Below are 113,810 nucleotides of genomic sequence, written 5' to 3'. Positions count from 1 at the left end.
GCACCGGTCTTCGAGGCGTTATAGGCGGGATTGCCCATGGTGGAATGATAGGCCGCGGTCGAGGACACCATGATCAGCGACCCCTTCGAATCCCGCAACATGGAATGAAATCGCGTCGCACAGGCCATCAGGCTCATCAAATTGACCTCGACCACCTTGCGGAAACCGCTCATCTCGAACTCGCCGCGGCGATAGAGCACCGCGCCTTGCGCCAGCACGAGCACGTCGAGCCGATCGAAGGACGGCTTGAACGCTTCGATCGCAGTGGGGTTGCTGACGTCGAGCTGCGCGTAAGACAGGCCCGTGAGATCAGAACCTTCCTCGATCGAATAATCCTTTGGCTGCGCACGCGTGCCGCAGACCGCGACATGCGCGCCCCTCGTGCGAAACGCTTGCGCGATGCCGTTGCCGATACCGCTGGAACCGCCGACCACCAGCACCTGCCTGCCTGAGAAATCGAGCTCGTTCGCCATCGCGGCCTCCCCTTTTGTCTTGCTTGTTTGACCTGTCTGCGGATCGATGCCAGCCTTGTCAATCATAACAAGAAACAAGCAGAGCGCGAGGAAACAGCATGTCCGAGTTCAAACGGCTCAGCCGGTCCGTGAAGGGCCTGACCGTTCTCGTCACCGGCGCGGCTAGCGGCATGGGACGCGCCACCGCGCAATTGTTCGCCGCGGAGGGCGCGAACGTTGCCGTCACCGACTATGACGAGCAAGGCGCGCTCGCCGTCGCGGCGGAGATCGCGGCAAGCGGCGGCTCGGCAAAAGCCCGGAAGCTCGACGTTGCCGATGGCACCGAAATCAGGCGCGTTGTGAATGATGTCGCGGCACATTTCGGCGGGCTCGATATCGTCGTCAACAATGCCGGCATCTCCGTACGCGTCGCGATCGACGACGAGGCCTATGAGGACGCCTGGGCCAGGGGCATCGCCGTGATGCTGACGGCGCATCCGCGCATCATCCGCGCCGCACTGCCTTACCTGCGCAAATCGAAGAGCCCGCGCATCGTCAACATCGCCTCGACCGAGGCGCTCGGCGCCACCGCATTGCACAGCCCCTATTCGGCGGCGAAGGGCGGCGTGGCGAGCCTCACGCGCTCGCTCGCCGTCGAGCTCGGCCGCGAGGGCATCACCGTCAATTGCATCTGCCCGGGTCCGATCCGCACTGGGATCACCGACCGGATCTCGGAAGAGCACAAGACGATCTACGCCAAGCGTCGCACCGCGCTTGGCCGCTACGGCGATCCGGAAGAGGTCGCGCATATGACGCTGAGCCTGTGCCTGCCGGCGGCATCCTTCCTCACCGGCGCGGTGATCCCGGTCGACGGCGGGTTGATGGCACGGAATGCGTGAGAGCCATGCGCGCCGAGCGTTGACAACGGCGAGTGCGGGAGTAGCTTTTTCGCCGACAGAGCGGCACCAACCGCTCGCACATGCGGGAGAGAACGCCATGACGATCGCCATCCGGCAGCTTCAGAAGCACTTTGCCGGCGAGGTTTCCGGCCTCGATTTGCGAAAGCCCCTCACCGAGGTCGAGGCGCGCGAGGTCGAGGCCGCCATGGACAAATACGCCGTGCTGGTTTTCCACGACCAGAACATCACCGACGAGCAGCAGATGGCTTTTGCGCTGAACTTTGGTCAGCGTGAGGATGCGCGTGGCGGCAACATTACCAAGGCCAGCGAACACCGCCTCAACTCGGGCTTGAACGATGTTTCGAATCTCGGCAAGGACGGCAAGCCGCTGCCGAAGGACAGCCGCGCCAATCTGTTCAACCTCGGCAATTGCCTGTGGCACTCCGACAGCTCGTTCCGGCCTATCCCTGCAAAATTCTCGCTGTTGTCGGCGCGGGTGGTGAACCCCAAGGGCGGCAACACCGAATTCGCCGACATGCGCGCCGCCTATGATGCGCTCGACGACGACACCAAGGCGGAGATCGACGATCTCGTCTGCGAGCACTCGCTGATGTATTCGCGGGGATCGCTCGGCTTCACCGAATACACCGAGGATGAGAAGGAGATGTTCAAGCCGGTGCTGCAAAGGCTGGTGCGGACGCATCCCGTGCATCGCCGCAAGTCGCTGTATCTGTCATCCCATGCCGGCAAGATCGTCGGCATGAGCGTGCCGGAGGGACGCCTCCTGCTGCGCGATCTCAACGAGCACGCCACGCAGCCTGAATTCGTCTACGTCCACAAATGGAAGCTGCATGACCTCGTGATGTGGGACAACCGCCAGACCATGCACCGCGTGCGCCGCTACGACCAGTCGCAGCCTCGCGACATGCGCCGCGCGACGGTGGCGGGGACGGAGCCGACGGTGCAGCAGCAGGCGGCGGAGTAGCGCGGCAATCTCCGCTGTCGTCTCCGACGAGCGAAGCGAAGATCCGGGACCCATAACCACAAAACGTGGTTCGAAGACTCGGAGTGACCGGCCTGCCTTAAACATCACCCTGGGAGTATGGGTCCCGGATCTACGCGCGCTTGAGGCGCGCTTGTCCGGGACGACAGCGGAGGATGACGCACCACCGCGGAGTATGTCGCGGTAGCGACTAAAGCACCTACGCGTGTCCCGCTTCGTTCGAGAGCATGCCGGGATCGATGCCGATCTTGCGCAAAGCGCGTCCGTACTTGTCGTCGACGTCGTCACCGAAGATCAGATCCGCATCCGCATCGCAATGCAGCCAGCCGTTGCTCTGGATCTCGGTCTCGAGCTGGCCGGGTGCCCAGCCGGCATAGCCGAGCGCGAGAATGGCGTGCTTGGGGCCGGAACCGTTGGCGATCGCGCGCAGGATGTCGACGGTCGCGGTGAGGCAGACGCCCTCGTCGATCCGCAGCGTCGCGTTCTCGATGTAGAAGTCGCTGGAATGCAGCACGAAGCCTCGCCCGGTATCGACCGGACCGCCGCGCAGCACCTTCATGCTTTCGGCATTCTCGGGCAGCTTGATGTGCTCGCCCTTCTTGATGATGCCGAGCTGCTCCAAGAGCTCGGGGAAATCGATGCTGCCGGCCGGGTGGTTTACGATGATGCCCATCGCTCCCTCCGCCGAATGGGCGCAGAGATAGATCACCGAGCGTTCGAAGCGGGAATCGCCCATCACGGGCATCGCGATCAAGAGCCGGCCGTCGAGATAACCGGCCGAATTAGGGAGTACGGGTCCCGCGCTGCGGGTGCTTTCGCCCGTCCTCTTGCCTGTGGGAGCCATCGGTAAAGCACTCCGGTTTCAATTCCTATCCTGATGTCGGGCCGGGCTGCTGTCAAATCAAGGCTTGCAGAGACGCGATTCAGGTGCATCCATCACAAGCAATTCAATGGTTTGCCTCAGGGCGACCCTGTAAAGACGTGCTATGCTCACAAGAGTTCCCCTGCGCGCGGCGATTGGCGTCGCGACAACCCTTTTTGCGTCGTCGCTGGCCATCGTAGCCCGTGCCGACGACGCTTCGCCGTGGCAGCGCGACGGACATTCCGCGGTGCGGCTACTGGCGGGATCGCGCAGCGGCGCCGTCCTGCTCGGCGGTATCGCCATCCAGCTCCAGCAGGGGTGGAAGACCTATTGGCGTTCCCCGGGCGATTCCGGCGTCCCGCCGCGGTTCGACTTTTCCAAGTCGGACAATGTCGAGGCGGTGACGGTGATGTGGCCCGCGCCGCTGAAATTCGACGACGGCGCCGGCGGCCATTCGATCGGCTATCACAACCAGATCGTGCTCCCCCTGCGCATCGTCGCCAAGGCGGCCGACAAGCCCGTGACCCTGCGCGCAGAGATCAATTACGCGGTGTGCGAAAAACTCTGCATTCCGGTCGAGGCCAGTGCCGAGCTCGGCTTCAACAGCGTGGCCTCGACCGAGGATGCCAATCTGCGTGCGGCACTCGATACCGTGCCCAAGCCCGCCAATGTCGGCGATCCCAATCCCCTCACCATCCGCGACGTCAAGCGCGACGGACCCAAGAATGTGGTGGTCGACGTGGTGACGCCGGACCCGCGCAACGTCAATCTGTTCGTGGAAGGTCCGACGCCCGACTGGGCGCTGCCGATTCCAGCTCCGGTCAAAGACAGCCCGGCTGGCGTGAAGCGTTTTTCGTTCGAGCTCGACGGCTTGCCGCCGGGCGCCAAGCCCGATGGCGCAGCGCTGAAGTTCACGCTGGTCGGGCCCGAGAAGTCGTACGAGTTCAATACGAATTTGGAGTGAGTGCCGGTTAGCTCGTCCGGGACGACACCGAGTATGGAACGCCACCCAACCGAATCTTAACGAATGGTTGCTAAGCCCCATGGCTACCGCAGCAGGCCTGCGGCATGCGGAAGACCGGGGACTTTTCGTGGCCGTGATGGATGCAGAACCCGCAACGACCGGACCGGCCGGGCTGATCGCGCGGCTGCGGGCCAGGCTGACGGGCGGCTCGAGCGAGGCATCGCTGACGCGGCGGCTGGCCGGCACCATCTTCATCATCCGCGTCATCAGTGCAGGCCTTGCCTATGTCTCACAGGTGCTGCTCGCACGTTGGATGGGAACGTCCGACTACGGCATCTACGTCTATGTCTGGACCTGGGTGCTGCTGCTCGGCAGCATGATGGATTTCGGCATCTCGGCCTCGGCGCAGAAGATCATTCCAGAGTATCGCGCCAGCGGCGAGCAGGCGTTGCTGCGCGGCTTTCTCTCCGGCAGCCGCTGGCTGACCTTTGCGGTGTCCACGCTGGTCTCGCTCGCCCTCGCCGGCGTCGTCAGGCTGCTGTCGCCCTGGATCGACCCGGCCGAGGAGCTGCCGCTCTATATCGGCTGCATGACGCTGCCCGCCTTCGTCGTCGCCAACACCCAGGACGGCATCGCGCGCTCGCATGACTGGATGCAGCTCGGCCTGATGCCGCAATTCATCATCCGCCAGGGGCTGATCATCGGAATTACGGCTATCGCCTTTCTGCTCGGCTATCATCTCGGCGCCGTCGCCGCGATGGTTGCGAGCGCCGGTGCAGTGTGGATCGCGATGACCGGGCAGATGGTGGTGCTGAACCGCAAGCTCGCCGGCCATGTCGCGCCCGGCCCCAAGACCTATGACATCGGCGGCTGGCTCGCCGTCTCGCTGCCGATCCTGCTGGTCGAAAGCTTCTACCTGCTCTTGTCCTATACCGACGTGCTGGTGCTGCAGCAATTTCGCCCCTCCGACGAGGTCGGCGTCTACTTCGCGGTGGTGAAGACGCTGGCGCTGGTCTCGTTCATCCACTACGCGATGTCGGCGACGACGGCGCACCGCTTCGCCGAATACAACGCAAGCGGCGACAAGGCACGCCTATCAGCCTATGTGACACATGCGATCAACTGGACGTTCTGGCCATCGCTGGCGGCGACCATCGTGCTGCTCGCGCTCGGCAAGCCGCTACTCTGGCTGTTCGGGCCGCAATTCGTGGTCGGCTACGACATCATGTTCGTCGCGGCGATCGGGCTCGTGGTGCGCTCTGCGATCGGACCGGTCGAGCGGCTGCTCAACATGCTCGGCCAGCAGAAGATCTGTGCGCTCGCTTATGCATCGGCCTTCGTGATGAACCTCATGCTCTGCGTCGCACTGGTGCCGCGCTACGGCGGCCACGGCGCTGCGGCCGCGACCTCGATCTCGCTTACCTTCGAGACGGTGCTGCTGTTCTGGATCGTGCGGCAGCGGCTGGGGCTGCACGTGCTGGCGTTTGGTAAATAGGTACTACAGAGCGCCGCCATTGCTCGCTCCCCTTGGGGAACGAGTGTTTCGCGGCGCGCCTGGGAACAACCGGAAATACCTCTCCATTTCCGACGCGCAGTACAATTTTTCTTATTCTGCCCAAACGGTTGCGCCCCAGGGAAAGTTTATTCTACGTCGTATTGCCCAACCGACGAGATCAACCTAAGATTCTCCAGACATGATCGATCCACTCTACGTCGCCTCCGGTTTCGGCGTCGGCCTGCTCGTCGGGATGACCGGCGTGGGCGGCGGTTCCTTGATGACGCCGCTGCTGATCCTGCTGTTCGGTGTTCATCCCTCCACCGCGGTCGGCACCGATCTGCTCTATGCCGCCGCCACCAAGGCCGGCGGCAGCGTGGTGCATGGCTGGTCGCGCAGCGTGCACTGGCCCGCGGTGCTGCGGCTCGCCTGCGGCAGCATTCCGGCGAGCGCAGTGACGCTGCTGGTGCTGTGGAAGCTCGACCTCAGAAGCGATTCCGAGCGCAGCCTGGTCAATCTGGTGCTGTGCTTCGCCCTGCTGCTGACGGCGACCTCGCTGATCTTCCGCAAATCCATCATGGAGCGCTATCGCGGCCGGCTCGAGCAGGTCGACGAGCGCACCACCGCGATTGCCACCGTCGTCACCGGCATCGTGCTCGGCGTGCTGGTGTCGATTTCGTCGGTGGGCGCCGGTGCGGTCGGCGTGACCGTGCTGCTGCTGCTCTACCCTCGCCTGCCCATGGCAACCATCGTCGGCTCCGACATCGCCCATGCGGTGCCGCTGACGCTGGTCGCCGGCATCGGGCACTGGGCGCTCGGCGACGTGGATTGGGCGCTGATGGGCGTGCTGCTGATGGGCTCGCTGCCCGGCATCATCGTCGGCAGTTACAGCGCGACGCGGGTGCCCGAGACGGTGCTGCGGCTGACGCTTGCCAGCGTGCTGTTCGTGGTCGCCGGCAAGATCATGTTCGCGGAATTGAACCTGTCGTCGGCGTTCGTGACGGCGCTGGCCTGGACGCATTGAGCGGGACGCGGCCGCCTGGTTCTCAGTCTTGTAGGGTGGGCAAAGGCGCAGTTGCGCCGTGCCCACCATTCAGAGGTGGTGGGCACGCTTTCGCTTTGCCCACCCTACGGCTTCTACGGCTCCTCGTTCCGAAGACCCCTACTCCGCCGTCCAGCCGCCGTCGATCGAGAGATTGGTGCCGGTGATCTGGGCGGCATCATCGCCGCACAGGAACAGCGCCAGTGCCGCGACCTGCTCGGACGTCACGAACTCCTTGGTCGGCTGCGCATCGAGCAGGACGTCGTTGATGACCTGCTCGCGCGTGAGATTGCGTGCCTTCATCGTGTCGGGGATCTGCCGCTCCACCAGCGGGGTCCAGACGTAGCCGGGGCTGATGCAGTTGCAGGTGATCTTGTGGGTCGCGACCTCCAGCGCCACGGTCTTGGTGAGACCGGCGATGCCGTGCTTGGCCGAGACGTAGGCCGACTTGAAAGGCGAGGCGACCAGGGAATGCGCGGAGGCCGTGTTGATGATGCGACCCCAGCCCTTCTTCTTCATGCCTGGCACCGCTGCGCGGATGGCATGAAAGGCCGAGGACAGGTTGATGGCGATGATCTGGTCCCACTTCTCGAGCGGGAACTCCTCGATCGGCGAGACGAACTGAATGCCGGCATTGTTGACGAGGATGTCGACAGAACCAAAAGTCTTCTCGCCGAGTGCGATCATGCCGGCGATCTCGGCCGGCTTGGTCATGTCGGCGGGCGAATAGATTGCCTTCACCTTGAAGTCCTGTTCGATCTTGGCGCGCTCCTTCTCGATATCCTCCGGCGAGCCGAAGCCGTTGATGACGACATTGGCGCCGGCGGCGGCGAAGGCACGTGCGTAGGCGAGCCCGATGCCGCTGGTGGATCCGGTCACGACGGCATTCTTGCCTGACAGACTACCCATAATCATTCGCTCCTTTTTGCCGGGGGCGCGGACACGTCCCCCGTGAGATCGTAGGTCACCATGGTCTCGCCGGACTGCGGCCGCTCGAGCCAGTCCTTGTGGCGCATCGACAGATGCACGTCGCGCACGCCGGCCTCCCAATGCTCGACCATGGCGACGTGCGAGAAGTCGTAATCCTTGGATGAGGATTCGTAGTTCTTGCTGCGGTAGATCAGATGCACGACGGTGACGGTACTTTCGCGCGACACCTTCGCCAGAAATTCGACGGAAGGATCGTTCTTGAGATAATCTGGCAATTTGCCGATCAGGTCGCGCACGGCCCTGCGGGCGTTGTGGATCTGCTTGTTCTTGTCGGTGTTCATCCGCGTGCGGCTGGAATAGCGGATGTCCTTCTCGCGCTCGGCGGCCTCCAGCAGCGAGGTCGGCAGATCGCCGCGCGCGGAAAACAGGTCGACCTGGAAGATCAGCATGTCGCGATCGACCTCGGCATCGAGCACGTAGTCGAGCGGCGTGTTGGAGGCGATGCCGCCGTCCCAATAATGCTCGCCCTCGATCATCACGGAGGGAAAGCCGGGCGGCAGCGCACCGGAGGCCATGATGTGCTCGGGGCCGATGGTCTTGCCGAGCTTCCTGAACTGGTAATTGTCGAAATATTTGAAGTTGCCCGAGGTGACGCCGACCGCGCCGACCGACAGGCGCGTCTTCAAATCGTTGATGCGGTCGAAATCGACCAGACGCTCCAGCGTCTTCTTCAGCGGCGCGGTGTCGTAATAGCTCTCGGCCTGCGGGCTGCCGGGCGGCCAGAGCGGCGCCGGTGGAATCCGCGGCGTGAAGAAACCCGGCACGCCAAAGGTCGCGATCAGCGCGGCACTGGTCGAATTGAACAACTCGCGGCTGTGGTCGCTCTTGCCGATCGGTTTCCACGGCACCGGCGCGGAGACCATCTCCCAGAATTCCTTGAGCCGCTTGACGCGCGTCGGGCCCTCGTTGCCGGCGATGATGGCGGCGTTGACCGCACCGATCGAGATGCCGGCGACCCATTCCGGCTCGAAACCGTGGCCGCACAGCGCCTGATAGGCGCCGGCCTGATAGGAGCCAAGCGCGCCGCCGCCCTGAAGGACAAGGACGCGCTGCGCATTCGCGGGGATGCTGGCGGATTCCGGTCTATGATCGGTCATGGATGAACAATAGCAAAAGGCCAGCCACCGTGGCGACCCTCTGCCGCGGCGTCAATGCATCCCGGGATCAAGTCTGGCTTATCGGGGCTCGGTCGAGGCCAGGATCATGGTCCAGAACACCTTGTATTTGGTGCCGGGAGCATAGCTTGCCGCGATGCCCAGTTTTGTGACACCGCCCTTGAGCATGTTGGCGCGGTGGGGTGGCGAGTCGCGCCAGCCGGAAAACGCTTCCGCCAGCGTATGATAGCCGGCCGAGACGTTCTCGACGGCAACGGTGGCGGGATAGCCGCCGGTGGCAAGGCGCTTGGCCAGCGGCGCGCGGACGTCGTGATCCATCTTGTTGGCGGCGGCCATGGCCTGGGACTGGGATTCGGCGAGCCGCATCAGATCGGGATCGATGACAACGGTGCCGAGCGCGTTGTTCTGGCGATATTGCGAGATCATGATCGCGGCCGCCTGCGCATCGAGCTTGGAGCCCGGGACCGCCATGTCGGCGTACATGGACGGCTGCTGGACCGGTGCCTCGTTGCCGGCACAGCCGGCAAGCAGCAAAGTGATGAGAATTGCGGCCGCAGCGCGCATGTAGGAGCCCCCGAATGAGGGGCCGTTGTTGCATACCAACCGTGGCTGAAAGGTGAATTTTGATGAAAATCTGCTCGGTGTCATTCCGGGGCAGTGCGCGGCACTAAACTATGGTGCGCAATTGCGCACCTGAGGTCTGGTCCTTCGGACCATCCCGGAATGACGGGAATTTCTACCCCGCAAATATCCGGTAACGGCGCGGCTCGAGGCCGATGGTGTCCCCGGCGCGCAGTTCCTTGTCGCGGGGGGCGTCGATCTCGATGGTTTCGCCGCCGGACAATGCGACCTCGGCGCGCTGCACCGGACCGAAATTGCGGACGTGCTGGACCGCGCCCTCGAAGGCGCCGCTGCCGGGGGGCCCGACCAGCATGTCGTGTCGCCGCACGAACAGTTTTGACGCGCCAGGCGCAAGCCCGTCCGCCGCGAGCCGAAGCGGCCGGTCGCCGAGCCGGATCACCCCAGCTTCGACCTGGACCGGCAGCTCGATGGATTCACCGATGAAGCCGTGGACGAACGCGCTTGCCGGGCTTTCATAGACGTCATCGGGCGAACCGATCTGCTCGATCCTGCCCTTGTCCATGACGACGACGCGGTTGGCGACTTCGAGCGCTTCCTCCTGGTCGTGGGTGACGAAGATCGAGGTGACGTTGATCTCATGATGCAGCGAGCGCAACCATCGGCGCAGCTCTTTCCGCACCTTGGCATCGAGCGCGCCGAAGGGCTCGTCGAGCAGCAGGATTCGCGGCTCGATCGCGAGCGCGCGGGCGAGCGCAATGCGCTGGCGCTGGCCGCCGGAAAGCTGGCTCGGATAACGATCGGCGAGCCAGTCGAGCTGCACGAGATCGAGCAGCTCTTTCACCCGGGCACGGATCGCGGCCTCGTCCTTGCGGACCGCACGCGGCTGCACGCGCAGGCCGAAGGCGACGTTCTCGAACACGGTCATGTGGCGGAACAGCGCGTAGTGCTGGAATACGAAACCGACATGCCGCTCGCGCGCGCCCTGCGCCAGCGCGTCCTCGCCATTGAAGGTGACCTCGCCGGAATCAGGCCAGTCGAGGCCTGCGATGATCCGGAGCAAGGTGGTCTTGCCGGAGCCTGACGGACCGAGCAGCGCCAGCAATTCTCCATTGTCGACCTTGAGGTCGACGCCGTCGAGGGCGGCAAAACTGCCGAACTTCTTGACGAGATTTTTGACTTCAATGGTCACTGGCGTCGTGTCCTTCGTCGAGGTGACGTTCGAGAACCGTCTTTGCGATCAGCGTGATCAGCGCCAGCATCGCCAGCAGCGAGGCGATCGCGAAGGCGGCGACGAACTGGTATTCGTTGTAGAGGATCTCGACCAGCAGCGGCATCGTGTTGGTCTCGCCGCGGATGTGGCCGGAGACGACGGAGACCGCGCCGAACTCACCCATCGCGCGCGCATTGCAGAGCAGGACGCCGTAGAGCACGCCCCATTTGATGTTGGGCAACGTGACGCGGAAGAAGGTCTGCAAGCCGGAGGCGCCGAGCGAAACCGCAGCCTCCTCCTCCTGCGTGCCCTGCTCCTGCATCAGGGGGATCAGCGCGCGCGCGACGAACGGGAAGGTCACGAAGGTGGTGGCGAGCGCGATGCCGGGCACGGCGAACAGGATCTGGATGTCGTGGTCCCTAAGCCAGCTGCCGAAATAGCCCTGTGCGCCGAACAGCAGCACGAAGACAAGGCCGGAGATCACCGGGCTCACCGAAAACGGCAGGTCGATCAGCGTGACCAGGAAGGTCTTGCCCGGGAAATCGAATTTTGCAATCGCCCAGGCGGCGACGAGACCGAAGACAAGGTTGAGGCCGACCGAGATCGCTGCGACGATCAACGTCAGCTTGATCGCAGCCAGCGCCTCCGGCTCGGCGAGCGCGGAGAGATAGGCGAGGATTCCCTTCGAGAACGCCTGCGCGAACACCACCACCAGCGGCAGCACGACGAAGACGGAAAGAAAGATGATCGCCAGCGCGATGATGATGATGCGCACCGCGCGCGGCTCGGTGCGGAGATTGTCTTGCGCCGCCGCCGCATGTGCCCGGGCCCTCGCACGTGCCTTGGCGTCGGGAGCCGAGAGCGACACGGAGTCTGCGATCTGCATCGTCATCGGATCCTCCTCAGCGCGCCGGAATCCGGCTCCGCGCCCAGCGCTGGAGCCGGTTGACGGCGAAAATGATGACGAAGGAGACGACGAGCATGACCACCGCGATGGCGGTCGCGTCGGCGTAGCGGAACTCGGACAGCCGGATCACGATCAAGAGCGGCGCGATCTCGGAGACATTCGGCAGATTGCCGGCGATGAAGATCACCGAGCCGTATTCACCGACCGCGCGGGCAAAGGCGAGCGCGAGTCCGGTGAGCAGCGCCGGCGCCAGCGAAGGCAGGATCACGCGGATGATGGTCTGCCAGCGGCTGGCGCCCAGGCTTCCCGCGGCTTCCTCGATCTCGGGGTCGAGATCCTGCAGCACCGGCTGCACCGTGCGCACCACGAAGGGAATGCCGATGAAGATCATGGCGACGAAGATGCCGACCGGCGTGAAGGCCACCTTGATGCCGAGCGCCGCGAGCGGTGCCCCGAGCCAGCCCTTCTCGGCGAACAGCGCGGTCAGCGCGACGCCGGCGACCGCCGTCGGCAGCGCGAAGGGCACGTCGACGATGGCGTCGAACAGCCGCCGGCCGGGGAAGCGGTAGCGCACCAGCGCCCAGACGATGATGCTGCCCATGACGAGGTTGACGCAGGCCGCCGCGAACGCAAGGCCGAAGGAAACCCTGAGGGCATTCAGGGTGCGGCGGCTGGAGAGGATGTTCCAGAATTGCTCGGGGCTGAGCTCGAGCGATTTCAGGAACAGCCCGGCGAGCGGAATCAGGATGATGATCGACAGCCAGGAAAGCGTCAGTCCCATGGTGAGACCGAAGCCCGGCAATGTCCGGCGTCGTGCTGCGAGTGCGCTCACCAGGCCCCCTGCTAAAGCCCATTAAGACAGCGCCAGATCAGTTCTTATAGATCTGGTCAAAGATGCCGCCGTCGGCAAAATGTTCCTTCTGCGCCTTGGTCCAACCACCGAAAACGTCGTCGATCGTGAATAGTTCGACCTTTGCGAAGGCATTTTCGTATTTTTTGGCAATGTCGGCATCGCGCGGGCGGTAGAAGTTGCGCGCGGCGATCTCCTGCCCCTCCTTGGTGTACCAGTACTGGAGGTAGGCATCGGCGGCATTGCGGGTGCCTTTTTTATCGGCAACCTTGTCGACGATCGCGACCGGCGGCTCGGCGAGGATGGATTGCGGCGGCGCCACGATCTCGAATTTCTCGCGGCCGAATTCCTTCAGGGCGAGAAACGCCTCATTCTCCCAGGCCAGCAGCACGTCGCCGACGCCGCGCTCGACGAAGGTCACGGTGGCGCCGCGCGCGCCGGTATCGAGCACCGGCACCTGCTGGTAGAGCTTTCCGATGAAGTCCTTGGCCTTGTCGGCGGAGCCGTATTTCTTCTGCGCAAAGCCCCAGGCCGCCAGATAATTCCAGCGCGCGCCGCCCGACGTCTTCGGGTTCGGCGTGATCACGGCAACGCCCGGCTTGATCAGATCGTCCCAATCCTTGATCGCCTTGGGATTACCCTTGCGCACCAGGAACACGATGGTGGAGGTGTAGGGTGACGCATTCTGCGGCAACCGCTTCTGCCAGTCCGTCGCCGTGAGGCCCTTGCCGGCGATCGCGTCGATGTCGTAGGCGAGCGCGAGCGTCACCACATCGGCCTGCAATCCGTCGATCACCGCGCGCGCCTGCGAACCGCTACCACCATGCGACTGCTTGACCTCGACGCTCTTGCCGGTTTCCTTCTGATAGGCGTTCACGAACGCCTTGTTGAATTCGGCATAAAGCTCGCGCGTCGGATCATACGACACGTTGAGCAGATTGATGTCGGCAGCGAGAGCCGCGCTTGCCACAAAAACCGTCGCGAGAAGTCCTGCAGCGAGCGGAACGATACGGCGCATCATGTCCATCTCCATTCACTTCGACGACATCGGTGTCAGCGAAGGCAGGCGAAACTCGCGGCGAAACGCGCTTAAGTCAACGAAACCGGATTTTCTTGTTCGCAGCGTGGCAGCGTGGCTGTGCTACGAAGTCTTCATCGTGTGGATGCCGCATTCTGTCTTGGCCCGGCCGCGCCAGCGACCGGCACGTTCATCCTCACCCTCGGCCGTTCTGCTCGTGCAAGGCATACACCCAACCGACAGGAAACCGGAGGCGGCGAGTGGATGACGCGGCAATTTGGCGCGGACGAAGATGGCCTCCAGTTCCTCGCGCGAGACGTTGGCGAAGGGGTTGAACTTCAACCGCACGCCATCGTCTTCAACCACCGGAATATCGGCGCGCGCATTGCCCTGGAAGCGCTTGCGGCCGTTGAGCCAGGCCGAGAACGGCTTCAATGCCCGCGCCAGCGGCTCGACTTTACGAATGCGGCAGCAGGCGTCGGGATCGGAGAACCAGAGATCGCGATCGGGATCGTCACGCGACAATGTTTCTTCGGCCGGCTTGATCGAGCGGACGTCCTTCAGGCCAAGCGTCGCGATCAACGTGTCGCGATAGGCCAGCGTCTCCTCGAACAGCCAGCCGGTATCGAGGAAGACCACGGGGATCGCGGGGTCGACGTCCGCCATGACCTTCAGCAGCGTCGCCGATTCCGTGCCGAACGACGACACCAGCGCAAGCTTTTCGCGCCCGACCGTCTTCAGCGCCGCGGCGACGATCTCCGCGGGCGAGGCATCGCGCAACGCGCGATCGAGTTCGTCCGCAGACGGCAGCGCAGAGGCGGACGTCGGCGAAACCTGAGGCGCGATCGCGTTCACGTGCCGACGCCCTCGGAATGGCGCAGCTGCATGCGCCGGTGCAAGGCCGTGATGCGGCCATCGCCGGTCGGCTGGTAGAACACCGAATAGCGCTTGGCGGTCTGCATGAAGGCTTCCGCGTCGGCCTGCTTCTTGACGTCGAAGGAATCGAAGCCGGCACGCAGCATGAACACGAACTGGTCGCGCAGCACCTGGCCGGTGGCGCGCAATTCGCCGCGGTAATTGTAACGCTCGCGCAGCAGGCGGGCCTGGCTGTAGGCGCGGCCGTCGCGGAAGGTCGGGAACACCAGCGCGACGACGGCGATCTTGCCGAGATAGGGGACCAGTTCGGCGATGTCGCGGTTGTTCGGCCAGATCACGCCGACCTTGCCGGCGCGCTTGAGCAGCGCGTCGGCCTCGCCGATGAAGCGCTCGGCCGGCACCAGGATGTCGCCGCCCTCGGGCAGCGGCGTGTCGACGGCCAGCTTGACGAAACTGTCGCCCGTGATCTTTCCGCCGTTAACGAGTGGCATAAACGCGCTCCTTGAAGGGTTCGACGCCGAGGCGTTTCACGGTGTCCATGAACAGCTCTTCGGGCCGCTCGCGCAGCGCCAGATAGGCTTCCACGATGTCCTCGACGACGTCGGCGACCTCGTCGAACTTGACGCCCGGTCCGATCAGGTTCCCGAGCGCAGCATTTTCGTCGGCACGGCCGCCAATGGTGATCTGGTAGACCTCCTCGCCGTTCTTCTCGACGCCGAGAATGCCGATATGGCCGACATGGTGATGGCCGCAGGCGTTGATGCAGCCGGAGATGTTGATGTGGAGCCGGCCGATCAGGTTGGCGAGCTCGTGGTTGGCGAAGCGCCGCGTCAGCTCCTGCGCGATCGGGATCGAGCGCGCATTCGCCAGCGAGCAATAGTCGAGACCCGGGCAGGCGATGATGTCGGTGATCAGGTTGACGTTCGGCGTCGCGAGGCCAAGCTTGTCGAGCGCCTTCCACAGCGCCGGCAGGTCACGCTTGGCGACGTGCGGCAGCGCCAGGTTCTGCTCGTGGCCGACGCGGATTTCGCCGAAGGAATATCTGTCGGCGAGATCGGCCAGCGCATCCATCTGCTCCGCCGTGGCATCGCCCGGAGGCGCGCCGATCGGCTTCAGCGAAATCGTGACGATGGCATAGCCCTGGTTCTTGTGAGGAGAGACCGAGTTCTTGCGCCACGCTTCGAAGTCGGGATCGGCCGCCGCCTGCCGCAGCTCGTCCGGCATGTGCGGCAGCTTTTCGTAAGGAGGATAGGAGAAGCGCGAACGGATGTCCTCGATCACCTCGTCGTCGATCTGGAGCGAGGAGTTGCGGATGTGCTGCCACTCCTCCTCGACCTCGCGGGAGAACTTCTCGATGCCGAGCTCATGGACCAGGATCTTGATGCGCGCCTTGTAGATGTTGTCGCGGCGGCCATACTGATTGTAGACGCGCAGGATCGCCTCGATATAGCTCAGGATATCGCGGCCGTGCACGAAGTGCTTGATGGTCTTGGCGATGAACGGCGTGCGGCCGAGACCGCCGCCGACCAGCACCTCGAAGCCGGTCTCGCCCTTCTCGTTCTTGATCAGGCGGAGGCCGATGTCGTGGATCTTGATCGCGGCGCGGTCGTGGTCCGACGCGGTGATCGCGATCTTGAACTTGCGCGGCAGGAACGAGAATTCGGGATGCAGCGTGGTGTGCTGGCGGATCAGCTCCGACCAGATGCGGGGATCCTCGATCTCACCCGGCGCGACGCCGGCCCACTGGTCCGAGGTGACGTTGCGCATGTTGTTGCCGGAGGTCTGCATCGCATGGATGCCGACCTTGGCGAGATCTTCCAGCGCGTCCGGCAATTCGGCGAGCTTGATCCAGTTGAACTGGATGTTCTGCCGCGTGGTGAAATGGCCATAGCCGCGGTCATATTTGCGCGCGACATGGGCGAGCGCCCGCAGCTGGTTCGTCGCCAGCGTGCCATAGGGGATCGCGACGCGGAACATATAGGCGTGCAGTTGCAGATAGACGCCGTTCTGCAGGCGCAGAATCTTGAACTCGTCCTCGGTAAGCTCGCCGGAGAGGCGCCGTCTCACCTGGTCGCGGAACTCCGAGACGCGCTCGTTGACGAGCGTGCGATCGATTTCGTCGTAAGCATACATAAGAAAGCGCCTTAAACCTGGGCCGACTGTCCGATGGTCACACCGGTGCGGCGGATCTGTTCGCGCAGATTGCCGGGTTCGATCTTGCCATCCGCGCCGACCTGCACCGGGGCGATATAGGGACCGATCGCGCCGACGTCATCGGCGACGGACTCCGCAAGCAACGCCTTGGCCTCGTCGGAGTTGCGCACGATCGCAGCTTCCGACAGGTCCGCAGACCAGCTCTTGGCGGCGGTGCGATAAACCACGATGCCGTCCCAGGTCCGGTTGGCGGTCACGATCGAGGGGCCGGCGATCTTGATCTTCTTCTGTTCAAGCGGCGAGGTCATTCGGCTGCATCCAATAGGTCAGAGATGATTTGCTTTGGGGTTTCGCGACGAAGGGAACCGGCATGCCGGACCACCTCGCCGATGATGAGAATGGCGGGACCGCCGCTGACCCGCCGCACCAGTTCGGGGAGATCGCGCAGCGTGCCGATCGCGCCCTGCGCATCGGGACGGCTCACGCGCGCGAACACGCCGACCGGCGTCTCCGGCGAACGGCCGGCGGCGAACAGGCCGGCGCGCACTGCGGGCGCGGCGGTCATGCCCATGTAGACCACGACGGTCATTTTGGTGTCGGTCAGCGTCGACCAGTCCACGACTTCCGCATCGCGCGCCTTGTGCGCGGTGAGGAAGGTGATGCGGGTCGCTTCATGACGATAAGTGAGCGGCACCTCGAAATCGGCGGCGCCGCCGAGCCCCGCGGTGATGCCCGGGATGATCGAATAGGCGACACCTGCCGCGCGCAGCGCTTCAACCTCTTCGCCGCCGCGGCCGAACACGAAGGGATCGCCGCCCTTCAGCCGCACCACCCGCTGGCCGGCTTGCGCCGCTTCGATCATGCGCTTGTTGATGGCGTCCTGGCCGATGCCGGGCTTGCCGACGCGGCGGCCGACCGGAACGCGCGTGGTGTCGCGGCGGATGCGGTCGAGAATTTCGCCCGAGACCAGCTCGTCATGGAAGACGATGTCCGCGTCCTGCAATGCGCGCAGCGCCTTGATGGTGAGAAGATCGGGATCGCCGGGACCGGCGCCGACCAGCGCGACCGAGCCTTCCGGCTTGTCGGCGCGCGCGAATTCGGAGGGATCGGCAATTGCCTTGAGCGCGGCATCCGCCTCGCTCCTACGGCCGCCGAGCACGGCGGCGCCGATCGGGCCGTCGATGACGCGCTCCCAGAACCGGCGGCGCAGCGAAAACTCGGTGATGCGCTCGTTGATGGACTTGCGGAAGCCGCCGATGAACTCGGCGAGCTCGCCGATGCGCGCCGGTAGCAGCGCCTCGATCTTCTCCCGCACGCGCCGTGCCACGACGGGCGAAGTGCCGCCGGTACCGACCGCGACCACGACATCGCCGCGATCGACGATCGCCGGAAAGATGAAGCTGGAATGTTCGAGATCGTCCATGACGTTGACGGGCAGGCCGAGCGCCTTGGCGCGAACCGACATCGCCACGCCGACATCACCCGCACCAGCGCAGACGACGGCGATGACTCCCGAGAGATCGGCAGTGAGCGGATCGCCCGACGCGATCTCGATACGCGCCGCATCCCCGGAGTTCAGGCCCAGCTCATGATTGCCGTCGATCGCATGCACGCGGATGCGCGCACCGGCGGCAGAGAGCACGCGCAGCTTGGCACGCAAAAGCTCACCCGCGCCGATGAGGATCATCGGACCGGCCTTGAGATCGAGAAACACCGGCAAGAACCGCATGCGATACTCGCTTCCCCCACATCCGGGGTTGACTGGAATTATTTTCTATATATGTGTCGTTTCGAGCGCGCAAAGAGAAAATTTTTTCTTCTCTTCCGCACCGCAACTATAGAATTTTCGCCTCCAAACGCAAAGTGGCAGAGATGCATCTTCTCAAGGACGATTCCGCAGCGAGCGGACTGAGCAGCGCGGCCCCGGCCGAGCGCGCACGCACGCAAGAATTTTCTGCTGACCTTGCCCCCAGCATGGACCATCTCGACCAGCTCGAGGCACAGAGCATCTACATCTTCCGCGAGGCGTTCGCCCGGCTGAAGAAGATCGCGCTGCTGTGGTCGCTCGGGAAGGACTCCAACGTCATGATCTGGCTGGCGCGGAAGGCGTTCTTCGGCCGCGTGCCGTTCCCGGCGCTGCATGTCGACACCGGCAAGAAGTTTCCGGAGATGTACCGCTTTCGAGATCACTACGGCAAAGAGTGGGATCTCGATCTGCGCGTCGAGCCCTGCCCGCCCATCGATGCCGTCGATCCAACGCTGCCGCCGGCCGCCCGCTCCGCGGCACGCAAGACCGAAGGCCTCAAGATGGCGCTCGGCAAATTCGGCTTTGACGGCCTGATCGCCGGCATCCGCCGCGACGAGGAGGCAACGCGCGCCAAGGAGCGTGTGTTCTCGCCGCGCGGGCTCGAAGGCAATTGGGACGTGCGCGACCAGCCGCCGGAGTTCTGGGACCATTTCAACGCATCGCCGCCGCAAGGCGCGCATCTGCGCATCCATCCGATCCTGCATTGGACCGAGGCCGATATCTGGGCCTACACCAAGCGCGAGAACATCCCGATCATCCCGCTGTATCTCGCCAAGGACGGCAAGCGCTATCGCTCGCTGGGGGATCAGGACATCACCAATCCGGTCGCATCGACCGCGTCCAACATCGACGAGATCCTGATCGAGCTCGAGCAGACCAAAGTGCCGGAGCGCGCCGGCCGCGCACTCGACCACGAGACCGAGGACGCCTTCGAGCGCCTGCGCGTCGCCGGCTATCTCTGATCTCAGGACGCGAGCGCGATATGAACATGATCGTCACCCCGGCTTCGCCCGCCACCCCGAACGGCACCACCCGTCCGCAGGTCCGCATCGTCATTGTCGGCCACGTCGACCACGGCAAATCGACGCTGGTTGGCCGCCTCCTGCACGAGACCGGCAGCCTGCCCGACGGCAAGCTCGAAATGCTCAAAGCCGTCAGCGCGCGGCGCGGCATGCCGTTCGAATGGTCGTTCCTGCTCGATGCGCTGCAGACCGAGCGCGACCAGGGCATCACCATCGACACCACGCAGATCCGCTTCCGCACCAATTCGCGTGACATCGTTCTGATCGACGCGCCCGGCCACGCCGAATTCCTGCGCAACATGATCACCGGCGCCTCCCAGGCCGACGGCGCGGTGCTGATCATCGACGCGCTCGAAGGCGTGCGCGACCAGACACGGCGGCACGGCTATCTCCTGCATCTGCTCGGCGTGAAGCAGGTCGCGATCGTCGTCAACAAGATGGACCGCGTCGACTTCTCCGCAGAGCGTTTCAAGGAGATCAGCGACGAGATCTCCGCACATCTGAACGGCCTCGGCGTGAAGCCCACGGCCGTGATCCCGATCTCGGCACGCGACGGCGACGGTGTTGCGATGCGCACCGACCGTATCTCCTGGTACAAGGGACCGACGGTTGTCGAGGCGCTCGACGCCCTCGAACCGGCGCGGCCGCTGGAAGCGCTGGCACTGCGGCTGCCGGTGCAGGCGATCTACAAGTTCGACGACCGCCGCATCGTGGCGGGCCGTATCGAGTCCGGCAGCCTCATTGCCGGCGACGAGATCGTGATCATGCCGGCCGGCAAGATCGCGAAGATCAAGACGGTCGAGAGCTGGCCGGCGACGCCGGTTGCGGGACGGCAGGGCGCGGGCCGCTCGGTCGGCATCACGCTCGACCGCGAATTGTTCATCGAGCGCGGCGACATCGTCGCGCATGCCGGCAGCGCCCCGCGCGAGACGCGCCGGCTGCGTGCGCGTATCTTCTGGCTGCACGACAAGCCGCTCGCCAAGGGCGACCAGCTGCTGGTTCGCTGCGGGCCGAAGGAAAGCCGCGCCACCGTCGTGGCGATCGAGAAAGCGGTCGATCCCGGCGAGCTCTCGAGCAGCGAGAACAAGGCGATCGGACGCAACCATGTCGGGGAGATCGACATCTCGCTGTCGAATCCGATCGCCACCGATCCCTACACCGAGAATCCGCGCACCGGCCGTCTCGTGATCGAAGTCTCCGGACGCATCGCCGGTGGTGGTCTGGTGCTGTCGGTCGATGCCGGCCAGCGTGCCTTGCCCGTCGACATCGTGCCGGTGGAATCCGCACTTCGTCCCGACGAGCGCTCCGCACGCTATCAGCACAATGGCGCCGTGGTCTGGCTCACCGGCCTGCCGGCCTCGGGCAAGTCGACGCTCGCCAAGGCGCTGGAACGGCGGCTGTTCACCAATGGCGGCTCGCCGATCCTGCTCGACGGCGACACGCTGCGCGCCGGGCTCAACAGCGATCTCGGCTTCTCCACTGCTGATCGCAGCGAGAACATCCGCCGCCTTGCCGAAGTCGCAACGCATCTCGCCCGTAACGGCCATATCGCCATCGTCGCCGCGGTCTCGCCCGCGCGCGAGGACCGCGCCGCGGCGCGCCGCATCGCCGACACCGCGTTCCGCGAGATCCATGTCGCGACGCCGGCGGAGGTCTGCGAGGATCGCGATCCCAAGGGGCACTACAAGAAGGCCCGCGCCGGCGCGCTGGCGTCGTTCACCGGCATCGGCAACGACTACGAAACGCCGCAAGCGGCCGAGCTCGTCATCGACACCTCGACCCGAACAGTCGCCGAGGCGGCAGACGAGATCGAGCAGATGCTGAAGACAACGGGCGTGCTGTTCGACGAGGCCGTGGACCTCGCCGCGAATATTTGAGGCTATCCTAGCCCCCGCTGTCGTCGCCCGGCTTGGCCGGGCGACCCAGTATTCCAGAGACAGCGATGGATGCGGAGAAGCCGCGGCGTACTGGATTCCCCGCTTTCGCGGGGAATGACAGTGATGAGCGCCTCCCCACCTCCTCTTGACATTTTGACAAACCCTTGGGGGTCTTCTCACCGCCCTGGTTTTGGGGCTAATAGGGCCCCGAAAGCCGCCCCCCTATGGGCGCATTTTGCTGCTGTCGGGTCAAAAGCAGCCAAAAACAGCCATTTCCAACAAGAAAGCCCATCATGAAACGCGTCGACGCCCACGGATTGAAGATCGCTCCCGTCCTGTTTGATTTCATCGCCAAGGAAGCGGCCCCGAAAACGGGGATCGCGCCGGATGCGTTCTGGGCCGGGCTTGCCGCCATCATCAGGGATCTGGGGCCGAAGAACCGTGCGCTGCTGGCGGTGCGTGACACGTTGCAGGCCAAGATCGACGACTGGCACCGTGCCAACAAGGGCAAGGCGTTCGACCTCAACGCCTATACCGCCTTCCTGAAGGAGATCGGCTACCTCGTTCCGGAGCCGGCGACGCAGAAGGTCGAGACCGCCAATGTCGACGAGGAAATCGGCAAGATCTGCGGCCCGCAGCTCGTCGTGCCCCTCACCAATGCGCGCTATGCACTCAACGCGGCGAACGCACGCTGGGGCTCGCTTTATGACGCCTTCTACGGCACCGACGCGATCCCGCATGACGCTGCCGAGAGCGGCAAAGGCTACAACAAGGCGCGCGGCGACAAGGTGATCGCCAAGGCCAAGGCGTTCCTCGATGCCGCCGTGCCGCTCGCAACCGGCAGCCACACCGACGTCACCGCCTACAGCGTCGTCGCGGGCCAGCTCGCAGTGAAGCTGAAGAGCGGCAACGCCACCGCACTGAAGAACGCGGCGCAGTTCGCGGGCTTCCAGGGCGATGCGGCTGCGCCCTCGGCCGTGCTGCTCGCCAACAACGGCCTGCATGTCGAGGTCAAGATCGACCGCAACAGCGCGATCGGCAAGGACGATCCGGCCGGCGTCGCCGACATGATCATGGAATCCGCGGTTTCCACCATCCTCGACATGGAGGACTCGGTCGCAGCCGTCGATGCCGAGGACAAGGTGCTGGTCTACCGCAACACGCTCGGCCTGATGAACGGCACGCTGTCGGCCGATTTCGAGAAGGGCGGCAAGACGTTGACGCGTTCGCTCAACGCAGACCGCGTCTACAAGACGCCGGACGGCAAGGGCGAAGTGAAGCTGCACGGCCGCAGCCTGCTGTTGATGCGCAATTGCGGTCACCACATGTTCACCGACGCGGTGCTGGACGAGAAGGGCGAGGAGATTCCGGAAGGCCTTCTGGACGCCGCCGTCTCCGGCCTGCTCGCCATCCACGACCTCAAGGGCAATTCGAAGGTCAAGAACAGCCGCACCGGATCTGCCTATATCGTCAAGCCGAAGATGCACGGCCCGGACGAGGTGTCGCTGACCTGCGAGATCTTCGATCGCGTCGAGAAGATGCTGTCGCTGCCCGAGAACACGCTCAAGGTCGGCATCATGGACGAGGAGCGCCGCACCACCATCAATCTCAAGGCCTGCATCCAGCGCGCCTCCAAGCGCATCATGTTCATCAACACCGGCTTCCTCGACCGCACCGGCGACGAGATCCACACCTCGATGGAAGCGGGCCCGATGATCCGCAAGAACGAGATGAAGGCGCAGGCCTGGATCAAGGCCTATGAGGACTGGAACGTCGACATGGGCCTGACCTGTGGCCTGCCCGGCCATGCCCAGATCGGCAAGGGCATGTGGGCCGCCCCCGACAAGATGGCGGACATGCTTCAACAGAAGCTTGGCCATCCGCAGGCCGGCGCCACCACCGCCTGGGTGCCCTCGCCGACCGCGGCGACGCTGCACGCGCTGCACTACCACCAGGTCAACGTGATCGCTCGCCAGGAAGAGCTCACCAAAGGCGGACCGCGCGCAAAGCTTTCGGACATCCTCACCATTCCGGTGTCGAAGTCGAACTGGGCGCCCGACGACGTCAAGCAGGAGATCGACAACAACTGCCAGGGCATCCTCGGCTATGTCGTGCGCTGGATCGACCAGGGCGTCGGCTGTTCCAAGGTGCCCGACATCCACGACGTCGGCCTGATGGAAGACCGCGCCACCTTGCGCATCTCCAGCCAGCATCTCGCCAACTGGCTGCACCAAGGCGTGATCACCGAGGCGCAGGTGATGGAATCGCTCAAGCGCATGGCGGTCGTGGTCGACAAGCAGAACGCCGGCGACGCCATCTACAAGCCGATGGCGCCCGCCTTCGACGGCGTCGCCTTCAAGGCCGCCTGCGACCTCATCTTCAAAGGCCGCGAGCAGCCGAACGGCTACACCGAATACATCCTCACCGCGCGCCGCCGCGAGGCCAAGGCGAACGGCTGAGCGAAAGTCACAGAAACGTCAAAAGCCCGGGCCGAACCGGGGCTTTTTTGTTGGGCGAAACGTCGCGGCGCGGCGCGGAACAGGCTGCGCGGCGCTCGCGTTGTCGTGCCATCAACCATTGGGAGATGGTCATGGACTGGAATCGGATCGAAGGAAACTGGAAGCAGTTCAAGGGATCGGCCAAGGAGAAATGGGGCAAGCTCACCGACGACGACCTCCAATTGATCGAGGGACGCCGCGAGCAACTCGAAGGCCGGCTTCAGGAACGTTACGGCAAGGCCAAGGACCAGGTTCGTCAGGATGTCGACGACTGGCTGAAGTCGCTGCACTAAAGCGGCACGAACGAAGCCCCGGCGAAAGCCGGGGCTTTTTGTCTAGGAGCGGCAGCCCGGATGTCGCTTCGCTCATCCGGGCTATGATCCCTTGCTAGAACACCGCGAGATATTTCAGCAGCGAGACGATGCCGATGATGATGACGACCACGCGCGCGATCTGCTTGGCGCGGCCGTCCATCGGCAGCATGTTGATGAGATAAAGGACGAGAATAACGACGAGAAAAGTGACGAGCACGCCCACCAGCATCGCGAGACCCCCTTCAGGCAAATTGCGACCACCATCCTAACGCCTGTCTCCCGCACCGGTTCCATCGCGGCAACCCACTGCAACTTCTAGTAAATACGTACTTCTACGATCGGACGGCCTGCCTAAAATTTTACCCTTTTGCATTCAGATCGGAGGACCGTTTGCGCTCTGAGCCGCAAACGGCATGCGATTGCCGATCTGCCGCGCCCCCGTTTGTCGATGTTGCCGGGCGTCTTTTTGAGTTTTGCAATGGGAATTGGGGGACTTCGATGCTGAATCGTCTGACCGTATCCGCGCTGCTGAAGGCGGTGATCGCGATCACGTCGGCCTGCGTGGTGCTCGCGCTCTCGCTCACTGCCTATGAATCCTGGGATCGCCTCAAGACCGCCAACCGCATCTCGAAGACCGCCGACGCATCCGCCGATCTGTTCAAGGCGATGCACAGCCTGCGCACCGACCGCTCGACCACGACACGGCTCCTCAGCTCGGCCGAACCGATGGATGCCGAGATCGAGAAATATCTGCGCGCGATCCGGGACACCGAGATGCCCGCAATGGCACGCGCGCTGGAGCTGCTGCCGGTCATGGACTTCCCGCAATCGGCCACGCTGGTGCCGGAGCTCGCGCGCCTCCACAAGCTGCTGACCGAAGAGCAGAAACAGTTCTGGGCGGATATGGCCAAGCCCAGGGATCAGCGTCGTGCCGGTCTGCCGAAGGAATATATGGAGACGACCGGCGGCCTGCTCGAAACGCTCGACAAGCTGTCGAACGTCCTGGCCTCCACCGTCAATCACCAGGACCCCGTGATCGACCAATTGCTGTCGATCAAGCAGAACGCCTGGCTGCTCCGCAACACCGCGGGCGAAGCTTCGCTGGTCGTCTCGACGGGTCTTGCCGCCGGCAAGATCACACCGGAAGCCCGCAACAACTACACCCAGCATGTCGGCGGCACGTCGGCGACGTGGAAGGCGCTGGAATTGTCAGCCTCGGGCATGCAGTTGCCGCCCGCGCTCGTCTCCGCCATGGCCGCGGCCAAGACTGCCTATTTCGAGCCGCAATACCTGACCTTGCGGGACCGCCTCGCTGACACGCTGGTCAAGGGCGAGAAGGCCGAGATGACCGCCAACCAATGGAGCCCGCTCACGGTCGGCCGCCTTTCCAGCGCTGTCACCGTGGCGGAAGCCGCCCTCGACGCCGCCAGGGTCCATACGCTGGAGCAGCGCGGCGCTGCGCAGCGCGCGCTGATCGTGCAGCTCGGATTGCTGGCGCTCGCCATCGGCCTCGCCGTCGGCGCTGTCATGCTCGTGAGCCGCCGCGTGATCCATCCCCTGAACACCATCCGCGACGCCATGTTGAAGGTCGCCGGCGGCGACCTTGCCGTCGACAGCGGCTATCTCGATCGCCAGGACGAGATCGGCTCACTGGCTGGCGCGCTGGAGACCTTCAAGCAGCAGGCCACCGACAAGCTCAAGATCGAAGAGCAGGAACGCGAGCGCAATACGGGCGCTGCCGCACGCCAGCGCGCCGTCGAGGCCTATGTCGGCGAGTTCGAGGGCGCGGTGCGCAAGACGCTGGGCGAATTGAGCGAAGCCTCCGGCGAGATGCGCAAGACCTCGGGCGACCTCTCTGCCGTGTCGCGCCAGACCAACGACCGCGTGCAGGTCGCCGGCAAGGCCTCCAACGACGCCTCCATGAGCGTCGACAGCGTCGCCGCCGCCGCCGAGGAGCTCTCGGCCTCAATCAACGACATCAGCCAGCAGGCCGCCCATGCCGCAGGCATCGCCAGCCGCGCCGTCACGCAGGCGCGCGAGACCGACAGCACCGTTCAGGGGCTGGCGCAATCGGCGGGGCGCATCGGCGAGGTGGTCGGCCTCATCAACACCATCGCGGCGCAGACCAATTTGCTCGCGCTCAACGCCACCATCGAAGCGGCGCGCGCCGGCGAAGCCGGCCGCGGATTTGCCGTGGTCGCCTCCGAAGTGAAGTCGCTGGCAAGCCAGACCGCCAAGGCGACCGAGGAGATCTCCGAGCAGATCGCCGACATCCAGAAGGTCGCCGGCGACGCCATCAACGCGATCCAGACCATCGGCGGCATCATCGGCGAAGTGAACGAAGTGGCGACCGCCATTGCCGCCGCCGTGCAGGAGCAGGGCGCGGCGACGCAGGAGATCACACGCAGCACGCAATTCGCGGCGCAGGGCACCAAGAACGTCTCGGACAACATCACCGGCGTCAAAGCCGATGCGGACGCTGCCGCCGCAGCCGCCGACAATGTAAAGCAGGCCTCCGAGATGCTGGAGAGCCAGAGCCGCCAGCTCGGCCATCAGGTCAGCGACTTCCTCGGCAAGATCCGCGCGGCGTAACATTGGTTAGATAGAAGCTGCCCCTACACCTCCGGTGTCATCCCCGCGAACGCGGGGATCCATAATCACAGGGAGTAGTTTGGCGAAGGCTCGTGGTTGCCGGCTCGTGCCGTAACTCCTCCCTGTGGTTATGGATCCCGGATCTGCGCTTCGCTTGTCCGGGATGACAGCGGAGATTGAGGCGGGAGCGCTGGGCCCCACGTGAAGCCGCCGCCCTACTCCTTCGCCACCACCGGCACCTGGCGGAATTTGGCGCGCACCGATTCCGGCAGCGGCGAAAAATTCATCGCGACGCCGCGGCGGTCGTTGGCATTGCGGCTGGCGACCACCAGGCCATCGGCGCCGGCGACGATATCGCCCTTGCGCAGGGTAGGATCGTCCTCGACCTTGACCTGCGCAAGCCCGACCGGATCCTTGCCGTTGCAGGTGCAGCCCGCGACAATCTCATTGCGATAGCGGTACGCATTGGGCAATTCGGAATAAGATTTTCCCTTGTCGGTCGCGGCGTCGTCGATGTTGCCGCCATAGACGAGCGAGGTCTCCGACGCCGGGCAGAAGCTCTTGCAGGATTGCGCCTTGCTCTCGGCATCATTGCCCTGCGCCGGGAAGTAGCGGCCGTCGCAGCCGCGCACGCAATAGGCCGTGCCGCCGCCATAGGCGGCGCGTTGCCGGGGGACATCGTAGCGCGGCATGTCATCACCAGGGAACGGCGTCCGGATCTGTGGAGGCCGCCCTCCGAACGCACCGAACAGCGCCGAGAAGAAATCCTCCGCGTGCGCCGACGGTGCGAATGCAAGACCGGCGGAGACGACGACCATGATCGCCGTACCGCCAGCCACTTTGCCAATCAGGCGTCTGCTCATTTGGCTCACTCTTACTCCTAGTTCACGGCCGACGTCGCGATGTTCAGCGCCTGCCGGCCCGACGGCATCGCCGTCACGGCTGGACGCTTACGCGCGGGGTCGCTGCCTTTGGCCATCAGCGGCGCGTTCTTCGGCAGCACCACGACCTTGGCGCCGACATTGACGCGGCTGAACAGGTCGGTGACGTCCTCGTTGGTCATGCGGATGCAACCGGAGGAGACGAACTTGCCGATCGTAGAGGGATCGTTGGTGCCGTGGATGCGGTATTCGCTGGAGCCGAGATACATCGCACGCGCGCCGAGCGGGTTGCCGGGACCGCCGGCGACGAAGCGCGGCAGATAGGGCTGGCGCGCAATCATCTCGGCCGGCGGATGCCAGTCCGGCCATTCCGCCTTGCGGCTGACACTCTGCACGCCGGACCAGGTGAAGCCTTCGCGGCCGACGCCGACGCCGTAACGGATCGCACGACCATTGCCGAGCACGTAGTAGAGATAGGTGTTGTTGGTATCGATGACGATGGTGCCGGCCGGCTCGCTGCGGTCGAAGCCGACGATCTGCTTGCGCAGACGATCGGGCAGCTGGGCATCCTCGTCCGCCGCCTGCGGCTGCGGCGCTTCATTCACGTAGCCCTGCGCATAACCCTGCTCCTGCGGATATGCCTGCGGCTGCATCGGAGCATAGCCGAATGTCTGCGCGCTCGCGCCATCGAAAGGCACCGTCAGCAGAGCGGTTGCGAAGGCGAAGGCGGTGACGGCGCGCGGCGAGAAGCTGCGACGGACTGCAGAGAACTTTGTCATGTGCTGCCCCGTTGGATGCGTGCATCAGGGTGATGCGCTTGCGAACAAACGCCGCGGGAGCGATACAGGTTCCGGCCCTTCGCGCGGCATCCTTGTCACAGTCAAGCGAGCGCGCGTTCACGAAGCCGCGATGGAACCGCCGCTCGGCTCGCGCATTATCGGCAAATCAATGGGCGCGCGGTGCGAGGCTTCCGTGCGGGAGAAAGATTGTGCGCGTCCTTCCCAGTGAAAGTCTGATTTCCGGCAACAGCGAAGGCAGCCCGCTTCCCGACAGCCATATCGAGCTGCCGCCAGTCATCCGCCGCACAGAATTCGTCGCCTTCGCGCTTGCCGGCTTGTTACTGATTGCGGTCGTTACCGTGCTCTACGTTGGAAGAGCTTTCTTCCTGCCGGTCGTGATGGCCTTCGTCACCGGCACCATGCTGTCGCCGGCGGCGGGCTTTCTGGAGCGGTACAAGGTGCCGCGCAGCGTAGGTGCCGTTCTGATTGTGGTCGCGGGGACCGCCGTGGTCGCCTTCGTGGTGGCGCTGATCGCCTCTCCGGTGATGGAGTGGAGCACGCGCCTGCCGGAGCTCGGCGCGCAACTGAAGGACAAGTTGCACGTGTTCGACCGGCCGCTGGCGCTGTGGCGCGAGCTGCAGACCATGGTCGGCGGATCGGAAGGGCTGCCGAACTTCCAGATGCCGAAAGTCGAGTGGGTGCAGCCGACCCTCGAATTCCTGTCACCGACCTTTACCGAATTCCTGCTATTCTTCGTCACCCTCATCCTGTTCATCGCCAGCTGGCGCGACCTGCGGCGGGCCATGATCATGACCTTCAGCGATCGTGACGCGCGGCTCCGCACGCTCCGGATTCTCAACGAGATCGAGGTACATCTCGGCAACTATCTCCTGACGGTGACCCTCATCAATGTCGGCGTCGGTGTCGGCACCGGTCTCATCTGCGCGCTCACTAAAATGCCCAATCCGGCCGGGCTCGGCGCGCTCGCGGCAACGCTCAACTTCATCCCCATCATCGGGCCGGTCGCGATGTTCGCGGTGCTGGTTGTGGTCGGGTTGGTCGCCTTTCCGACCATCAGCGGCGGTCTGATGGCGGCACTCGCTTTCGGCGGTCTTACCTTTCTGGAAGGACACTTCATCACCCCCACGATCATTGGCAGGCGGCTGGCGCTGAATGCACTAGCAGTCCTGCTCGCGTTGGCCTTCTGGACCTGGATGTGGGGCCCAATGGGCGCATTCCTGTCGTCGCCGCTCCTGATCGTCGCGCTGATCCTGAAGGAGCATCTGTTACCGGCGGATGGGCCGCAGCTTCCGCAGGACTGACCGGTTTCCGCGAACGGAACTTCCCCGACGACGAAACGTTTTCCGGCTATCTCAGCCGTCAACAGTTTGGAGCTCCCGATGTCCACGACCGATGCCGAAGCCGGGATGAAAGACTGGACCGACAAAGCCACCAGAGAACGCCTCGAGAAGGATGTAGCAGCCGTGAAAAGCGATATCGCCGCCCTCACCGACCAGATCACCGACGCGCTCAACACATTTGCCAATTCCACCAGCAAGCAGGCCCGCCGCGGCTATCGTCAGGCGCGCGAGAACATGGATACCGCGCTCGACGACGTGTCAGAGCGCGGCAGTGCAATGATGGGCGCGGCCCAGGAAGCCTACGGCTCGATCGAGGAGACGCTCGAAGACGCGATCACACAGCGGCCGCTTGCGACCGTCGGACTCGCGCTCGGCATCGGCTTTCTGATCGGTGCCGCCTGGCGCCGGTAAGATTTGCGGGACGCGTGTTGAGGCGTCGGCACCGGCGCATTGCCGGTGTCGGCCCGTGACGGTTTGGCTTGCGGGGAACTGAGGAGCGAGGGCCATGTTTCAGCGCATCATCGACGGGATCAGTGCATCCACCGGCACGACGGTGCGGCTGACCTCGCTTGCCGCGGGCGCGGCCTTCGCGCTGTTCGTGACGACGTGCTTCCTTTGCGCCGCCGCCTTCATCTCGGTGCTCGAGAAATATGGCCCGGTGCAGGCCTGTCTGGCCGGCGCCGGCATCTTCTTCCTGCTGACGCTGGCAGCGGCAGGTTCTTATTGGGGCTACAAGCGCGAGGTGCAGAAGCGTGCCCGGATCGCGGCCGAGCGCGCCGCCAAGTCGGCAGCGCAGAGCATGCTCGCGGACCCCATGCTGCTCGCCACCGGGCTGCAGATCGTTCGTGCCATCGGGGTCAAGCGACTGCTGCCGATCCTGGCGATCGGAGGCGTCGCCCTCGGCATCATGGCGAGTCGCGCCGGCGTTCCTGACGAGGCGTCGGCCGAGCCCGCCGAATAGCGGTAAGAACAGGTTAGAAAATTTCGTTGTAAGTCCTCCGAGCGCATCAATCAGAACGTCCATAAGACACCGCGCAATTTCGCGCCATAACGGCGGATGCCCCCAGCCATCACGCAAACGCTACTCGGATGGGCAGGCAGTTGCCGTTAAAAGTATCACCCTGATTCCCAAAGCTATTTTAATCAATGAAACCGTCCGTTAAGGCGAACCTCGCCGCATTCCATCACGACGCCAGGCTGTATCTGACGCTCGGTATCGCCAACTGGTCGGTTTTCGTCGACCATATCCCGAACAACGTCGTCAACCTGCTGACGCTGCGCAATTTCGGCTTCAGCGGCGCCGCTGACCTGTTCGTGTTCGTCGTGGGCTATGGCGTCGCCATCATCCACGGCCGGATGGAGCTTGAACGGGGTTACCTCGTGGCGGCGACGCGCATCTTCCGCCGCGTCTGGCGACTCTACGCCGCCTATGTCGTGCTGTTCGTGATCTATATCGACACCATCGCCTACGTCGCCTCGCAATCGATGGCGCCGGAGATCATCCACGAATACAACATCTCGGGCATCCTCGAGCACCCGCTGAGGATCCTGGTCCGCGGCCTCGTGCTCCAGGAGGAGCCGCTGAACCTCGACCTCCTGCAGCTGATGATCCCGCTGATGGCCTTCTTTCCGTTCGCGCTGTGGGGCCTGTTGCGGTGGCCGAACCTGACCCTGGCGGCATCGGTCGCGCTGTACCTTGCCGCACGCTGGTTCGACTGGAATTTCCGGGTCTATCCGGACCAGGAATGGACCTTCAATCCGCTCTGCTGGCAGATGCTGATGGTGCTCGGGGGCTGGTTCGCCGTGACAGGCGCGCCCGGACGCGCGCTACGCGACATGCCCTGGCTGCGGATTCTCGCCGGCACCTATCTCGTATTCGCGATGGCCATCACCTTGCTGCGCCATTCGCCGGCAATGTCGGCTTACCTGCCGGACATCCTCCTCGACAGCATCGCGCCGACCGACAAGGAAAACCTTGCGCCCTATCGCGTGCTTCACTTCCTCGCACTCGCCTTTCTGGCGACCCATCTCATTCCGGCCGATCATCCCGGCCTGCAATTGAAGCCGCTGCAGGCGGTCATCAGATGCGGCGAGGAATGGCTCGCCGTGTTCTGCGTCGGGGTATTCCTTTCGTTTGCCGGCCATCTCATCCTGATCACCAGCGCCAATCTGGTGGTGATGCAGATCGTGGTGAGCCTCGCCGGCTTCGCCGCGATGACCGCGGTGGCCTACTACGTCGCCTGGTCGAAGTGGCAGGATCTGCCGAAGGTCTTGCGGCAACAGACCTAATGCGCGATGCGATGAGGAGGAATCGTCATCGCGCTTTAGGTTCCACGCGAGCCGGGATCCACTTCGCTCGAAAACACTCTGGCCAGAGAATCGTGCGATTCTGCTAGGCCGAAAGCAGCGGCTGCGCTATGCGGAGAAGCTCTGCGTGAGGAGACCGGGCGTGGCGATGGTGAAAAGCGGGGGTGGGGAGACCGAGAGCACGCCCCGGCGCGGCCGGCCTCGGTCGATCGAGACCAGCAACGCGATTCTCGAAAGCGCCTATGCGCTGATGGCTTCGACCGGCCTTGCCGCTACCACCATCGACGCGGTCGCCCGCCACTCCAGCGTCTCCAAGATGACGATCTACAAATGGTGGCCGTCCCGCGAGGCGCTCCTGATCGACGCCTTTCTTCAACATGCCGCGCAGATGCTGCCGCTGCCCCCGGAGGGCTCCGGCAACCCCGCGGCACGCGCCCGCCGCCATGCCGCAGCCTACGCCGAGGCGCTCCAGGGTGAGTTCGGCAAGGTCCAGCTCGCGGTGATCTCCGAATGCATTTCCAAAACCGGCTCGGCCGAGCTGTTCTATGCCCGCTATCTGCAATTCCGTCGTGACGCGCTGGTCGAGATGATCGCGGCAGGCCAGAACGACGGCAGCATCCTGGCCGAAGGGCAGGCTGAGGATCTTTACGACGCGATCTATGGCAGCCTGTTCTATCGCTACGTCTTCGGCATCGCGCCCATCACGCCCGCCTACGCCCGCAATCTGGTCGACCTGGTGTTGCGGCCCAAGGGTTAAGCCCCAAGGGTTAGGCCGAGGCTTAAGCCGGCGGCTTCTATCGCGCGGGCCTCACCGGCGCGGAGATCTTGTCCGTGCGGTCGCGCTCGGTCATGTCGATCACCGTCTCCATCGGCGCGGTCAGCTCGTAGACATAGGAGGCATCGGTAAAATAGCGCTTGGCGGTGCCGCCGAGCGCCTCGGGGGCGACACGGTCGAGCAGGATCAGGCCGAAATCGGAATCGGGGCGGCGGGTCGCCTCGCTGGTGTTGAGCTCCTCCCAGCGGAAATGGAAGACCTCATCGGCCCCCTCGCCCGTCACCGTCCAACTGGCGGTGATGTGCGGATGTTTTCCAACCAGCGACAGGCCCTCGTCGGAATGTGAGGCGAGTTCGAAGAACAGCAGCGAGAGGCTCTGCGCCGCGCGCGCGCTGACCGCGATATCAGGCCCCGTGACGGCGATGCGGTCAGCATGGGGGATGGCGCGCGCCTCAAACAGGCCCTTCAGCTTGACGCCCTGCCACTGGCTCTCGCTGAGCAGCGAGACCACGTTGGACATGGCATGGATGCGCCCGATCAGAAGCTCGCGGGCGACGTCGATGTCCGAGCCGTGACGCAAGGTGCGCGTCACGATCGACTGGATCACTGCAAGGATATTCTTGACCCGGTGGTTGAGCTCGTCGATCACCGCGGTCAGCCGGCGCTCGAAGCCGATTCTGACCTGGATTTCCCGGCTGAGCCGCAGATTGTTGTAGGCGACATAGCCGAACAGGCCGCACACCATCGCAGTGATCGCAAAGCCGATCGCCGCCACGATGATCGCGGTCTGCTCGGCGCGACGCGCCGAGTTGGTCTTGGCGTAATAACCCAGCTGCCAGTCACGGCCGCCGAAGCTCACCGTGCGCGTCGCCGATGGCGTCGGCCCGTCCGTCGTCGTCATGCGCGTGGAGACGATGCCCTGGTCGTTGGCAACGAGCTCGCCACCTTCCTTGCGCGGGTCCCTGAGCGCGACCGAGAACAACGACATATCGTCATTGGTCAGCATCAGCGAGGCGAGTTCGTAGGAAAACGTGACGAACCCGGCTGGCTCGGTCGCACCCTCGGGAATGACGGGAGCTGCCACAATGATCCCGACCGGCCCGTTGCCGCGCAACAGCGGAATTGGGTCCGAAGCCACCGACCGCTTCTCGAGCCGGGCCCGTGTCAACATAGCGCTGCGAACCTGATCCTGGTCGTAACTACGGCCAGGCAGAGCCTTGGTCTCGTCGCTGCGCGGCTCGAGATCCAACAGCACATCGATCGGCTGGGTGATCTCGGCCGGATTGATCGGCTTGTCGTCAAAGGTGCGGATCTTCGGATTGGGGAAGCCGGCGCCTCCAATGGCGGCCTGCGCCGCCGTAAGCTCGTTCGGCTTCAGCCGGGCGATCCAGCCGGCCACCACGAAATCGGTCTTGAAGGCGTAGATGGCCGAGCGCAGCGGCTCCAGCATGTTCGGCTTGATCACGGATGGTGTGCGGAACAGGCCCGAGGCGACGCGTGCGAGCAGCTCGCGCTCGGTAAGCCGGTCCTGGACCAGACTGGCATGAACGTCGATCGCGCGCGCAAGCGCGATCCGGTCCAGCGCCAGCTCCTGGTCGTGGACGCGATAAGCCGCAAGCCCGGAGAGCAAGGCTCCGAGCAGAGCGATGAAACCGATGATGAAACCCAGCCGGACCACGCGACTACTCAGGCGAAAGCAGGAGGTCGGCAATAAACAAGGAGCATATGAGCGCCGCTCGAACGGCCATGTGCCGAAACAGGGTGAACCCCGGTGGCAGAGATAATGAAGGAGGAGGCATCGGTACGCAACTTGGGTCGCCTGGAAAGCTTAATCCGCCCGGCCGATGGTCTGGCCGGGATGAATTGACCGGGCACCGGAGGTAATTAATCGCCGTGTCCGAAATTTGTTCCGTGGCTGCGGCCCGGCCCCAAGGTTAACGGCGAAAAAAGCATGCGCCAAGTCGTCGCGCTGTCAGCCCGTCCGTTTCAGGCCGCCTTTGGCCTCGATGAAGCCGACAATGCGGTCAAGGCCCTCGCTCTTCTTCAGATTGGTCATGACGAAGGGACGCTCGCCGCGCATGCGCCTGGCGTCGGTGTCCATCTTCTCCAGGGAGGCGCCGACATGGGGGGCGAGGTCGATCTTGTTGATGACCAGCAGGTCGGACCGGGTGATGCCGGGGCCGCCCTTGGACGGGATCTTGTCGCCGGCGGCCACGTCGATGACGTAGATGGTCAGGTCGGCCAGCTCCGGGGAAAAAGTGGCAGCGAGATTGTCGCCGCCGGACTCGATCAGCACGAGATCGAGCCCCGGAAACTTGGCGCGCATGTCCGCCACCGCGGCGAGATTCATCGAGGCATCCTCGCGGATCGCGGTGTGCGGGCAGCCGCCGGTCTCGACGCCGGCAATGCGGTCCGGCGTCAGCGAGCCCGAACGCACCAGGAACTCGGCATCCCATTTGGTGTAGATGTCGTTGGTGATCGCGGCGATGTCATAGCGCTCGCGCATGGTCTTGCAGAGCAGGTCCATCAGCGCGGTCTTGCCCGATCCGACCGGACCGCCGACGCCGACACGCAAGGGGCCGTGAGATTTAGACATGTGATTCGCTCGCTCTCGATGGTGAGGGCTGCGCCGCTCTCACGAGCGGAACAGCCGTGTATATTGTGTCTCGTGCCGCAGGCTGGCGAGGTCGGCGCGGAAGGTCGCGCTGCCGAGATCGTCCAATGTCGCACTCAGCGCACGATTCGCAGTCGAGGCCACCGCGGCTTCCAGCCTCACCAGCACGCGCTGGCTGTCGGTCTGGCCGAGCGGAATGAGGCGGCTGGCCGCGGAAATCCAGTTCGAGACGACAGCATGCAGGAAGGCGTGCAGCGTCGGCGCCAGCGGCACGCCGTGCATTGCGGCAACCACACCGACCGCGACCGGATAAACCGGTGGCGCGCGGCATGCCGCAACCATGGCATCCAGCCCATCGGCATCCCACGCGGCGCGGGCAATGTCGATGAAGGCGCGGCCCTGCGAGCTCGTCTCCAATTGCCGCTCGCGCGACGGCACCATTGCTGCGGCGAGCTCGGCGATATCGCTCAAGGTCGCATCTTCGCCCTTCTCAGCAGCACGATAGGCATGCACCAGAAACGTCGCGTCGCAAAAGCCGGAGCCGTCGCCGAGCATTGCGTCGAGCCAGTCGGCCAGCGTGGCCGTGTCGACGATGTCGCCCGCCTCGACCGCCCATTCGATGCCGCTGGAATAGGAGAAGCCGCCGACCGGGAATGCCGGCGACAGCCAGGTCATCAGCCGGTACAGCGCCGCCGCCTCGCCCTCGGCAAGGCCGCCGGCGCTGACCGGCTCATTTGTGGTCATGAGCATGCTTGTGGCCGTGGTGATGGTCGGGATGGTCGCAATGCTCGTCGTGGTGATGGTGATGATCGTGCCCATGATCATGCGCGGCATGATCATGGTGTTGGTGGTCATGAGCGTGATGATCATGGCCGTGGTGATCGTGACCATGGTCATGATGATGCCCGTGATCATGATGCGCATGATCGTCGTGGCCATGCGCGTGGCCGGCATCCGCATAGGCGCCGCCTTCGGGATCAAACGGCGCCTCGATCTCGATCACGCGCGCGCCGAGGCCCTTCACCATCGCCTCGATGACGTGATCGCGGCGAATGCGCAGGGCCTTGGCCATGATCTGCGTCGGCAGATGACGGTTGCCGAGGTGCCAGCCGACGCGGATGAGGTGATGCGGATCGCGGCCGCGGATTTCCAGCAGCGGCTCGGGCGCCGCGACCACTTCGACCAGCCGGCCGTCCTCCAGCACCAGCGCATCGCCGCCGCGCAGTGCGACCGCCTGTTCCAGGTCGAGCAGGAATTCGAGCCCCCGCGTTCCTGTCATCGCCATGCGGCGGCGGTGACGGTCGTCGAAATCGAGCACCACCGTATCCGCCGGCGCTTCCGTGAAGCGGTGCTGTCCCCTGACCTGCGTCGCCCGGATCATGCGCTTTTACCCCGTTACCTTGTCTCGACCTTCTCGGGCGTGATCACCTCGATCTTCGGCGGTGCCGTGAAGCACTTGACCGCCACGCGACCGAACGTCTTCATGTGCTCCATGCCACGATGCGGCACCAGCGCTTCGGCGTTCTCCCACTGCTCGACGAACACCATCTTGGCAGGATCGGTGACGCTTTCATGCAGATCATAGGCGATATTGCCGGGCTCCTTCCGCGTCTCCTTGATGCAGGCGGTGGCGGCTGCAATGAATTCGGCGCGCGTCTCGGGCTTGATGGTCAGGGTGGCAACGACATAGATCACGAGAAATCCTCCCGGCTTTTCTTCTGGGTTACGATACCGGGCGGGACATTAGACCAGGCGGGATCGAACGCAAAACCGTAAAAGCCGCCCCCGGACGCTTGCCGGGGACATGCGTTGAGGCGCTATTTCAGTACATGAAATATCGCTGCGCCATCGGCAGCACCTCTGCGGGTGCGCAAGTGAGCAATTCGCCGTCGGCGCGGACCTCATAGGTCTCCGGATCGACCTCGATATTGGGCGTGGCGTCGTTGTGGATCATGCTCTTCTTCGAGATTTTGCCGCGGGTATTCTGGACCGCATAGAGCTTCTTCTCGATGCCGAGCTTTCGCGCGAGACCGCCGGTGATCGCGGCCTTCGAGGTGAACACCACGGACGATGCCGTGCGCGCCTTGCCGAAGGCGCCGAACATCGGCTGGTAATGCACCGGCTGCGGCGTCGGGATCGAGGCGTTGGGATCGCCCATCGGAGCTGCGACGATGGTGCCGCCCTTGACGATGCAATCCGGCTTGACGCCGAAGAAGGCCGGCGACCACAGCACGAGATCGGCAAGCTTGCCCTTCTCGACCGACCCGATCAGCTTCGACACGCCGTGCGCGATCGCGGGGTTGATGGTGTATTTGGCGATGTAGCGTTTGACGCGGAAATTGTCGTTGTCCTTGCCCTTGTCCTGCGGCAGTGACCCGCGCTGCTTCTTCATCTTGTCCGCGGTCTGCCAGGTCCGGATGATGACCTCGCCGAGCCGGCCCATCGCCTGCGAGTCCGACGACATCATCGAGAGCGCGCCGAGATCGTGCAAAATGTCTTCCGCAGCGATGGTCTCCTTGCGGATACGACTCTCGGCGAATGCCAGATCCTCCGCGATCGAGGGATCGAGGTGGTGGCACACCATCAGCATGTCCAGATGCTCGTCGATGGTGTTGCGCGTGAAGGGCCGGGTCGGGTTGGTCGAGGACGGCAGCACGTTCTTGAGCCCTGCGACCTTGATGATATCTGGGGCGTGACCACCGCCGGCGCCCTCGGTGTGGAAGGCATGGATGGTGCGGCCCTTGAAGGCCTTGATCGTATCCTCGACGAAGCCGGATTCGTTCAGCGTGTCGGTGTGGATCATCACCTGGATGTCGTGAGCATCGGCGACCGAGAGGCAGTTGTCGATCGCGGCCGGCGTCGTGCCCCAGTCCTCGTGCAGCTTCAGCGCGCAGGCGCCGGCCTTGATCATCTCGACCAGGGCGGCGGGCCGCGAGGCGTTGCCCTTGCCGGAGATGCCGAGATTGACCGGGAAGGCATCGAACGACTGGATCATCCGCCCCATGTGCCACGGTCCCGGCGTACAGGTGGTCGCGAAGGTGCCATGCGACGGGCCGGTGCCACCGCCCAGCATCGAGGTGACGCCAGACATCAGCGCGTGCTCGATCTGCTGCGGGCAGATGAAATGGATGTGGCTGTCGAAGCCGCCGGCGGTGAGGATCTTGCCCTCACCCGCGATCACGTCGGTGCCGGGACCGATGATGATGGTGACGCCCGGCTGGATGTCGGGATTGCCGGCCTTGCCGATCGCCGAAATCATGCCGTCCTTGATCGCGACGTCGGCCTTGACGATGCCCCAGTGATCGACGATCAGCGCATTGGTGATGACGGTGTCGGCCGCGCCCTGCTTGTTGGTGACCTGCGACTGCCCCATGCCGTCGCGGATCACCTTGCCGCCGCCAAACTTCACCTCCTCGCCATAAATGGTGAAATCCTTCTCGACCTCGATGATGAGGTCGGTGTCGGCCAGCCGCACCCTGTCGCCGGTGGTCGGGCCGAACATGTCGGCATAGACGGAACGTTTCATCTTGACGGACATCACAAGCCCCGTTTGCGTTTGATTGTTTGGTGACTCACAGCAAGGCCTTCGCTGCTTTCACGGCATCATCGAATTTCGTATCGAGCCACGCATTGCCGCCGCGGCAGCCGGCCACCACCTGCTCGGCCCAATCGCTGTAGTCGGCGAGGTCGTCACGCTCTTCGGTGGTCGGATCCGTATGAATGCGCGCGCCGATGTTGCTGATCTTGTCGGCGATCTTGATCAGCTTGGCGCCCGGCGATTTGTGCGGCGCGTCCTCGATCTGCTTCTGCCGCCGCTCGGCCTTCGGCCGGCTCATGTCGTATGTGCACTCCGCGACCAGCGAGGCAACGCCCTCGGAAAGTCGCTGCGCCAGCTCCTCGCGCGTGGTGTCGGTATCCTCGATCGAATCATGCAGCCAGCCGGCCGCGACCAGCTCGGCATCGGCGCCGTCAGTCGCGGTCGCGAGCAGGTTCGCGACCTCGGCGAGATGATTGATGTAGGGCTCATTGTCGCGTCCCTTGCGCACCATGCCGTTATGGCGGCGCGCGGCGAGTTCGGCGGCTTCAGAGATGAGGCGGATGGGTGAGAGCATGGGAAATACCTCCGTTTCCGCCTCAACCGTGCCGCGCCGCGCTCGTTCCTGTGGAGATCACAGCTTCCCCATGACGTCGCCGCGGAAGCCGTAGATCGTCTTCTTCCCCGCCATCGCGACGAGCTGCACGTCGCGGGTCTGGCCGGGTTCGAAGCGGACGGCAGTGCCGGCGGCGATGTCGAGGCGCATGCCGCGAGCCTTCTTGCGGTCGAATTTCAGCGCGGGGTTGGTCTCGAAGAAATGGTAGTGCGAGCCGACCTGGATCGGACGGTCGCCGGTGTTGGCGACCGTCAGCGTCACGGTCTTGCGGCCGGCATTGAGCTCGATCTCGCCGTCCTGGATGAAGAGTTCGCCGGGGATCATTCTATCCTCCTCGTCGTTCCGGGGCTCGCGCAGCGAGAAGGCCGGGATCTCGATCAACAATCTCTGGATTCCGGGTTCGCCCTGCGGGGGCCCCGGAATGACGAATTCGAATTACCTGATCGGCTCGTGCACGGTGACGAGCTTGGTGCCGTCCGGAAACGTCGCCTCGACCTGGATGTCGTGGATCATCTCGGGAATGCCCGGCATCACCTGGTCGCGGGTGAGGACCTGCGCGCCGGATTGCATCAGCTCGGCGACGGTGCGGCCGTCGCGTGCGCCTTCGAGGATGAAATCGGAGATGACGGCGATCGCCTCGGGATGGTTGAGCTTGACGCCGCGGTCCAGCCGACGGCGGGCCACGATCGCCGCCATCGAGATCAGAAGCTTGTCCTTTTCGCGGGGAGACAGGTTCATGAAGAATCTCTTCCGTTCAACACGTCAATTCAGCCGGTCAGTTCAGCCAGAGTCGCGGCAGGGCCGTTCCAGTGCGCGCCAGCACGGCCATCATGTCGGCTCGCAAGCGCGCCGCATCTTGGGCACAGAACCGGGCCATTGCAAAGCCATTCCACGCGGAGATTCCGACCTCGCCGGAGAATGAGTCCGAGGCCTCGCGAATGCGCTCGACCAGAGCCTCGTCACCGGGCACGATCAGCGCCGTGCCGATCGCGGCACCGCCTTTGGCGACGGCTGATCGCCCAAGTTTTGCGCCGATATTGCCGTCGAGCCTGATGGTCTCGGCGAACACCAGCCTGCCACCACGACGCAGCCGCCAGCGGTCGACAAACTCGCCCTGCTCCATCCGCTCGCCCATGGCAATGCGGCCGAACACGACGATCTCGCAGAGCAGCAGCGAGGCCGCCTCATCAAGCTCCATGTCGAAGCGGCGATGGACGCGGGCGCGATCGAACAGAATGGTCTCCTGGGGCAGCCAGGACAGATGCGCACCCGCGTCGGCCTTCAAGGAAATATTGAGCCGCGCTGCCGCTCCCGGGGCGCGATAGACCTTTTCGGCGGCCGCGGTCGTTAGCGTCAGCCGCGAGCCCTGGCCCGCCGCGATGTCGATCTCAAAACTGTCCCCGCCGGCGACGCCGCCGGCCGTGTTGACGAACACGCCGGAGAGCCCCTCGCCTTCCGGCGAGGGAAAACGCACGCGCAGCGAGCCGGATTCATGCAAGACGCCGCGCCGCGTCATGCCGTCACGCGCATGGACGTCGAAGCGCACCGCGCCGCGGGCACGGTTTGCCTCGAAAACTCCTGACGTGACCGTAACGTCGCTGCGCATCCGCCTCCCCAGCCGGTCGCGGCAGAACGGCTTACAGCGCCATCTGGCGGCTGATCTCGCTCGCGTCCAAATTGGCGCGATCGCAGGTGAATTTCACCGCGCCGCGATCCATCACGGCAAAACTGTCGCCGAGTTCGCAGGCAAAGTCGAGGTATTGTTCGACCAGCACGATGGCGATGTTGCCGAGGTTGCGCAAATAGGAGATGGCGCGGCCGATGTCCTTGATGATCGAGGGCTGGATGCCCTCGGTCGGCTCGTCGAGCAGCAGCAATTTCGGCCGCATCACCAGCGCGCGACCGATCGCGAGCTGTTGCTGCTGGCCACCGGAGAGATCGCCGCCGCGCCGGCCGAGCATGGATTGCAGCACGGGGAAGAGCGAGAACACGTCGTCGGGAATGTGCTTGTCCTCGCGCTTGAGCGGACCGAAGCCGGTCTTGAGGTTTTCCTCGACCGTCAGCAGCGGGAAGATCTCGCGGCCCTGCGGCACGAAGCCGATGCCCTTGCGCGCCCGCTCATAGGGCTTGAGGCCGGTGATGTCGCTGCCGTCGAGCACGATCGCGCCCGACGAGATCGGGTACTGCCCGACCATCGCGCGCAAGAGCGAGGTCTTGCCGACGCCGTTGCGCCCGAGCACGCAGGTCACCTTGCCCGGCTCGGCCGAGATCGAGACGCCGCGCAGCGCCTGCGCCGCGCCGTAGAACAGATTGATATCCTTGACCTCAAGCATCGCTCAGCGTCCCAGATAAACTTCGATGACCCGCTCGTTGGATGAAACCTGGTCGATGGTTCCTTCGGCGAGCACGGTGCCTTCGTGCAGACAGGTGACCTTGACGCCGAGCTCGCGCACAAAGGTCATGTCGTGCTCGACCACCATCACGGTGTGGGTCTTGTTGATCTCCTTCAGCAGCTCGGCCGTGAGATGCGTCTCGACGTCGGTCATCCCTGCAACGGGCTCGTCGACGAGGAGCAGTTTCGGGTCCTGCGCCAGCAGCATGCCGATCTCCAGCCACTGCTTCTGACCGTGGCTGAGGCTGCCGGCCAGGCGGTTACGGGCCTCGGTGAGACGGATCGTCTCCAGCACCTTGTCGATGCGCTCGGACTCGGCCTTGCTGCCGCGCCAGAACAGCGTGCCCTTGACGCTGTGGTCGACATTGAGCGCGAGCAGGAGGTTGTCCTGCACCGTCTGGCTCTCGAACACGGTCGGTTTCTGGAATTTGCGACCGATGCCGAGCTCGGCGATGCGGGTCTCGTCGAGCCGCGTCAGATCCGTGACGCCGTCGAACAGAACCGTACCCTCGTCGGGCTTGGTCTTGCCGGTGATGATGTCCATCATCGTGGTCTTGCCGGCGCCGTTCGGACCGATGATGGCGCGCATCTCGCCGGGCTCGAGCGTCAGCGACAGATTGTTGATGGCGTGGAAGCCGTCGAACGAGACGTGCACGCCGTCGAGATAGAGCATTGCGGAGGTTGCGCGGTTGTCCATGACGTTCATTTGCGCCTACTCCGCCATCTTGGGTTCGGTGACGCCGTCCTCGGCCGCAGCGCTCGCGGCGTTGCGTTTATCTTTCGACGAGTCCCACCAGGCGTTGAAGGTGCCGACAATGCCCTTGGGCAGCAGCAACGTCACCAGGATGAACAGCGCGCCGAGCATGAACAGCCAGTACGGCGCGAGCATGCCCGAGGTGAAAAACGTCTTGGCGTAGTTGACGACGACGGCGCCAAGCGCGGCACCGACCAGCGTGCCGCGGCCGCCGACCGCGACCCAGATCACCGCCTCGATCGAATTGCCGGGCGCGAATTCGCTTGGGTTGATGATGCCGACCTGCGGCACGTAGAGCGCGCCGGCGACCCCGGCCATGCAGGCCGAGACCGTAAACACGAACAGCTTGTAGGATTCGACGCGGTAGCCGAGGAAGCGCGTGCGCGATTCCGCATCACGCACCGCGATCAACACCTTGCCGAGCTTGGAGGAGACGATGGCGCGGCAGATCAGGAAGCCTGCGATCAGCGCCAGACAGCTCAGCGCGAACAACGCCGCGCGGGTGCCTTCCGCCTGGACGTTGAAGCCCAGGATGTCCTTGAAGTCGGTCAGGCCGTTATTGCCGCCGAAGCCGAAGTCGTTGCGGAAGAAGGCGAGCAGCAGCGCATAGGTCATCGCCTGCGTGATGATCGACAGATACACGCCGGTGACGCGGGAGCGGAAGGCAAGCCAGCCGAAGCAGAAGGCGAGCAGGCCGGGCACGACCAGCACCATCAGCGCTGCGAACCAGAACATGTCGAAGCCGTACCAGTACCAGGGCAGCTTCTGCCAGTTCAGGAACACCATGAAGTCGGGCAGGATCGGATTGCCGTAGACGCCGCGGGCGCCGATCTGCCGCATCAGGTACATCCCCATCGCGTAGCCACCGAGCGCAAAGAACGCGCCGTGGCCGAGCGAGAGGATACCGCAATAGCCCCAGATCAGATCAATCGCGAGCGCCAGGATCGCGTAGCAAACATATTTGCCCCAGAGCGCGACGAGATAGGTCGGCACCTGCAGGAATGAGCCCGCGGGCAGCAGCAGGTTGGAGAGCGGGATCAGGATGCCGCAGGCTGCGACGACGGCAAGGAAGATCGTCGCGCCGCGGTCCAGCGAGCGCGTCAGCATGTGAGGGGTCATGCTTCCACCGCACGGCCCTTGAGCGCGAACAGTCCGCGCGGGCGCTTTTGAATGAACAGGATGATGAGAACCAGGATGGCGATCTTGCCGAGCACGGCGCCGGCGACCGGCTCCAGGAACTTGTTGGCGATGCCGAGCGTGAAGGCGCCGACCAGCGTGCCCCAGAGATTGCCGACGCCGCCGAACACCACGACCATGAAGCTGTCGATGATGTAGCTCTGGCCGAGATTGGGACTGACATTGTCGATCTGCGACAGCGCCACGCCGGCGATGCCGGCAATGCCCGAGCCGAGCCCGAAGGTCAGCGCGTCGACGCGCGAGGTGGCGATGCCCATCGAGGCCGCCATGCGGCGGTTCTGCGTCACCGCGCGCATCTCGAGGCCGAGCGCGGTGTAGCGCAGCATCGCGAGCAGGATCGCGAACACGGCCAGCGTGAACACGAGAATCCAGAGCCGGTTATAGGTGATGGTGATCTGGCCGAGTTCGAAAGCGCCGCTCATCCAGGAGGGATTGCCGACCTCGCGGTTGGTCGGACCGAACATGGTGCGCACCGCCTGCTGCAGCACCAGCGACAGGCCCCAGGTCGCGAGCAGCGTCTCCAGCGGTCGCCCGTAGAGGAAACGGATGATGCTGCGCTCGATCAGCACGCCGATCGCGCCGGCGACGACAAAGGCCAGCGGCACCGCGATCAGCAGCGAATAATCGAACAGGCCGGGATAGCGGGTGCGGATCACCTCCTGCACCACGAAGGTGGTGTAGGCCCCGATCATCACCATCTCGCCATGCGCCATGTTGATCACGCCCATCACGCCGAAGGTGATGGCGAGCCCGATCGCGGCGAGCAGCAGCACCGAGCCGAGCGAGAGGCCATACCAGGCATTCTGCACCATGGACCAGATCGCGAGCGAATTCTGGATCGAGCCGATCGCGCTCGTAGCGGCCTTGGTCACAGACGCCGGCTGGTCGCCCATGCCTGTGAGCAGGGCCAGCGCCTCCTGGTCGCCGCGCCCCTTGAGGGTGGCCACCGCCTCCAGCTTCTCGACCTCGCTGGCGTCCGACTTGAACAGCAGGATGGCCGCGCGGGCGTCGCCGAGCGCAGCCTTGACGGACCTGTTGGTTTCCTTGGCGAGCGCGGCATCGACCGGCTCGAGCGCGGTCTCCTCATGCGACTTGAAGACGGATTGCGCGGCCTGCAGCCGTGTTCCGACGTCCGGCGACTGGAGCGTCAGGCTGCCGAGAGCTGCGTCGACGCTGCGGCGCAGGCGGTTGTTGAGGCGGACTGCGCTCGCGCTGTCGGGAACGCTCGCCACCGCCTGGCCGGTCGCGGCGTCGATCGACTTACCGTCGGTACCGGTGACGTAAACCTTCTTGCTGTCAGGGTCGGCCATCAGGCGGCCGTCCTGAAGCGCACTGATGATGGGGAAAGCCAGCGGATTGCCGCTACTTGCGACCACGCCGATCGCCTCGTCCGTATCGGAATAATCATCGTTGGCGAACTTGGCGACCGCATCCTCGAACGGACCGGCGAAGGCCGGCAACGCGAACGCGATCAGGAACAACGAGAGCGCAAGCGAGCAGAGGCGCGCGGACAAATGGGCTGGCACTGTGAATGACCCCGGCAGAAATGAGTGGAGAAGGCGGCGGGATCGCCGCCTTCTCCGGGCGTGTATGGCGTGTCAGATCCGGATCAGGAGCCCGAACCGAGACACTTGTTGGTCTTGGTGTTGAAGTTGCCGCACTTCTTGCCGACCCAGTCGCCGACCAGGTCCTTGGAGCCGTCGAGCTCCTTCGACCAGGCATCGCCCGCGACGAGACCCGGGGTCTTCCAGACCACGTCGAACTGGCCGTTGCCCTTGATCTCGCCGATGAACACCGGCTTGGTGATGTGGTGGTTCGGCAGCATCTTCGACACGCCGCCGGTCAGGTTCTTGGCTTCGATGCCCGGGAGAGCGTCGATCACCTTGTCCGGATCGGTCGACTTCACCTTCTCGACCGCCTTGACCCACATGTCGAAGCCGATCACGTGCGCTTCCATCGGATCGTTGGTCACGCGCTTCGGATTCTTGGTGTAGGCCTGCCACGCCTTGATGAACTTCTCGTTCTCCGGCGACTTGATCGACTGGAAGTAGTTCCAGGCGGCGAGATGGCCGACCAGCGGCTTGGTGTCGATGCCGGCGAGCTCTTCTTCGCCCACCGAGAACGCGACGACCGGGATGTCCTTTGCCTTGATGCCCTGGTTGCCGAGCTCCTTGTAGAAGGGAACGTTGGCGTCGCCGTTGATGGTCGAGACCACGGCGGTTTTCTTGCCGGCCGAGCCGAACTTCTTGATGTCGGCCACGATCGTCTGCCAGTCGGAGTGACCGAACGGCGTGTAGTTGATCATGATGTCTTCCTGAGCGACACCCTTCGACTTCAGATAGGCTTCCAGGATCTTGTTGGTGGTACGCGGATAAACGTAGTCGGTGCCCGCGAGCACCCAGCGCTTCACCTTCTCGTCCTTCATCAGGTAGTCGACGGCGGGGATTGCCTGCTGGTTCGGCGCCGCACCCGTGTAGAACACGTTGCGCTCGCTCTCCTCACCCTCGTACTGCACGGGGTAGAACAGGATGTTGTTCAGCTCCTTGAAGACGGGCAGCACCGACTTGCGCGACACCGAGGTCCAGCAGCCGAACACGACCGAGACCTTGTCCTTGGTGATCAGCTCGCGCGCCTTTTCGGCGAACAGCGGCCAGTTCGACGCGGGGTCGACGACGACGGCCTCGAGCTTCTTGCCGAGAACGCCGCCCTTCTTGTTCTGCTCGTCGATCAGGAAAAGGATGGTGTCCTTCAGCGTGGTTTCGCTGATGGCCATGGTGCCGGAAAGGGAGTGCAGCACGCCGACCTTGATGGTGTCATCCGCGGCCTTGGCGCCAGTCAATGAAGCCAGACCGAGCACCAGTCCGGCGGTCGCGGCGAGCAGGCCGCGGCGGCTAAATGACGCCGCTATATCGTGAGTGGATTTGCTAAACATGAGTATCTCATCTCCCTGACGCAGACGTGAAAACGCTGCGAAACGGCCCCACGGCCGCCTGCGATTAACGGATTCGCAAGAACCATGCCATGGACTGAGCACCCACCAACCAATTGGTTTTGCTAACAAAATTTGCCGAAATCAAAGTGTCCCGACCTCGAACCAGCCCAAAACTTGAGCAATCCAAATGTATGCCAAAGCGGCAGGCTGGTCATTTTCTGAGCAAAATGCCCTTTCTGGCTAAATTTCCGGCATAACTATTTCTGCACCGCAACCGGCCTTTTTGGACGAGCTGCCTTGAAAGCGCCCCCTCGATGTTCCATATGAGCGGCCGAGACCTCTTGCGAATCAAGCGGTCGTCGCGAGCCGCGTGTTCTTAAGCCCTTACGGGCCTCTGGCTTGCCCCATATCTCCCAAGCCATCCGACACCCCAAACACGCAGGTGTCTTCTCGACACCCTTTTGCGTGCGCCGCGCTGAATGCGCCGGGCGTTGCGCCTTTGACATGGAAAGAACCCCTCTTTTGACTTCGTTTCAGGACTTCGGCCTCGCCGAACCCATCGCGCGCGCTCTTCAAGAAGAGAACTACGTCACCCCCACCCCCATCCAGGCCCAGACCATCCCCACGGCGCTGACCGGCCGCGACGTCGTCGGTATCGCCCAGACCGGTACCGGTAAGACCGCGTCCTTCGCGCTGCCGATCCTGCACCGCCTGCTCGAGCACCGTATCAAGCCGCAGCCCAAGACGACCCGCGTCCTGGTGTTGTCGCCGACCCGCGAGCTGTCCGGCCAGATCCTCGACAGCTTCAACGCCTATGGCCGCCACATCCGCCTGTCCTCGACGCTCGCCATCGGCGGCGTTCCGATGGGCCGCCAGGTCCGCTCGCTGATGCAGGGCGTCGAAGTGCTGGTCGCCACCCCCGGCCGCCTGCTCGACCTCGTGCAGAGCAACGGGCTGAAGCTCTCGAGCGTCGAATTCCTCGTGCTCGATGAAGCCGACCGCATGCTCGACATGGGCTTCATCAACGACATCCGCAAAATCGTCGCCAAGCTGCCGATCAAGCGGCAGACGCTGTTCTTCTCGGCCACCATGCCCAAGGACATCGCCGAGCTGGCGAACGCGATGCTGCGGGACCCCGCCCGCGTCGCGGTGACCCCGGTCTCCTCGACCGCCGAGCGCATCAATCAACGCATCGTCCAGGTCGATTTCTCCGCCAAGCCCGCCTTCCTGACCAAGCTTCTGAAGGACGAGCCGGTCAACCGCGCCCTGGTCTTCACCCGCACCAAGCACGGCGCGGACAAGGTGGTGAAGTCGCTCGAGAAGGCCGGCATCCCCGCCAGCGCCATCCACGGCAACAAGTCGCAGAACCATCGCGAACGGACGCTGGCCCAGTTCCGCTCGGGCGAGATCCGCACCCTGGTCGCCACCGACATCGCCGCCCGCGGCATCGACGTCGACGGCATCAGCCACGTCATCAATTTCGACCTTCCCAACGTGCCGGAAACCTACGTCCACCGCATCGGCCGCACCGCGCGTGCCGGCGCCGACGGCACCGCGATCTCGCTGGTCGCAGGCGGCGAGGAACTCAGCTATCTCCGCGACATCGAACGGCTGATCAAGGTGGCACTGCCGCGCGAAGATCTCCGCACCGACGCCGGCCGCCGCGATGCGGGTCCTCCCGCGCCGCAGCAACGACAGGGCCGCGGAGGCCGCCCAGGCCAGCGTCCGCAAGGTGCAAGGCATGGCGAGGGACGCCACGGTGACGGGCGTCGTAGCGACGAACGACATTCCGACGGACGCCACCATAGCGCCGGCAAGCACGGCGATGGACGCCCGGGTGAAGGCCGACATGGCGGCGAAGCGCGACATGCTGACGGGCGGCCCGGCAATGGCCCGAAGGCCTCAAAGGGGTCTCGTCGTCCACACTCTGGCGGGAAGACGCATTCTTCTGCAGGCAGTCGTCCAGAACAGCGTTCCGCGCATAGCGCCGGGGCACCTGATGGGATACAAGGCGTTGCCTTTTTGCGCCGTGAGAGTCGGCCGAACGGCCAACCGAACCGCAAACCCTATTCGCACTAGCCGTCCACGACCTGGAGAAATTCATGGCTAAGGAAGAGCTGATCCAGTTCGAAGGACTGGTCACCGAAATCCTCCCCGACGCACGCTACCGCGTGCAGCTCGACGCCGGACACGAGATCGTCGCCTATACCGCCGGCAAGATGAAGAAGAACCGCATCAAGACGCTGGCAGGCGACCGCGTGACGGTGGAGATGTCGCCCTATGACCTCGAGAAGGGCCGGCTGATTTTCCGCCACAAGGACGAGCGTCCCAGCGGCGTGGGCGGACCGCCTCGCCCGGGCCAGCGCGGCGGCCAGTTCCGCCGTCGCTAGGCGCCTGAGCGCGGAAGTAAGATTCCGACCTTTATGTGGATCCGCCGCGGCCATCGCGGCGGATCAAAAAATCGTGCATGTCCGGATTGTTTTGAGACCCCAATTCCGATAAAATGAATTTATCGATTTTCGGCCGGACGACATTAGCATCCACCGGTACAGCCGGTTCAGACACGCTGACGACCCTTCCAAAAATTCGATCTAACCGGCCTGCGCAAGCGGGCTCTCACATTGTGTTATCTGAGAAGGGACTACCCCCGTGAGCATGGGAACCGTGAAGTGGTTTAACGCGACCAAAGGCTTCGGCTTCATTCAGCCCGACGATGGCGGCCAGGACGTGTTCGTCCACATCAGCGCTGTGGAGCGTGCGGGCCTCGGCACGCTGCGTGAAGGTCAGAAGATCTCCTACGAGATCGTGGCCGACCGTCGTTCCGGCAAGTCGGCAGCGGACAACCTCCGCTCCGAAGGCTGAGCCTCCGGGCGTTGGGCCGATCGGCTCGCGCAAGCCAAAAAGTAGCAAGAAGGCCGTGCGCAACGCACGGCCTTTTTCATTTTAGCGCCTGCTCGCGGATATCAGCACGTCGACGGCACGCCGTTGTAGGGAACGCAGGTGACCTGGCGCGGCCGCGTGTAGGACAGATCGCTCAAGGGTAGGCTCGACTTCAACACGTAGCCTACGGACGGCGTGTAAGTGTAGCTCGCCTCGCTGAGGATGAGGTAGGTCGACGGAATCAACAGCGTCGAGGGAATCATGGTGGTGACCTTGTCGCCGGCCTTGCGAGCCGAGGTCGCCAGCGTCGCTTGCGTCGCGCCGCTCGCAATGGTGCCGGCCTTGCTCCACTGGACCGTAGCAATGCTGTTGGCATCGATATAGATCTGGGAGACCGTGCCCTTCACCAGACTGGCGTCGTAGGGCATGATGACCGAGATGCTCGCCGTGAACGTATCCTTCATGTCGGCATCGGCGAGCGTCGTCGACTGCGACGTCAAATCGGACAGCGCCCGCGCGATCAATGTAACCTTGCGATCGATCGCCACGGCCGACGAGAATTCGACGGTGCCGAAGAACATCACCAGCATCAGCGGGACGATGACCGCGAATTCGGTCGCCGCGAGCGCGCGCTTGTCGGCGACGAAGTCGCGCACGGAACTACGTGCATTCCGCCAGATATTCGCAATAACCTGCATCGGTCCGCTCGGATCCATCTGTCTCAGAAGGGTTCGTTCTTGAAGGCCGTGGTCGCCACCATCAGCCGTTTGTTGCTGCACCCGATATTGTAACCGAGGCCGGTGACGATGAGCGGCCATTGATAGAACAGCCGCACCACGACCACCTGGCCGGAGGTCCCGGCACTGTACTGCATGCCGGTCGGGTTGAAATTGCAGGAATCGCCGTAGTTCGTCAGGCTTAGCGACCCGAAGGAGCTGGTGCTCACGACGTCGACGTAGAGCTTGCTGCAATCAAACAGCGCCGGGATCTGCGTGCACACATAGGCCTTGAACGTCGTCTGGTCGCACGCCATGACCACGCCGGGCGTGGTCTGACAGGCCGCCACCGAACCGCCCTGCGCTTGCGCCTGGCCGGTCAGAATCGCGCGCGCGGAATTTTGCGTGATGGTCTCGAGCACCTGGCTCGCGAGGAACATGAGCGCCGTTTCGATGATGGCGAACAGCAGCGCGAAGAACATCGGTGCGACCAGGGCGAACTCGACGGCCGCGGAACCGCGGCGGTTGCCGCAAAACCGGCCCAGCGCTTTCCGGAGTGTGAATCTCGAAGGTGCAGGCGATGGCATCGCGTCAAATTCCCCAGCAACGGGCGATCAACTGTCCCGTTCAATAGCGGAAACTGATTGTTTAAGTGTTTCAGGCGATCCGCAGCCCGCGGACCGCGCCATTAAGAACGTGTTAACCAGCCGCGATCCCAAGCTCGCGGAAAGCACGGCGCGCGCCGAGACCTCTGCTTCGCATCTGCAAAGCGGTCTGGCGGGCTCCTGCCCGGGCAAACCCGCCGATCGGTCCTGCTAGTTGGACTTGGGCGGACCGCCGCCACCACCACCGCTGGCGCTGGCGCTCAGCGAGCCGGCCTGGCTCATCGTGTTGTTGAAATAGGTGTCGCTGTCGCCGAGCGTCACGCGACGCTGGCAAAGCGGCACGCAGCTATAGGACTCGCGCTCGATCCCGCGATAGACGGTGACGAGCCGGTCGCTCGGACCTTCGACCTGGATCTGGCGATCGACCAGAATCTCGCCGGCCCGGTCTAGTGCGATGAAATTGGTGGCACCATAGCCCTTGCCGGTCACGACGATCATGCCGCCGGGCTGGAGCGTGACGTCGGCGATCAGGGGATTGCCGACCACGATGGTCGCCACCTTGCCGGGCAGCCGCACCAGCTTGGCCTGGTCGACATTGACGGCGATGGTGTCGGCGGTGGGGTCGGCAAGGCCGGCGGCCGGCGATGCCAGCACCGCAGCCGCAACCAGAAGACAGACGCGCGCCCGACGGCGCAGCAATTCCTTACGCATACTCTTACCCCCGGGACGTCACAAACCAGCGGAAGCGACTCGATACAACGAAGCCAGTGCCCGACCCGGCTAACCTGCCCTTAATTCGTGAACGTTCCGCAAACTCGCCGACTATTGTTTGAACAGACTGGCGTTTTACCGCCTTGGAGGCTAGCGGCGGAACGGATAGGCGAACTGACCCGCGATCTCCTTCGGCATCGTCGCTTCGTCCTTGCCGTAATCCTGCGGCAGTTCACCCTCGGGCATACGGAAGGTGCCGAACAGAACATCCCAGATCGGGAACGTGCCGGCAAAATTGGTGTCGCCGCCCTCCTCGAGCGAGGTGTGGTGCCAGCGGTGGAACACCGGCGTCGCCAGCAAATATTTGAACGGCCCGAAGCTCCAATTCAGGTTGGCGTGCACGAAGGCCGAATGGAAGGTCGTGAACGGGGAGAGCCAAACCATCGCGTTCGGGGAAATGCCGGCCATCAGCAGCACGACGTCGACGCCGATCGAGCCGAGCACGAGATTGACGGGATGGAAGCGGGCCGCCGAAATCCAGCTGATCTCCTCCGAGGAGTGATGGATGGCGTGGTACTTCCAGAACCCGCCGCCGTGGAACAGCCGGTGTAGCCAATACAGCATGAAGTCGGACAGGACCAGGAACAACCCGGCCTGGACCCAGAGCGGCATTAACGACAGCGGGCCGTGGCCATTGTCATAGAAGGCGATGAGCTCGTCGGCGTCGTGGATGTTGAAGACGAGGCTCGCGCCGACGACCAGAAGTCCGATCCGCATGGTGCGGGCGAACACCGGAACGAAGAACCAGTAGCAGATGTCGGTGACGATCTCGCGCTTGCGCCACCACGGCGCGCCGGCATTGCAGGCCCAGAAATGTTCGAGCACGGTGAAGACGGCCGCGAGCGCGAAGGTGATGGGGATCACCTTGACGATGGTCTCGCCGAGCATCAGGGCGACTTGCATGGGCAGGCTCGACATCGTCGCCTCTCTTGCGAATTCCAGCTCTGTTACGCCTACGCCGCTAAATTTAAGGGAGCGTGAAGCCGGCGCCGCGCCGACGGTACATCCGGAACCGGAACGAATTACAGGGGCCGCCTTAAGACGAAATTCACTCTGGGCCAAAGCATCGCGCCGCAGGCGGGTTTGCCCGATCGAATTAACTCTACCGAAAGAGCTCGGCTCTCATGGTCATCGGGTCAATGACGGCGCCGAACGAGGCGATCCCCACCCCAGATGGAGTTATGTTCATGAAGAACTTGATTGCACGTTTCGCGAAGGATGAATCCGGCGCCACCGCCATCGAATACGGTCTGATCGCCGCCGGCATCGCGCTGGCCATCATCACCGTCGTCAACAACCTCGGCACCACGTTGAACGCCAAGTTCACTTCGATCAGCAGCTCGCTGAAGTAAGCAACCGACGAACGACGGCAAAAGCCCCGGATCTCCGGGGCCTTTGTTTTTCCGAAGACGGCGAGTTCCAGTGGCGTTGCGTAAGTACAGAACCGATGCCGCGATCGCGGCGGATGAGACAGCGGCGGCACAGGCCGGCTCGCCGGTCTATTGGGTCTGCCTTGCGCTGCTGCTTGCGACGGCCGTGCTCGCCGCGCGCATTGCCAGCCTCTGGTGACGACGCGTTCCGCGACTTCAGCCGCGTGGGCTGCTTGCTGCCGTTGTCGGTTTGTTTAGCACTGCCGGCTAGCATCGCCCGACGCCAGTTCCCGCGGCAAACCCAGGCCTCAAGACGCAGCCCATGATCCTCGACCTTGCGCGCCTTCTGCTCTTCCCGGCCCTGATGGCGTTCGCTGCCGCGAGCGATCTCTTCACGATGACGATCTCGAACCGCGTGTCGCTGGCGCTGGTCGCCGGCTTCTTCGCGCTTGCCCTCGCCGGTGGCATGGCACCTTACGAGATGCTCAGTCATGTCGGCGCCGGCGCGCTTCTTTTGGTCATCGCCTTCACCTGCTTTGCGATGGGCTGGGTCGGCGGCGGCGACGCCAAGGTGGCGGCCTCCGTCGCGCTCTGGTTCGGCTTCGCACAGTTGATGAACTTCCTGCTCTACGCCTCGCTGTTCGGCGGGGCGCTGACGCTGCTCCTGCTCCAGTTCCGGCAATGGCCGCTGCCCTACGGACTGGCGGGTCAGGCCTGGCTCGCCCGGCTGCATGCCAAGGAGAGCGGCATCCCCTACGGCATCGCGCTCGCACTGAGTGCGCTGATGGTCTACCCGGAGACCGAATGGGTGAAGGCGATTGATCTCGCGCACCTCGCGCTGCGCTGAACGCACCGGGTAAACCCGGCGTTAAGGCGATTTAGATACGCCTCATTAACCATGCTTTGACGAATAGCTGGTCAACTGCCGATTACGGCGGCGGCAGCGTCGCGGCGTTTTGTTGGAAAGTGAAGCGTATGAATAGGGCACGCATTGTCGTCCTGACGGTCGCCATCTGCGCCGGCGGTGTCGCCGCGTACCTGGCGAGCGGCTCGGACAATTCTGCGCCGCCTCCGGTCCCGGTCGCGCAGCTTCCGACCGTCGACGTCCTCGTGGCCAAGAACGACATCGGCCTCGGCCAGACCGTGAAGCCGGAAGATCTGCAATGGCAGACCTGGCCGGCCGCGACCGCCAGCGCCACCTTCATTCGCCGCAACGAGCGTCCCGAGGGCGTGACCCAGGTGACCGGTTCGATCGCGCGCGCCCCCTTCATTCAGGGTGAGCCGATCCGCGACCAGAAGCTGGTCAAGGCCGAGGGCTCCGGATTCATGGCGGCCATCCTGCCCAGCGGCATGCGGGCCATCTCGACCGAAATCTCGCCGGAGACCGGCGCAGGCGGCTTCATCCTGCCCAATGACCGCGTCGATGTCCTGCTGACACGCCGCCTCAAGAACCCGGACCAGACCGCCGGGGGCCAGGACGTCGTCACGTCCGAGATCATCCTGGTCAACGTGCGCGTCCTCGCCATCGACCAGGCTCCGAAGGAAAAGGACGGCCAGAACACCGTGGTCGGCAAGACCGTGACCCTGGAACTCACTTCCGCACAGACCCAGGCGCTTTCCTCGGCTCGTCAGGCCGGAACGCTCTCGCTGGCGCTGCGCAGCATTGCCGACGTCAAGATGAGCGAGATCACGCTCGACGAATCCGCCCAGAAGCGCGACGGCGTCTCGATCATTCGCTACGGCATCCCGAGCTCGACGGCGAAAGCACGATGAGGACAGGCGACATGAAATGCAGGGCAGATTCAGCGACGATGCGAACCGCCATGGTCCGCGCCCTGTCGTTTTCGGCCGCCTTCGCGCTGGCATTCAACCCGGTGCTGACCCCCGTGGTCGCCGCCGACTATCGCCCGGGCGCGGCGGTCGCCGCCGACGGTCAGATGAACGCCCGCTTCCTTTCGCTCGGCATCGGCAAGTCCGTGGTGATCGACCTTCCGCGCGACATCAAGGACGTGCTGGTCGCTGACCCCAAGATCGCCAATGCGGTGGTCCGCTCGGCGCAGCGCGCCTACATCATCGGCGCCGCGCTCGGCCAGACCAACATCGTGTTCTTCGATTCTGCAGGCCAGCAGATCGCGGCCTATGACATCGCGGTCAAGCGCGACCTCAACGGTGTGCGGGCGGCGCTGAAGCAGGTCCTGCCGAATTCAGACATCCAGATCGACGGGCTCGGCGACGGCATCGTCCTGACCGGCACGGCGGCGAACCCGATGGAAGCGCAGCAGGCCAATGACCTCGCCGCGCGCCTGGCCGGCGGCGCCGACAAGGTCGTGAACTCGATCGTGGTCCGCGGCCGTGACCAGGTCATGCTCAAGGTGACGGTGGCGGAAGTCCAGCGCAACATCGTCAAGCAGCTCGGCATCGACCTGACCGCGAACCTCAACTACGGCACGTCGGTGGTGAGCTTCTCCAACTCGAATCCGTTCACCGCTCTCGGCCACAACCTCGTGGACGGCAACAATCTGACCACGAAGTTCGGCGCGGCGCCGTCGGTGCAAGCCACCCTGCGCGCGATGGAAACCGCTGGCGTGATCCGCACGCTGGCCGAACCGAACCTGACCGCGATCTCCGGTGAATCGGCAACGTTCATCGCCGGCGGCGAATTCCCCGTGCCGGCGGGCTATGCTTGCGATCCCACCACGCATGTCTGTACCACCCAGATCAGCTTCAAGAAGTTCGGCATCTCGCTCAACTTCACCCCCGTGGTGCTGAGCGAAGGCAAGATCAGCCTGCGGGTGATGACCGAGGTCTCGGAGCTGTCGAACGAGAATGCGATCACGCTGTCGCAGGCCGTGACCTCGACGTCGGTGAACTCGGTGACGGTGCCCTCGATCAGGACCCGCCGTGCCGAGACCTCGCTGGAAATTCCCTCCGGCGGCGCGATGGCGATGGCCGGCCTGATCCAGCAGCAGACCAAGCAGGCCATCAGCGGATTGCCGGGACTGATGCAGCTCCCGGTCCTCGGCACGCTGTTCCGCAGCCGCGACTTCGTCAACAACGCGACCGAGCTGGTCGTGATCGTGACGCCTTATGTCGTTCGCGCGGTGGCGCCAAAGGACCTGTCGCGGCCGGATGACGGCTTCGCCCCGCCTGCGGATCCACAGGCCCAGCTGCTCGGCAACATCAACCGCCTTTACGGCGTGCCCGGCCGGACCGAACCGGCCAAGAACTACCGCGGCACCTACGGCTTCATCACCGACTGAGGCGAAACGGGGACTTCACGATGATCACAAGACCACCCCAGCTTCGCAAACGCGCCATCCGTCTCGGTGGCGCGCTCGTCGGCATGGCGCTCGCGCTCGGCGGATGCCAGCATGACGAAGCCGTCACGGCCTCCATTCCCGACGACTACAAGCAGCGCCATCCGATCGCGATCGAAGAGCAAAATCGTTCGATCGTCGTCTTCGTCGGCCATGCCCGCGGCGGATTGACCGCCGCCCAGCGCGCGGATGTGATGGGTGTCGCATCGGCATGGTTGCACGAAGGCACGGGCGCCATTCGTATCGACGTGCCGTCCGGCACGCCCAATGCGCGTCCGGTCGCGGACACGATGCGTGAAATCCAGGCGATGCTGGCGGGAGCAGGCGTTCCGCCGCGCGGCGTCAACGTTCGCCCCTACCAGCCGGAAGACAGGCGCTTCCTGCCGCCGATCCGGCTCACTTATTCCAAGATCGCCGCGGTCGCGGGTCCCTGCGGCCTGTGGCCGGAGGACGTCGGCCCTTCGATCAAGAACAAGAGATGGTTCGAGAACAAGGACTATTACAACTACGGCTGCGCCTATCAGCGCAACCTCGCAGCGATGGTCGACAATCCGTCGGACCTCGAGCAGCCGCGGCCTGAAACTCCGTCCTACACGGCGCGGCGCATCACCGCTCTCGAGAAATATCGCAAGGGTCTCACGACGGCGACCACCTATCCCGAGGCCGACAAGGCCAAACTCAGCGACACCGGCAAATGATCAGCTACGCTCGCCAGACACACGAAGAGCAGCCGGACGCAGCTCCTCCGCCGGTCGAGGAGCATATTGCGCCCGCGCCGCGCGTCTCGGTCCAGGCCTTCTGCGAGACCGTGGAAACCGCCGCCGCGGTCCAGTCGGCCGGCGAAGACCGCCGTCTCGGCAAGGCCCATCTGAAGATCCAGATGGGCGGCATGGCCGCTGCAACCGAGGCCTACCGCTCGGCCCCGACGCCGAACGTCATCGTGCTCGAAAGCGACGGACGCAACGACCTGCTGGGCGGGCTCGACCAGCTCGCCACCGTCTGCGACGCCGGCACCCGCGTGGTCGTGATCGGCCGGATCAACGACGTCACACTCTACCGTGAGCTGGTGCGCCGCGGTGTCAGCGACTACGTGCTCGCGCCGGTCGGCGCGATCGACGTCGTGCGCTCGATCTGCAACCTGTTCTCCGCCCCGGAAGCCAAGGCGGTCGGCCGCATCATCGCCGTGGTCGGCGCCAAGGGCGGCGTCGGGGCTTCCACCATCTCCCATAATGTCGCCTGGGCGATCGCGCGCGACCTCGCCATGGACGCCGTCGTCGCCGATCTCGACCTCGCCTTCGGCACCGCCGGGCTGGACTACAACCAGGACCCGCCGCAGGGCATTGCCGACGCCGTGTTCTCGCCCGATCGCGTCGACACCGCCTTCATCGACCGCCTGCTGTCGAAATGCACCGACCATCTCAGCCTGCTGGCGGCGCCGGCGACGCTCGACCGGGTCTATGATTTCGGCACCGACGCCTTCGACGCCGTGTTCGACACCCTGCGCTCCACCATGCCCTGCATCGTGCTCGACATTCCGCACCAATGGTCGGGCTGGACCAAGCGCGCCCTGATCGGGGCGGACGACATCCTGATCGTGGCCGCGCCCGACCTCGCCAATTTGCGCAATACCAAGAACTTGTTCGATCTGTTGAAGGCCGCGCGCCCCAACGACCGGCCACCGCTCTACTGCCTGAACCAGGTCGGCGTGCCGAAGCGCCCCGAAATCGCCGCCGCGGAGTTCGCCAAGGCGATCGAGAGCCAGCCGATCGTCTCGATCCCGTTCGAGCCGCAGATCTTCGGCTCGGCCGCCAACAACGGCCAGATGATCGCGGAGATCTCCGCCAACCACAAGTCGATCGAGATGTTTCTTCAGATCGCCCAGCGCCTGACCGGCCGCAGCGAAACCAAGAAACAAAAGTCGTCCCTGCTTTCACCCCTGATTGACAAGTTGCGGGGAAAATAAGCCGCCGCATGGAGTTGTTAAGTGTTCGGTAAGCGTAGCGGAACAGACACCGACCTTCGGGCGCCCAAGCCGGGCGCCGTGTCGCCCGAGCCAGCCCAGGCTCCGGCGCCGACGGTGTCGCGCGCCCCGCCTCCGCCGGCCGTCGCCTCGCCGCCGCTTGCGCCTGCCAAGGCGCCGCCGCCTCCGGCCATGGAGAGCCGGCGGTCGGACAATTATTACGAGGTCAAGGCGACCATCTTCGGCGCGCTGATCGAGGCGATCGACCTCGCTCAGCTCGCCAAGCTCGATTCGGAGTCCGCGCGCGAGGAAATCCGCGACATCGTCAACGAGATCATCGCGATCAAGAACATCGTGATGTCGATCGCCGAGCAGGAGGAACTGCTCGACGACATCTGCAACGACGTTCTCGGATACGGTCCGCTCGAGCCGCTGCTGTCGCGCGACGACATCGCCGACATCATGGTCAACGGCGCCAACACCGTCTACATCGAAGTCGCCGGCAAGATCCAGCGCACGGGAATTCGCTTCCGCGACAACCAGCAGCTCCTCAACATCTGCCAGCGCATCGTCAGCCAGGTCGGCCGGCGCGTCGACGAATCCTCGCCGATCTGCGACGCGCGCCTCGCCGACGGCTCCCGCGTCAACGCCATCGTGCCGCCGTTGTCGATCGACGGCCCCACGCTCACCATCCGCAAATTCAAGAAGGACAAGCTGACACTCGATCAGCTGGTCAAGTTCGGCGCCATCTCGCCGGAAGGCGCTGAAATCCTCCAGATCATCGGTCGCGTCCGCTGCAACGTGCTGATCTCCGGCGGTACCGGCTCCGGCAAGACCACGCTGCTCAACTGCCTGACCAACTATATCGAGCATGACGAGCGCATCATCACCTGCGAGGACGCCGCCGAGCTCCAGCTCCAGCAGCCTCACGTGGTGCGGCTGGAAACCCGACCGCCCAACATCGAGGGCGAGGGCCAGATCACCATGCGCGAGCTGGTGCGCAACTGCCTGCGTATGCGCCCCGAGCGCATCATCGTCGGCGAGGTTCGCGGACCCGAGGCGTTCGACCTGCTCCAGGCCATGAACACCGGCCATGACGGATCGATGGGCACGCTGCACGCCAACAACCCGCGCGAAGCCCTGTCGCGCTGCGAATCCATGATCACGATGGGAGGCTTCTCGCTTCCCTCACGCACCATCCGCGAGATGATCTGCGCCTCCATCGACGTGATCGTCCAGGCTGCGCGCCTGCGCGACGGCTCGCGCCGGATCACCCACATCACCGAGGTGATGGGCATGGAAGGCGACACCATCATCACCCAGGATATCTTCCTCTACGACATGGTCGGCGAGGACGCCAACGGCAAGATCATCGGCCGGCACCGCTCGACCGGGATCGGCCGTCCGAAATTCTGGGAGCGCGCCCGCTATTACGGCGACGAGAAGCGCCTTGCCGCTGCGCTGGACGCGGCGGAAGTCGCGCCGAAGACGTGAGCCGTTCAGCATGAACATGCAGGTCCTCGCCCTCGCATTCCTTGCCACCGCGGCGGTCGGCGGCATCGCCTGGGTCTTCCTCTATCCGCTGCTGTCCGGGGAACGAAAGGCCGAAAGCCGCCGCGCTTCGATCTCGCGCGCCGAGGCGCCCACGGCCCGCCAGGCCGAGAAGACCCAGCGCTCGCGCCGCGAGCAGGTCGAGACCACGCTGAAGGATCTCGAGGCGCGACGCCTGCAGGAGAAGAGCGCTCCGCTCCCCGTCCGCCTGTCGCAGGCGGGGCTCGATTGGACGCCGCAGAAATTCTGGATCGTCTCCGCCGTCGTGGCGGGCGCGTTCTTCGCAGCCGCTCTGTTTGCCGGCGGCGGCCTGATCGGTGCTGCCGGCCTCGCCTTTGCCGGCGGTTTCGGCCTGCCGCGCTGGGCGCTGGGCTTCCTGAAAAAGCGCCGCGAGGCCAAGTTCCTGGCGGCACTGCCCGATGCGGTCGACGTGATCGTCCGCGGCATCAAGGCGGGCCTGCCCTTGTTCGAATCGATCAAGGTCGTCGCGGCCGACGCGCCCGAGCCGCTGCGCAGCGAGTTTCTGGCGATCATCGAGACCCAGGCGATCGGCATGCCGCTCGGCGAGGCCTGCTCGCGGCTCTATGACCGCATGCCGTTGCCGGAGGCCAACTTCTTCGGCATCGTCATCTCGATCCAGCAGAAATCCGGCGGCAACCTCTCCGAAGCGCTCGGCAACCTTTCCAAGGTGCTGCGCGACCGCAAGAAGATGAGGGAAAAGATCCAGGCGATGTCGATGGAAGCCAAGGCCTCGGCCGGCATCATCGGCTCGCTGCCGCCGATCGTGATGTTCCTCGTCTATCTCACGACGCCACATTACATCTCGGTGCTGTGGACCCATCCCACCGGTCAGCTCATGCTGGTCGGCTGCGTCGTCTGGATGGCGGTCGGCATCATGGTGATGAAGAAGATGATCAATTTCGATTTCTGACGGTGCAGTATGGTCCAGTTTCTCGTCGCGAAACTACATGACGTCCACTTCATGACCATGATGCTGGCGGCCATTGCCGCCAGCGCCACCGTCTATACGCTGGTGATGCCGCTGTTCGCCGGCGAAGGCCTCTCCAAACGCATGAAGGCGGTGGCGAGCGAGCGCGAGCGCATCCGGCAGCGGGAGCGTGAGCGCCTTCACAAGAATGAAAAGGTCACGCTGCGCCAGACGCCGAAGCAGCTCGTCTCCAAGGTCGTCGAGGACTTCAACCTCACCAAATGGCTCGCGCAGGAAGCCGCGCGCGACAAGCTGATCATGGCGGGTTACCGCGGTCAGGCGCCCTACATCACATTCCTGTTTGCCCGCATGGTCACGCCGATGGTGCTCTTTATCGGCTCGGTCATCTACGTTTTCCTGATCGCGCATCTTCAGCAGGGCATGCCGATCAAGATCGGCATCTGCATTGGCGCCGCCTATCTGGGCCTCCAGGCGCCGATGCTGTTCCTTAGGAATGCGATCTCCAAGCGCCAGCTCTCGATCAAGCGCGCCTTTCCCGATGCGCTCGACCTGCTTCTGATCTGCATCGAATCCGGCATGTCGGTCGAGATGGCGTTCCGGAAAGTCGCCACCGAGATCGTGGGACAGTCGATCGCGCTGTCCGAGGAGTTCACGCTGACCACGGCCGAGTTATCCTATCTGCAGGATCGCAAGGTCGCTTACGAGAATTTGGCGCGACGCACCGGACTCGAGGGTGTCAAGTCGGTGTGTCTCGCGCTTCAGCAGGCGGAGCGTTACGGCACCCCGCTCGGACATTCCTTGCGCGTCATGGCGCAGGAAAATCGCGACATGCGCATGAACGAGGCCGAAAAGAAGGCTGCCGCCCTGCCGCCGAAGCTAACCGTGCCGATGATCCTGTTCTTCCTGCCCGTGCTGTTCGTCGTCATTCTCGGACCGACCGGCATCAAGATCTCCGAGATGCAATGACGCAAGACGCGGGCCGCGCACGCGGCTCGCGGGCCGCTTTCAGCATAAGACGATAGAAGAGACGATCAGCTCGGATCAATCGGGCTGGCTGAGCGAGGCGACCGGCGTCCGCTTCGGTGCGCCACGGGGAGCGTCGCTGCGGCTGAGCATCTCCTTGAGATAGGCGACGTTGGCCGCAGCCTGATCCGGTGGCAGATCCGCCTTCACGATGGTCTCGGCTTCGGCGAAGCGACCCTGCAGACCGACGACAAGACCGAGATTCTGCCGCACCCGGATGCTCGCACGCGGCGAGGCGTAGGCCTGCCGTAGCGCCTCTTCGGCCTTCGGAAGGTCTCTCGACAACATGTAGGACAGGCCGAGATTAGAGAGCACACCGGGATCACCCGGTGCGATCTTGAGCGCGCTCGCGTAGTAGGAGCGCGCTTCCTCGTGACGGCCCATCTGGTCCAGCGCGGTGCCCTGCACCGAAAGCAGGCGCCAATCCGGATTGTCAGGCGAATGCGCTTTCGACAGCACGTCGTAGGCCTGCTGGAAATTACCGTTGTCGGCGAGGGCGCGGCCGTATTGGGCGAGCAGCGCCTTGTTGCCGGGATTGGCGATGGTCGCCTGCTCGAGCACGGCGGCGGCCTGGGCGCGCTGACCGTTGGCGCGCAACGCCTGACCGTAGGCGAGCGCGGCATCGGCATCCTTGGGATTGGCGCGGTAGCGCTCGCCATAGACCTCGACGGCGCGCGCCGGATCGGTGGGAGCCGCCTCTGCCCGTGGTCCGCCGATCGAGCCCGTCACGTCGGAGAGCTTCGACATGCCCGTGCAGCCGCCGAGACCCATGGCCACCGCCGCGACCAGCGAGGTGGACGCAAGAAGCCGAGGAAGACTGAACCGTAGACGCATGACGCTTTGACTCTCGAGCCGATTGATCGAGCCGAACGCGCCAGCAATAGACTGTTAACCCTAACGGCCGGTTAACACCGCTCCCGGGCCGTGCTCTCGTCGAATTTCCGCTCGCAAGCGTCGTCAGGCTTGCGCGTTGGGAATCCAGCAGCAGCAGGTCGAAGGCGCTCGCGCGAACGGCAGCTCTCAACACGAGATACGAGATCCGTGCGACGACGGTTTTCGTCTCGCCCGATCAATATTCGATGGCAAGCCGTTTGCGGATTTCGTCGACGCGCCTGTCGAGCGCATCGAACCGCGCGTGGACCGAGCGGTCGTGGAGATAGAAGACGTAGCCGCCGGCGAGGAACGCGAAGATCCAATGGTGGTGCTCGACATAGCCGAAAATCGCCTCGATGGCCTCGCCAATGAACGTGACCACGCTCCACACAAATTCCATTGCATTTCCTCCCGGCACGCCTTGTCGTCGATCGCCTGATCTCCAACTCTGGCGACCGTTGCCGGAACCTAGCATGGCCCACTCGCCGCGAGTAGCGGCTCGCTGCACGGCGACAGCAAAGCCGATTGCAGCGGCGGCGAAACTCTGCGAAGTCTCATCCGTTCGCATAACCCGTTCGATCTGACGATCCGGACCCACCAATGCCCTCTGTCTTCGAAACGTCTCCCGCCGCCATTCCGATCACCTTCGTCACCAAATCGAGCTGGGACCAGGTCGCCGAGGCGTTGCCGTCGCCGCAACGCGCGTTCGCCACGGCATGCGCCTTTGCCGCCAAGCCGGGCGCCTATCTGGCACTGCCTGCGCCCGACGGCGCAATCGCGCAGGTGCTGTTCGGCCTCGAGGACGAGGGGGCAAGATCGCGCGACCTGTTCCGGCCCGGCGCCCTGCCCGGCCTGCTGCCGCCGGGTATCTATCGCTTTGCCAATGCACCCCACGATGCACGGCTGGCGGCGCTCGCTTTTGCGATGGGGCGCTACCGGTTCGCGCGCTACCGCAAGGCTGACAGGCCCGACGTCCGGCTGGTGCCGCCTGATGGCGTCGATGCGGCCGAGATCGAGCGGATCGCTGACGCGGCAATGCTCGCGCGCGACCTCATCAACACACCGTCCAACGACATGGGGCCGGCGGAGCTGGCCGCCGCCGCGCAAGACCTCGCCGCGGAGTTCGGCGCAAGCTTCGCGTGCACCGTCGGCGACGATCTGGAGAAGAACTTTCCGCTGATCCACGCCGTCGGCATGGCCTCCAGCCGCGCGCCGCGGCTGATCGACATCGGCTGGGGCGATCCTGATCATCCCAAGGTGACGCTTGTCGGCAAGGGCGTCTGCTTCGACACCGGCGGGCTCGACCTGAAGCCGTCGAGCGGCATGCTGATCATGAAGAAGGACATGGGCGGCGCCGCCAACGTGCTGGCGCTGGCGCGCATGGTGATGGATGCGAAGCTGAAGGTGCGGCTGCGCGTGCTGATTCCGGCGGTGGAGAATGCGGTCGCCGGCAACGCCTTCCGCCCGCTCGACATCTTCACCTCGCGCAAGGGCATCACGGTGGAAATCGGCAATACCGACGCCGAAGGCCGGCTGGTGCTCGCCGACGCGCTGGCATTGGCCGATGAGGAAAAGCCCGATCTGCTGATCGATCTGGGCACGCTGACCGGCGCCGCGCGTGTCGCGCTGGGACCGGATTTACCGCCCTTTTACACCAATGATGAGAGCCTTGCCGCCGATGTCGCGCGCTGTGCGGTGCAGGAGAACGATCCGTTGTGGCGCATGCCGCTGTGGCCGGCTTACGATGCGTGGCTGGACTCCAAGACGGCCACCATCACCAACGCACCATCCGGCGGCTTTGCCGGCTCGATCACCTGCGCGCTGTTCTTACAACGCTTCGTCGATCAGGCGAAGAGCTGGCTGCATGTCGACATCTACGGCTGGACACCGTCGGCAAAGCCGGCCCGTCCCGAAGGCGGCGAGTGCCAGGCCGCGCGCGCCATCTACACCTTGCTGAGCGAGCGCTATGCATGATCCGCGACTAACACCGGCGCGGGGCGACCTCGCCGCGAAATATCTCGAAGGCAAGGTCGAGGCGGATCGCTTCGTCGCCGGCGAAGAATTCGAGGTGGTTGATCCGGTCGCGCCGGTGCGCGAGCAGCCGTCTTCGGGCGCGATGCTGATGACGGAGGCATTGCGCGGCGAACGTGTCACGGTCTACGACCGCAACAGCGAGGGCTGGGCGTGGGGCCAGCTCAATGGCGACGGCTATGTCGGCTGGCTGCCGGATGCAGCGCTCATGAAACCCTCGGCGACGCCGACCCATGTGGTTAGCGCGCTGCGGACGTTCGCCTTCCCCGGCCCCTCGATCAAGCTGCCGCCGGCCGACACGCTCGTGATGGGATCCAGGCTGGCTGTGGCGCGCGAGGACGGCAGCTTCGCCGTCACGCGCGACGGCAGTTACCTGCCGAAGGCGCATCTCGCCCCGCTCGATCATCGCGAGCCGGACTTCGTTGCGGTCGCCGACCGCTTCGTCGGCACGCCCTATCTCTGGGGCGGCAAGAGCAGTTTCGGCATCGATTGCTCCGGCCTCGTCCAGGTCTCGCTGACATTGGCGGGAATCGGCTGCCCACGCGACAGCGACATGCAACTGGCCGGTCTCGGCCGCGCACTGGAGCCGCATGAGGGAAGCAGCTTGCTGCGCGGCGATCTGATCTTCTGGAAGGGCCACGTTGCCATCGTGCGCGATGGCAGCACCATGGTTCACGCCAACGCGTATCACATGGCGACCGTGATCGAACCGATCGAGCCGGCAATTGCGCGGATCAGGCAGGCCGGCAGCGAGGTCGTTGCGATCAAGCGGCTCTAGGGCCGTGGATCGAGACGATCGTACTCGATCTTTTTTCTCGGCATCCGAACAGGTTTCGGACGCGGTTGCTGACGGAACGGGCGCATTATCACCGGCAGAATGGTTTACCTTGCGGCGCAGCTACGGAACAACGTTACATCTGAGGTGATTTGCGGAACGAAACGCGGCGTCAGTCTTTCTCTGGCTTTGGGAGGTGCCCATGAGTTCTCAGGCCAGAGAAGGCGCGTGTGCGTTCGCTTGGCGAAACTACTTGCTGCTCCATAGCGGCATCAGCGAGAACGACGACAGGCGTTCCGCCCTCTACAGCTACATCTCCAATCTTCGCGACACCTGCGAGGATGATTTCGATCTCTTGCAGATAGCCGCGGTCGCCTACTTGAAAAAGCTGGATGAATTGCATGACGACCAATGCGCGCGCCGCGCGGCAGATCAACTTCTGGCCGAGCGTTTGGAAGCAAGCGGTTCACAACAGGATAGATAGCTTAGGTCATACCACCAGAGCGAAGGAGCGAGCAGCATGGCAGACGACACCAATGCGAACCGTTTCGTGCGCGACCCTCAACGGCGCATCGCCGCAGCGACGGCAATTGGCATGAATGCCTTGAAGCCGATGATGCACTTCCAGGTCTCAATGCTGAGGATGTGGGCCGATAGTATCGAGAGGCTCGAGGCCAATTACGACAAGAACCTGGAAGACACTGCGACCAGGGTCGAGAAAGCGTCAGACAAGGAACGCGCGGCGTAACATCAAGGCGGGCTGCCCGCGCAGCCTGCTCCGGCGAAACGCTCCGGGCGCCGCGATGTCGCTCGCCTGGGATGACGGGCTACGTCGCCACCGATCCGTTGCCCGCTGTCTCCAGCCGGAACGCCGCCGCGAACAGCGCGCGTGTGTAATCGGTCTTCGGATTCTTGAATAGCTCGGCGGCCTGTCCCTCTTCGACGACCTTGCCGCCGCGCATCACGATCAGGTGGCTCGCAAGCGAGGCGACGACGCGCAGATCGTGCGAGATGAACATGTAGGTGAGTTCGCGCTTGCGCTGGAGCTCACGCAACAGATCGACCATCTGTGCCTGGAACAGCATGTCGAGCGCGCTGGTCGGCTCGTCGAGCACGACGAAGTCCGGCTCCAGCACCACCGCCCGCGCGATGCTGATGCGCTGGCGCTGGCCGCCGGAGAATTCGTGGGGATAGCGGTAGCGGGTATCGGGCTTCAGCCCGACGTCTTCCAGCGCCTTGACGACGCGCGCCTCGCGTTCCTCGCGCGACAGCCCCGGCTGATGCACGGAGAGACCTTCGGCGATGATGTCGGCGACCGACATGCGCGGGCTGAGCGAGCCGAACGGGTCCTGGAACACGATCTGCATGTCGCGCCGGAACGGCCGCATCTCCTTGAAGCGCAGGCCCTGGATGTCCTTGCCCAGGAACACGATGCGTCCGTTCGAGGAGATCAGGCGCAGCAGGGCCAGCCCCAGCGTGGTCTTGCCCGAGCCTGACTCGCCGACCACACCGAGCGTCTCGCCCTTGCGCACGGCGATGCTGACGCCGTCGACCGCCTTGATGTGACCGACGGTCTTGCGCATCAGGCCGCGCTTGATCGGAAACCAGACCTTCAACTCGTTGGCGGACATCACCACCGGGGCACCCGGCTGCGGCGGCGCCGGATCGGGCTTCGGTTCCGCCGCGAGCAGGTCGCGCGTGTAGGGATGTTTCGGGCTCTTGAAGACCTGCTCGACCGGCCCCTGCTCGACGATCTCGCCGCTCTTCATGACACAGACGGTGTCGGCGATGCGGCGCACGATGCCGAGATCGTGGGTGATGAAGAGCAGGCTCATGCCGAGCCGCGAGCGGATCTCGGCGAGCAGCGCCAGGATCTGCGCCTGCACGGTGACGTCGAGCGCCGTGGTCGGCTCGTCCGCAATCAACAGATCGGGCTCATTGGCGAGCGCCATCGCGATCATCACGCGCTGCCGCTGACCGCCGGAGAGCTGATGCGGATAGCTCTTCAGTCGCGTCTCCGGCTCGGGAATACCGACCTGCGTCAGCAATTCCAGCGTCCGCCGGCGCGCCTCCGCATTGCTGGTCGGATTGTGCAGCTGGATGATCTCGCCGATCTGCGCCTCGATCGTGTGCAGCGGATTGAGCGAGGTCATCGGCTCCTGGAAAATGATGGAGATGTCGCTGCCGCGAATCTCCCGCATCTCCTGCTCGGATCGGTCGATCAGCTCCTGCCCCTTGAAGCGGATGCTGCCCGAGGGGTGCGAGGCGTTCGGATAGGGCAACAGCTTGAGAATCGAGAGCGCGCTGACGGACTTGCCGGAGCCGGATTCGCCGACCAACGCCAGGCATTCGCCGCGCTTGATCTGGAACGAGACCTTGTCGACCGCGAGCGTGGTGGTGCCGCCCTGGTGGAAGGCCACCGACAGGTCGCGCACGCTGAGCAGGGGCTGGTTGATGGCATCCATGGCCTTACCTGAACGTCTTGCGCGGATCGAAGGCGTCGCGCACCGCTTCGCCGATGAAGATCAGGAGCGACAGCATGCTCGCGACCGAGAAGAAGCCGGAGAAGCCGAGCCAGGGGGCCTGCACATTGGCCTTGGCCTGCGACAGCAATTCGCCGAGCGAAGGCGATCCTGGCGGCAGGCCGAAGCCAAGGAAGTCCAGCGCCGTCAGCGTCATCACCGAGCTCGACACGATGAAGGGCAGAAACGTCATGGTCGCGACCATCGCGTTCGGCAGCAGGTGGCGGAACATGATGACGGGATTGGAGACGCCGAGCGCCCGCGCCGCCTGGATGTATTCGAAGTTGCGCCCGCGCAGGAACTCGGCCCGCACCAGACCCACCAGCGAGACCCAGGAGAATAGCAGGAGGATGCCAAGCAGCACGAAGAAGCCGGGCACGAGCACCGACGACAGGATCAGCAGAAGATAGAGCGAGGGAATCGCCGTCCAGATCTCGATAAAGCGCTGGAAGATGAGATCGACCCGGCCGCCGAAATATCCCTGCACCGCACCCGCCGCGATGCCGATAACGGACGAGACGATCGTGAGGCAAAGGCCGAACAGCACCGAGATGCGGAAGCCATAGATCAGCCGCGCGACCACGTCGCGCCCCTGATCGTCCGTCCCGAGCCAGTTATATTCGAGGTCGCGGCAACTCTTCAGCCCCTTCTTCTCCACCACCGGCTTGCATTGCGCTTCCGTCAGCATCCATGTCGGCGGTGACGGCGCAGGCGTCGGCAGGTCCAGATTGTGGGTGTCGTAAGAATAACGGATCAGGGGCCAGACGATGCTGCCGCCCTTGTCCTTGATCAGCTTCTGCAAATAGGGATCGCGATAGTCGGCAGCGGTTTCGAAGTCGCCGCCGAAGGTGGTTTCCGAATAGGTCACGAATGCGGGCCAATAGAGCCGGCCGTCGAACTTGATCAGGAAAGGCCGATCATTGGCGATCAACTCCGCGAACAGCGAGACCACGAACAGGGCGATGAATATCCAGAAGGACCAGTAGCCACGGCGGTTCGCCTTGAAGTTCTGCCACCGCCGCCTGTTGAGCGGCGAAGGCGCGAAGGGCTTGCGCGTGATCGGAACGACCTCGCCCAGCGGAGACTGGGTCGTGGTCTCGATCGGCGTCGGCGCGGTAACCGTCATCAGACCTCCCGCGCCTCGAAATCGATCCGTGGGTCGATCCACATATAGGTGAGGTCGGAGATCAAATTGATCACGAGGCCGACCAGCGAAAAGATGTAGAGCGTGCCGAACACCACGGGATAGTCGCGATTGAGCACGCTCTCGAAGCTGAGCAGCCCAAGCCCGTCCAGCGAGAAGATGGTCTCGATCAGGAGCGAGCCTGAAAAGAACGCGTGGATGAACGTCCCCGGGAAGCCCGCGATCACGATCAGCATCGCATTGCGGAAGACGTGGCCGTAAAGCACCCGGCCCTCGCCGCAGCCCTTGGCGCGCGCAGTCATGACGTATTGCTTGCGGATCTCGTCCAGGAACGAGTTCTTGGTCAGGAACGTCATGGTGGTGAAGGCACCTAACCCCATGGCGATCAGCGGCAGCGTCAGATGCCAGAAATAATCGATGATCTTCCAGTACCAGGGAAACTGCGACCAGCCGTCGGAGGTCAGTCCGCGCAGCGGGAACCAGTTGAAGAACGAGCCGCCGGCAAACAGGATGATGAGGAGGATTGCGAACAGAAAGCCGGGAATGGCATAGCCCAGCACGAGAACGGTCGATGTCCAGGTGTCGAAGCGCGTGCCGTCCTTCACCGCCTTGCGGATGCCGAGCGGGATCGAGATCAGATAGGTGATCAGCGTCAGCCACAGCCCGAGCGAGATCGAAACCGGCAGCTTCTCCTTGATGAGTTGCAGAACGCTGACGTCGCGGAAATAGCTCTTGCCGAAATCGAAGCGGGCGAAATTCCAGACCATCAGGGCGAAGCGTTCCGGTGCCGGCTTGTCGAAGCCGAACTGCACCTCGAGCTTCTTGATGAAGTCAGGATCAAGGCCCTGCGCGCCGCGATATTTCGAGTTGATGGCGTCGCCACCGGCCCCGACTTGCCCGGGCGCGCGCTGCGCAAAGTCGCTGCCGCCCGAAATCCGCGAAGTGCCGCCGGTGTCAGCCCCGGAGAGCTGCGCGATCACGCGTTCGACCGGGCCGCCCGGCGCGAACTGCACGACAACGAAGGACACGAAGAGGATTCCGAGCAGCGTCGGAATCATCAGGAGGATGCGGCGGGCGATATAGGCACTCATGGCTACTTCGCCTGCTCGAGCTTGGCGGCCTTGGCGGGTTCATGCCACCAGATGTCGGGCGCGCCGACGCCATTGGCATAGCGCGGCAGCTTTTGCGGGTGACCGAACTGATCCCAATAAGCCAGCCGGTGCGTCTTGTTGTACCATTGCGGCACCCAATAGCGGCCAGTGCGGAACAGGCGGTCGAAGGCGCGGCAGGCGATGGTTAATTCCTCCCGGCTGTCGGCCGCCATGATCTTCTCGATCATGGCGTCGATGGCCGGACTGGCGACGCCCGCGAGATTGTACGAGCCCTTGGTGTTCGCGACCTGCGAGGAGAAGAACGCGCGCATGGCATCGCCCGGCGTCGCCGACATGCTGAAACGCTGGATCGTCATGTCAAAGTCGAAATCCTCCACGCGCGAGCGATATTGCACGGCATCAACGAGGCGGAGGCTCGCCTCGATGCCGAGCGTCCCCAAGTTCTTGATATACGGCGCGTGATGCGGCTGGAGCGAGGGCTCCTCCGCCAGGAATTCAATCTTGAACACCTCTCCGCTCGGCAGCATTCGCTTGCCGTCCTTGATCGGAAAGCCGGCTTCGTTGAGCAGCTGCTGCGACTTGCGCAAGAGAGCTCGATCCTGCCCCGATCCGTCGGAAACCGGCGGCGCGAAGGACGCAGCGAACACCTCGTCGGGAACCTGACCGCGGAATGGCTCGAGCAGCTTCAGCTCTTCCGGCGACGGAGGGCCATTGCTAGCCATGAGATCGGAGTTCTGGAACGGTGACACCGTACGGGCATAGGCGCCGTACATGATGGTCTTGTTGGTCCATTCGAAGTCGAAAGCGTCGATCAGGGCCTCACGTACGCGGGGATCCCTGAATTTCTCGCGCCGGGTATTGATGAACCAGCCCTGCGCGCCGGATGGCGTGTCGTCGGGCACGATCTCGAGCTTGACGCGGCCATCCTTCACGGCCGCGAAGTCGTATCGCGTCGCCCAGATGCGTGAGGTGAACTCTTCCCGGTAGAGATAGTTCTTGCCGGTAAACCCTTCGAAAGCGACGTCGCGGTCGCGATAGAACTCATAGCGCACGACATCGAAATTATAGGTACCGCGGCAGGGCGGCAGATCGGCAGCCCACCAGTCCTTCACCCGCTCATACTCGATATAGCGATTGACCTCGAACTTGCCGACCTTGTACGGACCGGAGCCCAGCGGGGTCTCCAGCGACGATTCATCGAACGGGCGAGATGCGTAGTAGGCCTTCGAGAAGATCGGCAGGCTGGCGGCATAGAGCGGCACGTCGCGCGCCCGCCCCTTGGCAAAGGTGACGACGAGCGTTGCATCGTCGACCGCCTCCGCGCTGACCATGTCGCGCAGCTGCACGAGGATCAGGGGATGTCCCTTGGTCTTCAGCGTCATCAGCGAAAACGCCGCATCATGCGCGGTGAGCTTGGTGCCGTCGTGGAATTTCGCCTCCGGCCGCATCGTGAAGCGGTAGACCAGCTTGTCCGGCGATATCTGCACGGATTTGGCGGCAAGCCCGTACATCGCATCAGGCTCGTCGTTCGCACGCACCATCAGCGGCGCGAAGGTCATGTCCATGCCTTGCGCGCCGTCGCCCTTCAGGATGAAGGCGTTGAGCGAGTTGAAGGTCTGGTAGGATTGGTTGTAGGCGCGCACCGACGGAATGAGCGAGAACGTCCCGCCCTTCGGCGCATCGACGTTGACGTAGTCGAAATGGTGGAAGTCGGCGGGATATTTGAGATCGCCGAACGCCGAGATACCGTGAGCCTCGATCCCCGCTTCCGATGCATGCGCTCCGCGCCACGGCTGCGCGCCCAGCGACATCCCGAGGGTGCCGCCGACCCCGAGGGCCAGCACGTGGCGGCGTGACATCTGCGTCATGCGGGGAATGTCCTTCACGACTTCTTTGCGATCCGCGCCGCCTTCTCTGCGTCGTACCACCAGATGAACGGGAAGCCGGATTGGCCGTATTTGGGCATTTCCGTCGGCCGGCCGAAGCGATCCCAGCGTGCCGTACGCACCTTGTTATAAGTCCATTGCGGCACGACGTAATGATTCCACAGCAGCACGCGGTCGAGTGCCTTGGTGGCCGCGACGAGATCGTCGCGATCGGTAGCGTAGATGACCCGCTCGATCAGCTTGTCGATTGCGGGATTCTTGATGCCCGCAATGTTGCGCGAGCCGGCGATGTCAGCCGTCTTGGTCGACCAGAACTCGCGCTGCTCGTTGCCTGGCGACTGCGACTCGCCCCACGAGTTTGTGACGATGTCGAAATCCCACTCGCGCGTCCTGTTCTCGTACTGGGTCGGGTCGACCGTCCGCACGTTGACGGCAATGCCGAGCCGCTCCAGGGACGGCTTGTAGAACAGCGTGATCCGCTCGAAGCTCGGATCCGAGTTCAGCAGTTCGAGCGTGAACTGCGCGCCGGTCTTGACGTCGGTCAGCTTGCGGTCGCGCACCTCGTAGCCGGCCTCCTTGAACAGGCGCAGCGCCTCGCGCAGATTGTCGCGCACGGCTTCCGGACTGCCGCCGACCGGATTGGTGTAGGCCGTGGTGAAGACTTCGGGCGGCACCTGGGTGCGGACGGTCTCGAGGATCTCGAGCTCCTTGCCCTGCGGCAAGCCGGTTGCCATGAGCTCGTCGATGCCGTCGAAATAGCTGCTGATGCGCTTGTACTGGCCGTAGAAGATCTGCTTGTTCATCTCCTCGAAGTCGAACGCGTAGTTAAGTGCACGCCGCACGCGGGGATCGCTGAACTTGCCGCGGCGCAGGTTCGGCACGAAAGCCTGCATCACACCTGAGCTGCGATTGGCGAATTCCTCGAGGATCACGCGCTTCTCACTCACGGCCGGGAAGTCGTAGGCGGTCGCCCAGTTCTTCGCACTGTTCTCGGTACGCCAGTCGACCTGGTCGGCCTTGAAGGCCTCGATCGCGACGGTAGCATCGCGGAAATATTCGTAGCGCAGCTCGTCGAAATTGTTGCGGCCGACATTGGCTGGCAAATCGCGGCCCCAATAATCCTTGACGCGCTCCATAGCGATCGACCGTCCGGCGACGAAATCCTTGATCTTGTAGGGACCGGAGCCGAGCGGCACCTCGAGCGTGGTGGCGGACACGTCCCGCTTGCGCCCCTGCGCGTCAGTCCCCTCCCACCAATGCTTCGGCAGGACGATGAGCTGCCCGACGATCTGCGGCAGCTCGCGATTTCCCGGCGCGTCGAACACGAACTTCACCTCGCGCTCGCTGACCTTCTCGGCCTTCACCACATGGCTGTAATAGGCCGAGTACATCGGATGGTGCTTCTTGAAGGACTCGAGCGAGAAGATCACGTCATCGGCGGTGACCGGCTTGCCGTCGTGCCATTTGGCCTGGGGCCGCAAGCGGTAGGTGACGAAGGAGAAATCGTCGGGGTGGCTGACGGCTTCGGCCAGCGCACCGTACTCGGTCGAGACCTCGTCGAGCGACTGCGTGAGGAGCGATTCATAGATGAAAGCGACGGCGCCGGCGACCTGGCCCTTCACACCCGATACCACGATGTTGAGGTTGTCAAAGGTGCCGACGGCGATCTGGCGCGCGACGCCGCCCTTGGGCGCTTCCGGATTGACGTAGTCGAAGCGCTTGAAATCTGCGGGGTACTTGACCTTTCCGAACAGCGACAAGGCATGGCGCCAAGGAAGCTCATTCGCCGATTGCGCCTCGGCACTGCCGACGACGGAAAGGCCCGCTACGGAACCGAGGGCGGGGAGCGCTGCGGCCGCAGTGCCGGTGAGCAGGAGATCACGTCGGGTTATGGCCAAATCAACATTCCTGTCTTGAAGGAGGCTACTCCTTTAAGTTCCCAATATAGGCGAGGTTTCGACCGAATATGTTGCTTTTTCCTCATCTTGGAAGGCCGGACGGCCCGTCGGATGCGGCCAAACGCCCCGATAAACTCACCGCGAGGCCCGGATAAGGAAACGGCCAGGCTTTCCAGCCTGGCCGCATGTTCCAAGATCGGGTTCTTGAGGCTTACTTCGACGCGGTCGGCAGTGGCTGAGGATGCTCTGACAGCGAATTCAGATAGGCAATGACGTCGGCGCGCTCGGAATCCTTGGCGATACCGGCGAAGCCCATCGCAGTGCCCGGGATGAAGCCCTTCGGATTGGCGATGAACTTGTTCAGGTCGTCGAATGTCCAGGTACCGCCCTTGCCCTTCATGGCAGCGGAGAAATTGAAGCCGCCGCGGCCCTCACCCCTCTTCTCGCCGACGACGCCATAGAGGTTCGGACCGACGCGATTCGGGCCACCCTTCTCGAAAGTGTGGCAGGCACCGCACTTCTTGGCGGCCGCCGCGCCCTTTTCGACGGAGGCGGTCTGGAGCAACTTTTCGATCGGCTCGGAGGCCGCGGCGGCAGCGCCGCCTTCCTTGCCGTGGCCGGCGTCTTCCTTCACGGCGATCTCGAAGCCCGGCTTTTCCGGCATCTTGGGCGAGAAAAGAGCCTGGGCGGTAAAGCTGGTCACCAAGAGAAAGAGACAGGTACCAAGCACGGCACCCATGATTTTATTGAGTTCGAAAGAGTCCATTTCCGGCCAGGCCCCACACCGCAAGAAGGATCGAGCGGCCGGGCGGCCGCCAGGACGAGCCTCGGGAGAATCAAACGTTCCTTATCGTTTCCCCGAGTTTTGCCATTGAGATATCGGTTTGCCCGGGGTCTGGCAACCCGTATAAGCGACCCGGCTTTCGGCCGTCCCCGCTCCATTTCTCGGCGCGGAAAACGCCCCGTTTTCAGGCTCTTGACCTCAGATCTCTAGACCCAATGATCGATCCTCGCATCCTGGTGCTGATCCCGGCCCGCATGGCCGCCACCCGCCTGCCCGGCAAGCCACTCGCCGACATCGCGGGATTGCCGATGATCGTGCATGTGCTGCGCCGCGCCGAGGCCGCAAGTATAGGCCGGGTCGCGGTCGCGACCGACACGCCCGAGATCGCTGCGGTCGTGACGGCCCATGGCGGCGAGGCCGTGATGACCAGCCCGACACACCCCTCCGGCTCCGACCGTATCCACGAGGCCATGCAGAAGCTCGATCCGGACGGCAAGGCGGAGATCGTGGTCAATCTGCAGGGGGATTTCCCGACGATCACGATCGGCAACATCCGCGAGGTGCTGCCGCCCCTGCAAGACCCGGCCGTGGACATCGCGACACTGGCCTCGCAGATCCACACCGAGGAGGAGGACCTCGCCCCGAGCGTCGTGAAGGCGATCGGAACCTCGCTCGGCGGCAGGCGCATGCGTGCACTTTATTTCACTCGCGCGACCGCGCCGACCGGCGACGGACCGCGTTACCACCATATCGGCCTCTACGCCTATCGCCGCGCGGCGCTGGAGCGTTACGTTTCGCTGCCACCCTCGCCGCTGGAATTGCAGGAGAAGCTCGAACAGCTCCGGGCGCTCGAGGCGGGAATGCGCATCGACTTCACCATCGTCGACACCGTACCCCGCGGGGTCGACACGCCTGCGGACCTGGAAACCGCCCGCAGCATCCTTTCCAAATCCTGAGCCGCTGTTACAAGGCCGACCCAGGAGCATTTTAAGACATGAGCAAGATGAAGATCGCATTCCAGGGCGAGCCCGGGGCCAATTCCCACATCGCCATCGTCGAGGCCTATCCCGACGCCGAGCCGATGCCCTGCGCCACCTTCGAAGACGCGCTGTCGGCGATCTCCTCCGGCGAGGCCGATCTCGGCATGATCCCGATCGAGAATTCGGTCGCCGGCCGCGTCGCCGACATACATCATCTCTTGCCGGCCTCCGGCCTCTTCATCGTCGGTGAATGGTTTTTGCCCGTCCGGCATCAGTTGATGGCGGTGAAAGGCACCAAGCTCGACGACATCAAGAGCGTCGAGAGCCATGTGCATGCGCTTGGCCAGTGCCGGCGCATCATCCGCAAGCTCGGCATCAAGCCCATCGTGCATGCCGACACCGCCGGCAGTGCTCGTGACATCTCCGAGCGCAAGGACAAGACGGTCGCCGCGATCGCCTCCCGCCTCGCCGCCAAGATCTACGGCCTCGACATCCTCGCCGAGGACATCGAGGACGAGGCGCACAACACCACGCGTTTCGTGGTGCTGGCGCGCGAGCCGAAATGGGCCGCGCAAGGCTCCGGCCCGCTGGTCACGACTTTTGTGTTCCGGGTGCGCAATTTGCCGGCCGCGCTCTACAAGGCGCTCGGCGGCTTTGCCACCAACGGCGTCAACATGACCAAGCTCGAGAGCTACATGGTCGACGGCAATTTCTTCGCCACGCAGTTCTACGCCGACGTCGACGGCCACCCCGATGACAAGGGCCTCGCCTTCGCGATCGAGGAGCTGAAATTCTTCTCGCGCGAATTCCGCATCGTCGGTGTGTATCCCGGCCACCCCTTCCGCGCCACGTTCAACGAGGCGCAGCAGGATTGATCTCGTGTCCCGGACGCGCAAAGCGCGGGCCGGGACCCAGCCACGCGACCCGGGGCTGCGATGGGCCCCGGCTCTGCAGCGCATCGCTGAAGAGCGTTGCGCTGCGTCCGGGGCACGGCAGCTCCTATACGGCCGCCGGCTTCACCAACCCGAACGCCTCCGCGAGCAGCGAATACGACTTCTTCCGCGCCTCGTGATCGTACACCGCCGTGATCACCATCAACTCGTCCGGCTTGCTCGCGTCGATCAGCGGCTGCAGTTTCTTCTGCACCGTCGCGGGGCTGCCGACGAACAGGCGGGAGCGATTGCGCAGGATCGAGGTGCGCTCGGAGTCGGAGTAAGGATAGGCCACCGCCTCCTCGACGCTCGGCAGCGGCAGATATTGACCGCGGTCGCGGCGCAGCCGGTTGAGGTCGAACGAGCTGGCGAGCCGTTCGGCCTCCTCGTCGGTATCGGCGGCGATGACGGCGATCGCGAGGATCGCGTGGGGCGTCGCACGCCAGGCCGAGGGCTGGAAGCGGTTGCGATAATGCACCATCGCATCGACCGCATCGTGGGACGCAAAATGATGCGCGAAGGCGAAGCCCATGCCGACCTGTGCGGCGAGCTCCGAGGAATAATCGCTGGAGCCGAGCAGCCAGACCGGCGGCAGTTTGGTGTCGTCGGGCATGGCGACGACGTTGTTGTAGGGATGCCCTGCGGGAAATTCGCGGGTCTCCCACAGAATCAGTTCGTGCAGCCGCTCCAGGAAATCGTCGCCCTCGCGGCGATCAAGTCGGCTGCGGAGCGCATAAGCGGTCGCTCCGTCGGTGCCGGGCGCCCGGCCAAGGCCGAGGTCGATGCGGCCGGGAAACAGCGCCTCCAGCATCTTGAAGCGCTCGGCCACCACCAGCGGCGCGTGATTGGGCAGCATCACCCCGCCGGAGCCGACGCGGATATGCTTCGTCATCGCCGCGATCTGGCCGATCATGACGTCGGGGGCTGGGCTCGCGACCGAGGCGAGGTTGTGGTGCTCGGCGAGCCAGTACCGGACATAGCCGAGGCCATCGACATGGCGCGCCAGGTCGATGCTGTTGCGCAGCGCCGCGGCGGGCTTGGTGCCTGTGGTGACGACGGAGAGATCGAGGACGGAGAGCGGGATCATGGCGCGCTAACCTAGTGGAGGGCCGCGCGGCGACAATGGGGCGGCTGCGCAGATCTGACGTGTGCAGGCCGCGAGCCCGCGCACCGGACCGAACCGAGATGGTGGGCTAAAGGCAACCCTAGCAACATTGATTCCATTCTGCCCACCTACGCTGCCTGCCTCAGACAACTATCAAAACTCCTATAACCATTTGAAATAAGCAAACTATTATGAGGATACCGGCATCCCACTCAAACTCGCAAACATTCAATAATTCCGCCATTGCTGGCAGAAGTGGGCCATTTCCCATCATTGATGGGCTGTCGATCAAACCGCCTTTGCCCTATCATAGGCTTTCCCAAGCTAGACCTGACCGTCGGCCGCCAGGATCTGGCGGCACATCTGGAGCGAGTGGTGCCATGACCGATCTGACGATTCCTGCCCGAGCCGACGGGCAAGACGGGCACCTGAAGCGGCCAGCGATCTCCTTCGAGTTCTTTCCGCCCAAGACGGAAGATATGGAGCGCAATCTCTGGGAGACCATCAACCGGCTCGCCCCGCTCGACCCGAAATTCGTCTCGGTGACCTATGGCGCCGGCGGCTCGACCCGCGAGCGCACCCATTCGACCATCGCCCGCATCCTGAAGGAGACCACGCTGCTGCCGGCGGCGCATCTGACCTGCGTCGGCGCCTCGCGCGGCGAGATCGACGAGATCGTCGATCGCTATCACGAGGTCGGTGTCCGCCACATCGTCGCCTTGCGCGGTGATCCCGCCGGCGGCATCGGCACGCCCTATGCCAGTCATCCCGACGGCTATCAGAGCTCCCCCGAGCTCATCGCCGGCATCAAGAAGCGGCACGGCGACATCGAAGTGTCGGTCTCGGCCTATCCCGAGAAGCATCCTGAAGCGCGCGACTTCGATGACGACATCGACACGCTGAAGGCCAAGGTCGACGCCGGCGCGACGCGTGCGATCACCCAGGTGTTCTTCGACAACGACCTCTACTTCCGCTATCTCGACCGCGTGCGGGCGCGCGGCATCGACATCCCGATCGTGCCGGGCATCATGCCCATGCACAATTTCAAGCAGGCGAGAGCCTTCGTCACCCGCGCCGGCACCACCGTGCCGGACTGGTTCGCCGCGAAATTCGAAGGCCTCGATGACGACGCCGAGACCCGCAAGCTGGTGGCCGCAACCGTCGCGGCCGGCCAGGTCCAGAAGCTCGCCAAGCACGGCGTCGACACCTTCCATTTCTACACCATGAACCGCGCCGATCTCGTGTTCGCGATCAGCCATTTGCTCGGCATCCGTGCCAAGAGCGCTCAGAAGGCTGCGTAAGAGAAAATGACCGTACCCGTTTCCGCCAAGCGAACTGCCCTGCTCAACGCCGCGCGCGAGCGAATTCTCGTGCTCGACGGCGCCATGGGCACGATGATTCAGAACCTGCAGTTCGACGAGACCGCCTTCCGCGGCGAGCGCTTCAAGGACTTCCATCGCGATCTGCGCGGCAACAACGATTTGTTGATCCTGACCCAGCCGCGGGCGATCGAGGACATTCACGCGGCGTATTTGCGCGCGGGAGCCGACATCGTCGCCACCAACACCTTCTCCACGACCTCGATCGCGCAGGCCGACTACGACCTCACCGACATCGTCTATGAGATGGCGCGCGAAGGCGCCCGCCTCGCCGGCAATGCCGCGCGGCGCGTCGAGGCGGAGGACGGCAAGCCGCGTTTCGTCGCGGGCGCCATCGGTCCGACCAACCGCACCGCCTCGATCTCCCCCGACGTGTCCAACCCCGGCTACCGCGCCGTCACCTTCGACGATTTGCGCAAATCCTATGGCGAGCAGATCCGTGGCATGCTCGACGGCGGCGTCGACCTGCTGCTGGTCGAGACCATCTTCGACACGCTGAACGCCAAGGCGGCGCTCTATGCGATCGCCGAGATCACCGAAGAACGCGGCATCGACATGCCCGTGATGGTGTCGGGCACCATCACGGACAAATCCGGCCGCCTGCTCTCCGGCCAGATGCCGGAAGCGTTCTGGCATTCGGTGCGGCACGCAAAGCCCGTCACCATCGGCTTCAACTGCGCGCTCGGCGCAGAAGATCTGCGCGCGCATATCGCCGATATCGGTCGTGTCGCCGACACGCTGGTGTGTGCCTATCCAAACGCCGGCCTGCCCAACGAGTTCGGCCAGTATGACGAGACGCCGGAATACATGGCGCGCCTGGTCGGCGAGTTCGCGCGCGACGGCCTCGTCAACATCGTCGGCGGCTGCTGCGGCACCACGCCGGACCATATCGCGGCGATCGCCGCTGCGGTCGCCCCGCACAAGCCGCGCATCGTGCCGGAGATCGCATCGCGCCTGCGGCTCTCCGGCCTCGAGCCCTTCATCCTGACCGACGCAATCCCGTTCGTGAACGTCGGCGAGCGCACCAACGTCACGGGCTCCGCCCGTTTCCGCAAGCTGATCACCGCTGGCGACTACACGGCGGCGCTGCAGGTCGCGCGCGACCAAGTCGAGAACGGCGCGGTAGTTATCGACGTCAACATGGACGAGGGCCTGCTCGACTCTGAAGCCGCGATGGTGACGTTCCTCAACCTCGTCGCCGCCGAGCCCGACATCGCCCGCGTCCCCGTGATGGTCGATTCCTCGAAATTCTCCGTGATCGAAGCCGGCCTGAAATGCGTGCAGGGCAAGCCGGTCGTCAACTCGATCTCGATGAAGGAAGGCGAGGAAAAGTTCATTCACGAGGCCAAGATCGCCCGCCGTCATGGCGCGGCTGTCGTCGTGATGGCGTTCGACGAGGTCGGCCAGGCCGATACGTTCGCGCGCAAGACCGAGATCTGCAAGCGCGCCTACGACATCCTGGTGAACAAGGTCGGCTTCCCGCCTGAAGACATCATCTTCGATCCCAACGTCTTCGCGATCGCGACCGGCATCGAGGAGCACAACAATTACGGCGTCGACTTCATCGAGGCGACGCGCTGGATCCGCCGGAACCTGCCTGGCGCGCACATCTCGGGCGGCGTCTCCAATCTGTCGTTCTCGTTCCGCGGCAACGAGCCGGTGCGCGAGGCCATGCACTCGGTGTTCCTGTATCACGCCATCAAGGCGGGCATGGACATGGGCATCGTCAATGCCGGCCAGATGATCGTCTATGACGACATCGATCCTGAGCTGCGGCAGGTGTGCGAGGACGTCGTCCTCAACCGCGATCCGGGCGCGTCCGAACGGCTGCTGGCGCTGGCCGAGAAATTCCGCGGCAACAAGACCCAGACCAAGGAGGCCGATCTCGCCTGGCGCGAATGGCCGGTGGAGAAGCGGCTGTCGCATTCGCTGGTGCATGGAATCACCGAGTTCATCGAGCAGGACACCGAAGAGGCGCGCAAGCAGTCCTCGCGTCCGCTCGACGTGATCGAGGGCCCGCTGATGGCCGGCATGAACGTGGTCGGCGACCTCTTCGGCGACGGCAAGATGTTCCTGCCACAGGTGGTGAAATCCGCCCGCGTGATGAAGCAGGCGGTGGCCTGGCTGATGCCGTTCATGGAAGAAGAGAAGGCGCGCAACCTCGCCAACGGCGTCGGCACGGAAGGCTCCTCCTCCGCGGGCAAGATCGTGCTCGCGACCGTGAAGGGCGACGTCCACGACATCGGCAAGAACATCGTCGGCATCGTGCTCCAGTGCAACAATTTCGAGGTCATAGACCTCGGCGTGATGGTGCCGGCGGCGAAGATCGTCGAGACGGTGAAGGCGGAGAAGGCCGACATCGTCGGTCTCTCCGGCCTGATCACGCCCTCGCTCGATGAGATGGCGTTCTTCGCCGGCGAATTGCAGCGCGAGGGCCTCAAGCTGCCGCTGCTGATCGGCGGCGCCACCACGAGCCGCGTGCATACCGCCGTCAAGATCGACCCGAGCTATCGCGCCGGCCCCGTCGTGCATGTCAACGACGCCAGCCGCGCCGTCGGCGTTGCGTCCTCGCTGCTCTCACCCGAGAAGCGCGACGCCTATGCCGCCGAGGTACGTGCCGAATACGCCAAGATCTCGGACGCGCATCTGCGCGCGCAGGCCGACAAGAAGCGGCTGAAGCTGGAAGCCGCCCGCGCCAATCGCGTGCCGGTGGACTTTGCCAAGAACAAGCCGGTGAAGCCGACCTTCCTCGGCATCCGTAGCTTTGACGACTACGATCTCGCCGAGCTGGTCGACTGCATCGACTGGACGCCGTTCTTCCAGACCTGGGAGCTCGCGGGGCGCTTCCCCGCGATCCTCGACGACGCCAAGGTCGGCGAGGTCGCGCGCTCGCTCTATGACGACGCGCGCAAGATGCTCGACACCATCGTCAAGGAAAAATGGTTCCGGGCGCGCGCGACGATCGGCTTCTGGCCGGCGAACGCCGAAGGCGACGACATCGCGGTCTATGCCGATGAGAGCCGCACGAAGAAGATCGCGACGCTGCACACGCTGCGTCAGCAGCTCGAGAAGCGCGAGGGCCGCTTCAACGCGGCGCTCGCCGACTTCGTCGCGCCTGCGGGCGTGCCCGACTATGTCGGCGGCTTCGTCGTCACGGCCGGCATCGGCGAGGACGCGGTCGCCGATCGCTTCAAGATGGCCAACGACGATTACTCCTCGATCCTGTGCAAGGCGCTGGCCGATCGGCTCGCGGAAGCCTTTGCCGAGCGCATGCATGCGCGCGTGCGCCGCGAGTTCTGGGCCTACGCGCCGGACGAGGCGCTCTCCAACGACGAGCTGATCCTCGAGAAGTATCAGGGCATCCGCCCCGCGCCGGGCTATCCCGCGCAGCCCGACCACACCGAGAAGGCGACGCTGTTCGAGCTGCTCGATGCGGAAGCGACCTGCGGCGTGAAGCTGACCGAGAGCTTTGCGATGTGGCCGGGCTCCAGCGTGTCCGGGCTCTATTTCGCCAGCCCCGAGAGCTATTATTTCGGCGTCGGCAAGATCGAGCGCGACCAGGTCGAGGACTACGCCGCGCGCAAGGGCATGAGCGTCGCGGAAGCCGAGCGCTGGCTCGCGCCGGTGCTGAACTACATCCCGTCGCGAGAGGACAGTGACAAGGCCTTTGCGGCAACGGCGGCGAACGACGAGACGTCGAAGGATCTCGCCTCGCATCCGCCGGGCTGCACCTGCGCGGTGCATCTGGTCTGGCAGAAGAAGCGCGCGGGCGCGGGATAGGCCCCGCTCTGGCTACAAAACCAAAAATCTGAAAAACAACCCCATGCACAGTAGCGATGGGGTTGAAAAGATTGAGCGATTTCGGGCCCCCGAGGCCGCATTTGCAGCGTCGGGCAAAACACCTGTAATATTCCATCATCGCCCGCCGCGTCAGCACTCCGTCAGATGCCACATGCTCCGATCTCGTGTACCGGATGGGATACGACAAACATCCGGCCGGCGCGCGGGAGGGCGGCATTCGTAATCATCTGAAAATCCTGGGCTCCTGCCTCGTGATGATTGGCGGGATCTTCGTCTTGCATCATGCCGTCCCGCTCGATGCGGCGGTGGCCGAGGTTGCGCAGCAACCGTCCAAGTCAAATGATGCCAGCGGAACCATGCAAACCGTCACAAAGCTCCTCGCCCAACCCCGCTCGCCGTCGCGCGATGACCAGCTCTATTTGGCCGCGGTAGCCCTGTTCAAGGCGATCGAGGCAGGCAAGGCGCCGGTCGAGAGTCGCGACACGCTGGCAAGGGCGCTGCATGAGGTCGCGCTCGGCGGGCACGCCAACGCTTGGATCGACTATGGCCGCTGCCTCTGGAACGGCTGGGGCGTGCCGCGCGATCGCGACGCGGCGATCGCTGCCTACAAACGCGCGGCCGAACTCGGCTCGGATTACGGCGCCTATCTCACCGCCTATAATCTCTATTGGACGTTCAGGAAATATGACGACGCCTATGCTTACGCGCAGAAAGCGCTTGCAGGCGACGACCCCGATGGCGCCGTGCGCTACCTGCTGGGGCTGATGGCCTACAACGGTCGCGGCCAACCGAAGGACGTGGCCAAGAGCCTTGCATTGCATCTCGAAGCGGCGAAGCGCGGCAACGCCGATGCCTATTTCGAGCTGTTCGTCTATGCGATGCAAGGCATCGGGGACCGCGACAAGGCAGTGTTCTACCTGAAGCAGGCCGGACAACGCGACCAGCCGCGCGCCTTCGCCAATCTCGGCGCGCTCCATGCCACCGGGCAATTGCCCGGCATCGAGAAGGATCTCGGCGAGTCCATCCGCTGGTACAAGCGCGCCGCCGATCTCGGCGTCGGCCGCGCCGCCGCAGCGCTCGGCGTGATGGCGACGCGCGGCGAAGGGATGGCGAAGGACCCGGATGCCGCGGAGGCGTACTTCCATCGTGCCGAGGATTTGGGGTTTGAACTGGACGAGTATCTGCGGACGAACGGCGTGACGCGGAGGAAGTAGTCGCCCCCGTCATTCCGGGGGGCGCCAAAGCGCGAACTCTGGATGACGGACTAAAGCGCGATGAATCGTCATCTCACTTTGGCTTGCTGCTTAAGTGTGATCTTTTCGAAAGACCGCTTCGCACTTTTCCGGCTCATGGTCTAGGAAACCCAAGCCCCAGCCGCGATCCCCATCCTCCCCTGGAGGGAGAGGATCGGTGCGCACGCAGCGTAGCGGAATGCGGACCGAGGTGGGGTGACGGTCCCTCCGCATTCAACAGCGCCCGTGTTGAGAGATCACCCCACCCCGCTCGCGCTTCGCGCGATCGACCCTCCCCCTCCAGGGGAGGGTAAGTGCGCATCATCCCTTCGGCGGGGACAGCGGCTGCACGATCTCCCTGAACGGCGCGAGAGCTTCGCAGCGCTCGGCATGCGCAGCCAGCGCCGGGTAACGCGACGCGTCGAACAGCTGCGGATGCGCCTCGCGGGTGAAGCGGACGACGCAGGCCACCGCGATGTCGGCGTGGCCGATGCGGCCGCCCAGCCAGTACGGCGTCGTCACCTTGGCCCGCTCGGCCTCCAGCACTTTCAGCACGTCGCCAATCTGCGCCTGGCAACGCTCGACCCACAGCGCGAGCTGCTCCTTCCGCAGCACGCGCTCATAGAGCAGGCTCACCGCCTTGTCGCCGAGACCGGAAGCGAGCGCGCAGATGCGCAAATGCTTCCGCCGCTCAGTGCCGCTGCGCGGCAGCATCGCCTTCCCTGGCCCGACAAGTTCGTCGAGATAATCCAAAATGACCGTGCTCTCGATCAGCGCCTCGCCGTCGTCGAGCACCAGGGTCGGCACCCGCCGCAGCGGATTATAGGGCGCGATCTGGTCGGCATCGCCGAAGGTCGACCACGGCTTGTGGTCGAAGGCGAGCCCATAAAGCCGCAGCGCAATCGCGACGCGGCGGACGAAGGGGGAATCATATTGGCCGATCAGGAACATGGTTCTTGCTCTTCCAAGCGGTTGGACACGGCGGGGCCGTCCAGTCTCCACGACCTGATCGGCGCGGCGCAAGAAATATCTCGGAAATGGAGCATTGCACCGGCTGCAACGTCGCCCGCGATGGCGCTGCGCGCTCAGAGGCCGTCCTGGATCGAGCGCTTGATCGCGGCAATCGCGGTCTCGTTGCGCTTGTACATCGTCCACTGCTTGATGCGCTTGGCGCGCACGAGCTTGGCGGCGGTCAGCACCCGCATGTGCTCGCTCACCGTCGGCGCGCTGACGCCGAGCTTTTCGGCGATCAGCAATCCGCAGACGCCGTCCTCGACCAGGTCGCCATCGGCCTGCTCGCGAAAATGCTTCCGCGGATCCCGCAGCCATTCCAGGATCTGCAGGCGACGTTCGTTGGCGAGCGCGCGCAGGGCGACGGCAAATTTCATTTAGCCATTTTGCTAATTACCTAATTGATGTCAACTCTCCGATGCGCTATTCTGGACGGCATCATGACAGCGACAATGGACATCACACGGGAGCGGATTGCGGCGACCGAAGCGGTCATCCGTCCGCATATCAGGCGCACGCCCCTTCTTCGGGCCGATCTCGCCGATTTCGGCCTGCCGGCGGCGCCCCTCGCGTTCAAGCTCGAGATGCTGCAGCATTCCGGATCGTTCAAGGCGCGCGGCGCCTTCGCCAATCTGTTGCTGCGGCAGGTGCCGGAGGTCGGTGTCGTCGCCGCATCCGGCGGCAATCACGGCGCGGCCGTCGCCTATGCGGCGCAGCGGCTCGGCATCCCCGCCACGATCTTCGTGCCCGACATCACCTCACCGGCGAAGGCCGAGCGGATCAGGGGTTATGGCGCCAAGCTCGTGATCGCGGGCAACCGCTACGCCGATGCGCTCGCTGCGAGCGAGGCGCATGTCGCGCAGACCGGCGCGCTTGCCGTCCATGCCTACGACCAGGCCGAAACCCTGCTCGGCCAGGGCAGCGTCGGACTGGAGCTGGAGCAGGACGCGCCCGGCATCGACACACTGCTCGTGGCGGTCGGCGGCGGCGGCCTGATCGGCGGCATTGCGGCATGGTTCGCCGGCAGGACACGTATCGTCGCGGTCGAGCCGGAGCAATCGCCTACCCTGCACACGGCGTTTGAAGCGGGTGCTCCGGTCGATGCGCCCGCCGGCGGTCTCGCCGCCGACAGCCTTGCGCCGCGGCGCGTCGGCGAACTGATGTTTCCGATCGCCCGCGCTCATGTGGAGCGCGTCGTCCTCGTCAGCGACGCTGCGATCCGGCAGGCCCAGGCCGCCCTGTGGTCATGCTTGCGTCTCGTCGCCGAGCCGGGCGGCGCAGCGGCATTTGCCGCGGTGCTCTCCGGCCGCTATCGTCCCGCGACCGGTGAACGCGTCGCGGTTCTGGTCTGCGGCGCCAACACCAATGCGGTGAATTTCGACAGTTGAGCGGGAATGACATGACAAGGCCGCGTGCACTGATCCTGATATCGATCCTGCTGCCGATGGCCGGTGTCGCCTACGCGCAGGACCGCCCGATCGGCTTCTTGACGCCGTCGAAGAACATCGCCTGCCAATTCTTCACCGACAATGGTCAGGGCGTGCTCCGCTGCGACCTCATGAACATCGAGAGCCGCCCGCACCGTCCCGCCGATTGCGAGCTCGACTATGGCCACGCCTTCGAGATGAGCGCGAAGGGAGCCGCAGGGCGCATCTGCGCCGGTGACACCGTGATGGACGCCTCGCTGCCGGTGTTGGCCTATGGCGAGGTGTGGCAGCGCGAAGGATTCACGTGCCGGTCGGAGCAGACGGGCTTGACGTGTTTCAACGAGATGCAGCGGGGGTTTTCGCTGGCGCGGGCAGAACAGAGGTTGTTTTGAGGAGTAGCTGCATGGAGTGCAGCGGAATACGGGGACGCCGTCCCGGATTGCGCTGCGCTCCATCCGGGCTACAAGTGCTGCCACAAGTTCAGCCGTCATCCTGAGGCGCGAGCCTTGCGATGCGCGAGCAGCGCGAGGGGAGCCTCGAAGGATGGGCCACGGGCGCTTGCGGCCCATCCTTCGAGGCGCGCAAGAGCGCGCACCTCAGGATGACGACGAAGCGTGTGGCAGCGGACGATCTTAGCCGACATGAGCAAAGCGAGATGCGGCGACGCTCCCCTGATTGCGTTCGCCTCCGACCGGCGGCGGGCCAGCCGCTCGTCTGGGTTACGCTCGCTCGCGCATCATTCAATGACCGGCACATGCTTCGCCGCCGTCCGCGGCGCCGTGCCGTCAAGGCGTGGATCGTCGGCGATCTCGATCTGGCGCCGGAATGGGCGGAAGCCGGAGCGCTGGTAAAACGCGACGGCGGATGGATGATCGGGCGTGCAGGTGTGCACCCAGACGCGGCGGACGTCCCGCGACCAGGCGCGCTCCAGCGCGCGGTTCATCAGGAAGCGCGCGGCGCCAGTGCCGATCAGGGATGCGGTGACGCCGAAATAGACCAGCTCGCACTGGCCGGGCTCGCGGAAGTCGAGCTCGAGCAGGCCTTCATCGCGGCCGTCCACCACCAGTGCGTAGACCTCGATATCAGGCGCGTGGATGGTTGCGGCGAGCTCGGTGTCGGTCATGCGGGCGCGCGAGAACCACAGCCAGTCCTCGCCGACGCGGCGGAAGAGATCGCGATACCAAGGAAGCGTGGGGGCGTCGACCTTGCGCAGGGTCCAGACGCCGGTGGGATCGTCGCGGCGCGCGGGCGGCGCGGTCATCTCCAGATGGGTGACGACGGCGGCGATCTTGCCAGCAGGCACATCGGAATAGCCGTCGGGGAGGATCATGCTTTGTTACCTGGCTTCAAAGCGCGAGACTGCAGAGCTTACGCTGAACACTTCATCGTCGTTCCGGGACAAGCGCGCCTTAAGTGCGCGCTGGATCCGGGACGTCCGCGCGAGCGCTTGCGCTCGTCGCGATAACCACAGGAAGTGGTTTGGCGACGATCGATCGTTCGGGATTGGCTCCGCCTGCCATCGACAGACCTCGCGGTATGGGTCCCTGCGCCCGTGCGCAATTGCGCACTAGGCAGGGACGACGATTTGGATGGTGGCGTATCAGCCCTCCCCCTCATCGCTCGCCAGCACGCCCTTCACCGCCCTCGCCCAGCCCGCGAGCTTCCGCTCACGCGTCGCCTGGCTCATGTTCGGCTTGAAGCGGTGCTCGAGGCGCCAGTTGTCGGCGAATTTGGTCGGCTCGGGATAGACGCCGGCCTGGAGGCCGGCGAGGTAGGCGGCGCCCAGCGCTGTCGTCTCCTGGATCACGGGGCGATCGACCGGCGCGTCCAGCAAATCCGCGAGGCGCTGCATGGTCCAGTCGGAGGCGGTCATGCCGCCGTCGACGCGGAGCACGACGCTGGCGGTTTCCGAGCTTGGCCAGTCGGCGCGCATCGCGGCCCAGAGGTCAAAAGTCTGGTAGCAGACGCTTTCGAGCGCGGCATGGGCAAGCTCGGCGGGGCCGGTGTTGCGGGTGAGGCCGAACAGGGCGCCGCGAACGCGCGGATTCCAATAGGGCGCGCCCATGCCGACGAAAGCCGGAACGAGATAGACGCTCTGCATGGAGTCGGACTGATCCGCGAGCGGGCCGGTCTCGGCGGCGTGCTTGATGATGCCGAGGCCGTCGCGCAGCCATTGCACGGCTGAGCCGGCGACGAAGATCGAGCCTTCGAGCGCGTAAGTGCGTTTGCCATCGAGCTGATAGGCGACGGTGGTGAGCAGCTTGTTCTTCGAGACAACAGGCGTGGTGCCGGTGTTGAGCAGCGCAAAGCAGCCGGTGCCGTAGGTCGACTTCATCATGCCCGGGCGGAAGCAGGCCTGGCCGATGGTGGCGGCCTGCTGGTCGCCGGCGATGCCTGAGATCGCAATCGCGCCGCCGAACAGATCGGGCGTGCTTTCGCCGAAACGGGCGGAGGAATCCTTCACCTCGGGCAGCATCGAGCGCGGCACGCCGATGATCTCCAGCAGTTCGTCGTCCCATTGGCCGGTGTGGATGTTGAACAGCAGCGTGCGTGAGGCGTTGGTGGCGTCGGTGGCGTGCACCTTGCCGCCGGTGAGGCGCCAGAGCAGATAGCAATCGACCGTGCCGAACATCAGTTCGCCGCGCGCGGCGCGCGCCCGGGCGCCGGGGACGTGGTCGAGGATCCAGGCGACCTTGGTGCCGGAGAAATAGGGATCGATGATCAGCCCGGTCTTCTGCGAGATCACGGGCTCGCGGCCGTCGGTCTTGAGTTTGGCACAGATGTCGGCGGTGCGGCGGTCCTGCCAGACGATGGCGCGATGCACGGCCTGCCCGGTGGCGCGGTCCCACACCACGGTGGTCTCGCGTTGATTGGTGATGCCGATCGCCGCGATGTCCTTCGCGGTGATGCCGGCCTGCTCGATCGCCTCGCGGCAGACCATCACCGTCGAGGTCCAGATGTCCTCAGGCTCGTGCTCGACCCAGCCCGAGGCCGGAAAATGCTGCGGAAACTCCTGCTGCGCCTTCGCCGCGATGGATATGTCGCCGCGAAACACGATGGCGCGCGAGGAGGTGGTGCCCTGGTCGATGGCGAGGACGAAAGACATGGCGGCTTACCCTGGCGTTATCCCGGAGGGGATCATTGCGTCGCGCCAAAGAAAACGGGATTGCCGGCAAGAGGTCAAGGCGGGTCTCCCTTACCCTCCCCTGGAGGGGGAGGGTCGACCGCGCAGCGCGCGGGCGGGGTGGGGTGAAGCCACGAAGGCGGTCTCTCCTTCCTTCTAGAAAGAGCTCTCGCCCCCATCCGCAAGCACCGAATTCGCGGACAGTCTGTCACCCCACCCCGCTACGCATTCCGCTTCGCTGCATGCGTAGCGACCCTCCCCCTCCAGGGGAGGGTAAGACGACAGCGAACTGCAAGCTAGGTTCTGCGGTGCTTCAAGGGGGCGGCTTCCGCCTCGCGCGATCCATACAGCTCGACATAGATGCGCTCGAGCACTGCCGTCGGGTCGCTCCCGATCTCAGAATTCCAGAATCGGATGACTCGATAGCCTTCGTTCTCGAGCCAACCTTGACGCGCGAGATCGCGGGCAGCCGTATCGTCTTCATTGTGATGCCCGCCATCGAGCTCGATGATGAGCCGCTTGGCCGGGCAGAAGAAATCGACCACGTACGGACCAATTGGCGCTTGCCGGCGGAAGTGCGAGCCGTCCATCGGAAGCTCCTTGAGGGCGCGCCACAGGATCCGTTCGTGCGGCGTGCTGTTCGCTCTCAACTTCTTCGCGGCGGCGCGTCGGATCGATGTTGAGACCATTTGCGTGGCTTCACCCCACCCCGCTCGCGCGTTTGCGCGAGCGACCACGGGCGAGCTACGCTCGTCCCGGACCCCTCCAGGGGAGGGTAAGGGAAACGCGCCCGCGTTACAATTGCAAGTGGTGGACCGGCTACACCGCAGCCGTGGTCACGCCGCCGTCGATGACGATGGTCTGGCCGGTCATGAAACTCGAGGCATCGGAAGCCAGATACGCCACTGCGCCGGCGATCTCGTCGGGTTCACCGATGCGGCGCAGCGGCGTGGTGGCGGTGCGGCGCTTCAGCATGGCTTCGTCTTCCCACAGCGCGCGGGCGAAATCGGTCTTGACGAGGCCGGGCGCGATGCAGTTGACGCGGACGCCTTTCGGGCCCCACTCGCCGGCGAGCGAGCGGCAAAGCGCGAAATCGGCCGCTTTCGAGATACCGTAGGCGCCGATCACGGTGGAACCACGCAAGCCCCCGATCGAGGAGATGATGACGACGGAGCCGTTGCCACGCTCGGCCATTTGCGGAATCGCGAGCGCGGAGAGCCAGATGTTGCTCTTGACGTTGCTCCCCATGATTTTGTCGAAGGCCTCGTCGGTGATGTCGAGCAGCGGGCCGTAATAGGGATTCACCGCGGCGTTGCAGACGAGGATGTCGATCTTGCCGTAATGCCTGGTGGCGCCCGCGATCAGCGCCTCGACCTCGGCCTTGCGCGCGATGTTGCAGGGGATGACGGTGGCATCGCCGCCAGCCGCAATGATGCCGTCGACGACTTCCTTGCAGGCGTCAGCCTTGCGCGAGGAGACCACGACCTTGGCGCCGAGTTTCGCCAGCAGTTCGGCGGAAGAGCGGCCGATGCCGCGGCTGGAGCCGGTGACCACGGCGACCTTGCCGGTGAGATCGAACGGGGTGTTTTTCATTGTTGTTGCCTCCGTTGATTGAACTTGCTCGGTGTCATCGTCCGGCTTGGCCGGGCGATCCAGTATTCCAGAGGCGGCGCGGCTTGAATCGAGAAGCCGCGGCGTACTGGATCCCCCGCTTTCGCGGGGGATGACAGTCGTTGCTTGGCCTCAGATCAACCCGCCACCATCGGCGACGCGGCGCTGGTGGTAATCGGTGTCGCCGAACGAGTTCTCGATCATGGTGAGGCGCTTGAAGTAGTGGCCGATCTTCGCCTCCATGGTCATGCCGATGCCGCCGTGGAGCTGGATGGCCTGCTGGCCGACAAATTTCAGCGACTTGCCGATCTGCACCTTGGCCGCGGCGATGGCGTTGGAGCGCTCCTTGGCGTTCTCGAAATCGTTCGCCATGGTCGCGAACATCGACATCGAGCGCGCCTGCTCGGCCGCCACGAACATGTCGGACGCCCGGTGCTGCAGCGACTGGAACGAGCCGATCGCGACGCCGAACTGCTTTCGGGTCTTGATGTACTCGACCGTGGTCTTGAGCGATTCGTCCATCAGGCCGACCGCCTCGGCGCAGAGCGCGACGCGGGCTTCATCGACGACGCGCTCGATCAGCGCCAGCGAATCCTCGGGATTGCCGAGCACGGCATCGGGGCCGATGTCGACACCGGTGAGCGTGATGTCGGCGGCGTGCAGGCCGTCCTGGGTCGGGTAGGACTTCCTGGTCACGCCCTTGGCATTCGCCGGCACCAGGAACACGCCGATGCCGTTTCTGTCGCGGCGCTCGCCCTTGGTGCGCGCGGTGACGATCAAGGTGTCGGCATTCTCGCCGTTGAGCACGACGAATTTTTCGCCGTCGATGACCCAGCCGTCGCCCTTCTTCTTCGCCGTGGTCGAGACGTCGAAGAGATCGTAGCGCGAGTTCTTCTCGAGCTGGGCGAACGCCAGCGTCTTGCTGCCGTCGATGATCCCGGGCACGTGCGCGGCCTTCTGCGCGTCGGTGCCGGCATGGCGCAGGAAGCCGCCGCCGATCACGACCGTTGCCAGATACGGCTCGAGCACCAGCGCCTTGCCGAGCGCCTCCATCACGATCATGGTCTCGACGCCGCCGCCGCCGAAGCCGCCATCGGCCTCGCTGAAGGGCAGGCCGAGCAGGCCCTGCTCGGCAAGCTTGAGCCAGACGGTTTTGCTCCAGCCGCCCTTCTCCTTCATGTACTTCTTGCGCTGCTCGAAATCGTAGGAATCGGTCAGCAGGCCGTCGATGCTTTCCTTGAGAAGCCGCTGCTCCTCGTTCAGATCAAAATCCATGTTGTTTGGTTCCTCGTACCCGGAATTTTGCTTCGTCATTCCGGGACACGCGCGATAGCGCGGGGACCCGGAATCCAGAGATTGTGGCGCGAGATTCCGGGTTCGCGCTAACGCGCGCCCCGGAATGACATTAGAGCCCCAGCACCGCCTTGGCGATGATGTTGCGCTGGATCTCGTTGGAGCCGCCGTAGATCGAGACCTTGCGGTTGTTGAAGTAGCTCGGCGCGATCTGGGCGGTCCAGTCCATGGCTTCGTTCGAGCCGTCGTCGCCATGCACGTCGTAGGGCGCGGCGAAGGGGCCGATCACTTCCATCAGCAGCTCGGTGGTGGTCTGCTGGATCTCGGAGCCCTTGATCTTCAGCACCGAGGAAGCCGGATTGGGCTTGCCCTTGCCGTGCTTGCCTTCGTCGGCGACGACGCGGAGCTGAGTGAGTTCCAGCGCCTTCAGCTCGATCTCGCAAGCCGCGAGCTTCTCGCGGAAAGCGGCGTCCTGGATGATCGGCTTGCCGCCGGATTCGACCTTGCCGGCGAGATCGCGGATGCGGCGCAGCCGCTCCTTGGAGACGCCGACGCGGGCGATGCCGGTGCGCTCGTTGCCGAGCAGGAATTTTGCGTAGTCCCAGCCCTTGTTCTCCTCGCCGATCAGATTCTCGTAGGGAACCTCGACGTCGTCGAAGAACACCTCGTTGACCTCGACGCCGCCGTCGATGGTCTGGATCGGGCGCACCGTGACGCCTTTCGACTTCATCGAGAACACGATGAAGGAGATGCCCATCTGCTTCTTGGCGCCGGGATCTGTGCGGCACAGGCAGAAGATCATGTCGGCGTGCTGGGCGAGCGTGGTCCAGGTCTTCTGGCCGTTGATGATCCACTTGTCGCCCTTGCGCTCAGCCTTGGTCTTGAGCGAGGCAAGGTCGGAGCCCGAACCCGGCTCGGAGAAGCCCTGGCACCACCAATCATCGACATTGGCGATGCGCGGCAGATATTGCTTCTTCTGCTCCTCGTTGCCGAAGGTGTAGATGACGGGGCCGACCATGCTGACGCCGAAGGCGAGCGGCTGCGGCGCCGGATAGGACTGCAGCTCCTCATTGAAGATGTAGTGCTGCACGCTGGTCCAGCCGGTGCCGCCATATTGCTTGGGCCAGTGGCTGACGCCCCAGCCCTTCTTGTTGAGGATGCGCCACCACGTCACCATCTCGTCCTTGCTGAGATGACGCCCCTCGACCATCTTGCGCCGTGTATCCGGCGGCACGTTGTCGCGGAAGAACTGCCGCACTTCCTCGCGAAACGCCTGCTCTTCTTTCGTGAATGCGAGATCCATCGGATCCTCCTGTGAATTACTGCAAAACCTCGAACAAGCCGGCCGCGCCCATGCCGCCGCCGACGCACATGGTGACCACCGCATATTTCGCCTTGCGGCGGCGGCCTTCGATCAAAGCGTGGCCGGTGAGGCGCGCGCCGGACATGCCGTAGGGATGGCCGACCGCGATCGCGCCGCCGTCGACGTTGATCTTGTCGGGATCGATGCCGAGCTTGTCGCGGCAATACAGCACCTGCACCGCGAAAGCTTCGTTCAGCTCCCACAGGCCGATGTCGTCGACGGTGAGGCCGTGACGCTTGAGCAGGCGCGGCACGGCGAAGACCGGGCCGATGCCCATCTCGTCCGGCTCGCAGCCGGCGGAGACGAAGCCGCGGAAGATGCCGAGCGGCTTGAGGCCGCGCTTCGAGGCTTCCTTGTCGCTCATGATGACGGAGGCGCTGGCGCCGTCGGAGAGCTGACTGGCATTGCCGGCGGTGATCGAAAAGCCCTCACCGCGCACGGGCTTGAGGCCGGCGAGGCCTTCGATCGTGGTCTCGGGGCGCGGACCTTCGTCCTGCGACAGCGTGACGTCCTTCATCGACACGGCGCCGGTCGCCTTGTCGGTGACCGCCGTCTGCGTCGTGATCGGCGCGATCTCCTCCTTGAACTTGCCGCCCTGCTGGGCGGCCGCAGTGCGGCGCTGGCTCTCCAGCGAATACTCGTCCTGCTTCTCGCGCGAGATGCCGTAGCGCTTGGCGACGACTTCCGCCGTGTCGATCATGGGCATGTAGACCTCGCCCTTGATCTTGAGTAGCGCAGGGTCCTGGGCGTGGAAGCCGTTCATCTTGTCGTTCTGCACGAGGCTGATCGACTCGCCGCCGCCGCCGACCGCGATCTCGACGCCGTCGAAGATCACCGAGCGCGCGGCGAGCGCGATCGCCTGCAGGCCGGAGGCGCATTGCCGGTCGATCGTGGTGCCGGCGACGGTGACGGGAAGGCCGGCGCGCAGCAGCGCCTTGCGCGCGATGTTGCCGCCGGTCGCGCCCTGCTGCAGCGCCGCGCCCATCACGACGTCCTCGATCTCCTTCGGATCGACCTTGGCACGCGCGACGGCTTCGCCGATGGCGTGGCCGAGCAGGGTTGCGCCCTCGGTGGCATTGAGCGCGCCGCGATAGGCCTTGCCGATCGGGGTGCGGGCGGTGGAAACGATGACGGCGTCGGTCAAGAACGAGCTCCTGATGCGGTTTTAGTGGATTGTGACGGTTTCTGCTGTTGGCGCAATTCGTGGCGCGACAATTTTCCGACCGGCGTACGCGGCAGATCGTCGACGAACTCGACCACGGCCGGCAATTCGTGCTTGCCGAGCTTGCCGGCGAGCTGCGCGCGCAGCTCGTCGAGCGAGAACGGCTTTGCGTCCGGCTTCAGCTTGATGAAGGCCTTCGCGGCCTCGCCGCGATACTGGTCTGGGATGCCGAGCACGATCACCTCGTGCACGCCAGGAATGGTGTAGATCGCCTGCTCGATCATCTGCGGATAGACGTTGAAGCCGCCGGAGATGATCATGTCCTTCTTGCGATCGACCAGGAAGAAATAGCCGTCGGTGTCGACATAGCCGATGTCGCCGGTGAGAAAGCGGCCGTCGACGAAGGCGTCCGTGGATCCCTCCGGCTTGTTCCAGTAGCCCCTGGTGACGTTCGGGCCCTTGATGCGGATTTCCCCGACTTCGCCCGGCGCAAGCACGCGCTTGGGATCATCGAGCGCGACGACGTCGAGCTCGATGCCGGGCAGCATCAGGCCGATCGAGCCGGGCTTGTCCGGCCCCGTTGGCGGATGGCCGGTGCCGGGCGAGCAGGTCTCGGTCATGCCCCAGCCGCTGCGCAGCTTCTTGCCGACCTTGCGCTCGAAGAAGCTCGCGACCTCCACCGGCAGCGGCGCGCCGCCGGAGCCGATGGTGGCGAGCGAGGAGAAGTCGCGCTTGTCCAGATCCGGCAGCGCGGCGATCGCGATCCACATCGTCGGCACGCCCGGAAAATACGTCGCGCGCTTGGCCTCGATGTCGCGCATCACGGCTTCGACGTCGAAGCGCTGATGCAGCGAGACCAGATTGCCGCGGCTGAGCGAGGACAGCAGCACCACGGTCAGCGCGTAGATGTGGAACAGCGGCAGCACGCAGATGACGCGCTCGATCGTCTCGCCGCGCGCGGCGCGCGCCGGCTTGCCCCAGACGTCGTAGATCGACACCGCCGAGGTGAGATTGCCGTGGGTGAGCATCGCGCCCTTGGGCAGACCGGTGGTGCCGCCGGTATATTGCAGCAGCGCGACGTCGTCGGCCGTTACGACAGGCCATTGGGCCGGCGCGGTCGCGCCCTCGGTGAAGGCCTTGAAGGTGACGATGCGGGGATCATCCGGGATCGCCGCCTGCGGCGTGCCGATCTTGCCCCAATGATCGTCCTCGCAGACGACGAGACGGTCGATCAACCCCTTCTCCAAAAACTTCAGCGCGGTCGGCAGCAGCGCCGCAAGGTTCGAGGTGACCAGCAGGCGCGAGCCGGAGTCCGAGATTTTGTGCGTCAGCGCGATCTCGCCGTCGAGCGGCGACAGATGCGCGAGGCGGGCGCCTGCCTTCAGCGCGCCGAAGAAATTGACGGGATGGTCCGGCGAGTTGCCGAGGAACAGCGCGATGGACGTTCCCTTGCCGTAGCCGGCGCGCAGAAACGCCGCCGCCGCACGCTCGGCCTGAGCTGCGAGCTCCGTGTATGTGATCGGGCGATCTCGAAATTCCAGAGCGGTGCGCGGACCGTAATCGGCGGCAGCTTTCGACAGCAAGTCAGGCAGCGTGCCCTGGACGATGGTGTCGTCCCACCGCACGCCCTCGGGATAGAACTGTTCGCCGGGATGGGTCATTGGCGATCGATACTCTGCAAAACGGTAGTCGCCGGGTCGTGTGAGGTGGGCACCGGCGGACGGGCTCCCTTCCCCCTTGTGGGGAAGGGTTGGGAAAGGGGGTAGCCACAAATTCCGATCTCGCCCGGGGCCATCCCCCTCCCTGCCCCTCCCCCACAAGGGGGGAGGGAACGGAGAGAGCTTTGCCCGGAGCGCGACATCGCAGCAGCACCCAATCCGATCACGCCGCCTTCGACGCCGCCGCCAGCGACGCAAACGTCTTGCCTTCGGCCGCGAGCTTCTTCAGCAGCGGTGCCGGCTCGAGGCTCGGGTCGTTGGTCTCCTTGGCGTAGAAGGCCAGGCGATCGGCGATGTGCTTGAGACCGACGCTGTCGGCCCAGAACATCGGGCCGCCGCGATAGATCGGCCAGCCATAGCCATAGAGCCAGACCACATCGATGTCGGAGGGACGCGCCGCGATGCCCTCTTCGAGGATCTTCGCGCCCTCGTTGATCATCGGATACATCATGCGCTCGAGGATCTCGTCGTCGCTGACGACGCGCTTCTTGCGGCCGAGACGGGCGAGCGTCTCGTCGATCAGCTTCTCGACCTCCGGATCGGGCAGCGCCGAGCGGCTGCCGGCTTCGTACTTGTAGTAGCCCTTGCCGGTCTTCTGGCCGAAGCGGCCGGCCTCGCACAGTGCGTCCGCGATCTCCGACTTGATGCCGCGGTCTTTCCGCGAGCGCCAGCCAATGTCGAGGCCGGCGAGGTCGCCCATCGCAAACGGCCCCATCGGCATGCCGAACTTCGTCACCACGGCGTCGACCTGCTGCGGCAGCGCGCCTTCGAACAGCAGCTTCTCGGACTGCTTGCCGCGCTGGGCGAGCATGCGGTTGCCGACGAAGCCGTCGCAGACGCCGACCACGGCCGGCACCTTCGCGATTTTTCGCGCGATAGTCACCGCAGTCACCAGCGCGTCCGGCGCGGTCTTGTCGGCGCGCACGATCTCGCACAGCTTCATGACGTTGGCCGGCGAGAAGAAGTGCATGCCGAGCACGTCCTGCGGACGCTTGGTCGACTTCGCGATCTCGTCGATGTTGAGATACGAGGTGTTGGAGGCGAGCACGGCGCCGGGCTTGGCGTATTGGTCGAGCTTGCCGAACACTTCCTTCTTCACCGCCATGGTCTCGAACACGGCTTCGATGACGAGATCGGCATCGCCGACATTCTCGATACCGACGACGCCGTTGATCAGCGCCATGCGCTTGGCGGGCGCGTCGGCCGGGATGCCGCCGCGCGCCGCGGTCGCTTCCCAGTTCTTCTGCATGATGCCCATGCCGCGCTTGAGCTGCTCCTCGCCGGTCTCGATCAGGGTGACGGGAACGCCGGCATTGGCAAAGGACATCGCGATGCCGCCGCCCATGGTGCCGGCGCCGAGGATGGCGACACGGTTCACGGGACGCGATTTGGTGCCGTCAGGAACGCCCGCGATCTTGGCGGCTTCGCGCTCGGCGAAGAACGCATAACGCTGCGCCTTGGACTGATCGCTGGCGACGAGCTTCAGAAAACCCTCGCGTTCCTTCTTCAGGCCTTCGTCGAAGGGTAGGTCAATGGCGTAGCCCACGGCGTCGGCGGCGGCGAACGGCGCCTCCAGGCCGCGCGACTTCTTGGTCATGGCGGCGACCGCATTGGTGAAGATCGAGCGGTCCGCCTTGGCCGCCGCGATCTTGGAATCGTCGTCGCGCAGGCGCCGCAGCGGACGCTTCTCGGCCAGCAGCTTTCGCACGAAGGCTTCGCCGCCCGATGCCGGCCCCTCGATGATTTCCTCGATCAGACCGTTCTTGAGCGCTTCCGCCGCACCAATGGGATCACCGCCGACGATCATCTTGACGGCGAGCTCGGGACCGACCGCGCGCGGCAGGCGCTGGGTGCCGCCGGCGCCCGGCAGAAGACCGAGCTTCACCTCGGGCAGGCCGAGCCTGGCCTCTTTCACCGCGACGCGGAAATGACAGGCGAGCGCGACCTCGAGACCGCCGCCGAGCGCGGTACCGTGGATCGCGGCAACCACGGGCTTGGGCGAATTCTCGATCTCGGACAGCACGTCGTTGAGGGCGGGCGCCTTCGGCGGCTTGCCGAATTCGGTGATGTCGGCACCGGCGATGAAAGTGCGGCCGGCGCAGGTCAGCACGATGCCCTTGATGGCGGGATCGGCAATCGCAGCCTTGATGCACTCCAGGATGCCGCCGCGGACCGCGGCACTCAGCGCGTTGACCGGAGGGCTGTCGACCGTGACGATCCCGACTTCGTCATGACGCTCAAGCTTGACCACTTCGCTCACGGTGTTCCCTCCTTGGTGGGGATTTACTTTTGTTCGATTTCGCGGTGCGGAATTTAATTCCGCATCTTGACGGCAGGGTTATTTTGAAGCACGTGGCTTGTCAACGACTCCGCGCAAGAAGCAGATCAGGGATGAAGCGTACAGGAAAGAAGACTGCGACCGATCGGAATTTCGTCGTCGCGCTTTCCCGCGGACTGGACGTATTGCGCGCATTCCACCCCAATGACGGCCTTCTCGGCAATCAGGAGATTGCGGCTCGCACCAATCTGCCGAAGCCGACGGTGTCGCGGCTGACCTACACCTTGACCAAGCTGGGCTATCTTGCGCCGGTTCCCCGCTTCGAGAAGTATCAGCTCACACCCGCGGCGATGTCGCTCGGCTACGCCGCGCTCGCCAATCTCGGCGTTCGGCATTTGTCCGAGCCGTTCCGCGAGGAAGTGATGCGCGCGACGGGCGGTGCCGTTGCGGTCGGCGGCCGCGACCGTCACAGCATGATCTATTTCGGGCAAAGTCGCGGCAGCGAGACCGTCGGGGTTCAACTTGACGTCGGCTCTCGCGTGCCGATTGCAACCAGCGCGATGGGCCGCGCCTATTTCTGGGCGCTCGACGACGCGGACCGCGCAGACCTGTCCCGCCTCTTGCGCGAACATTACGGCAGCCGCTGGCCCAAGATGCGCGACGGGCTGGAACGCTCCGGCGAAACCGTCGCGAAATATGGTTTTGCGATCTCCGTGGGCGACTGGCACGACGACATCGGCGCCGCCGGCGTCGCACTCAGGCTCAACGACGGAACCGGTCCCTACGCATTCAATTGCGGCGCGCCCGCATTCCGCTTCACGGAAGAGCGTTTGATCAACGACATTGGACCGCGTCTCTTAGCGATGGTAAGGAACATCGAAGCGGCGCTCGGGGGTCTAATGCCGCATTCCAAAAAAGACGTCAGCAAAAAGCTGAAATCAGGAGGAAAAGTTGCGCGTGTGGCCGAGGGATTCAGATAGCCTTTGTCATCATCGGGAGCGGTTCACATCGCTCCTTCGCTCACTGAATGCCGTGAGCGAGACGAGATGACGCAGGCACAGCTCGCGCAGGGGACATCGCCCCTGCTCGCGGTTCGCGACGTCAGCGTCGTGTTCGGCGGCATCATCGCGCTCAACGGCGTGTCCTTCGACATGCACAAGGGCCAGATCCTCGGCTTGATCGGCCCCAACGGCGCCGGCAAGACCACGCTCTTCAACTGCCTGTCCCGGCTCTACCAGCCGTCATCCGGCGACATCCTGATGGAGGGTGCGAGCATCCTGACGCGGCCGCCGCACCGGATCGCCGAGATCGGCATCGGCCGCACCTTCCAGAACGTGGCGCTGTTTCCGAACCTCTCGGTGATGGACAACGTCCGCGTCGGCGCGCATTCGAGGACCTCCAGCGACATCATCAGCGACTCCCTGAAGCTTGCATGGGTTCGCCGCAGCGAAACCAGCGTCAACAAGAAGGTGCACGAGATCCTCGCCTATCTCGACCTCGAGGACGTCGCCCACACCGTGGTCTCCGGCCTGCCCTTCGGCACGCAGAAGCGCGTCGAGCTGGCCCGGGCACTGGCTGCCGATCCCAAGATCCTGCTGCTCGACGAGCCCGCCGGTGGCCTCAACCACGAAGAGGTCTACGTGCTCGGCGATCTCATCCGCAAGATCCGCGACGAGCGCCACATGACCGTGCTGCTGGTCGAGCATCACATGGGACTCGTGATGTCGATCGCCGACCACGTCGTCGCGCTGAATTTCGGCAAGAAGCTCGCGGAAGGCACGCCGGCCCAGGTGCAGGCGGACCCCGACGTCATCAAGGCCTATCTCGGGAGCAAGGACCAATGACGACATTGCTCAACGTCAAGGACCTGCGCGCCTATTACGGCCAGGTCCAGGCGCTCCATGGCCTGTCCTTCTCGCTCAACGAGGGCTCGCTGGTGACGCTGCTCGGGGCCAACGGCGCCGGCAAGACCACCACGCTGCGCGCCATCTGCAACATGGTGCGCTCCACCGGCGGCATCGAGTTCGACGGCAAGCCGTTGAACAACCGCTCCACCGAGAGCATCGTGCGGTTCGGCATCGCCCATGTGCCGCAGGGCCGCGGCACCTTCACCACCATGACGGTGGAGGAGAATCTCCAGCTCGGGGCCATCACCCGCAAGGACAGCGCCGGCATCGTCTCCGACATCGAGCGCATGTATGCGCATTTCCCGGTGCTGAAACAGCGCCACACCCAGCAGGCCGGCACACTCTCCGGCGGCGAGCAGCAGATGCTCGCGGTCGCCCGCGCCCTGATGCTGCGGCCGCGGCTGATGCTGCTGGACGAGCCCTCCTTCGGCCTCGCGCCGCTGGTGGTGCGCGACCTGTTCGGCATCCTTGGCAAGATCAACCGCGAGGACAAGGTGTCGATCCTGGTGGTCGAGCAGAACGCCCAGCTCGCGCTGGAGCTCGCCGACCAAGCCTATGTGATCGAGACCGGCCGCATCGTGATGTCGGGCAACGCCAAGGACATCGCGAACAACGAAGAAATCCGCAAATCCTATCTGGGTTACTGAGGGAGCCGGGACAATGGAGCTGTTCACCAACCAGGTCCTGGCCGGCATTGCCACGGGCGCGATTTACGCCTGCATGGCGCTCGCCGTGGTCATGATCTACCAGGCCATCGACCATCTCAACTTCGCGCAGGGCGAGATGGCGATGTTCTCGACCTTCATCTCGTGGCAGCTGATGCAGTGGGGCGTGCCTTATTGGGCCGCCTTCGTGATCACGCTGGCCTTCTCCTTCGTCGCCGGCATCGCGATCGAGCGGATCCTGTTCAAGCCGCTGACAAAGGCGCCGGTTCTGACCAACGTCGCCGGCTTCATCGCGCTGTTCGCGATCATCAACTCCTCGGCCGGCCTGATCTGGGACTTCACCATCAAGCAATACCCGACCCCGTTCGGCTCCGCGCCGTTCCTCGGCAGCCAGCTGATCTCGACCCACCAGGCCGGCATGATCGGCGTCACCGTGCTGCTGCTGCTCGGCCTCTATTTCTTCTTCCAGTACACGCGGATCGGTCTTGCCATGCGCGCGGCCGCCTCCGTGCCTGAATCGGCCCGCCTCGTCGGCATCAACACCAGCTGGATGATTGCGCTCGGCTGGGGCATGGCGACCGCGATCGGCTCGATCGCCGGCATGCTGATCGCACCGGTCGTGTTCCTCGAGCCGAACATGATGGGCGGCGTGCTGATCTACGGCTTTGCCGCGGCGGTGCTCGGCGGCCTCTCCAGCCCGTTCGGCGCCGTGGTCGGCGGCTTCCTGGTCGGCGTCTTCGAGAACCTCGCCGGCACCTACATCCCCGGCGTCGGCAACGAGCTGAAACTCCCGATCGCGCTTGCGCTGATCATCTCCGTCCTGGTCGTCAAACCCGCTGGCCTGTTCGGCCGGCACATCGTCAAGCGAGTTTGATCATGAGCGCTGCAGAAGAAGTCGTTGCAGAAGGCCACCAGGCGGTCGAGGCGGTTCCGAAGCGGGCCATGACCTTGGGCACCGGCACCTCGCTGGTGGTGCTCGCGGCGCTTTTGATCGTGCCGATGTTCGTCAAGAACTTCGTCATCTTCCAGATGACGATGCTCCTGATCTACGGGCTCGCCGTGCTGGCGCTGAACATCCTGACCGGCGGCTCCGGCCAGTTCTCGCTCGGCCAGAGCGCCTTCTACGCCGTCGGCGCCTATACGTCGGCGGTGCTGATGGAGCACGCCAACATCAACTACGCGCTGACCATTCCGATCTCCGCCGTGGTCTGCTTCGGCTTCGGGTACTTGTTCGGCAAACCGGCGCTGCGGCTCTCGGGCGTCTATCTCGCGCTCGCGACCTTCGCACTCGCGACCGCGATGCCACAGCTGCTGAAGCTGAACTTCCTGGAACACTGGACCGGCGGTGTGCAGGGCCTCGTCGTCACCAAGCCGGACGCGCCGTTCGGCCTGCCGATGTCGCAGGACACGTGGCTGTACTACTTCACGCTCATCGTCACGATCGCGATCTACATCTTCTCGGTGAACCTGTTGCGCTCCCGCTCCGGCCGCGCCTTCATGGCGATCCGCGACAACGAGATCGCGGCCTCCTCGATGGGCGTCAACGTCGCGCTGTACAAGACGCTGGCGTTCGGGGTGTCGGCCGGCATCACCGGCGTTGCCGGCTCGCTCGGCGCCATCGCCGTGCAGTTCGTCGCGCCCGACAGCTACACCATCACGCTCGCGATCTCGCTGTTCCTCGGCATGGTCGTCGGCGGCGTCGGCTGGCTGCCCGGCTCGTTCGTCGGCGCGGCCTTCATCATCTTCGTGCCGAACATGGCGGAGAGCATCTCAAAAGGCCTCTCCGGCGCCGTGTTCGGCGTGCTCCTGTTCCTCGTCATCTACCTCGTGCCGCACGGCGCCAGGCAGATCGCGATCCTGGGCCAGCAATTCGCCGGCAAACTCAAGAAAAACTGAAGACTGTTGGACTAAAGAAGGAGATCGAATTGTATTTTGGAAGAACACTGCGAGCCGCCGCGCTGGTCACGGCAACGGCGGCCATTGCCCTCACCTCCGGCGCTGCACTGGCCCAAAAGAAATACGACACCGGCGCGTCCGATACCGAGATCAAGATCGGCAACATCATGCCGTACAGCGGTCCGGCGTCGGCCTATGGCATCATCGGCAAGACCGAAGAAGCCTATTTCAAGATGATCAACGACAAGGGCGGCATCAACGGCCGCAAGATCAACTTCGTCACCTATGACGACGGCTATTCACCGCCGAAGGCAGTCGAGCAGGTCCGCAAGCTGGTCGAGAGCGACGAGGTGCTGGCCGTGTTCAATCCGCTCGGCACGCCCTCGAACAGCGCGATCCAGAAGTACCTCAACGCCAAAAAGATCCCGCAGCTGTTCGTCGCCACCGGCGCCACCAAGTGGAACGATCCGAAGAACTTCCCCTGGACCATCGGCTGGCAGCCGTCCTACCAGAGCGAAGCCCAGATCTACGCGAAATGGCTGATGAAGGAGAAGCCCGACGCCAAGGTCGCGATCCTCTATCAGAACGACGATTTCGGCAAAGACTACCTCAAGGGCACCAAGGACGGTCTCGGCGCCAAGGGCGCGTCCATGATCATCATGGAAGAGAGCTATGAGGTGTCCGAGCCGTCGATCGACGGCCATATCGTCAAGATCAAGGCCGCCAATCCCGACGTGCTGCTGATCTATGCGACGCCCAAATTCGCGGCCCAGACCATCAAGAAGACGGCCGAGCTCAGCTGGAAGCCGCTCCAGATCCTCACCAACGTCTCGATCTCGGTCGGTAGCGTGATGAAGCCCGCCGGCTTCGAGAATGCACAGGGCGTGCTGTCGGCGGCTTATGCCAAGGACTCCACCGATCCGCAGTGGGCCAACGACCCCGGCATGAAGAAGTGGAACGAGTTCGTCGACAAGTACATGCCGGGTGCCGACAAGTCCGACACCAGCATGGTCTATGGCTACGGCGCGGCCTCGACCCTGGCCAAGGTCCTGGAGATGTGCGGTGACGATCTCACCCGCGCCAATCTCATGAAGCAGGCGGCTTCGCTGAAGGATTTTGCGCCGGATACGCTCCTGCCCGGCGTCAAGATCAACACCGGCGCTACCGACTTCGCCCCCATTGCGCAGCTGCAGATGCAGCGCTTCAAGGGTGAGAAGTGGGAACTGTTCGGCGAGATCATCAGCGGCGACGTCGCCTCTGAGTGACACGCTGACGCAATAGTCCGACCCTCGAGAAGCCCCCGCGAGCGATCGCGGGGGCTTTTTGTTGACGGCAGGCGCCAATCTTGTTCAATGCGGCGCCGATCCAACTCGGGGCAGGAGAACAATGTCCGCCGTTCGTTTTCAGGTTGCGGCCCTCTGGACCGCGCTCGCTTTGTGCACTGCGATGAGCAGCCCGGCACTGGCGCAGAAGAAGTACGACAGCGGCGCATCCGATACCGAGATCAGAATAGGCAACATCATGCCCTATAGCGGCCCGGCCTCGGCCTACGCCGTGATCGGCAAGGCCGAAGAAGCCTATTTCCGCAAGGTCAATGCCGAGGGCGGCATCAATGGGCGCAAGATCAAGTTCATCTCCTATGATGACGCCTATTCACCGCCGAAGACGGTGGAGCAGGCGCGCAAGCTGGTCGAGAGCGACGGGGTGCTGCTGATCTTCGGATCGCTCGGCACGTCCACCAACGGCGCCATCCGCAAATACATGAACGAGAAGAAGGTGCCGCAATTGTTCGTGGCGAGCGGCGCCTCGAAGTGGAACGATCCCAGGCAATATCCCTGGACCATGGGCTGGCAGCCGAGCTACGCGAGCGAGGCGCGCATCTACGCCAAATACATCATGAAAGAGAAGCCGGACGGAAAGATCGGCGTGCTCTACCAGAACGACGATTTCGGCAAGGACTATCTGAAGGGGCTAAAAGATGGCCTCGGGCCCAAGGCCTCGATGATCGTGCTGGAAGAGGCCTACGACACGTCGGAGCCCGCCATCGACGAGCACGTCGTGAAGCTGAAGGCTTCGGGCGCCGACGTGTTCATCAGCATCACCACGCCGAAATTCGCCGCGCAGGCGATCAAGAAGGCGGCGGAGATCAACTGGCATCCGGTCCACATCGTCTCCAATGTCTCGGCCTCCGTCGGCGGCGTGATCGAGCCGGCGGGCCTGGAGATCTCGCAAGGCCTGCTGTCGGCGAGCTACACCAAGGACGGCTCGGACCCGCAGTGGAGTGCCGACGATGGCATGAAGAAATTCTATAACTTCCTCGCGCAATATGATCCCAAGGCCAACAAGCTCGATGCCGGCGTCGTATTCGGCTATGCCGCCGCGCAGACCATGGTGAAAGTGCTGCAGATGTGCGGCGACGACCTCACCCGCGAGAACGTGATGAGGCAGGCAGCCTCCTTGAAGGATTTCGAGCCCGACACGCTGCTGCCCGGCATCAGGATCAACACCGCACCGGACAATTTCGCCCCGATCGAGCAGCTGCAGATGATGCGCTTCAAGGGCCGGAAATGGGAGCTGTTCGGCGACATCATCTCCAGCGAGATGGGCCACTGAAGCGGCGCAACCCAAAATCGTTCCCTGATTGGTTAAACAACCCAAGACAGCCGGACCTTCTCGCAGTCGCACACGAGGGCCGGCGGTCCCTGACTACTAAAGACGCAGCCCCTGAGACGCCGTCGCTGGGGCTTTCTGTTGAAGGCACCAGCCAAATCGTATTGAATTGCGGCAGCGTCGCCAAAAAAATCGAGACAAGAAAAGGGGCGCACACACATCAAGAAAATAGGGAGATAGGAATGCCCGCTGTCACCGGCAAGCTTGCAGCCGCATCACTAGCGCTTGCGCTCATTGCGGCCTCGGCCTCCACTGCATCGGCCCAGAAGAAATACGATACCGGCGCGACCGACACCGAGATCAAGATCGGCAACATCATGCCCTACAGCGGACCGGCCTCCGCCTACGGCATCATCGGGCGGACCGAAGCCGCCTATTTCAAGAAGATCAACGAAGAGGGCGGCGTCAACGGCCGCAAGATCAATTTCGTCTCCTACGACGACGCCTATTCGCCGCCGAAGACGGTGGAGCAGGCACGCAAGCTGGTCGAGAGCGACGAGGTTCTGCTGATCTTCAATTCACTCGGCACGCCGCCGAACTCGGCCATTCAGAAATACATGAACTCGAAGAAGGTGCCGCAGCTGTTCGTCGCGACCGGCGCCACCAAATGGAACGATCCGCAGAACTTCCCCTGGACCATGGGCTGGCAGCCAAATTACCAGAGCGAGACGCAGATCTACGCGAAATACATCCTGAAGGAGATGCCGAATGCCAAGATCGGCGTGCTCTACCAGAACGACGATTACGGCAAGGACTACCTGAAGGGCCTGAAAGACGGGCTCGGCGCCAAGGCCGCGACCATGATCGTGCTGGAGGAAAGCTACGAGACCTCCGAGCCGACGATCGACAATCACATCGTGAAGATGAAGGCGACCGGCGCCGACGTCTTCATCAACATCACCACACCGAAGTTCGCGGCACAGGCGATCAAGAAGATCTCCGAAATCGGCTGGAAGCCGACCCACTTCCTCAACAACGTCTCGGCCTCGGTCGGCAGCGTGATCAAGCCCGCCGGCTTCGAGAATTCGCAGGACATCATTTCGGCCGCCTACCTGAAGGACGTGTCGGATCCTCAGTGGAAGGACGACGCCGGCATGAAGGCTTTCCTGGAGTTCATGACGAAATACTTCCCTGAAGGTGACAAGCTCGACGGCGGCACCATCGTCGGTTACGGCGTGGCGCAGACGCTGGTGGAAGTGCTGAAGAAGTGCGGCGACAATCTCACGCGCGAGAACGTCATGAAGCAGGCGGCGAGCCTGAAGGACTTCCGCACCGAGGTGCTGCTGCCCGGCATCAAGATCAACACCGGCGCGAACGACTTCGCACCGATCAGCTCGCTTCAGCTCATGAAGTTCAAGGGCGAGAAGTGGGATCTGTTCGGCGACGTCATCAGCGCTGACGCCGGCGGCTAGCCTCCAGCCGGATCGCAATGTTCAAAAGGGCCCTCCGCGAAATCATCGCGGAGGGCTTTTTGCTACGCGGCGATTATGATCACGCGATTGCATATTCGAATGATGACACAGCCGGCTTACGCTTTGGCCGCCGATGCGCTAGGCAGGGGGAACGGCGGCGTTTGCCGCCAGTTTGTTCCGTCTGCCGAAGGCCATCGTCATGACCGACCGCCGTCCCCTGCTCCGCGCGCTCTACGACGCCGCCGTTGCCGCCGCCCATCCCAATGTGGTGCTGGCGCCGCACCTGGGGCCCGCGCCGAAAGGACGCGTGATCTGCCTCGCCGCCGGCAAGGGCGCCGGCGCCATGGCCGCAGCGGCCGAACGGCATTATCTCGACACGCTCAAGCTGGCGCCGGAGCGGCTCGTCGGCATCGCCACGACGCGCCACGGCTACGGCGCGCCGACGCGCCGCATCCGCGTGGTCGAGGCCGGGCATCCCGTGCCGGATGAGGCTGGCCTCAAGGGCGCGGCCGACACGCACACGCTCGCAGGCGAGGCCGGGCCGGACGATCTGCTGCTGGTGCTGCTCACCGGCGGCGGCTCGGCGAACTGGATCGCGCCCAGCAACGGTATCAGCTTTGCGCAGAAGCAGGCGGTCAACAAGGCGCTGCTGCGCTCGGGCGCGCCGATCGGCGAGATGAACGTCGTGCGCAAACACCTGTCGCGGATCAAGGGCGGCCGTCTCGCACGCGCCGGCAAGAATGCCGCCGAGATCGTGACGCTCGCGATCTCGGACGTGCCGCATGACGATCCTTCCGCGATCGCCTCCGGTCCGACCGTGCCTGATCCGACCACGCTGGCCGATGCGCGCGCCATCGTCGCGAAATACAAGCTCGACATCGACGATGCCGTGCGCCGCGCGCTCGACGATCCCGCCAATGAAAGCTGCAAGCCCGGCGATGCCGCCTTCGCGCGCGCGCATTTCGAATTGATCGCGCGGCCCAAGCAGTCGCTCGACGCCGCGGTGAAGCTCGCGCGCGAATCCGGTTACGAGACCATCGACCTCGGCGCCGATCTCGAAGGCGAGGCACGCGAGGTCGCGGCCGCTCACGCCAGGCTGGCGCTGCAAGCGCGCGCGCAAGGCAAGCGCCTCGCGATTCTCTCCGGCGGCGAGCTCACGGTGACCGTGCGCGGCAATGGGCGCGGCGGGCCGAACCAGGAATACGCGCTGGCGCTCGCCGCCCTGCTCAAGGACACGCCTGACATCTCGGCGCTGGCCGGCGATACCGACGGCGCGGACGGCGGCGCCGGCAACCCCACCGACCCCGCCGGCGCGCTGATCGACGCGACGACGTTCGCAAAGATGAAGGCGCAGGGGCTTCAGCCGCAAGCGTACCTGGACAACAACGACGCCACGACGTTCTTCGAGGCAACCGGCGACCTGCTGCTGCCGGGCCCGACGCTGACCAACGTGAACGACATCAGGGTGATTTTGGTGGATTGAGGCGCCTGCCCCAGCAACGGTGTCATTCCCCGCGAAAGCGGGGAATCCAGTACGCCGCGGCTTCTCGATTCCAGCCGTGCCGTCTCTGGAATACTGGATCGCCCGGTCAAGCCGGGCGATGACAGCCGAGTTCAGAACTCGCTCGCGACCTTCGCGAGCATCGCGATCAGGGCTTCGCGATTGGCCTGCCCGAGCAGCTCGTTCAGCCGGGCCTCGTGCTTGGTGGCGACCAGCTTCTTGGCGCGGGCCAGCACCGCCTTGCCCTTGTCGGTCAGCACCAGGATGTGCGAGCGGCGGTCGTTGGTGGAGCGGATCCGGGCGCAGAGATCGCGGCTCTCGAGATTGTCGAGCATGGCGACGAAGTTCGGCCTGAGGATGCCGAGGGTGGAGGCGATCTCGGTCTGGTTACGGCCCGGATTCTTCTCGACCAGCAGCAGCACGGAAAACTGCGCCGGCGTGAGCTGGAGCGAGGCCATGCAGCGCAGGAAGTTCTCGAACACCTTGAGCTGCGCCCGCTTCAGCACATAGCCGAGCTGTTCCGAGAGCTCGCCGAGCTGGAGCGCTTCGCCAGCCCCGTGACCTTGCACCTCGGCCGCGTCCTTGCGGCCCTTGGCCGTGTCGGCAGGCTTTTCGGCGGACTTTTCAGCGGCTTTGGAAACGGTCATCGCCTCGTTGCTCGTAATCCCGCTAAATTCGGGAGGGATCGTTCCCGCCCTTGATGTTATATTTGATAATTGTTATGGACCATATCAAATATCGCATGCGTTTTTCAATGGCTGTGAGCGGACCGTCCACCGAGATCGAGGGGACCGGTCCGTAATCTTAAGGGGGAGCGTCCGGTCTTGAATACCACCATCATGCTGTTCCTGGTGCAGGACGGCATCACCAATGGCGCGATCTATGCGCTGCTCGGCCTGGCGCTGGTGCTGGTGTTCGCCGTCACCCGCGTCATTCTCATTCCCCAGGGCGAATTCGTCACCTACGGCGCGTTGACCTATGCCTCGCTGGCCGCGGGCCAGATGCCGGGCACGGCCAAGCTCGCGCTGGCGCTCGGCATTGGCGCCTTCGCCTTCGACCTGTTCGTCGCGCGCAAGGCGCTGCACGGCCGCCTGATCGTGCGCAGCGCCCTCACCAATATCGTGCTGCCGGCCATCGTGCTGGCGCTGACGGTGTACTTCGCCGCGCAGAAGCCGCCGGTCGCGGTCTCGATCGCGCTGTCGCTGGTGATCGTGGCGATGATCGGCCTCTATCTCTACCGCGTCGCATTTCAGCCGCTGGCACACACCTCCGTGCTGGTGCTGCTGATCGCATCCGTGGGCGTCCATCTGGCACTGCAGGGCCTCGGCCTGCTGTTCTTCGGCGCCGAAGGCCAGCGCGGACCTGCCGTGCTGTCCGGCGCGTTCACCGCGGGCTCGCTGCGCTTCACCGGCCAGAGCCTCACCGTCTACGGCATCACCATCGCCTTCATCGTCGCCCTCTGGCTGTTCTTCGGCCTGACCCTCTACGGCAAGGCGCTGCGCGCGACCGCCGTGAACCGGATAGGGGCGCGGCTCGTCGGCATCCGCACCACGCTGTCGGGGCAGATCGCCTTTTTGCTGGCATCCGTCATCGGCGCGCTGTCGGGCATCATGATCGTGCCGATCACGACGCTCTACTATGACAGCGGCTTCCTGATCGGCCTGAAGGGCTTCGTCGCCGCGATCATCGGCGGCCTCGTCAGCTACCCCCTCACCGCCGCAGCGGCTTTGGTCGTCGGCCTCGTCGAGGCGTTCTCGTCCTTCTATGCCTCCAACTACAAGGAGGTGATCGTTTTCATGCTGCTGATCCCCGTGCTGCTGCTGCGCTCGCTCGCCGCGCCCGCTGTCGAAGAAGAGAAGGACTGAGGCTAAGATGCAGAGCCGCCTTCCCATCATCGTCTTCGCAGCCGTCATGGCCGTGATCCCGTTTGTCCCCGGCATGCCTCCGTTCTGGATCGTGCTGCTCGACAATATCGGCCTGGCCGCCCTCGTCGCGATGGGCCTCGTGCTGCTGACCGGCGTCGGCGGCCTGACCTCGTTCGGACAGGCAGCCTTCGTCGGCTTCGGCGCCTATACCACCGCAGTGCTGTCGACGGCCTACGGCCTGTCGCCCTGGCTGACGCTGCCGCTGTCGCTATTGGTCAGCGGATCGCTGGCAGTGCTGCTCGGGCTGATCACCGTCCGCCTCTCCGGCCATTATCTGCCGCTCGGCACGCTCGCCTGGGGGCTGGGGCTGTTCTATCTCTTCAGCAAGCTGGAGTTCCTCGGCCGTAATGACGGCATCTCGGCCATCCCGCCGCTGTCGATCGGCACGTTCAAGATGCTCTCGCCCGGCTCGATTTATTACGCGATCTGGGTCGCCGTGATCCTCTCGGCCCTGCTCACCATGAACCTGCTGGATTCCCGCACCGGCCGCGCCATCCGTGCGCTCCGGCGCGGCCACGTCGCCGCCGAGGCGTTCGGCGTGCACACGCCGCGCGCCAAATTGCTGGTGTTCATCCATGCCGCAGTGCTCGCGGGCCTCTCGGGGTGGCTCTACGCCCATCTCCAGCGCGCAGTGAACCCGACGCCGTTCGGCGCGCAGGCCGGCATCGAATATCTCTTCATCGCGGTGGTCGGCGGCGCCGGCTATGTCTGGGGCGGCGTGCTCGGCGCGGCGATCGTCGTGGTGCTGAAAGAGGTGCTGCAGAGCTATCTGCCGCTGATCCTGCCCGGCTCCGGACAGGTCGAGACCATCGTGTTCGGCATCATGCTGGTGGCGCTGTTGCAGCTCGCGCCCGGCGGCCTCTGGCCCTGGCTGATGTCCTTCTTGCCCGAGCGCACCGGTGGCAAGAAGCCCGACACTTCCTTGAAGCTCGAGCAGCGTCCCCGCGCGCCCGGCCACTCCAGCATCCTGCTCCAGGTCGACAAGGCGCGAAAACAGTTCGGCGGCGTGGTCGCGGTCAACAACGTCTCCTTCGACGTGCAGGCCCGTGAGATCGTCGCGCTGATCGGCCCGAACGGCGCCGGCAAGAGCACGACCTTCAACCTGATCACCGGCGTGCTGTCGGCCACGTCAGGCTCGGTCTCGGTGCTCGGCAAGAAGGTCGACAAGGCGCCGCCGCAGGAGATCGTCAAGCTCGGCATCAGCAGGACCTTTCAGCATGTGAAGCTGGTCCCTGACATGACCGTGCTGGAGAACGTCGCGATCGGCGCGCATCTGCGCGGCCATTCCGGCCCGATCGCCTCGATGCTGCGGCTCGACCGCGCCGACGAGGCCAAATTGCTCGCCGAGGCCGCCCGCCAGATCGAGCGTGTCGGCCTTGCCGACCAGATGCATCAGCTCGCGGGCAGCCTTTCGCTCGGCCAGCAGCGCATCGTCGAGATCGCCCGCGCGCTCTGCGTCGACCCGATGCTGCTGCTGCTCGACGAACCGGCCGCCGGCCTGCGCCACATGGAGAAGCAGCAGCTCGCCAAGCTGCTGCGTGACTTGCGCGACGGCGGCATGAGCGTCCTCCTGGTCGAGCACGACATGGGCTTCGTCATGAACCTCGCCGACCGCATCGTGGTGCTCGATTTCGGCACCAAGATCGCCGAGGGCACGCCCGCCACGATCAAGACCAATCCCGAAGTGATCAAGGCCTATCTCGGAGTGGCGGCATGAGCGCGCTGTTGTCCGTCACCGACGCCCATGTCGCCTATGGCAAGGTCGAGGCGGTGCGCTCGGTCTCGCTCGAGGTCGGCGCGAATGAGATCGTCACCATCGTCGGCGCCAACGGCGCCGGCAAGACCACGCTGCTGTCCGCCATCATGGGCATCCTGCCGCTGAAAGGCCGCGTCACCTTTGCCGGCCAGGATCTCGCCCGGCTCGATATCGAGGATCGTGTCGCGATGGGGCTTGGCCTCGTGCCGGAGCACCGCGAATTGTTCGTGACCATGAATGTCGAGGACAATCTCGAGCTAGGCGCCTTCCGCATCGAGAGGAGCAAGGCGAAGGCCTCGATGGAGCGCGTCTACACGCTGTTTCCGCGGCTGAAGGAGCGGCGCAAGCAGTTCGCCGGCACGCTCTCCGGCGGCGAGCAGCAGATGCTCGCGATGGGCCGCGCGCTGATGGGCGAGCCGAAGCTCCTCATGCTGGACGAGCCGAGCCTCGGCCTCGCGCCGATCATCGTCGCCGACATCTTCCGCATCGTCACCGAACTCCGCGCCAGCGGCGTCTCTGTGCTGCTGGTCGAGCAGAACGCCCAGGCCGCGCTGAAGATCGCGGACCAGGCCTATGTGATGGAGCTCGGCGAGTTCGTGCTCTCGGGCAAGGCCAGCGACATCGCCGCGAACGAGCGTGTCGCGGCGAGCTATCTCGGCTTCCAGCATGAAGGCGAGAGCCGCGATCTGATTTTGCAGTGAGCCCCTCTTCCCTTCTCCCCTTGTGGGAGAAGGTGGCGCGAAGCGCCGGATGAGGGGTTCTCTCGACTCGCAAAACTTCCGTGAGGAGAGAAACCCCTCACCCGGCTTCGATGCTTCGCATC

At 64.3% G+C, this 113,810-nt stretch carries 108 protein-coding genes (1 of these 108 cut by a window edge); 51 read left to right on the top strand and 57 right to left on the bottom strand.

The annotated features are described in order from the left end of the window. A protein-coding gene (locus GGD67_RS30875) for an SDR family NAD(P)-dependent oxidoreductase (protein ID WP_026202063.1) crosses the window boundary here: on the bottom strand, positions 1-473 show its 5' portion. It extends 265 nt beyond the left edge of the window; 473 of the gene's 738 nt are visible here — the first part of the coding sequence; the start codon lies at positions 471-473; its stop codon lies off the left edge, out of view. A 98-nt stretch (positions 474-571) separates the two neighbouring features. On the opposite strand from GGD67_RS30875, the gene GGD67_RS30870 reads away from it, so the two are divergent. Both GGD67_RS30870 and GGD67_RS30865 read left to right on the top strand, forming a co-directional pair. Further along, the gene (locus tag GGD67_RS30870; protein WP_179738115.1) at positions 572-1,351 is read left to right on the top strand and encodes an SDR family NAD(P)-dependent oxidoreductase; all 780 of its coding nucleotides are present in this window, start codon (positions 572-574) and stop codon (positions 1,349-1,351) included. Between the two features lie 97 nt (positions 1,352-1,448). Next, positions 1,449-2,336: a TauD/TfdA family dioxygenase gene (locus GGD67_RS30865; RefSeq protein WP_179738113.1), complete on the top strand. Its 888-nt coding sequence runs from the start codon at positions 1,449-1,451 to the stop codon at positions 2,334-2,336. Between the two features lie 217 nt (positions 2,337-2,553). On the opposite strand, the gene GGD67_RS30860 is transcribed toward GGD67_RS30865, so the two are convergent. Next, positions 2,554-3,198: a YqgE/AlgH family protein gene (locus GGD67_RS30860; RefSeq protein WP_092254450.1), complete on the bottom strand. Its 645-nt coding sequence runs from the start codon at positions 3,196-3,198 to the stop codon at positions 2,554-2,556. Positions 3,199-3,340: 142 nt separating this feature from the next. Here GGD67_RS30860 and GGD67_RS30855 point away from each other — a divergent pair, with 142 nt between their 5' ends. The 3 genes from GGD67_RS30855 to GGD67_RS30845 all read left to right on the top strand — a co-directional run bounded on the left by GGD67_RS30855 (position 3,341) and on the right by GGD67_RS30845 (position 6,699). Then, the gene (locus GGD67_RS30855) at positions 3,341-4,180 is read left to right on the top strand and encodes a protein-disulfide reductase DsbD domain-containing protein (RefSeq protein ID WP_179738111.1); all 840 of its coding nucleotides are present in this window, start codon (positions 3,341-3,343) and stop codon (positions 4,178-4,180) included. 127 nt (positions 4,181-4,307) lie between these two features. After that, positions 4,308-5,675: a flippase gene (locus tag GGD67_RS30850; protein WP_409411109.1), complete on the top strand. Its 1,368-nt coding sequence runs from the start codon at positions 4,308-4,310 to the stop codon at positions 5,673-5,675. Between the two features lie 199 nt (positions 5,676-5,874). Beyond that, a complete protein-coding gene (locus tag GGD67_RS30845; protein ID WP_018318736.1) occupies positions 5,875-6,699 on the top strand; it encodes a sulfite exporter TauE/SafE family protein in 825 nt (274 codons plus the stop codon). A 138-nt stretch (positions 6,700-6,837) separates the two neighbouring features. Here the strand turns inward: GGD67_RS30845 and GGD67_RS30840 are convergent, their stop codons facing one another. The 12 genes from GGD67_RS30840 to cysG all read right to left on the bottom strand — a co-directional run bounded on the left by GGD67_RS30840 (position 6,838) and on the right by cysG (position 18,148). Next, a complete protein-coding gene (locus tag GGD67_RS30840) occupies positions 6,838-7,626 on the bottom strand; it encodes a 3-hydroxybutyrate dehydrogenase (RefSeq protein ID WP_018318737.1) in 789 nt (262 codons plus the stop codon). A gap of 2 nt (positions 7,627-7,628) precedes the next feature. Beyond that, entirely contained in the window at positions 7,629-8,804 is a 1,176-nt protein-coding gene (locus GGD67_RS30835) for a patatin-like phospholipase family protein (protein ID WP_179738109.1), read from the bottom strand. Positions 8,805-8,882: 78 nt separating this feature from the next. Beyond that, a complete protein-coding gene (locus GGD67_RS30830; protein ID WP_018318739.1) occupies positions 8,883-9,386 on the bottom strand; it encodes a CAP domain-containing protein in 504 nt (167 codons plus the stop codon). Between the two features lie 172 nt (positions 9,387-9,558). Beyond that, positions 9,559-10,593: a sulfate/molybdate ABC transporter ATP-binding protein gene (locus GGD67_RS30825; RefSeq protein ID WP_179738107.1), complete on the bottom strand. Its 1,035-nt coding sequence runs from the start codon at positions 10,591-10,593 to the stop codon at positions 9,559-9,561. Then, positions 10,583-11,506 carry a sulfate ABC transporter permease subunit CysW gene (gene cysW, locus GGD67_RS30820; protein ID WP_179738104.1) on the bottom strand — a complete coding sequence of 308 codons (924 nt, stop codon included), beginning with the start codon at positions 11,504-11,506 and terminating at the stop codon, positions 10,583-10,585. Before cysW ends, GGD67_RS30825 begins: the two co-directional genes overlap by 11 nt. Before the next feature lie 10 nt (positions 11,507-11,516). Further along, the gene (gene cysT, locus GGD67_RS30815; RefSeq protein ID WP_038950061.1) at positions 11,517-12,302 is read right to left on the bottom strand and encodes a sulfate ABC transporter permease subunit CysT; all 786 of its coding nucleotides are present in this window, start codon (positions 12,300-12,302) and stop codon (positions 11,517-11,519) included. Between the two features lie 88 nt (positions 12,303-12,390). Beyond that, positions 12,391-13,392 carry a sulfate ABC transporter substrate-binding protein gene (locus GGD67_RS30810; protein ID WP_179738102.1) on the bottom strand — a complete coding sequence of 334 codons (1,002 nt, stop codon included), beginning with the start codon at positions 13,390-13,392 and terminating at the stop codon, positions 12,391-12,393. 120 nt (positions 13,393-13,512) lie between these two features. Continuing rightward, complete coding sequence (locus tag GGD67_RS30805) at positions 13,513-14,244, bottom strand: phosphoadenylyl-sulfate reductase (protein WP_092254429.1); 732 nt, start codon at positions 14,242-14,244, stop codon at positions 13,513-13,515. Beyond that, positions 14,241-14,756, bottom strand: a complete 516-nt coding sequence (locus GGD67_RS30800) for a DUF934 domain-containing protein (RefSeq protein ID WP_179738099.1) — start codon at positions 14,754-14,756, stop codon at positions 14,241-14,243. The genes GGD67_RS30805 and GGD67_RS30800 overlap by 4 nt, the downstream gene beginning before the upstream one ends. Further along, entirely contained in the window at positions 14,743-16,398 is a 1,656-nt protein-coding gene (locus GGD67_RS30795; protein ID WP_179738097.1) for a nitrite/sulfite reductase, read from the bottom strand. The genes GGD67_RS30800 and GGD67_RS30795 overlap by 14 nt, the downstream gene beginning before the upstream one ends. 11 nt (positions 16,399-16,409) lie before the next feature. Then, the gene (locus tag GGD67_RS30790) at positions 16,410-16,727 is read right to left on the bottom strand and encodes a DUF2849 domain-containing protein (RefSeq protein WP_018318747.1); all 318 of its coding nucleotides are present in this window, start codon (positions 16,725-16,727) and stop codon (positions 16,410-16,412) included. Further along, positions 16,724-18,148, bottom strand: a complete 1,425-nt coding sequence (gene cysG, locus GGD67_RS30785) for a siroheme synthase CysG (protein WP_179738095.1) — start codon at positions 18,146-18,148, stop codon at positions 16,724-16,726. The genes GGD67_RS30790 and cysG overlap by 4 nt, the downstream gene beginning before the upstream one ends. 245 nt (positions 18,149-18,393) lie before the next feature. On the opposite strand from cysG, the gene cysD reads away from it, so the two are divergent. The 4 genes from cysD to GGD67_RS30765 all read left to right on the top strand — a co-directional run bounded on the left by cysD (position 18,394) and on the right by GGD67_RS30765 (position 23,916). Continuing rightward, complete coding sequence (gene cysD / locus GGD67_RS30780) at positions 18,394-19,188, top strand: sulfate adenylyltransferase subunit CysD (RefSeq protein WP_026202064.1); 795 nt, start codon at positions 18,394-18,396, stop codon at positions 19,186-19,188. Positions 19,189-19,208: 20 nt separating this feature from the next. Then, positions 19,209-21,125 carry an adenylyl-sulfate kinase gene (cysC, locus tag GGD67_RS30775; RefSeq protein ID WP_179738093.1) on the top strand — a complete coding sequence of 639 codons (1,917 nt, stop codon included), beginning with the start codon at positions 19,209-19,211 and terminating at the stop codon, positions 21,123-21,125. Between the two features lie 293 nt (positions 21,126-21,418). After that, positions 21,419-23,584, top strand: coding sequence for a malate synthase G (locus GGD67_RS30770; RefSeq protein WP_179738091.1), 2,166 nt, complete (start codon positions 21,419-21,421; stop codon positions 23,582-23,584). Between the two features lie 131 nt (positions 23,585-23,715). After that, a complete protein-coding gene (locus GGD67_RS30765) occupies positions 23,716-23,916 on the top strand; it encodes a CsbD family protein (protein ID WP_008546815.1) in 201 nt (66 codons plus the stop codon). 94 nt (positions 23,917-24,010) lie between these two features. Here the strand turns inward: GGD67_RS30765 and GGD67_RS30760 are convergent, their stop codons facing one another. Further along, positions 24,011-24,166: a Thivi_2564 family membrane protein gene (locus GGD67_RS30760; RefSeq protein WP_007599832.1), complete on the bottom strand. Its 156-nt coding sequence runs from the start codon at positions 24,164-24,166 to the stop codon at positions 24,011-24,013. 269 nt (positions 24,167-24,435) lie between these two features. Here GGD67_RS30760 and GGD67_RS30755 point away from each other — a divergent pair, with 269 nt between their 5' ends. Beyond that, positions 24,436-26,529 (top strand): methyl-accepting chemotaxis protein, encoded by a 2,094-nt coding sequence (locus GGD67_RS30755; protein ID WP_179738090.1) that lies wholly within the window; start codon positions 24,436-24,438, stop codon positions 26,527-26,529. A 215-nt stretch (positions 26,530-26,744) separates the two neighbouring features. On the opposite strand, the gene GGD67_RS30750 is transcribed toward GGD67_RS30755, so the two are convergent. Both GGD67_RS30750 and GGD67_RS30745 read right to left on the bottom strand, forming a co-directional pair. Next, positions 26,745-27,392, bottom strand: a complete 648-nt coding sequence (locus GGD67_RS30750) for a DUF2865 domain-containing protein (RefSeq protein WP_179738088.1) — start codon at positions 27,390-27,392, stop codon at positions 26,745-26,747. Between the two features lie 17 nt (positions 27,393-27,409). Next, positions 27,410-28,189, bottom strand: a complete 780-nt coding sequence (locus GGD67_RS30745) for a L,D-transpeptidase (RefSeq protein WP_179738086.1) — start codon at positions 28,187-28,189, stop codon at positions 27,410-27,412. 209 nt (positions 28,190-28,398) lie between these two features. On the opposite strand from GGD67_RS30745, the gene GGD67_RS30740 reads away from it, so the two are divergent. The 5 genes from GGD67_RS30740 (at position 28,399) to GGD67_RS30720 (ending at position 32,614) form a co-directional block, all read left to right on the top strand. Beyond that, on the top strand, positions 28,399-29,511 hold the full coding sequence (locus GGD67_RS30740) for an AI-2E family transporter (RefSeq protein WP_018318756.1): 1,113 nt from the start codon (positions 28,399-28,401) through the stop codon (positions 29,509-29,511). Positions 29,512-29,589: 78 nt separating this feature from the next. Then, positions 29,590-29,961 (top strand): YqjD family protein, encoded by a 372-nt coding sequence (locus tag GGD67_RS30735; RefSeq protein WP_026202065.1) that lies wholly within the window; start codon positions 29,590-29,592, stop codon positions 29,959-29,961. A 94-nt stretch (positions 29,962-30,055) separates the two neighbouring features. Next, positions 30,056-30,511: a hypothetical protein gene (locus GGD67_RS30730; protein ID WP_018318757.1), complete on the top strand. Its 456-nt coding sequence runs from the start codon at positions 30,056-30,058 to the stop codon at positions 30,509-30,511. A gap of 185 nt (positions 30,512-30,696) precedes the next feature. Beyond that, positions 30,697-31,839: an OpgC domain-containing protein gene (locus GGD67_RS30725; protein WP_018318758.1), complete on the top strand. Its 1,143-nt coding sequence runs from the start codon at positions 30,697-30,699 to the stop codon at positions 31,837-31,839. A 166-nt stretch (positions 31,840-32,005) separates the two neighbouring features. Further along, entirely contained in the window at positions 32,006-32,614 is a 609-nt protein-coding gene (locus tag GGD67_RS30720) for a TetR/AcrR family transcriptional regulator (protein ID WP_179738167.1), read from the top strand. Between the two features lie 37 nt (positions 32,615-32,651). Here GGD67_RS30720 and GGD67_RS30715 read toward each other — a convergent pair whose 3' ends face one another. The 15 genes from GGD67_RS30715 to urtA all read right to left on the bottom strand — a co-directional run bounded on the left by GGD67_RS30715 (position 32,652) and on the right by urtA (position 46,672). Next, positions 32,652-34,310, bottom strand: coding sequence for an HWE histidine kinase domain-containing protein (locus GGD67_RS30715; RefSeq protein WP_179738084.1), 1,659 nt, complete (start codon positions 34,308-34,310; stop codon positions 32,652-32,654). Positions 34,311-34,604: 294 nt separating this feature from the next. Beyond that, positions 34,605-35,228 carry an urease accessory protein UreG gene (gene ureG / locus GGD67_RS30710; RefSeq protein WP_018318761.1) on the bottom strand — a complete coding sequence of 208 codons (624 nt, stop codon included), beginning with the start codon at positions 35,226-35,228 and terminating at the stop codon, positions 34,605-34,607. 39 nt (positions 35,229-35,267) lie between these two features. Next, entirely contained in the window at positions 35,268-35,996 is a 729-nt protein-coding gene (locus GGD67_RS30705; RefSeq protein ID WP_179738165.1) for an urease accessory protein UreF, read from the bottom strand. Next, positions 35,977-36,627: an urease accessory protein UreE gene (locus GGD67_RS30700; protein WP_018318763.1), complete on the bottom strand. Its 651-nt coding sequence runs from the start codon at positions 36,625-36,627 to the stop codon at positions 35,977-35,979. Before GGD67_RS30700 ends, GGD67_RS30705 begins: the two co-directional genes overlap by 20 nt. Positions 36,628-36,641: 14 nt before the next feature. Beyond that, on the bottom strand, positions 36,642-36,941 hold the full coding sequence (locus GGD67_RS30695) for a putative quinol monooxygenase (protein WP_018318764.1): 300 nt from the start codon (positions 36,939-36,941) through the stop codon (positions 36,642-36,644). A 127-nt stretch (positions 36,942-37,068) separates the two neighbouring features. Then, the gene (gene ureC / locus GGD67_RS30690) at positions 37,069-38,784 is read right to left on the bottom strand and encodes an urease subunit alpha (protein WP_179738081.1); all 1,716 of its coding nucleotides are present in this window, start codon (positions 38,782-38,784) and stop codon (positions 37,069-37,071) included. Positions 38,785-38,818: 34 nt separating this feature from the next. Further along, positions 38,819-39,358, bottom strand: coding sequence for an HD domain-containing protein (locus tag GGD67_RS30685; RefSeq protein WP_179738079.1), 540 nt, complete (start codon positions 39,356-39,358; stop codon positions 38,819-38,821). 57 nt (positions 39,359-39,415) lie between these two features. Further along, positions 39,416-39,721 carry an urease subunit beta gene (locus GGD67_RS30680; protein WP_026202067.1) on the bottom strand — a complete coding sequence of 102 codons (306 nt, stop codon included), beginning with the start codon at positions 39,719-39,721 and terminating at the stop codon, positions 39,416-39,418. A 111-nt stretch (positions 39,722-39,832) separates the two neighbouring features. Then, positions 39,833-40,135, bottom strand: coding sequence for an urease subunit gamma (locus GGD67_RS30675; protein ID WP_179738077.1), 303 nt, complete (start codon positions 40,133-40,135; stop codon positions 39,833-39,835). 37 nt (positions 40,136-40,172) lie between these two features. Beyond that, positions 40,173-41,003: an urease accessory protein UreD gene (locus tag GGD67_RS30670; RefSeq protein ID WP_179738074.1), complete on the bottom strand. Its 831-nt coding sequence runs from the start codon at positions 41,001-41,003 to the stop codon at positions 40,173-40,175. A gap of 31 nt (positions 41,004-41,034) precedes the next feature. Then, on the bottom strand, positions 41,035-41,730 hold the full coding sequence (urtE, locus tag GGD67_RS30665) for an urea ABC transporter ATP-binding subunit UrtE (RefSeq protein WP_018318770.1): 696 nt from the start codon (positions 41,728-41,730) through the stop codon (positions 41,035-41,037). 3 nt (positions 41,731-41,733) lie between these two features. Next, the gene (urtD, locus tag GGD67_RS30660) at positions 41,734-42,495 is read right to left on the bottom strand and encodes an urea ABC transporter ATP-binding protein UrtD (protein ID WP_018318771.1); all 762 of its coding nucleotides are present in this window, start codon (positions 42,493-42,495) and stop codon (positions 41,734-41,736) included. A 6-nt stretch (positions 42,496-42,501) separates the two neighbouring features. Next, positions 42,502-43,662 carry an urea ABC transporter permease subunit UrtC gene (gene urtC, locus GGD67_RS30655; RefSeq protein WP_018318772.1) on the bottom strand — a complete coding sequence of 387 codons (1,161 nt, stop codon included), beginning with the start codon at positions 43,660-43,662 and terminating at the stop codon, positions 42,502-42,504. Beyond that, positions 43,659-45,266 (bottom strand): urea ABC transporter permease subunit UrtB, encoded by a 1,608-nt coding sequence (gene urtB, locus GGD67_RS30650; RefSeq protein WP_018318773.1) that lies wholly within the window; start codon positions 45,264-45,266, stop codon positions 43,659-43,661. Before urtB ends, urtC begins: the two co-directional genes overlap by 4 nt. 83 nt (positions 45,267-45,349) lie before the next feature. Next, complete coding sequence (gene urtA / locus GGD67_RS30645; RefSeq protein ID WP_179738072.1) at positions 45,350-46,672, bottom strand: urea ABC transporter substrate-binding protein; 1,323 nt, start codon at positions 46,670-46,672, stop codon at positions 45,350-45,352. Between the two features lie 504 nt (positions 46,673-47,176). On the opposite strand from urtA, the gene GGD67_RS30640 reads away from it, so the two are divergent. The 3 genes from GGD67_RS30640 (at position 47,177) to GGD67_RS30630 (ending at position 49,534) form a co-directional block, all read left to right on the top strand. Beyond that, entirely contained in the window at positions 47,177-48,751 is a 1,575-nt protein-coding gene (locus GGD67_RS30640; RefSeq protein WP_179738070.1) for a DEAD/DEAH box helicase, read from the top strand. 23 nt (positions 48,752-48,774) lie between these two features. Next, entirely contained in the window at positions 48,775-49,062 is a 288-nt protein-coding gene (gene infA, locus GGD67_RS30635; protein ID WP_008131890.1) for a translation initiation factor IF-1, read from the top strand. A gap of 259 nt (positions 49,063-49,321) precedes the next feature. Further along, on the top strand, positions 49,322-49,534 hold the full coding sequence (locus GGD67_RS30630) for a cold-shock protein (protein ID WP_018318776.1): 213 nt from the start codon (positions 49,322-49,324) through the stop codon (positions 49,532-49,534). 101 nt (positions 49,535-49,635) lie between these two features. Here the strand turns inward: GGD67_RS30630 and GGD67_RS30625 are convergent, their stop codons facing one another. The 4 genes from GGD67_RS30625 to GGD67_RS30610 all read right to left on the bottom strand — a co-directional run bounded on the left by GGD67_RS30625 (position 49,636) and on the right by GGD67_RS30610 (position 52,562). Then, positions 49,636-50,250 carry a TadE/TadG family type IV pilus assembly protein gene (locus tag GGD67_RS30625; protein WP_210286692.1) on the bottom strand — a complete coding sequence of 205 codons (615 nt, stop codon included), beginning with the start codon at positions 50,248-50,250 and terminating at the stop codon, positions 49,636-49,638. 23 nt (positions 50,251-50,273) lie between these two features. Continuing rightward, positions 50,274-50,855: a TadE/TadG family type IV pilus assembly protein gene (locus GGD67_RS30620; RefSeq protein WP_018318778.1), complete on the bottom strand. Its 582-nt coding sequence runs from the start codon at positions 50,853-50,855 to the stop codon at positions 50,274-50,276. Positions 50,856-51,083: 228 nt separating this feature from the next. After that, positions 51,084-51,584 carry a pilus assembly protein N-terminal domain-containing protein gene (locus GGD67_RS30615; RefSeq protein WP_018318779.1) on the bottom strand — a complete coding sequence of 167 codons (501 nt, stop codon included), beginning with the start codon at positions 51,582-51,584 and terminating at the stop codon, positions 51,084-51,086. A gap of 150 nt (positions 51,585-51,734) precedes the next feature. After that, positions 51,735-52,562: a sterol desaturase family protein gene (locus tag GGD67_RS30610; RefSeq protein ID WP_179738066.1), complete on the bottom strand. Its 828-nt coding sequence runs from the start codon at positions 52,560-52,562 to the stop codon at positions 51,735-51,737. 269 nt (positions 52,563-52,831) lie between these two features. Here GGD67_RS30610 and GGD67_RS30605 point away from each other — a divergent pair, with 269 nt between their 5' ends. From GGD67_RS30605 to GGD67_RS30560, 10 genes are all read left to right on the top strand, one after another. Then, the gene (locus tag GGD67_RS30605) at positions 52,832-52,996 is read left to right on the top strand and encodes a Flp family type IVb pilin (protein WP_007599783.1); all 165 of its coding nucleotides are present in this window, start codon (positions 52,832-52,834) and stop codon (positions 52,994-52,996) included. A 76-nt stretch (positions 52,997-53,072) separates the two neighbouring features. Continuing rightward, a complete protein-coding gene (locus tag GGD67_RS30600; RefSeq protein ID WP_179737890.1) occupies positions 53,073-53,213 on the top strand; it encodes a hypothetical protein in 141 nt (46 codons plus the stop codon). 123 nt (positions 53,214-53,336) lie between these two features. Further along, complete coding sequence (locus GGD67_RS30595) at positions 53,337-53,861, top strand: prepilin peptidase (RefSeq protein ID WP_028142098.1); 525 nt, start codon at positions 53,337-53,339, stop codon at positions 53,859-53,861. A 128-nt stretch (positions 53,862-53,989) separates the two neighbouring features. Next, positions 53,990-54,787 (top strand): Flp pilus assembly protein CpaB, encoded by a 798-nt coding sequence (gene cpaB / locus GGD67_RS30590; protein ID WP_179738064.1) that lies wholly within the window; start codon positions 53,990-53,992, stop codon positions 54,785-54,787. A gap of 11 nt (positions 54,788-54,798) precedes the next feature. Then, positions 54,799-56,274 (top strand): type II and III secretion system protein family protein, encoded by a 1,476-nt coding sequence (locus GGD67_RS30585; RefSeq protein WP_179738062.1) that lies wholly within the window; start codon positions 54,799-54,801, stop codon positions 56,272-56,274. 20 nt (positions 56,275-56,294) lie between these two features. Next, complete coding sequence (locus tag GGD67_RS30580) at positions 56,295-57,029, top strand: CpaD family pilus assembly protein (protein WP_179738060.1); 735 nt, start codon at positions 56,295-56,297, stop codon at positions 57,027-57,029. Continuing rightward, positions 57,026-58,294 carry an AAA family ATPase gene (locus tag GGD67_RS30575; RefSeq protein ID WP_018318787.1) on the top strand — a complete coding sequence of 423 codons (1,269 nt, stop codon included), beginning with the start codon at positions 57,026-57,028 and terminating at the stop codon, positions 58,292-58,294. Before GGD67_RS30580 ends, GGD67_RS30575 begins: the two co-directional genes overlap by 4 nt. 21 nt (positions 58,295-58,315) lie before the next feature. Continuing rightward, on the top strand, positions 58,316-59,785 hold the full coding sequence (locus GGD67_RS30570; RefSeq protein ID WP_018318788.1) for a CpaF family protein: 1,470 nt from the start codon (positions 58,316-58,318) through the stop codon (positions 59,783-59,785). Positions 59,786-59,795: 10 nt separating this feature from the next. Continuing rightward, complete coding sequence (locus GGD67_RS30565) at positions 59,796-60,773, top strand: type II secretion system F family protein (protein ID WP_018318789.1); 978 nt, start codon at positions 59,796-59,798, stop codon at positions 60,771-60,773. A gap of 9 nt (positions 60,774-60,782) precedes the next feature. Further along, positions 60,783-61,757, top strand: a complete 975-nt coding sequence (locus tag GGD67_RS30560) for a type II secretion system F family protein (RefSeq protein WP_018318790.1) — start codon at positions 60,783-60,785, stop codon at positions 61,755-61,757. A gap of 75 nt (positions 61,758-61,832) precedes the next feature. On the opposite strand, the gene GGD67_RS30555 is transcribed toward GGD67_RS30560, so the two are convergent. Both GGD67_RS30555 and GGD67_RS30550 read right to left on the bottom strand, forming a co-directional pair. Continuing rightward, positions 61,833-62,648: a tetratricopeptide repeat protein gene (locus GGD67_RS30555; protein WP_179738058.1), complete on the bottom strand. Its 816-nt coding sequence runs from the start codon at positions 62,646-62,648 to the stop codon at positions 61,833-61,835. A 235-nt stretch (positions 62,649-62,883) separates the two neighbouring features. After that, positions 62,884-63,087: a hypothetical protein gene (locus GGD67_RS30550; RefSeq protein WP_018318792.1), complete on the bottom strand. Its 204-nt coding sequence runs from the start codon at positions 63,085-63,087 to the stop codon at positions 62,884-62,886. Between the two features lie 200 nt (positions 63,088-63,287). Between GGD67_RS30550 and GGD67_RS30545 the strand changes: the two genes are divergently transcribed. From GGD67_RS30545 to GGD67_RS30530, 4 genes are all read left to right on the top strand, one after another. Further along, positions 63,288-64,661, top strand: a complete 1,374-nt coding sequence (locus GGD67_RS30545) for a M17 family metallopeptidase (protein ID WP_179738056.1) — start codon at positions 63,288-63,290, stop codon at positions 64,659-64,661. Then, positions 64,654-65,496, top strand: coding sequence for a C40 family peptidase (locus tag GGD67_RS30540; protein ID WP_179738055.1), 843 nt, complete (start codon positions 64,654-64,656; stop codon positions 65,494-65,496). Before GGD67_RS30545 ends, GGD67_RS30540 begins: the two co-directional genes overlap by 8 nt. 199 nt (positions 65,497-65,695) lie before the next feature. Further along, positions 65,696-65,977: a hypothetical protein gene (locus tag GGD67_RS30535; RefSeq protein ID WP_018318795.1), complete on the top strand. Its 282-nt coding sequence runs from the start codon at positions 65,696-65,698 to the stop codon at positions 65,975-65,977. Between the two features lie 36 nt (positions 65,978-66,013). Next, positions 66,014-66,241: a hypothetical protein gene (locus GGD67_RS30530; RefSeq protein ID WP_026202072.1), complete on the top strand. Its 228-nt coding sequence runs from the start codon at positions 66,014-66,016 to the stop codon at positions 66,239-66,241. 79 nt (positions 66,242-66,320) lie between these two features. Here the strand turns inward: GGD67_RS30530 and GGD67_RS30525 are convergent, their stop codons facing one another. The 6 genes from GGD67_RS30525 to GGD67_RS30500 all read right to left on the bottom strand — a co-directional run bounded on the left by GGD67_RS30525 (position 66,321) and on the right by GGD67_RS30500 (position 74,821). Beyond that, positions 66,321-67,958, bottom strand: coding sequence for an ABC transporter ATP-binding protein (locus GGD67_RS30525; RefSeq protein ID WP_018318797.1), 1,638 nt, complete (start codon positions 67,956-67,958; stop codon positions 66,321-66,323). Between the two features lie 4 nt (positions 67,959-67,962). Further along, the gene (locus tag GGD67_RS30520; protein WP_026202073.1) at positions 67,963-69,141 is read right to left on the bottom strand and encodes an ABC transporter permease; all 1,179 of its coding nucleotides are present in this window, start codon (positions 69,139-69,141) and stop codon (positions 67,963-67,965) included. Beyond that, positions 69,141-70,250: a microcin C ABC transporter permease YejB gene (locus GGD67_RS30515; RefSeq protein WP_092254361.1), complete on the bottom strand. Its 1,110-nt coding sequence runs from the start codon at positions 70,248-70,250 to the stop codon at positions 69,141-69,143. Before GGD67_RS30515 ends, GGD67_RS30520 begins: the two co-directional genes overlap by 1 nt. A 2-nt stretch (positions 70,251-70,252) precedes the next feature. After that, positions 70,253-72,139, bottom strand: coding sequence for an extracellular solute-binding protein (locus GGD67_RS30510; protein WP_179738053.1), 1,887 nt, complete (start codon positions 72,137-72,139; stop codon positions 70,253-70,255). 14 nt (positions 72,140-72,153) lie between these two features. Then, on the bottom strand, positions 72,154-74,055 hold the full coding sequence (locus GGD67_RS30505) for an extracellular solute-binding protein (RefSeq protein WP_092254357.1): 1,902 nt from the start codon (positions 74,053-74,055) through the stop codon (positions 72,154-72,156). Between the two features lie 211 nt (positions 74,056-74,266). After that, the gene (locus tag GGD67_RS30500) at positions 74,267-74,821 is read right to left on the bottom strand and encodes a c-type cytochrome (protein WP_092254355.1); all 555 of its coding nucleotides are present in this window, start codon (positions 74,819-74,821) and stop codon (positions 74,267-74,269) included. Positions 74,822-75,054: 233 nt separating this feature from the next. Between GGD67_RS30500 and GGD67_RS30495 the strand changes: the two genes are divergently transcribed. Beyond that, the gene (locus tag GGD67_RS30495) at positions 75,055-75,795 is read left to right on the top strand and encodes a 3-deoxy-manno-octulosonate cytidylyltransferase (protein ID WP_179738050.1); all 741 of its coding nucleotides are present in this window, start codon (positions 75,055-75,057) and stop codon (positions 75,793-75,795) included. A gap of 38 nt (positions 75,796-75,833) precedes the next feature. Next, entirely contained in the window at positions 75,834-76,694 is an 861-nt protein-coding gene (locus GGD67_RS30490; protein WP_018318803.1) for a prephenate dehydratase, read from the top strand. A 124-nt stretch (positions 76,695-76,818) separates the two neighbouring features. Here GGD67_RS30490 and GGD67_RS30485 read toward each other — a convergent pair whose 3' ends face one another. Then, positions 76,819-77,838 (bottom strand): LLM class flavin-dependent oxidoreductase, encoded by a 1,020-nt coding sequence (locus GGD67_RS30485; protein WP_179738048.1) that lies wholly within the window; start codon positions 77,836-77,838, stop codon positions 76,819-76,821. Positions 77,839-78,236: 398 nt separating this feature from the next. On the opposite strand from GGD67_RS30485, the gene metF reads away from it, so the two are divergent. The 3 genes from metF (at position 78,237) to GGD67_RS30470 (ending at position 84,250) form a co-directional block, all read left to right on the top strand. Beyond that, the gene (gene metF, locus GGD67_RS30480) at positions 78,237-79,157 is read left to right on the top strand and encodes a methylenetetrahydrofolate reductase [NAD(P)H] (RefSeq protein ID WP_179738046.1); all 921 of its coding nucleotides are present in this window, start codon (positions 78,237-78,239) and stop codon (positions 79,155-79,157) included. Positions 79,158-79,163: 6 nt separating this feature from the next. Next, positions 79,164-83,015, top strand: a complete 3,852-nt coding sequence (gene metH / locus GGD67_RS30475; RefSeq protein ID WP_179738044.1) for a methionine synthase — start codon at positions 79,164-79,166, stop codon at positions 83,013-83,015. 194 nt (positions 83,016-83,209) lie between these two features. Beyond that, positions 83,210-84,250: a tetratricopeptide repeat protein gene (locus GGD67_RS30470; protein WP_179738035.1), complete on the top strand. Its 1,041-nt coding sequence runs from the start codon at positions 83,210-83,212 to the stop codon at positions 84,248-84,250. 339 nt (positions 84,251-84,589) lie between these two features. On the opposite strand, the gene GGD67_RS30465 is transcribed toward GGD67_RS30470, so the two are convergent. Together GGD67_RS30465 and GGD67_RS30460 are read right to left on the bottom strand one after the other, a co-directional pair. Further along, a complete protein-coding gene (locus GGD67_RS30465) occupies positions 84,590-85,219 on the bottom strand; it encodes a glutathione S-transferase family protein (RefSeq protein WP_179738032.1) in 630 nt (209 codons plus the stop codon). A 134-nt stretch (positions 85,220-85,353) separates the two neighbouring features. Continuing rightward, entirely contained in the window at positions 85,354-85,656 is a 303-nt protein-coding gene (locus GGD67_RS30460) for a helix-turn-helix transcriptional regulator (RefSeq protein ID WP_018318809.1), read from the bottom strand. A gap of 27 nt (positions 85,657-85,683) precedes the next feature. Here GGD67_RS30460 and GGD67_RS30455 point away from each other — a divergent pair, with 27 nt between their 5' ends. Beyond that, positions 85,684-86,667 carry a threonine/serine dehydratase gene (locus GGD67_RS30455; protein ID WP_179738031.1) on the top strand — a complete coding sequence of 328 codons (984 nt, stop codon included), beginning with the start codon at positions 85,684-85,686 and terminating at the stop codon, positions 86,665-86,667. 11 nt (positions 86,668-86,678) lie between these two features. After that, the gene (locus GGD67_RS30450; RefSeq protein ID WP_179738028.1) at positions 86,679-87,098 is read left to right on the top strand and encodes a DUF6636 domain-containing protein; all 420 of its coding nucleotides are present in this window, start codon (positions 86,679-86,681) and stop codon (positions 87,096-87,098) included. A gap of 344 nt (positions 87,099-87,442) precedes the next feature. On the opposite strand, the gene GGD67_RS30445 is transcribed toward GGD67_RS30450, so the two are convergent. The 9 genes from GGD67_RS30445 to GGD67_RS30405 form a co-directional block, all read right to left on the bottom strand. Then, positions 87,443-88,036 carry an N-acetyltransferase gene (locus tag GGD67_RS30445; RefSeq protein WP_179738026.1) on the bottom strand — a complete coding sequence of 198 codons (594 nt, stop codon included), beginning with the start codon at positions 88,034-88,036 and terminating at the stop codon, positions 87,443-87,445. A 270-nt stretch (positions 88,037-88,306) separates the two neighbouring features. Continuing rightward, positions 88,307-89,812, bottom strand: coding sequence for a glycerol kinase GlpK (gene glpK / locus GGD67_RS30440; protein ID WP_179738024.1), 1,506 nt, complete (start codon positions 89,810-89,812; stop codon positions 88,307-88,309). Positions 89,813-90,126: 314 nt separating this feature from the next. After that, positions 90,127-90,519: an endonuclease domain-containing protein gene (locus GGD67_RS30435; RefSeq protein ID WP_179738164.1), complete on the bottom strand. Its 393-nt coding sequence runs from the start codon at positions 90,517-90,519 to the stop codon at positions 90,127-90,129. Between the two features lie 130 nt (positions 90,520-90,649). Further along, a complete protein-coding gene (locus GGD67_RS30430) occupies positions 90,650-91,423 on the bottom strand; it encodes an SDR family NAD(P)-dependent oxidoreductase (protein ID WP_179738022.1) in 774 nt (257 codons plus the stop codon). A gap of 150 nt (positions 91,424-91,573) precedes the next feature. After that, entirely contained in the window at positions 91,574-92,716 is a 1,143-nt protein-coding gene (gene pimD, locus GGD67_RS30425) for a pimeloyl-CoA dehydrogenase small subunit (RefSeq protein ID WP_179738020.1), read from the bottom strand. A 130-nt stretch (positions 92,717-92,846) separates the two neighbouring features. Further along, positions 92,847-94,037 (bottom strand): pimeloyl-CoA dehydrogenase large subunit, encoded by a 1,191-nt coding sequence (gene pimC, locus GGD67_RS30420; protein ID WP_018318818.1) that lies wholly within the window; start codon positions 94,035-94,037, stop codon positions 92,847-92,849. A 16-nt stretch (positions 94,038-94,053) separates the two neighbouring features. Continuing rightward, positions 94,054-95,241: an acetyl-CoA C-acyltransferase gene (locus GGD67_RS30415; RefSeq protein ID WP_179738018.1), complete on the bottom strand. Its 1,188-nt coding sequence runs from the start codon at positions 95,239-95,241 to the stop codon at positions 94,054-94,056. After that, the gene (gene pimA, locus GGD67_RS30410) at positions 95,238-96,920 is read right to left on the bottom strand and encodes a dicarboxylate--CoA ligase PimA (protein WP_179738016.1); all 1,683 of its coding nucleotides are present in this window, start codon (positions 96,918-96,920) and stop codon (positions 95,238-95,240) included. The genes GGD67_RS30415 and pimA overlap by 4 nt, the downstream gene beginning before the upstream one ends. Positions 96,921-97,140: 220 nt before the next feature. Next, entirely contained in the window at positions 97,141-99,237 is a 2,097-nt protein-coding gene (locus GGD67_RS30405; RefSeq protein WP_092254325.1) for a 3-hydroxyacyl-CoA dehydrogenase NAD-binding domain-containing protein, read from the bottom strand. Between the two features lie 131 nt (positions 99,238-99,368). Between GGD67_RS30405 and GGD67_RS30400 the strand changes: the two genes are divergently transcribed. The 9 genes from GGD67_RS30400 to GGD67_RS30360 all read left to right on the top strand — a co-directional run bounded on the left by GGD67_RS30400 (position 99,369) and on the right by GGD67_RS30360 (position 109,288). Beyond that, entirely contained in the window at positions 99,369-100,235 is an 867-nt protein-coding gene (locus tag GGD67_RS30400; RefSeq protein WP_026202076.1) for an IclR family transcriptional regulator, read from the top strand. Between the two features lie 66 nt (positions 100,236-100,301). Further along, a complete protein-coding gene (locus GGD67_RS30395) occupies positions 100,302-101,099 on the top strand; it encodes an ABC transporter ATP-binding protein (protein ID WP_018318823.1) in 798 nt (265 codons plus the stop codon). Further along, on the top strand, positions 101,096-101,809 hold the full coding sequence (locus GGD67_RS30390; RefSeq protein WP_018318824.1) for an ABC transporter ATP-binding protein: 714 nt from the start codon (positions 101,096-101,098) through the stop codon (positions 101,807-101,809). Before GGD67_RS30395 ends, GGD67_RS30390 begins: the two co-directional genes overlap by 4 nt. A gap of 13 nt (positions 101,810-101,822) precedes the next feature. Continuing rightward, entirely contained in the window at positions 101,823-102,701 is an 879-nt protein-coding gene (locus GGD67_RS30385; protein ID WP_018318825.1) for a branched-chain amino acid ABC transporter permease, read from the top strand. A 2-nt stretch (positions 102,702-102,703) separates the two neighbouring features. After that, positions 102,704-103,723: a branched-chain amino acid ABC transporter permease gene (locus tag GGD67_RS30380; RefSeq protein WP_026202077.1), complete on the top strand. Its 1,020-nt coding sequence runs from the start codon at positions 102,704-102,706 to the stop codon at positions 103,721-103,723. Between the two features lie 29 nt (positions 103,724-103,752). After that, positions 103,753-104,988, top strand: coding sequence for an ABC transporter substrate-binding protein (locus tag GGD67_RS30375; protein WP_018318827.1), 1,236 nt, complete (start codon positions 103,753-103,755; stop codon positions 104,986-104,988). A gap of 121 nt (positions 104,989-105,109) precedes the next feature. After that, positions 105,110-106,336 carry an ABC transporter substrate-binding protein gene (locus GGD67_RS30370; protein WP_179738014.1) on the top strand — a complete coding sequence of 409 codons (1,227 nt, stop codon included), beginning with the start codon at positions 105,110-105,112 and terminating at the stop codon, positions 106,334-106,336. Positions 106,337-106,575: 239 nt separating this feature from the next. Further along, positions 106,576-107,805, top strand: coding sequence for an ABC transporter substrate-binding protein (locus GGD67_RS30365; protein ID WP_179738012.1), 1,230 nt, complete (start codon positions 106,576-106,578; stop codon positions 107,803-107,805). A 199-nt stretch (positions 107,806-108,004) separates the two neighbouring features. Next, positions 108,005-109,288 (top strand): glycerate kinase, encoded by a 1,284-nt coding sequence (locus GGD67_RS30360; RefSeq protein WP_179738011.1) that lies wholly within the window; start codon positions 108,005-108,007, stop codon positions 109,286-109,288. Between the two features lie 131 nt (positions 109,289-109,419). Here the strand turns inward: GGD67_RS30360 and GGD67_RS30355 are convergent, their stop codons facing one another. Continuing rightward, positions 109,420-109,953, bottom strand: a complete 534-nt coding sequence (locus GGD67_RS30355) for a MarR family winged helix-turn-helix transcriptional regulator (protein WP_179738009.1) — start codon at positions 109,951-109,953, stop codon at positions 109,420-109,422. A 177-nt stretch (positions 109,954-110,130) separates the two neighbouring features. On the opposite strand from GGD67_RS30355, the gene GGD67_RS30350 reads away from it, so the two are divergent. The 3 genes from GGD67_RS30350 to GGD67_RS30340 are packed head-to-tail and all read left to right on the top strand — an operon-like array spanning position 110,131 to position 113,688. After that, positions 110,131-111,171 (top strand): branched-chain amino acid ABC transporter permease, encoded by a 1,041-nt coding sequence (locus GGD67_RS30350; RefSeq protein WP_179738007.1) that lies wholly within the window; start codon positions 110,131-110,133, stop codon positions 111,169-111,171. 7 nt (positions 111,172-111,178) lie between these two features. Continuing rightward, positions 111,179-112,948: an ABC transporter permease subunit gene (locus GGD67_RS30345; RefSeq protein ID WP_018318833.1), complete on the top strand. Its 1,770-nt coding sequence runs from the start codon at positions 111,179-111,181 to the stop codon at positions 112,946-112,948. Continuing rightward, positions 112,945-113,688: an ABC transporter ATP-binding protein gene (locus tag GGD67_RS30340; RefSeq protein WP_179738005.1), complete on the top strand. Its 744-nt coding sequence runs from the start codon at positions 112,945-112,947 to the stop codon at positions 113,686-113,688. The genes GGD67_RS30345 and GGD67_RS30340 overlap by 4 nt, the downstream gene beginning before the upstream one ends. The last annotated feature ends 122 nt before the right edge of the window (positions 113,689-113,810 follow it).

This window comes from Bradyrhizobium sp. IAR9 (assembly GCF_013408065.1).
In the GTDB taxonomy this organism is placed as follows: domain Bacteria; phylum Pseudomonadota; class Alphaproteobacteria; order Rhizobiales; family Xanthobacteraceae; genus Bradyrhizobium.
Note: the sequence above shows the minus strand (reverse complement) of the source record. Positions and strands in the feature narration are given on the sequence as shown.

Bases quoted from the DNA above. Each gene is read 5' to 3' on its own strand.
- GGD67_RS30400 (WP_026202076.1), top strand. From the start codon at position 99,369: ATGAAGCGTACAGGAAAGAAGACTGCGACCGATCGGAATTTCGTCGTC.
- GGD67_RS30595 (WP_028142098.1), top strand. From the start codon at position 53,337: ATGATCCTCGACCTTGCGCGCCTTCTGCTCTTCCCGGCCCTGATGGCG.
- GGD67_RS30810 (WP_179738102.1), bottom strand. From the start codon at position 13,392: ATGATGCGCCGTATCGTTCCGCTCGCTGCAGGACTTCTCGCGACGGTT.
- GGD67_RS30770 (WP_179738091.1), top strand. From the start codon at position 21,419: ATGAAACGCGTCGACGCCCACGGATTGAAGATCGCTCCCGTCCTGTTT.
- GGD67_RS30585 (WP_179738062.1), top strand. From the start codon at position 54,799: ATGAAATGCAGGGCAGATTCAGCGACGATGCGAACCGCCATGGTCCGC.
- GGD67_RS30750 (WP_179738088.1), bottom strand. From the start codon at position 27,392: ATGAGCAGACGCCTGATTGGCAAAGTGGCTGGCGGTACGGCGATCATG.
- GGD67_RS30510 (WP_179738053.1), bottom strand. From the start codon at position 72,139: ATGACGCAGATGTCACGCCGCCACGTGCTGGCCCTCGGGGTCGGCGGC.
- GGD67_RS30765 (WP_008546815.1), top strand. From the start codon at position 23,716: ATGGACTGGAATCGGATCGAAGGAAACTGGAAGCAGTTCAAGGGATCG.
- GGD67_RS30345 (WP_018318833.1), top strand. From the start codon at position 111,179: ATGCAGAGCCGCCTTCCCATCATCGTCTTCGCAGCCGTCATGGCCGTG.
- GGD67_RS30625 (WP_210286692.1), bottom strand. From the start codon at position 50,250: ATGCAGGTTATTGCGAATATCTGGCGGAATGCACGTAGTTCCGTGCGC.
- cysD (WP_026202064.1), top strand. From the start codon at position 18,394: ATGGACCATCTCGACCAGCTCGAGGCACAGAGCATCTACATCTTCCGC.
- GGD67_RS30550 (WP_018318792.1), bottom strand. From the start codon at position 63,087: ATGGAATTTGTGTGGAGCGTGGTCACGTTCATTGGCGAGGCCATCGAG.
- GGD67_RS30575 (WP_018318787.1), top strand. From the start codon at position 57,026: ATGATCAGCTACGCTCGCCAGACACACGAAGAGCAGCCGGACGCAGCT.
- GGD67_RS30385 (WP_018318825.1), top strand. From the start codon at position 101,823: ATGGAGCTGTTCACCAACCAGGTCCTGGCCGGCATTGCCACGGGCGCG.
- GGD67_RS30680 (WP_026202067.1), bottom strand. From the start codon at position 39,721: ATGATCCCCGGCGAACTCTTCATCCAGGACGGCGAGATCGAGCTCAAT.
- GGD67_RS30705 (WP_179738165.1), bottom strand. From the start codon at position 35,996: ATGCTCATGACCACAAATGAGCCGGTCAGCGCCGGCGGCCTTGCCGAG.
- urtE (WP_018318770.1), bottom strand. From the start codon at position 41,730: ATGCTTGAGGTCAAGGATATCAATCTGTTCTACGGCGCGGCGCAGGCG.
- GGD67_RS30640 (WP_179738070.1), top strand. From the start codon at position 47,177: ATGGAAAGAACCCCTCTTTTGACTTCGTTTCAGGACTTCGGCCTCGCC.
- GGD67_RS30365 (WP_179738012.1), top strand. From the start codon at position 106,576: ATGCCCGCTGTCACCGGCAAGCTTGCAGCCGCATCACTAGCGCTTGCG.
- GGD67_RS30370 (WP_179738014.1), top strand. From the start codon at position 105,110: ATGTCCGCCGTTCGTTTTCAGGTTGCGGCCCTCTGGACCGCGCTCGCT.
- GGD67_RS30520 (WP_026202073.1), bottom strand. From the start codon at position 69,141: ATGACGGTTACCGCGCCGACGCCGATCGAGACCACGACCCAGTCTCCG.
- GGD67_RS30790 (WP_018318747.1), bottom strand. From the start codon at position 16,727: ATGACCTCGCCGCTTGAACAGAAGAAGATCAAGATCGCCGGCCCCTCG.
- GGD67_RS30460 (WP_018318809.1), bottom strand. From the start codon at position 85,656: ATGAAATTTGCCGTCGCCCTGCGCGCGCTCGCCAACGAACGTCGCCTG.
- ureC (WP_179738081.1), bottom strand. From the start codon at position 38,784: ATGTCCGTCAAGATGAAACGTTCCGTCTATGCCGACATGTTCGGCCCG.
- GGD67_RS30605 (WP_007599783.1), top strand. From the start codon at position 52,832: ATGAAGAACTTGATTGCACGTTTCGCGAAGGATGAATCCGGCGCCACC.
- GGD67_RS30540 (WP_179738055.1), top strand. From the start codon at position 64,654: ATGCATGATCCGCGACTAACACCGGCGCGGGGCGACCTCGCCGCGAAA.
- GGD67_RS30455 (WP_179738031.1), top strand. From the start codon at position 85,684: ATGTCAACTCTCCGATGCGCTATTCTGGACGGCATCATGACAGCGACA.
- GGD67_RS30745 (WP_179738086.1), bottom strand. From the start codon at position 28,189: ATGACAAAGTTCTCTGCAGTCCGTCGCAGCTTCTCGCCGCGCGCCGTC.
- GGD67_RS30545 (WP_179738056.1), top strand. From the start codon at position 63,288: ATGCCCTCTGTCTTCGAAACGTCTCCCGCCGCCATTCCGATCACCTTC.
- cysG (WP_179738095.1), bottom strand. From the start codon at position 18,148: ATGCGGTTCTTGCCGGTGTTTCTCGATCTCAAGGCCGGTCCGATGATC.
- GGD67_RS30835 (WP_179738109.1), bottom strand. From the start codon at position 8,804: ATGACCGATCATAGACCGGAATCCGCCAGCATCCCCGCGAATGCGCAG.
- GGD67_RS30870 (WP_179738115.1), top strand. From the start codon at position 572: ATGTCCGAGTTCAAACGGCTCAGCCGGTCCGTGAAGGGCCTGACCGTT.
- urtA (WP_179738072.1), bottom strand. From the start codon at position 46,672: ATGTTTAGCAAATCCACTCACGATATAGCGGCGTCATTTAGCCGCCGC.
- GGD67_RS30435 (WP_179738164.1), bottom strand. From the start codon at position 90,519: ATGGTCTCAACATCGATCCGACGCGCCGCCGCGAAGAAGTTGAGAGCG.
- GGD67_RS30465 (WP_179738032.1), bottom strand. From the start codon at position 85,219: ATGTTCCTGATCGGCCAATATGATTCCCCCTTCGTCCGCCGCGTCGCG.
- pimA (WP_179738016.1), bottom strand. From the start codon at position 96,920: ATGACCCATCCCGGCGAACAGTTCTATCCCGAGGGCGTGCGGTGGGAC.
- GGD67_RS30390 (WP_018318824.1), top strand. From the start codon at position 101,096: ATGACGACATTGCTCAACGTCAAGGACCTGCGCGCCTATTACGGCCAG.
- GGD67_RS30720 (WP_179738167.1), top strand. From the start codon at position 32,006: ATGGTGAAAAGCGGGGGTGGGGAGACCGAGAGCACGCCCCGGCGCGGC.
- GGD67_RS30535 (WP_018318795.1), top strand. From the start codon at position 65,696: ATGAGTTCTCAGGCCAGAGAAGGCGCGTGTGCGTTCGCTTGGCGAAAC.
- GGD67_RS30555 (WP_179738058.1), bottom strand. From the start codon at position 62,648: ATGCGTCTACGGTTCAGTCTTCCTCGGCTTCTTGCGTCCACCTCGCTG.
- pimC (WP_018318818.1), bottom strand. From the start codon at position 94,037: ATGGATCTCGCATTCACGAAAGAAGAGCAGGCGTTTCGCGAGGAAGTG.
- cysT (WP_038950061.1), bottom strand. From the start codon at position 12,302: ATGGGACTGACGCTTTCCTGGCTGTCGATCATCATCCTGATTCCGCTC.
- cysW (WP_179738104.1), bottom strand. From the start codon at position 11,506: ATGACGATGCAGATCGCAGACTCCGTGTCGCTCTCGGCTCCCGACGCC.
- GGD67_RS30380 (WP_026202077.1), top strand. From the start codon at position 102,704: ATGAGCGCTGCAGAAGAAGTCGTTGCAGAAGGCCACCAGGCGGTCGAG.
- GGD67_RS30860 (WP_092254450.1), bottom strand. From the start codon at position 3,198: ATGGCTCCCACAGGCAAGAGGACGGGCGAAAGCACCCGCAGCGCGGGA.
- GGD67_RS30430 (WP_179738022.1), bottom strand. From the start codon at position 91,423: ATGAAAAACACCCCGTTCGATCTCACCGGCAAGGTCGCCGTGGTCACC.
- GGD67_RS30445 (WP_179738026.1), bottom strand. From the start codon at position 88,036: ATGATCCTCCCCGACGGCTATTCCGATGTGCCTGCTGGCAAGATCGCC.
- GGD67_RS30565 (WP_018318789.1), top strand. From the start codon at position 59,796: ATGAACATGCAGGTCCTCGCCCTCGCATTCCTTGCCACCGCGGCGGTC.
- GGD67_RS30755 (WP_179738090.1), top strand. From the start codon at position 24,436: ATGCTGAATCGTCTGACCGTATCCGCGCTGCTGAAGGCGGTGATCGCG.
- cpaB (WP_179738064.1), top strand. From the start codon at position 53,990: ATGAATAGGGCACGCATTGTCGTCCTGACGGTCGCCATCTGCGCCGGC.
- ureG (WP_018318761.1), bottom strand. From the start codon at position 35,228: ATGTCTAAATCTCACGGCCCCTTGCGTGTCGGCGTCGGCGGTCCGGTC.
- GGD67_RS30700 (WP_018318763.1), bottom strand. From the start codon at position 36,627: ATGATCCGGGCGACGCAGGTCAGGGGACAGCACCGCTTCACGGAAGCG.
- cysC (WP_179738093.1), top strand. From the start codon at position 19,209: ATGAACATGATCGTCACCCCGGCTTCGCCCGCCACCCCGAACGGCACC.
- GGD67_RS30800 (WP_179738099.1), bottom strand. From the start codon at position 14,756: ATGCCACTCGTTAACGGCGGAAAGATCACGGGCGACAGTTTCGTCAAG.
- GGD67_RS30360 (WP_179738011.1), top strand. From the start codon at position 108,005: ATGACCGACCGCCGTCCCCTGCTCCGCGCGCTCTACGACGCCGCCGTT.
- urtD (WP_018318771.1), bottom strand. From the start codon at position 42,495: ATGAACGTCATGGACAACCGCGCAACCTCCGCAATGCTCTATCTCGAC.
- pimD (WP_179738020.1), bottom strand. From the start codon at position 92,716: ATGGATTTTGATCTGAACGAGGAGCAGCGGCTTCTCAAGGAAAGCATC.
- GGD67_RS30845 (WP_018318736.1), top strand. From the start codon at position 5,875: ATGATCGATCCACTCTACGTCGCCTCCGGTTTCGGCGTCGGCCTGCTC.
- GGD67_RS30725 (WP_018318758.1), top strand. From the start codon at position 30,697: ATGAAACCGTCCGTTAAGGCGAACCTCGCCGCATTCCATCACGACGCC.
- GGD67_RS30450 (WP_179738028.1), top strand. From the start codon at position 86,679: ATGACAAGGCCGCGTGCACTGATCCTGATATCGATCCTGCTGCCGATG.
- GGD67_RS30685 (WP_179738079.1), bottom strand. From the start codon at position 39,358: ATGCTCTCACCCATCCGCCTCATCTCTGAAGCCGCCGAACTCGCCGCG.
- GGD67_RS30395 (WP_018318823.1), top strand. From the start codon at position 100,302: ATGACGCAGGCACAGCTCGCGCAGGGGACATCGCCCCTGCTCGCGGTT.
- GGD67_RS30615 (WP_018318779.1), bottom strand. From the start codon at position 51,584: ATGCGTAAGGAATTGCTGCGCCGTCGGGCGCGCGTCTGTCTTCTGGTT.
- GGD67_RS30610 (WP_179738066.1), bottom strand. From the start codon at position 52,562: ATGTCGAGCCTGCCCATGCAAGTCGCCCTGATGCTCGGCGAGACCATC.
- GGD67_RS30490 (WP_018318803.1), top strand. From the start codon at position 75,834: ATGAGCAAGATGAAGATCGCATTCCAGGGCGAGCCCGGGGCCAATTCC.
- GGD67_RS30500 (WP_092254355.1), bottom strand. From the start codon at position 74,821: ATGGACTCTTTCGAACTCAATAAAATCATGGGTGCCGTGCTTGGTACC.
- GGD67_RS30855 (WP_179738111.1), top strand. From the start codon at position 3,341: ATGCTCACAAGAGTTCCCCTGCGCGCGGCGATTGGCGTCGCGACAACC.
- GGD67_RS30840 (WP_018318737.1), bottom strand. From the start codon at position 7,626: ATGGGTAGTCTGTCAGGCAAGAATGCCGTCGTGACCGGATCCACCAGC.
- GGD67_RS30620 (WP_018318778.1), bottom strand. From the start codon at position 50,855: ATGCCATCGCCTGCACCTTCGAGATTCACACTCCGGAAAGCGCTGGGC.
- GGD67_RS30735 (WP_026202065.1), top strand. From the start codon at position 29,590: ATGTCCACGACCGATGCCGAAGCCGGGATGAAAGACTGGACCGACAAA.
- GGD67_RS30730 (WP_018318757.1), top strand. From the start codon at position 30,056: ATGTTTCAGCGCATCATCGACGGGATCAGTGCATCCACCGGCACGACG.
- urtC (WP_018318772.1), bottom strand. From the start codon at position 43,662: ATGACCCCTCACATGCTGACGCGCTCGCTGGACCGCGGCGCGACGATC.
- GGD67_RS30485 (WP_179738048.1), bottom strand. From the start codon at position 77,838: ATGATCCCGCTCTCCGTCCTCGATCTCTCCGTCGTCACCACAGGCACC.
- metH (WP_179738044.1), top strand. From the start codon at position 79,164: ATGACCGTACCCGTTTCCGCCAAGCGAACTGCCCTGCTCAACGCCGCG.
- GGD67_RS30795 (WP_179738097.1), bottom strand. From the start codon at position 16,398: ATGTATGCTTACGACGAAATCGATCGCACGCTCGTCAACGAGCGCGTC.
- GGD67_RS30340 (WP_179738005.1), top strand. From the start codon at position 112,945: ATGAGCGCGCTGTTGTCCGTCACCGACGCCCATGTCGCCTATGGCAAG.
- GGD67_RS30515 (WP_092254361.1), bottom strand. From the start codon at position 70,250: ATGAGTGCCTATATCGCCCGCCGCATCCTCCTGATGATTCCGACGCTG.
- GGD67_RS30495 (WP_179738050.1), top strand. From the start codon at position 75,055: ATGATCGATCCTCGCATCCTGGTGCTGATCCCGGCCCGCATGGCCGCC.
- GGD67_RS30560 (WP_018318790.1), top strand. From the start codon at position 60,783: ATGGTCCAGTTTCTCGTCGCGAAACTACATGACGTCCACTTCATGACC.
- infA (WP_008131890.1), top strand. From the start codon at position 48,775: ATGGCTAAGGAAGAGCTGATCCAGTTCGAAGGACTGGTCACCGAAATC.
- GGD67_RS30580 (WP_179738060.1), top strand. From the start codon at position 56,295: ATGATCACAAGACCACCCCAGCTTCGCAAACGCGCCATCCGTCTCGGT.
- GGD67_RS30355 (WP_179738009.1), bottom strand. From the start codon at position 109,953: ATGACCGTTTCCAAAGCCGCTGAAAAGTCCGCCGAAAAGCCTGCCGAC.
- GGD67_RS30865 (WP_179738113.1), top strand. From the start codon at position 1,449: ATGACGATCGCCATCCGGCAGCTTCAGAAGCACTTTGCCGGCGAGGTT.
- GGD67_RS30530 (WP_026202072.1), top strand. From the start codon at position 66,014: ATGGCAGACGACACCAATGCGAACCGTTTCGTGCGCGACCCTCAACGG.
- GGD67_RS30760 (WP_007599832.1), bottom strand. From the start codon at position 24,166: ATGCTGGTGGGCGTGCTCGTCACTTTTCTCGTCGTTATTCTCGTCCTT.
- metF (WP_179738046.1), top strand. From the start codon at position 78,237: ATGACCGATCTGACGATTCCTGCCCGAGCCGACGGGCAAGACGGGCAC.
- GGD67_RS30675 (WP_179738077.1), bottom strand. From the start codon at position 40,135: ATGAACCTGTCTCCCCGCGAAAAGGACAAGCTTCTGATCTCGATGGCG.
- GGD67_RS30830 (WP_018318739.1), bottom strand. From the start codon at position 9,386: ATGCGCGCTGCGGCCGCAATTCTCATCACTTTGCTGCTTGCCGGCTGT.
- GGD67_RS30470 (WP_179738035.1), top strand. From the start codon at position 83,210: ATGGGATACGACAAACATCCGGCCGGCGCGCGGGAGGGCGGCATTCGT.
- GGD67_RS30670 (WP_179738074.1), bottom strand. From the start codon at position 41,003: ATGCGCAGCGACGTTACGGTCACGTCAGGAGTTTTCGAGGCAAACCGT.
- GGD67_RS30525 (WP_018318797.1), bottom strand. From the start codon at position 67,958: ATGGATGCCATCAACCAGCCCCTGCTCAGCGTGCGCGACCTGTCGGTG.
- glpK (WP_179738024.1), bottom strand. From the start codon at position 89,812: ATGTCTTTCGTCCTCGCCATCGACCAGGGCACCACCTCCTCGCGCGCC.